111 protein-coding genes, 2 tRNA genes and 1 pseudogene (1 of these 114 running past the window's edge) are annotated in these 115343 nt (G+C 36.3%); 57 read left to right on the plus strand and 57 right to left on the minus strand.

What is annotated here, in order from left to right; all coding sequences use genetic code 11:
• Positions 1-147: 147 nt before the first annotated feature.
• From proB to nusB, 7 genes are all read right to left on the minus strand, one after another.
• Complete coding sequence (gene proB, locus MR062_RS12470; RefSeq protein WP_242204754.1) at positions 148-921, minus strand: glutamate 5-kinase; 774 nt, start codon at positions 919-921, stop codon at positions 148-150.
• Position 922: 1 nt separating this feature from the next.
• Complete coding sequence (proC, locus tag MR062_RS12475; RefSeq protein ID WP_242204756.1) at positions 923-1729, minus strand: pyrroline-5-carboxylate reductase; 807 nt, start codon at positions 1727-1729, stop codon at positions 923-925.
• A gap of 35 nt (positions 1730-1764) precedes the next feature.
• Positions 1765-1956 (minus strand): hypothetical protein, encoded by a 192-nt coding sequence (locus MR062_RS12480; protein WP_242204758.1) that lies wholly within the window; start codon positions 1954-1956, stop codon positions 1765-1767.
• Between the two features lie 83 nt (positions 1957-2039).
• Positions 2040-2477: a GNAT family N-acetyltransferase gene (locus tag MR062_RS12485; RefSeq protein ID WP_242204760.1), complete on the minus strand. Its 438-nt coding sequence runs from the start codon at positions 2475-2477 to the stop codon at positions 2040-2042.
• A gap of 377 nt (positions 2478-2854) precedes the next feature.
• Positions 2855-3145, minus strand: coding sequence for a preprotein translocase subunit YajC (yajC, locus tag MR062_RS12490; protein ID WP_242204762.1), 291 nt, complete (start codon positions 3143-3145; stop codon positions 2855-2857).
• A gap of 12 nt (positions 3146-3157) precedes the next feature.
• A complete protein-coding gene (locus tag MR062_RS12495; RefSeq protein WP_242204764.1) occupies positions 3158-3637 on the minus strand; it encodes a DUF1573 domain-containing protein in 480 nt (159 codons plus the stop codon).
• A gap of 150 nt (positions 3638-3787) precedes the next feature.
• Complete coding sequence (gene nusB, locus MR062_RS12500; RefSeq protein ID WP_242204766.1) at positions 3788-4732, minus strand: transcription antitermination factor NusB; 945 nt, start codon at positions 4730-4732, stop codon at positions 3788-3790.
• 455 nt (positions 4733-5187) lie between these two features.
• Here nusB and MR062_RS12505 point away from each other — a divergent pair, with 455 nt between their 5' ends.
• Both MR062_RS12505 and MR062_RS12510 read left to right on the plus strand, forming a co-directional pair.
• Positions 5188-6951, plus strand: a complete 1764-nt coding sequence (locus tag MR062_RS12505; RefSeq protein ID WP_242204769.1) for an ABC transporter ATP-binding protein — start codon at positions 5188-5190, stop codon at positions 6949-6951.
• 170 nt (positions 6952-7121) lie between these two features.
• Entirely contained in the window at positions 7122-7499 is a 378-nt protein-coding gene (locus tag MR062_RS12510; RefSeq protein ID WP_242204771.1) for a PUR family DNA/RNA-binding protein, read from the plus strand.
• Positions 7500-7563: 64 nt separating this feature from the next.
• Here the strand turns inward: MR062_RS12510 and MR062_RS12515 are convergent, their stop codons facing one another.
• The 4 genes from MR062_RS12515 to aqpZ all read right to left on the minus strand — a co-directional run bounded on the left by MR062_RS12515 (position 7564) and on the right by aqpZ (position 10888).
• Positions 7564-8607: a lysophospholipid acyltransferase family protein gene (locus tag MR062_RS12515; RefSeq protein ID WP_242204773.1), complete on the minus strand. Its 1044-nt coding sequence runs from the start codon at positions 8605-8607 to the stop codon at positions 7564-7566.
• A gap of 4 nt (positions 8608-8611) precedes the next feature.
• Complete coding sequence (locus tag MR062_RS12520; protein WP_242204774.1) at positions 8612-9505, minus strand: bile acid:sodium symporter family protein; 894 nt, start codon at positions 9503-9505, stop codon at positions 8612-8614.
• A gap of 3 nt (positions 9506-9508) precedes the next feature.
• Positions 9509-9844 carry a tRNA-binding protein gene (locus MR062_RS12525; RefSeq protein WP_242204777.1) on the minus strand — a complete coding sequence of 112 codons (336 nt, stop codon included), beginning with the start codon at positions 9842-9844 and terminating at the stop codon, positions 9509-9511.
• A gap of 357 nt (positions 9845-10201) precedes the next feature.
• Positions 10202-10888 (minus strand): aquaporin Z, encoded by a 687-nt coding sequence (aqpZ, locus tag MR062_RS12530; protein WP_242204779.1) that lies wholly within the window; start codon positions 10886-10888, stop codon positions 10202-10204.
• 536 nt (positions 10889-11424) lie between these two features.
• On the opposite strand from aqpZ, the gene MR062_RS12535 reads away from it, so the two are divergent.
• The 6 genes from MR062_RS12535 to MR062_RS12560 all read left to right on the plus strand — a co-directional run bounded on the left by MR062_RS12535 (position 11425) and on the right by MR062_RS12560 (position 17715).
• Positions 11425-11628 carry a membrane or secreted protein gene (locus tag MR062_RS12535; protein ID WP_242204780.1) on the plus strand — a complete coding sequence of 68 codons (204 nt, stop codon included), beginning with the start codon at positions 11425-11427 and terminating at the stop codon, positions 11626-11628.
• 6 nt (positions 11629-11634) lie between these two features.
• The gene (locus MR062_RS12540; protein ID WP_242204782.1) at positions 11635-12747 is read left to right on the plus strand and encodes a glycosyltransferase; all 1113 of its coding nucleotides are present in this window, start codon (positions 11635-11637) and stop codon (positions 12745-12747) included.
• The gene (locus MR062_RS12545) at positions 12738-13295 is read left to right on the plus strand and encodes an RNA polymerase sigma factor (RefSeq protein ID WP_242204784.1); all 558 of its coding nucleotides are present in this window, start codon (positions 12738-12740) and stop codon (positions 13293-13295) included. The genes MR062_RS12540 and MR062_RS12545 overlap by 10 nt, the downstream gene beginning before the upstream one ends.
• Before the next feature lie 259 nt (positions 13296-13554).
• Entirely contained in the window at positions 13555-14436 is an 882-nt protein-coding gene (gene lipA / locus MR062_RS12550; protein WP_242204786.1) for a lipoyl synthase, read from the plus strand.
• Between the two features lie 5 nt (positions 14437-14441).
• Complete coding sequence (gene gap / locus MR062_RS12555; protein WP_242204790.1) at positions 14442-15458, plus strand: type I glyceraldehyde-3-phosphate dehydrogenase; 1017 nt, start codon at positions 14442-14444, stop codon at positions 15456-15458.
• A 28-nt stretch (positions 15459-15486) separates the two neighbouring features.
• A complete protein-coding gene (locus MR062_RS12560; RefSeq protein ID WP_242204792.1) occupies positions 15487-17715 on the plus strand; it encodes a tetratricopeptide repeat-containing hybrid sensor histidine kinase/response regulator in 2229 nt (742 codons plus the stop codon).
• On the opposite strand, the gene lpxK is transcribed toward MR062_RS12560, so the two are convergent.
• Positions 17712-18719, minus strand: a complete 1008-nt coding sequence (gene lpxK, locus MR062_RS12565) for a tetraacyldisaccharide 4'-kinase (protein ID WP_242204794.1) — start codon at positions 18717-18719, stop codon at positions 17712-17714. The genes MR062_RS12560 and lpxK overlap by 4 nt on opposite strands.
• A 154-nt stretch (positions 18720-18873) precedes the next feature.
• Between lpxK and MR062_RS12570 the strand changes: the two genes are divergently transcribed.
• The 4 genes from MR062_RS12570 to MR062_RS12585 all read left to right on the plus strand — a co-directional run bounded on the left by MR062_RS12570 (position 18874) and on the right by MR062_RS12585 (position 21988).
• Positions 18874-19968: a Nif3-like dinuclear metal center hexameric protein gene (locus tag MR062_RS12570; RefSeq protein ID WP_242204796.1), complete on the plus strand. Its 1095-nt coding sequence runs from the start codon at positions 18874-18876 to the stop codon at positions 19966-19968.
• Positions 19969-19971: 3 nt separating this feature from the next.
• The gene (locus MR062_RS12575; protein WP_242204799.1) at positions 19972-20751 is read left to right on the plus strand and encodes a zinc ribbon domain-containing protein; all 780 of its coding nucleotides are present in this window, start codon (positions 19972-19974) and stop codon (positions 20749-20751) included.
• A 155-nt stretch (positions 20752-20906) separates the two neighbouring features.
• Complete coding sequence (gene msrA, locus MR062_RS12580; protein WP_242204801.1) at positions 20907-21563, plus strand: peptide-methionine (S)-S-oxide reductase MsrA; 657 nt, start codon at positions 20907-20909, stop codon at positions 21561-21563.
• 62 nt (positions 21564-21625) lie between these two features.
• On the plus strand, positions 21626-21988 hold the full coding sequence (locus tag MR062_RS12585; RefSeq protein ID WP_242204803.1) for a VOC family protein: 363 nt from the start codon (positions 21626-21628) through the stop codon (positions 21986-21988).
• An 11-nt stretch (positions 21989-21999) separates the two neighbouring features.
• Here the strand turns inward: MR062_RS12585 and MR062_RS12590 are convergent, their stop codons facing one another.
• Entirely contained in the window at positions 22000-22797 is a 798-nt protein-coding gene (locus MR062_RS12590) for a class I SAM-dependent methyltransferase (protein WP_242204805.1), read from the minus strand.
• A gap of 38 nt (positions 22798-22835) precedes the next feature.
• Between MR062_RS12590 and MR062_RS12595 the strand changes: the two genes are divergently transcribed.
• Positions 22836-23474, plus strand: coding sequence for a hypothetical protein (locus MR062_RS12595; protein ID WP_242204807.1), 639 nt, complete (start codon positions 22836-22838; stop codon positions 23472-23474).
• Between the two features lie 96 nt (positions 23475-23570).
• On the opposite strand, the gene MR062_RS12600 is transcribed toward MR062_RS12595, so the two are convergent.
• The 6 genes from MR062_RS12600 to MR062_RS12625 form a co-directional block, all read right to left on the minus strand.
• Positions 23571-23858, minus strand: coding sequence for a hypothetical protein (locus MR062_RS12600; RefSeq protein WP_242204808.1), 288 nt, complete (start codon positions 23856-23858; stop codon positions 23571-23573).
• 165 nt (positions 23859-24023) lie between these two features.
• A complete protein-coding gene (locus MR062_RS12605; protein WP_242204811.1) occupies positions 24024-24797 on the minus strand; it encodes a hypothetical protein in 774 nt (257 codons plus the stop codon).
• Between the two features lie 212 nt (positions 24798-25009).
• Positions 25010-25330: a rhodanese-like domain-containing protein gene (locus MR062_RS12610; protein WP_242204813.1), complete on the minus strand. Its 321-nt coding sequence runs from the start codon at positions 25328-25330 to the stop codon at positions 25010-25012.
• Positions 25331-25407: 77 nt separating this feature from the next.
• Positions 25408-25725 (minus strand): rhodanese-like domain-containing protein, encoded by a 318-nt coding sequence (locus tag MR062_RS12615; RefSeq protein ID WP_242204815.1) that lies wholly within the window; start codon positions 25723-25725, stop codon positions 25408-25410.
• Between the two features lie 114 nt (positions 25726-25839).
• Positions 25840-26457, minus strand: a complete 618-nt coding sequence (locus MR062_RS12620) for a thioredoxin family protein (RefSeq protein WP_242204817.1) — start codon at positions 26455-26457, stop codon at positions 25840-25842.
• A 6-nt stretch (positions 26458-26463) separates the two neighbouring features.
• Positions 26464-27009 (minus strand): TlpA family protein disulfide reductase, encoded by a 546-nt coding sequence (locus tag MR062_RS12625; protein WP_242204819.1) that lies wholly within the window; start codon positions 27007-27009, stop codon positions 26464-26466.
• 126 nt (positions 27010-27135) lie between these two features.
• On the opposite strand from MR062_RS12625, the gene MR062_RS12630 reads away from it, so the two are divergent.
• The 8 genes from MR062_RS12630 to trpA all read left to right on the plus strand — a co-directional run bounded on the left by MR062_RS12630 (position 27136) and on the right by trpA (position 34885).
• The gene (locus MR062_RS12630) at positions 27136-27594 is read left to right on the plus strand and encodes a MarR family winged helix-turn-helix transcriptional regulator (protein WP_242204821.1); all 459 of its coding nucleotides are present in this window, start codon (positions 27136-27138) and stop codon (positions 27592-27594) included.
• Positions 27595-27903: 309 nt separating this feature from the next.
• The gene (locus MR062_RS12635) at positions 27904-29307 is read left to right on the plus strand and encodes an anthranilate synthase component I family protein (RefSeq protein WP_242204823.1); all 1404 of its coding nucleotides are present in this window, start codon (positions 27904-27906) and stop codon (positions 29305-29307) included.
• Between the two features lie 241 nt (positions 29308-29548).
• Positions 29549-30115: an anthranilate synthase component II gene (locus MR062_RS12640; RefSeq protein WP_242204825.1), complete on the plus strand. Its 567-nt coding sequence runs from the start codon at positions 29549-29551 to the stop codon at positions 30113-30115.
• A gap of 81 nt (positions 30116-30196) precedes the next feature.
• The gene (gene trpD, locus MR062_RS12645) at positions 30197-31192 is read left to right on the plus strand and encodes an anthranilate phosphoribosyltransferase (protein ID WP_242204827.1); all 996 of its coding nucleotides are present in this window, start codon (positions 30197-30199) and stop codon (positions 31190-31192) included.
• Positions 31193-31202: 10 nt separating this feature from the next.
• Entirely contained in the window at positions 31203-31988 is a 786-nt protein-coding gene (gene trpC, locus MR062_RS12650; protein WP_242204828.1) for an indole-3-glycerol phosphate synthase TrpC, read from the plus strand.
• 79 nt (positions 31989-32067) lie between these two features.
• On the plus strand, positions 32068-32811 hold the full coding sequence (locus MR062_RS12655) for a phosphoribosylanthranilate isomerase (RefSeq protein ID WP_242204830.1): 744 nt from the start codon (positions 32068-32070) through the stop codon (positions 32809-32811).
• Positions 32812-32908: 97 nt separating this feature from the next.
• Positions 32909-34090, plus strand: a complete 1182-nt coding sequence (gene trpB / locus MR062_RS12660) for a tryptophan synthase subunit beta (protein WP_242204832.1) — start codon at positions 32909-32911, stop codon at positions 34088-34090.
• A 30-nt stretch (positions 34091-34120) separates the two neighbouring features.
• Positions 34121-34885: a tryptophan synthase subunit alpha gene (gene trpA / locus MR062_RS12665; protein ID WP_242204834.1), complete on the plus strand. Its 765-nt coding sequence runs from the start codon at positions 34121-34123 to the stop codon at positions 34883-34885.
• Between the two features lie 76 nt (positions 34886-34961).
• Here trpA and MR062_RS12670 read toward each other — a convergent pair whose 3' ends face one another.
• Positions 34962-36197, minus strand: coding sequence for an ABC transporter permease (locus tag MR062_RS12670; protein ID WP_242204836.1), 1236 nt, complete (start codon positions 36195-36197; stop codon positions 34962-34964).
• An 8-nt stretch (positions 36198-36205) separates the two neighbouring features.
• Between MR062_RS12670 and MR062_RS12675 the strand changes: the two genes are divergently transcribed.
• Both MR062_RS12675 and MR062_RS12680 read left to right on the plus strand, forming a co-directional pair.
• Positions 36206-37477, plus strand: coding sequence for an exo-beta-N-acetylmuramidase NamZ family protein (locus tag MR062_RS12675; RefSeq protein ID WP_242204838.1), 1272 nt, complete (start codon positions 36206-36208; stop codon positions 37475-37477).
• Complete coding sequence (locus MR062_RS12680; RefSeq protein WP_242204840.1) at positions 37474-38550, plus strand: serine hydrolase domain-containing protein; 1077 nt, start codon at positions 37474-37476, stop codon at positions 38548-38550. Before MR062_RS12675 ends, MR062_RS12680 begins: the two co-directional genes overlap by 4 nt.
• Here the strand turns inward: MR062_RS12680 and MR062_RS12685 are convergent.
• Positions 38547-39386, minus strand: a complete 840-nt coding sequence (locus MR062_RS12685) for a sterol desaturase family protein (protein WP_242204842.1) — start codon at positions 39384-39386, stop codon at positions 38547-38549. The genes MR062_RS12680 and MR062_RS12685 overlap by 4 nt on opposite strands.
• A gap of 546 nt (positions 39387-39932) precedes the next feature.
• The gene (locus tag MR062_RS12690; protein ID WP_242204843.1) at positions 39933-40424 is read right to left on the minus strand and encodes a YkgJ family cysteine cluster protein; all 492 of its coding nucleotides are present in this window, start codon (positions 40422-40424) and stop codon (positions 39933-39935) included.
• A 99-nt stretch (positions 40425-40523) separates the two neighbouring features.
• On the opposite strand from MR062_RS12690, the gene MR062_RS12695 reads away from it, so the two are divergent.
• On the plus strand, positions 40524-41219 hold the full coding sequence (locus MR062_RS12695; RefSeq protein WP_242204845.1) for a class I SAM-dependent methyltransferase: 696 nt from the start codon (positions 40524-40526) through the stop codon (positions 41217-41219).
• Positions 41220-41406: 187 nt separating this feature from the next.
• Here the strand turns inward: MR062_RS12695 and MR062_RS12700 are convergent, their stop codons facing one another.
• The 5 genes from MR062_RS12700 to MR062_RS12720 form a co-directional block, all read right to left on the minus strand.
• Positions 41407-42117 carry a DUF6503 family protein gene (locus MR062_RS12700; protein ID WP_242204847.1) on the minus strand — a complete coding sequence of 237 codons (711 nt, stop codon included), beginning with the start codon at positions 42115-42117 and terminating at the stop codon, positions 41407-41409.
• Between the two features lie 67 nt (positions 42118-42184).
• On the minus strand, positions 42185-42757 hold the full coding sequence (locus MR062_RS12705; RefSeq protein ID WP_394800542.1) for a DUF1287 domain-containing protein: 573 nt from the start codon (positions 42755-42757) through the stop codon (positions 42185-42187).
• Positions 42758-42786: 29 nt separating this feature from the next.
• Positions 42787-43740, minus strand: a complete 954-nt coding sequence (locus MR062_RS12710; RefSeq protein WP_242204851.1) for a Fic family protein — start codon at positions 43738-43740, stop codon at positions 42787-42789.
• A 202-nt stretch (positions 43741-43942) separates the two neighbouring features.
• Positions 43943-45736: a TonB-dependent receptor gene (locus MR062_RS12715; protein WP_242204855.1), complete on the minus strand. Its 1794-nt coding sequence runs from the start codon at positions 45734-45736 to the stop codon at positions 43943-43945.
• 23 nt (positions 45737-45759) lie between these two features.
• A complete protein-coding gene (locus tag MR062_RS12720) occupies positions 45760-48777 on the minus strand; it encodes a tetratricopeptide repeat protein (protein ID WP_242204857.1) in 3018 nt (1005 codons plus the stop codon).
• Positions 48778-49164: 387 nt separating this feature from the next.
• Between MR062_RS12720 and MR062_RS12725 the strand changes: the two genes are divergently transcribed.
• On the plus strand, positions 49165-49848 hold the full coding sequence (locus MR062_RS12725) for a cell division ATP-binding protein FtsE (RefSeq protein WP_242204859.1): 684 nt from the start codon (positions 49165-49167) through the stop codon (positions 49846-49848).
• Here MR062_RS12725 and obgE read toward each other — a convergent pair.
• The 3 genes from obgE to MR062_RS12740 all read right to left on the minus strand — a co-directional run bounded on the left by obgE (position 49845) and on the right by MR062_RS12740 (position 52555).
• Positions 49845-50843: a GTPase ObgE gene (gene obgE, locus MR062_RS12730; RefSeq protein ID WP_242204861.1), complete on the minus strand. Its 999-nt coding sequence runs from the start codon at positions 50841-50843 to the stop codon at positions 49845-49847. The two genes, MR062_RS12725 and obgE, sit on opposite strands and share 4 nt — an antisense overlap.
• Before the next feature lie 82 nt (positions 50844-50925).
• Positions 50926-51306, minus strand: coding sequence for a four helix bundle protein (locus MR062_RS12735; RefSeq protein ID WP_242204862.1), 381 nt, complete (start codon positions 51304-51306; stop codon positions 50926-50928).
• A gap of 139 nt (positions 51307-51445) precedes the next feature.
• Positions 51446-52555 (minus strand): adenylate kinase, encoded by a 1110-nt coding sequence (locus MR062_RS12740; protein WP_242204864.1) that lies wholly within the window; start codon positions 52553-52555, stop codon positions 51446-51448.
• A 250-nt stretch (positions 52556-52805) separates the two neighbouring features.
• Between MR062_RS12740 and MR062_RS12745 the strand changes: the two genes are divergently transcribed.
• From MR062_RS12745 to MR062_RS12785, 9 genes are all read left to right on the plus strand, one after another.
• On the plus strand, positions 52806-53963 hold the full coding sequence (locus MR062_RS12745; RefSeq protein ID WP_242204867.1) for a 5-(carboxyamino)imidazole ribonucleotide synthase: 1158 nt from the start codon (positions 52806-52808) through the stop codon (positions 53961-53963).
• Positions 53960-54919: a RhuM family protein gene (gene rhuM / locus MR062_RS12750; RefSeq protein WP_242204869.1), complete on the plus strand. Its 960-nt coding sequence runs from the start codon at positions 53960-53962 to the stop codon at positions 54917-54919. The genes MR062_RS12745 and rhuM overlap by 4 nt, the downstream gene beginning before the upstream one ends.
• Positions 54912-55391, plus strand: a complete 480-nt coding sequence (gene purE / locus MR062_RS12755) for a 5-(carboxyamino)imidazole ribonucleotide mutase (protein WP_242204871.1) — start codon at positions 54912-54914, stop codon at positions 55389-55391. Before rhuM ends, purE begins: the two co-directional genes overlap by 8 nt.
• Positions 55392-55536: 145 nt before the next feature.
• Positions 55537-57600 (plus strand): M3 family metallopeptidase, encoded by a 2064-nt coding sequence (locus MR062_RS12760; protein ID WP_242204873.1) that lies wholly within the window; start codon positions 55537-55539, stop codon positions 57598-57600.
• 28 nt (positions 57601-57628) lie between these two features.
• Positions 57629-58408 (plus strand): hypothetical protein, encoded by a 780-nt coding sequence (locus MR062_RS12765; protein WP_242204875.1) that lies wholly within the window; start codon positions 57629-57631, stop codon positions 58406-58408.
• 48 nt (positions 58409-58456) lie between these two features.
• Positions 58457-58960, plus strand: a complete 504-nt coding sequence (locus tag MR062_RS12770; protein WP_242204877.1) for a GbsR/MarR family transcriptional regulator — start codon at positions 58457-58459, stop codon at positions 58958-58960.
• Between the two features lie 52 nt (positions 58961-59012).
• Complete coding sequence (locus tag MR062_RS12775; protein WP_242204878.1) at positions 59013-59705, plus strand: DUF2071 domain-containing protein; 693 nt, start codon at positions 59013-59015, stop codon at positions 59703-59705.
• Positions 59706-59775: 70 nt separating this feature from the next.
• Entirely contained in the window at positions 59776-60327 is a 552-nt protein-coding gene (locus MR062_RS12780) for a sigma-70 family RNA polymerase sigma factor (protein WP_242204881.1), read from the plus strand.
• Between the two features lie 2 nt (positions 60328-60329).
• Positions 60330-60590, plus strand: coding sequence for a hypothetical protein (locus tag MR062_RS12785; protein ID WP_242204883.1), 261 nt, complete (start codon positions 60330-60332; stop codon positions 60588-60590).
• On the opposite strand, the gene MR062_RS12790 is transcribed toward MR062_RS12785, so the two are convergent.
• On the minus strand, positions 60587-61420 hold the full coding sequence (locus MR062_RS12790; protein WP_242204885.1) for a UbiA prenyltransferase family protein: 834 nt from the start codon (positions 61418-61420) through the stop codon (positions 60587-60589). The genes MR062_RS12785 and MR062_RS12790 overlap by 4 nt on opposite strands.
• A 377-nt stretch (positions 61421-61797) precedes the next feature.
• Between MR062_RS12790 and gcvP the strand changes: the two genes are divergently transcribed.
• The 4 genes from gcvP to MR062_RS12810 all read left to right on the plus strand — a co-directional run bounded on the left by gcvP (position 61798) and on the right by MR062_RS12810 (position 67480).
• Positions 61798-64647: an aminomethyl-transferring glycine dehydrogenase gene (gcvP, locus tag MR062_RS12795; RefSeq protein ID WP_242204886.1), complete on the plus strand. Its 2850-nt coding sequence runs from the start codon at positions 61798-61800 to the stop codon at positions 64645-64647.
• 86 nt (positions 64648-64733) lie between these two features.
• Positions 64734-65792, plus strand: coding sequence for a 3-oxoacyl-ACP synthase III family protein (locus MR062_RS12800; protein WP_242204889.1), 1059 nt, complete (start codon positions 64734-64736; stop codon positions 65790-65792).
• A gap of 1 nt (position 65793) precedes the next feature.
• Entirely contained in the window at positions 65794-66330 is a 537-nt protein-coding gene (locus MR062_RS12805; protein ID WP_242204891.1) for a class I SAM-dependent methyltransferase, read from the plus strand.
• 295 nt (positions 66331-66625) lie between these two features.
• Positions 66626-67480 carry a glycosyltransferase family 2 protein gene (locus MR062_RS12810; protein WP_242204892.1) on the plus strand — a complete coding sequence of 285 codons (855 nt, stop codon included), beginning with the start codon at positions 66626-66628 and terminating at the stop codon, positions 67478-67480.
• A gap of 256 nt (positions 67481-67736) precedes the next feature.
• Here the strand turns inward: MR062_RS12810 and MR062_RS12815 are convergent, their stop codons facing one another.
• The 3 genes from MR062_RS12815 to pafA all read right to left on the minus strand — a co-directional run bounded on the left by MR062_RS12815 (position 67737) and on the right by pafA (position 72088).
• Positions 67737-69542, minus strand: coding sequence for a T9SS type A sorting domain-containing protein (locus tag MR062_RS12815; protein WP_242204894.1), 1806 nt, complete (start codon positions 69540-69542; stop codon positions 67737-67739).
• A 95-nt stretch (positions 69543-69637) separates the two neighbouring features.
• Positions 69638-70447 (minus strand): DNA/RNA non-specific endonuclease, encoded by an 810-nt coding sequence (locus MR062_RS12820; RefSeq protein ID WP_242204895.1) that lies wholly within the window; start codon positions 70445-70447, stop codon positions 69638-69640.
• Positions 70448-72088 (minus strand): alkaline phosphatase PafA, encoded by a 1641-nt coding sequence (gene pafA, locus MR062_RS12825; RefSeq protein WP_242204897.1) that lies wholly within the window; start codon positions 72086-72088, stop codon positions 70448-70450. It lies immediately after the preceding gene.
• 113 nt (positions 72089-72201) lie between these two features.
• Here pafA and MR062_RS12830 point away from each other — a divergent pair, with 113 nt between their 5' ends.
• Positions 72202-72939 carry an MlaE family ABC transporter permease gene (locus tag MR062_RS12830; protein ID WP_242204899.1) on the plus strand — a complete coding sequence of 246 codons (738 nt, stop codon included), beginning with the start codon at positions 72202-72204 and terminating at the stop codon, positions 72937-72939.
• Positions 72939-73706 (plus strand): ABC transporter ATP-binding protein, encoded by a 768-nt coding sequence (locus MR062_RS12835; protein WP_242204900.1) that lies wholly within the window; start codon positions 72939-72941, stop codon positions 73704-73706. The genes MR062_RS12830 and MR062_RS12835 overlap by 1 nt, the downstream gene beginning before the upstream one ends.
• Before the next feature lie 30 nt (positions 73707-73736).
• On the opposite strand, the gene MR062_RS12840 is transcribed toward MR062_RS12835, so the two are convergent.
• The 5 genes from MR062_RS12840 to MR062_RS12860 form a co-directional block, all read right to left on the minus strand.
• Complete coding sequence (locus tag MR062_RS12840; protein WP_242204902.1) at positions 73737-75206, minus strand: DUF389 domain-containing protein; 1470 nt, start codon at positions 75204-75206, stop codon at positions 73737-73739.
• Between the two features lie 2 nt (positions 75207-75208).
• Positions 75209-76288, minus strand: a complete 1080-nt coding sequence (locus MR062_RS12845; protein ID WP_242204903.1) for a mannose-1-phosphate guanylyltransferase — start codon at positions 76286-76288, stop codon at positions 75209-75211.
• A 77-nt stretch (positions 76289-76365) separates the two neighbouring features.
• A complete protein-coding gene (locus MR062_RS12850) occupies positions 76366-76962 on the minus strand; it encodes a SprT-like domain-containing protein (protein WP_242204905.1) in 597 nt (198 codons plus the stop codon).
• Between the two features lie 15 nt (positions 76963-76977).
• On the minus strand, positions 76978-77664 hold the full coding sequence (locus MR062_RS12855; protein ID WP_242204908.1) for an SDR family NAD(P)-dependent oxidoreductase: 687 nt from the start codon (positions 77662-77664) through the stop codon (positions 76978-76980).
• Positions 77657-78604 carry a M28 family metallopeptidase gene (locus tag MR062_RS12860; RefSeq protein ID WP_242204910.1) on the minus strand — a complete coding sequence of 316 codons (948 nt, stop codon included), beginning with the start codon at positions 78602-78604 and terminating at the stop codon, positions 77657-77659. Before MR062_RS12860 ends, MR062_RS12855 begins: the two co-directional genes overlap by 8 nt.
• Positions 78605-78753: 149 nt before the next feature.
• On the opposite strand from MR062_RS12860, the gene MR062_RS12865 reads away from it, so the two are divergent.
• The 3 genes from MR062_RS12865 to MR062_RS12875 all read left to right on the plus strand — a co-directional run bounded on the left by MR062_RS12865 (position 78754) and on the right by MR062_RS12875 (position 80653).
• Positions 78754-79848 carry a nickel-binding protein gene (locus MR062_RS12865; protein ID WP_242204912.1) on the plus strand — a complete coding sequence of 365 codons (1095 nt, stop codon included), beginning with the start codon at positions 78754-78756 and terminating at the stop codon, positions 79846-79848.
• A 127-nt stretch (positions 79849-79975) separates the two neighbouring features.
• A complete protein-coding gene (locus MR062_RS12870) occupies positions 79976-80350 on the plus strand; it encodes a group I truncated hemoglobin (protein WP_242204914.1) in 375 nt (124 codons plus the stop codon).
• 30 nt (positions 80351-80380) lie between these two features.
• Positions 80381-80653 (plus strand): DUF4242 domain-containing protein, encoded by a 273-nt coding sequence (locus tag MR062_RS12875; RefSeq protein WP_242204915.1) that lies wholly within the window; start codon positions 80381-80383, stop codon positions 80651-80653.
• 84 nt (positions 80654-80737) lie between these two features.
• On the opposite strand, the pseudogene MR062_RS12880 reads toward MR062_RS12875, so the two are convergent.
• Positions 80738-80950, minus strand: a pseudogene (locus MR062_RS12880) (2-oxo acid dehydrogenase subunit E2); the annotation flags it as partial.
• Positions 80951-81111: 161 nt separating this feature from the next.
• Here MR062_RS12880 and MR062_RS12885 point away from each other — a divergent pair.
• The 6 genes from MR062_RS12885 (at position 81112) to MR062_RS12910 (ending at position 88940) form a co-directional block, all read left to right on the plus strand.
• A complete protein-coding gene (locus MR062_RS12885) occupies positions 81112-81615 on the plus strand; it encodes an RNA polymerase sigma-70 factor (RefSeq protein WP_242204918.1) in 504 nt (167 codons plus the stop codon).
• Between the two features lie 92 nt (positions 81616-81707).
• Entirely contained in the window at positions 81708-83060 is a 1353-nt protein-coding gene (locus MR062_RS12890; RefSeq protein WP_242204919.1) for a zinc metalloprotease, read from the plus strand.
• A gap of 217 nt (positions 83061-83277) precedes the next feature.
• Complete coding sequence (locus MR062_RS12895) at positions 83278-84246, plus strand: FecR family protein (RefSeq protein WP_242204921.1); 969 nt, start codon at positions 83278-83280, stop codon at positions 84244-84246.
• Positions 84247-84397: 151 nt separating this feature from the next.
• Positions 84398-87073, plus strand: coding sequence for a TonB-dependent receptor (locus MR062_RS12900; protein ID WP_242204923.1), 2676 nt, complete (start codon positions 84398-84400; stop codon positions 87071-87073).
• Positions 87074-87167: 94 nt separating this feature from the next.
• Positions 87168-87986 (plus strand): DUF4249 domain-containing protein, encoded by an 819-nt coding sequence (locus tag MR062_RS12905; protein ID WP_242204924.1) that lies wholly within the window; start codon positions 87168-87170, stop codon positions 87984-87986.
• A gap of 87 nt (positions 87987-88073) precedes the next feature.
• Complete coding sequence (locus MR062_RS12910) at positions 88074-88940, plus strand: alpha/beta hydrolase (RefSeq protein ID WP_242204926.1); 867 nt, start codon at positions 88074-88076, stop codon at positions 88938-88940.
• A 292-nt stretch (positions 88941-89232) separates the two neighbouring features.
• Here the strand turns inward: MR062_RS12910 and MR062_RS12915 are convergent, their stop codons facing one another.
• The 5 genes from MR062_RS12915 to porU form a co-directional block, all read right to left on the minus strand.
• A complete protein-coding gene (locus MR062_RS12915) occupies positions 89233-90867 on the minus strand; it encodes a pyruvate dehydrogenase complex dihydrolipoamide acetyltransferase (RefSeq protein WP_242204928.1) in 1635 nt (544 codons plus the stop codon).
• Between the two features lie 3 nt (positions 90868-90870).
• Positions 90871-91869 carry a pyruvate dehydrogenase (acetyl-transferring) E1 component subunit alpha gene (gene pdhA / locus MR062_RS12920; RefSeq protein ID WP_242204930.1) on the minus strand — a complete coding sequence of 333 codons (999 nt, stop codon included), beginning with the start codon at positions 91867-91869 and terminating at the stop codon, positions 90871-90873.
• A gap of 378 nt (positions 91870-92247) precedes the next feature.
• A complete protein-coding gene (cdd, locus tag MR062_RS12925) occupies positions 92248-92730 on the minus strand; it encodes a cytidine deaminase (protein ID WP_242204932.1) in 483 nt (160 codons plus the stop codon).
• 323 nt (positions 92731-93053) lie between these two features.
• Entirely contained in the window at positions 93054-94286 is a 1233-nt protein-coding gene (gene porV / locus MR062_RS12930) for a type IX secretion system outer membrane channel protein PorV (protein WP_242204934.1), read from the minus strand.
• 97 nt (positions 94287-94383) lie between these two features.
• Positions 94384-98271: a type IX secretion system sortase PorU gene (gene porU, locus MR062_RS12935; RefSeq protein ID WP_242204936.1), complete on the minus strand. Its 3888-nt coding sequence runs from the start codon at positions 98269-98271 to the stop codon at positions 94384-94386.
• A 262-nt stretch (positions 98272-98533) separates the two neighbouring features.
• Here porU and gldJ point away from each other — a divergent pair, with 262 nt between their 5' ends.
• The gene (gene gldJ / locus MR062_RS12940) at positions 98534-100225 is read left to right on the plus strand and encodes a gliding motility lipoprotein GldJ (RefSeq protein ID WP_242204938.1); all 1692 of its coding nucleotides are present in this window, start codon (positions 98534-98536) and stop codon (positions 100223-100225) included.
• Between the two features lie 258 nt (positions 100226-100483).
• Positions 100484-101758 (plus strand): UDP-N-acetylmuramoyl-tripeptide--D-alanyl-D-alanine ligase, encoded by a 1275-nt coding sequence (locus tag MR062_RS12945; RefSeq protein WP_242204940.1) that lies wholly within the window; start codon positions 100484-100486, stop codon positions 101756-101758.
• A gap of 168 nt (positions 101759-101926) precedes the next feature.
• On the opposite strand, the gene MR062_RS12950 is transcribed toward MR062_RS12945, so the two are convergent.
• Positions 101927-102700, minus strand: a complete 774-nt coding sequence (locus tag MR062_RS12950; RefSeq protein ID WP_242204942.1) for a LuxR C-terminal-related transcriptional regulator — start codon at positions 102698-102700, stop codon at positions 101927-101929.
• Between the two features lie 226 nt (positions 102701-102926).
• Entirely contained in the window at positions 102927-103250 is a 324-nt protein-coding gene (locus MR062_RS12955; RefSeq protein ID WP_242204944.1) for a helix-turn-helix domain-containing protein, read from the minus strand.
• Between the two features lie 126 nt (positions 103251-103376).
• Here MR062_RS12955 and MR062_RS12960 point away from each other — a divergent pair, with 126 nt between their 5' ends.
• From MR062_RS12960 to MR062_RS12980, 5 genes are all read left to right on the plus strand, one after another.
• Positions 103377-103652 (plus strand): hypothetical protein, encoded by a 276-nt coding sequence (locus MR062_RS12960; protein WP_242204946.1) that lies wholly within the window; start codon positions 103377-103379, stop codon positions 103650-103652.
• 55 nt (positions 103653-103707) lie between these two features.
• Positions 103708-103962 carry a hypothetical protein gene (locus tag MR062_RS12965; protein ID WP_242204948.1) on the plus strand — a complete coding sequence of 85 codons (255 nt, stop codon included), beginning with the start codon at positions 103708-103710 and terminating at the stop codon, positions 103960-103962.
• 97 nt (positions 103963-104059) lie between these two features.
• Positions 104060-104269: a hypothetical protein gene (locus tag MR062_RS12970; protein ID WP_242204950.1), complete on the plus strand. Its 210-nt coding sequence runs from the start codon at positions 104060-104062 to the stop codon at positions 104267-104269.
• 215 nt (positions 104270-104484) lie between these two features.
• Positions 104485-105912 (plus strand): SDR family oxidoreductase, encoded by a 1428-nt coding sequence (locus tag MR062_RS12975; protein WP_242204952.1) that lies wholly within the window; start codon positions 104485-104487, stop codon positions 105910-105912.
• 45 nt (positions 105913-105957) lie between these two features.
• On the plus strand, positions 105958-106398 hold the full coding sequence (locus tag MR062_RS12980) for a 2-dehydro-3-deoxyphosphooctonate aldolase (RefSeq protein WP_242204954.1): 441 nt from the start codon (positions 105958-105960) through the stop codon (positions 106396-106398).
• A 205-nt stretch (positions 106399-106603) separates the two neighbouring features.
• Here MR062_RS12980 and MR062_RS12985 read toward each other — a convergent pair.
• The 10 genes from MR062_RS12985 to MR062_RS13030 form a co-directional block, all read right to left on the minus strand.
• A tRNA-Val gene (locus MR062_RS12985) sits at positions 106604-106678 on the minus strand.
• Positions 106679-106774: 96 nt separating this feature from the next.
• Positions 106775-106849 (minus strand) — tRNA-Val (locus MR062_RS12990).
• 67 nt (positions 106850-106916) lie between these two features.
• Positions 106917-107660 carry a DUF6263 family protein gene (locus MR062_RS12995; RefSeq protein ID WP_242204956.1) on the minus strand — a complete coding sequence of 248 codons (744 nt, stop codon included), beginning with the start codon at positions 107658-107660 and terminating at the stop codon, positions 106917-106919.
• Between the two features lie 65 nt (positions 107661-107725).
• Positions 107726-108943, minus strand: a complete 1218-nt coding sequence (locus tag MR062_RS13000; RefSeq protein ID WP_242204958.1) for a bifunctional folylpolyglutamate synthase/dihydrofolate synthase — start codon at positions 108941-108943, stop codon at positions 107726-107728.
• Positions 108944-108949: 6 nt separating this feature from the next.
• Positions 108950-109798, minus strand: coding sequence for an energy transducer TonB (locus MR062_RS13005; protein WP_242204960.1), 849 nt, complete (start codon positions 109796-109798; stop codon positions 108950-108952).
• Positions 109798-110190 carry an ExbD/TolR family protein gene (locus MR062_RS13010; RefSeq protein WP_242204962.1) on the minus strand — a complete coding sequence of 131 codons (393 nt, stop codon included), beginning with the start codon at positions 110188-110190 and terminating at the stop codon, positions 109798-109800. Before MR062_RS13010 ends, MR062_RS13005 begins: the two co-directional genes overlap by 1 nt.
• Position 110191: 1 nt before the next feature.
• Positions 110192-110890, minus strand: a complete 699-nt coding sequence (locus tag MR062_RS13015) for a MotA/TolQ/ExbB proton channel family protein (protein WP_242204964.1) — start codon at positions 110888-110890, stop codon at positions 110192-110194.
• A 196-nt stretch (positions 110891-111086) separates the two neighbouring features.
• Positions 111087-112478, minus strand: coding sequence for a sodium:proton antiporter NhaD (gene nhaD / locus MR062_RS13020; protein ID WP_242204966.1), 1392 nt, complete (start codon positions 112476-112478; stop codon positions 111087-111089).
• 8 nt (positions 112479-112486) lie between these two features.
• Positions 112487-113713 carry a Glu/Leu/Phe/Val dehydrogenase dimerization domain-containing protein gene (locus tag MR062_RS13025; RefSeq protein WP_242204967.1) on the minus strand — a complete coding sequence of 409 codons (1227 nt, stop codon included), beginning with the start codon at positions 113711-113713 and terminating at the stop codon, positions 112487-112489.
• A gap of 154 nt (positions 113714-113867) precedes the next feature.
• Entirely contained in the window at positions 113868-114932 is a 1065-nt protein-coding gene (locus MR062_RS13030) for an anhydro-N-acetylmuramic acid kinase (RefSeq protein ID WP_242204969.1), read from the minus strand.
• A gap of 90 nt (positions 114933-115022) precedes the next feature.
• Here MR062_RS13030 and MR062_RS13035 point away from each other — a divergent pair, with 90 nt between their 5' ends.
• A protein-coding gene (locus tag MR062_RS13035) for an acyl-CoA dehydrogenase (RefSeq protein WP_242204971.1) crosses the window boundary here: on the plus strand, positions 115023-115343 show its 5' portion. Its footprint extends 822 nt past the window's final position; the window shows 321 of its 1143 coding nt (coding positions 1-321); its start codon is at positions 115023-115025; the stop codon falls past the right edge of the window.

A 115343-nucleotide genomic window follows, 5' to 3' on the forward strand; every position in this document is an offset into this window, starting at 1 on the left:
TGGTCGATGCCTATTAGAAACTGGGGCATTATTTTAAACCAGTTTTTGACTATATTTGAAAAAAGGGTCCGGCTATAAAAAAGCTAAACCCTCGATTTATAACTTACACACTTTACGGGATAGTGTCTTTAATAATAAGTATAAAATCTATGGAAGGGCAACCCTTGTTCCAATGGCTTTACCGTCTATAATATCAATAATGGTATTGTCCTTTTTCCCATTGGCAATATAGGTTGGAATATTATTTGCCGCTGTTTGCTGTGCATAATCCAACTTAGAGCCCATGCCGCCTCTTCCTTCGCCATCAGATTTGTTACTATCTTTTATGTATTTATCGAAATCATCCTCTGGATTCACCTGTTTAACAAGGTCACTGCTTTCTGCTTCGGGGTGCCCCGTATAAAGCCCGTCTATATCGGTTAAAATAATAAGCTTATCGACCTTCATTAGTTGGGCTATTAAGCTCGCCAATTCATCATTATCGGAAAACATAGACATGGTAACCGATACGGCATCATCTTCATTGGCAATAGGTATAACGCCTTCAGACAGTAAACCTTCGCAACAATTAATCATGTTCTCTCGATGCATACCTGGGCTAAAGTCTCGCTTGGTAGGCAGTACTTGGGCACATTTCATGCCATAGTCATGAAAAATATTGTAATACAATCGCATCATTCTTGGTTGTCCAATGGCCGAATATACTTGTCGGCGTTGAGTCTTATCTGTAATTTTAGATTTCCCCAAAACTTCTTTTCCTGCTATTACAGAACCAGACGACACTAAAATGGTCATGATATCCCTTTCGTATAGCTCGGCTATTTGTTTCACCAAACGCCTTAAAACGGGTCGTACAATTCTATTGTCCTTATTGGTCATGACGTTAGTCCCAACCTTAATTACTATTTTCTCCTTGTACATTTTAATGGGCTTTTCCTAATTCTACAGCGCGGCTAAAAGCTGCAAAAGCGGCTTCCTTAATTAATTCATTAATTTTATTATCATCCATAGAATCTAAGGCCGCTCGTGTAGTCCCCCCTTTGGAAGCTACCCGTTCCATCCAAGAATTTGGTGATAAATTGGATTGGTTGAACAACTCTACTGCCCCTAAAAACGTTTGGCTCACCAATACCGTAGATTCGTTTTTTGAAAACCCCATTTGTGTAGCTGCTTCCATCATGCTCTGCATAAAGTAAAACACGTAAGCAGGGCCACTACCGGATATTCCCGTAGAAGCATCTATCAACTTTTCGTTTCCTACTTCTATTGATTTTCCTGTGGTATCCAATAAATCTTCAACCGTTAATTTTTCAATCCTTGACACTTCTGGAGAGGTGACATATGAGGTTAACCCCCTACCTATTTTAGCTGGCAAATTTGGCATTGCCCGTACTATTTTGGTCAACCCGGTCATCCTTTTCATAGAATCTATGGTTACCCCTGCCATTATTGAAATAATAATTTGCTGTGGTTTCACCAAAGATTTTATCGTTTTAAACAACGCTTCTGCATGATACGGCTTTACGGCGATAAAAATAATATCTGCTTTAGGCACGCAATCATCCAATTTCTCGAAGGCATCAAAATGTGATATTTTATTGAGTTCTTCAAATTTCTCTTCAGATTTGTCCAAAACCATAATATTCTTCTTCTTAAGAAGTTTTGATTTGACCATTCCTTCGGCATAGGTAAGCCCCATATTTCCGGCTCCTATTACTAGTACTTTCATTCGTTTTTATTTTACGGTTTATTTATATATACTGTTTAGACAAACAACATACAGTCTTTAGTATCTTTTACCTCACCATAATAAGTTTCGCGGTATTTATGTAAGGTTTTAATTGGCCACCCTAACAGATACATTTTAATGTAAGTGACTTTTGTAATTAACTCACCCATTTTTACTGTATGTCGTTTTTCATATTTGGTTTTTCGTTTTACTTTTAAAATTTTCATGTGTTTTTAATTATTTTCAATGGTCACATTTCAACCAAGCTCTGTGCCCATATGTTTGTTTTAATAACTTAAATGTTTTGGTTTTATCTAATTAACCGCATTTCTACGTTCCTTAACGTAAACCCCTGTTTTTCAAACAGTTTAATAACAGGATTCTTTACATTAATGTAAGTTCCTATGTCGCCTTTACAATAGGCTTTGGTATGCTTTATCAATGCCTTGCCTATACCTTGTCTTCTTGCACCTTCTTTAACCGCTACATAAACCAATAGGTTTTCTGGCATGTATTCGTTCATTCCCGTTCTATTAACTACTATAACTCCCAATATTTCATTGTGTTCTTCTTTAACAAACACATATCCCCCTAAGCCAGGTATCTCTTTAGCGGCATATAAAATGGATTTTCTTATGGCTCTTTTAGTATCTTTAAATTCGCCAGAATATTCATGTAAAAAATTAGTGATGCGATTTATATCATTAATAGATAATCTTGAAAAAGCATCATAGGTTTTTATTGGCATTACAATAGGGTGTATTACATTGCACCTTCATCTACAATAAGTAGATGCAACGTATAATATTAGATATAAAATAGATTGGCCATATGCTATTGAAGCAACCGGCATCAATGGATAAAAAATATTTCGTGAGAAATTAGCTTAAAAGCCTATTGAATTGCAGGAGGGATAAATTTACTGGACTGATTTCTAAAAACTAGAAAACTAAAGTTGAAGATTCTACTATTTTGTCGCTCATGTATTCCTTTTCCCATGCTGCAAAGCTACAAAAACTATTAGCCAATGTCAAATTAGGCCAATTAAGCTTACTACAAATGGGATATAAACAAAAAAAAGCCTCCTATTAGGAAGCTTTCTTAGTAATTTGTACTGTTTGCTGTTTATTTTTTAGCAGGCGCATTTACTTTACTGCTCATTTCCATAGAAATAGCCGATTTGTCGAACTTTAATTTTCCAGCTAAAGTCTCGATAATACAACTATTATCTTTATCGTTTAGCTCGGCAATCTTTCCGTGCAGACCACTTTTGGTGACTACTTTATCACCACGTTTTAATTCGGCAGCAAACTTTTTCTCTTTTTTTGCGCGTTTCATTTGTGGTGCTATCATAAAGAAATAAACCACTACAAACATTAAAATAAAGGGTAACATAGACCCTATTCCTTCTCCCATGTCTAATTTTGTTTAATGCGCTGCAGTCGTTGCAGCTGTTTTATTTGGATCTGGCTTTACAAAAGCCGTTATTTTTACAGTCTCTGTACCTTTTTCGGTATTGGCAGTAACTGTAATTGTTTTAGATACTTTATTGGTACCACTACCATTAAACTTAACGGTAAACTCTCCTGTTGCTCCAGGAGCTAATGGTTCCCTGCTCCAATCTTTAGGCACCGTACAACCACAAGAACTTTTTATATCTGTAATAACTAAAGGCGCTTCTCCTGTGTTGGTATATTTAAATACCGTTTCTACAGGTGTTTTGGCTTCAATTTCTCCAAAGTCATGTTCTTTTTTGTCAAATTCAATAACAGGAAATTTAGAAGCTACAGCATCTCTTTCGGCTGCTTGAGCTACATTATTCTCGTCTATTTTTTTTGCTGCATTTTCTTTACATGATGTAAAAGCTACTAAGCAGATTGCACTTAATCCTAAAATTAACTTCTTCATAATAGATGGTTTTTAATTTTTTGGTTCGTAAAAATAACAATTATTTCTCCGATTTAAAATTTTTATGACTTCTTAACAGAATTCCCATTTTCACAGGAATGGCAATTCCTTCGGAATCAAAATGCTAAAGCGTCTGGAAACCCTTTTAATTTATAGCAAGCCCCTACCTACTTTATTTAACGTATTGGCTTCTTGGTATTCTTTCACCAGCTTATCCAAAATACCATTAATAAAAATGCTGCTCTTTGGTGTTGAATATTCCTTTGCTATCTCTAAATATTCATTAATAGTCACTTTTACGGGAATGGACGGAAACTCCTTAAGTTCACAAATGGCCATTTGCAACAACACAAAATCGACATCGGCAATACGGTCGGCATCCCAGTTCTTGGTTTTTTGTCCTATTTCTTTATTAAGCTTTTCTGTCTTTAATATTGTTTTTTTAAATAGGTCTATGGCAAATTGTTTATCGTCCATATCCTTATAAAGCCTTGGTGTAAAATAATGATCGTGCACTGTTGGCTTAGCTTTCCTTAATAGTTTTAAAATGGTCGTATTAACGGTTGGAAGGTCGTCCAACCAAGTTAAGTGTTTATCTTCTATATAATCGTAAAGCTTATCGTTTGGCGCTATGATGTCTTTAAAAATATCAACTACAAATTCTTTGTCTTCCTTAAAGTTAGAAGTACGGGTTTGCATATAGCTAGCGTACAAATCACTTTTTGCAATCGCTTTAAAAACCACATCGACATACTCGTCGTCCAATTCCCAATTGTTTATTTTGTGGGCTTCCAATTGGTCTTGTAAAGGCTTATTTTCCCTTAAAAGGTGCAACAGTTCATTATTAACAAACTTCCTGTTGGGGTTTCTATCCTCTTGGGTTGCTAAATGCTTGTTTTGCTTTTTTTGTAAGTCGGTTTCTGCTCTTTTTTGGACCTCGATAAGTAGTGCTACTAATAATAGGTACAGATTGTACATATTATCGATACTAAACAAAAGAAACTTTTGAGGTTTTAATAAATCGTCACTCGCACTACCATTAAATGCATATATAGACTGCATTACTTTTACACGAATATGTCTCCTGTTTAGCATAATTACAAAGAACCTTTAAATAAATTGCGTTATTTTAAATCTAAATTCCGGCACAAAAATAATACTATTTTCAATATTTAAGTTCAATTCATCACATTTATTATTACTCATTTTTCTATATGCCTAACAAATTCATTCTACGTTGTGTGCTTTGTGCTTCTTCGCTAGCTTTGTGGTTTTAACTAAATACAAAGCACACTAAGAAAGTACCAAGGACACTAAGTCCACTGGCAATGGACTGAGGTCTAATAATGACCGAACACCTATTGCTATCAAAACATTTTTCTGCACAACTACTATTAGGGGGCTATGCAATGTTTTCAATCTTTGCTATGCATTTAACTCCTTAATTTATACATTATTTAACATTCTCCACGTAGAATACAAACATTAATATACTTTAAATCCTGTATCTTTGCTTTCTTGATTTTAAAAAAAAGAGTCATCAATTTTAAATGAAAGCACTTCAACATTTAAATAAATATTTTTATAAGTACAAAACCTATCTAACTATTGGTGTTATTATAACCATTGTTGCTAGAATTTTTCTGCTTTACACCCCGCGTTATGTAAAAAAGATATTTGTAATCGTTGAAAAGAGCTTAGACAACGCTATAACAGACGAAGCTTTTAAAGCTGAATTAATCGAAGCCGTTTTATATATTATCGGGGCTGCTTTAATTGGTGGTATCCTTACCTTCTTTATGCGTCAAACCATTATAAATGTGTCTAGGTATATTGAATACGATTTAAAAAATGAAGTCTATAACCAATACCAAAAACTATCCCTAAACTTTTATAAAAAGAACAGAACGGGCGATTTAATGAACCGTATAAGTGAGGATGTTGGTAGGGTACGCATGTATGTAGGCCCAGCTTTAATGTACAGTATTAATACCATAACGCTTTTTATTATCGTAATTATCTATATGGTAAATGCATCGCCCAAACTTACCCTATACACCATAATACCTTTACCCATTTTATCGGTTATTATTTATAAACTAAGCAGGGAAATCCATAAACGTAGTACTATTGTACAGGAATATCTATCCAAACTATCCACTTACACCCAAGAATCCTTTAGTGGCATATCGGTGATAAAGGCTTACGGAATAGAGCCCTTAACCAACAAAAACTTCAACACCCTGGCTTTAGGGAGTAAAGAAAAACAAATAAGCCTTACCCGTGTGCAGGCCTGGTTCTTTCCTATGATGATCCTGCTTATTGGCACCAGTAACTTACTTGTTATTTATATTGGAGGTATGCAATATATAAATGGGGAGATTGAAAGTTTAGGCACCATTGCCGAATTCATTATTTATGTAAATATGCTCACGTGGCCTGTCGCTACTGTAGGTTGGGTAACTTCAATAGTGCAGCAAGCTGAAGCTTCGCAAAAACGAATAAATGAGTTCTTAAAGCTTGAACCCGAGATCAAAAATACCGTAACGCATCCTTCAGAAATTGATGGTGATATTGTATTTAACAATGTATCTTTCACTTACGACGACACCAACATTCAGGCACTTAAAAACATAAGTTTCACCATTAAGAAAGGAGAAACCCTTGCCATATTGGGCAAAACAGGCTCTGGAAAATCAACCATATTAGATTTAATAGGCAGGCTGTATGATATCAATTCCGGTTCAATCACTATTAACAACACAGCAATAGACCAACTCAACCTAAACAGTTTACGCAATAGCATTGGCTATGTACCACAAGATGCCTTTTTGTTTTCAGATAGCATAAAGAACAACATCAAATTTGGCAACGAAGACGCTAGTGACAACGATGTTATTGTTGCCGCCAAGCAGGCAAACGTGCACAAAAACATTATCAATTTTAAAAATGGGTACGATACCGTTCTTGGTGAACGTGGCATCACCCTTTCTGGTGGACAAAAACAACGGGTATCCATAGCCCGTGCCATCATTAAGTCGCCAAAAATACTCTTGTTTGACGATTGCCTTTCTGCTGTTGACACCGAAACTGAAGAAAAAATACTTAAAAACCTAAACAAGATATCTTCCAACAAAACCACCGTTATTGTAAGCCATAGGGTGTCCTCGGCTAAAAATGCCGATAAAATTATTGTTCTGGAAAATGGCGGAATTGTACAGGAAGGCACTCATGACAGCTTGATAAATACCGATGGCTATTATAAGCACCTTTACTTAAAACAATTAACAGAGACCGATACACACAAGCTTTAAACATATATTATATGTGTTTTTTTTCCTCAAATAATTAAGATTAACACAATAAAAACAGAGAATAAAAAAAGAAACTTTAAAATTTGTTGGTTAGTTTCGGTTTTTTTTAGATTTTTGGTGAATACAACGATATAGTTATCAATTTCTAAACCATAAAGAATTATAATGACATGATGGAGAAAGAGGAAATTTTTTCAAAAGTTTTAAGAGCAGGAAGACGCACCTACTTTTTTGATGTACGTGCCACAAAAGCAGATGATTATTATTTGACCATTACAGAAAGTAAAAAGTTTACAAATGATGATGGGTCTTTTCACTACAAAAAGCATAAGATTTACATTTACAAAGAAGATTTTGCTGAGTTTAAGGACATATTAGCAGAAATGACAGAATATATCATTAATGAAAAAGGCGATGAAGTGATTAGTGAGCGTCATCAAAAAGATTTCAAAAAAGAATACAATCATTCTGACAACGGCGAAACGGTCTCTCAGGATGCTTTGAATTCTACAGACAGTTTTACAGATATCGATTTTGACGATATTTAAAACCTAACTAAACACTACTACTCAATTAACTAAAGAACCACTAATGCTTATATTAGTGGTTTTTTTATGCTTTAACCCTTAGTAAAGTAACTGTTAGTATAATCAACACAACACCAATTGCTACATGCCAACCATATAGCGAAAACAACATGAAAGCTATAAACAGTAGCCACATAGGAACTACTGTAATAGCTATTGCAAACCTAAATGTAGATACAAATTCCACCTCATCTATTTTAGGTTTTACAACAATCTTCCAAATGCCATAAGGCGCTATTAAACCACATACGAACAAGACATTTATTACCTGGCCAAATACTCCCGATTTTTTGGGCCTATTGAATTGGCAATCCAAAAGGTCGTTAGCTATACAGGCATTTACCGCTTTAGGATTTAAGAAATCTGTCCCCATACCTTCCAATCGTTCTAAAGTAGACTCGTATGCTTCTATTGGGATATGTGTCGTAAGTTGCGTTAATTCCGCATGCACCATAGTCTTTAAACGATTTACAGCTATGTTTCTATTGGCATCCAAAAACGCTTTTGCTGATATTGCTTTTCCATAATAAACTGCAACCTGGCTGGGGAACCCTTCGGCCTTTTCAAAATTAAAACCAATGGGCACTAATTGTAAATCGGTATTGGGATACTTCTCCAAAGTATCAAAAACAATACGCGTAAACCCTTTACTTAAAGGCCTAACCGTTCTTTTTATATTATGGCTTCCTTCTGGAAAAATGGTAACTGCTTCCCCCTTATGTAACAACACAGAACAATTATTAAAAACCGAATTATTATGCGTTAAGGTATTCCACCCATCCCGAATACGATACACAGGAAACATTCTAAGGCTATGAAGTATTTTACTAACCAATGGCTTTTTAAATACAGCGGCACGTGTTAAAAAATAGGAAAACCTACCACATTTGGTCGCTATCAATAAAGCATCGATCAAAGCATTTTGGTGATTAGCCAAAAACAATACAGGTTTATGTTTTGGAAGGGCATCTTGGTTAACATGTTCTACCTTTTTAAAATAAAAAAACAGCCCTATCCGTAAATAAGTCCGAATAGCATGTAACCAAAATAGTTCTAAACCCTTTTTCAAATCATCATGTTTTTTTAGCCCAGAATGAAGCTAATATTAAACCAGATATAATATGCCATATGCCCCAAAAGGCAACTAATATAGCCATGCCTCCCAATCCTTCAAAAAAGGTAAAAATAAGCAATAGCCCTAAACCAGAATTTTGTATCCCCGTTTCAATGGTTATGGTTTTCTTATTCTTAAATGACAATTTAAATAAATATGCCATTAAAAAGCCCAGCAATAAGGCCAGCACATTATGCGATACCGTTAACATAAATACACGATGGATATAGGTATTAAACACCTCTATATTTTTAGCAAATGCCAAAATTACAATTAGGCTAAAAACAAGAATGGAAAACGGTTTTAACCATTTGGAAAGCCGTATTGCCATCATTGCATTCCTACTACGAAAAAACATGCCCAACATTAAAGGAATACCAAGAATTAAAACCACCAATTTAAAAAGTTCAAAAAAATTCAATTCCACGGTTTTTAAAAGCTGTGCAGTAGGTTGGTAGAGGCTCCCATAAAACTGAAAATTAAAAGGCGTCATAAAAACAGCCAAAAATGTAGCAAAAGCCGTTAAGCTCACCGATAGTGCGGTATTCCCTTTTGCCAAATGAGTCATGAAGTTTGAAATGTTTCCTCCTGGGCAAGCCGCCACCATAACCATCCCCAAAGCAATGCTTGGCTGTGGTTTTATATATAAAACAAGCAGAAAAGTAAGTAAAGGCAGTAGAACAAACTGCGATAACACCCCAACAAAAAGCAATTTTGGTGTTTTTAATAACTGTTTAAAATCATCGATTGTAACACCTAAGGCCACGCCAAACATAACTACTGCTAGTGCTATGTTTAACCCCCACAACCCTGTGCTGTCAAAATTAATCTTTACTTGATCTAGCTCCAGCATGTTTTAAGATACTACCGTTCCATTTTTTACCTGATGTTCAGGACTCAACAACACAACATCTTTAGCTTTTACTGCGCCCAACACCAAACATTCGCTCATAAAATTAGCAATCTGCTTTTTTGGAAAGTTAACGACCGCTATAATCTGACGGTTCAATAAATCGTCCTTTGTGTATAAAGTTGTTATTTGTGCTGAAGATTTTTTAATCCCCAAATCCCCAAAATCGATGGTTAATTGATAAGCTGGGTGCCGTGCTTTTGGGAAATCGTTGACTTCAATTATAGTCCCCACACGTAAATCGACCTTAGTAAAGGTTTCAAAAGTTATTGCTTTACCCATATTTAATAATGCTAGTCCTGAGTAACCATTACAGTTTTTATTTGGATTAAAATTACTAAATCCCAGAACAACCCATGGGTTGTTCTGGGATTTTCTTTTATATGGTTTTATTTAATACCGTATTGCCCTTGTATTTACTCTGGTACTTTAGGCATACGCAACGGTGTTTGGTTATTCCCATCAAAGCTACCCTATTTCTCAAGGCATGCCTCAACAGTCTTTCCTCGCTACGTACCAAAACATACAGCTACGAAGGCATCGATTATTTCCCTCGCCCTATTACATACTTAGTCCTAAACTTAAGCGATAGTCCACCCGGTTACGCTTTGCTTAGTTTGCATTCATTCTTATTTTAATTTATTCTTTATCAAATAAGCCTTTATGTATAATCCCGGCCACAATAGCCCCTAAAATTGGAGCCACCCAAAACAACCATAACTGTGCTGTAAATTCACCGCCAGCAAACAGGGCCTGACTTGTAGAACGAGCAGGGTTAACCGACGTATTTGAAATTGGTATGCTAATTAAGTGTATTAATGTTAGAGCTAAACCTATGGCTATACCAGCGAAGCCTTTAGGCGCTTTGTGGTGTATGCTCCCTAAAATAACCAATAAAAAAAATAGGGTTAACACAAATTCTGCTATTAAAACAGATAACATACTGTAACCTCCAGGCGATAATTCACCATAACCATTAGCTGCAAACCCACCAATATCAACAAAATCGGATTTTCCAGATACAATTACAAACAATACACCAGCAGCTGCTATTGCCCCAATTACTTGCGCAACAATATAACCTACTATATCCTTAGCAGGAAACTTCCCTCCTGCCCATAAACCTAAAGATACTGCTGGATTAAAATGTGCTCCCGAAATATGACCTACAGCATAAACCATAGTCAAAACTGTTAACCCAAACGCAAGCGCAACACCCAAAAAGCCAATTCCTAGTTCTGGAAATCCAGCAGCAAAAATAGCACTACCACATCCACCAAAGACCAGCCAAAATGTCCCAAAAAATTCAGCAAAAAGTTTTTTCATAATTTTTAAGATTTTAGTTACAACTAAATATATAAATTATTTACTTACGTTTTAAATAGGCATAAACAAATTACTATTTAGGATTTTTTGGGCAAATGGCAAGCCACCGCAGCCCTCCCGACCTCACCAAGGGAAGGAGTTTCTTGATTTTTAATTCATTTGAGTAAGAATCCCTCCCCTTTGGGGAGGTTAGGTGGGGCTAAAAGCTGCCGCTCCTACTGCTTTTGCAAGATAATGGCCGTTGGCGGGCCTCATGGTTGGGCTATGCTTCTTAAACCACTATACTTAATACTTTGTTCTCTGTACACTGTACTTTACTCACAACACGCTTCAAGCTTAAAAAAATTCTCGCACACCCACCTAAATAATACATAAAGTTCTCCATAGACTTCACTAAATATTTTTAAACCCATATCTTTGCAGAAATTAATTGTATTATCGCAAATGAAACATCCATGCCTAGACTTTAGTCACACTGCGGAAATGATAATTTGGATGTTACATGTGACTTTTTAGTAAAAAATAAATATTAACACATGAAACTGCTACTTATAACTTTTATCCTATTAGGGTTGGGCATTGCTGGGATTGCCATTAAAATTTGGGCAAAAAAAGACGGTAAATTTTCTGGAACTTGTGCCAGCCAAAACCCCATGCTAAATAAAGAAGGTGAAGCCTGTGGCTTTTGCGGAAAAACCCCAGACCAATTTAGCGAATGTAACGAACCTCAACATTCCTAGTAATATATGCCAATTCTTGACTTTCTGTTCTACAGCTTTATTATTGTAGTCTGTATTCAAGTCGTTATTTATATTTTTATTTACGGAAAGTTTTCATTTTCGAAACCTAAAAAACCAGCCTTAAAAAAATTACCGGTTTCCGTAATAATTTGTGCCAAAAATGAAGCCGAAAACCTGGAACGGTTTTTACCTACTATCATCCAACAAAATTATCCCGAATTTGAGATTATTTTAATTAATGATGCTTCACATGACAACACATTGGAGGTCATGCAAAAATTTGCTGAATTACATTCCAATATTAAAATAGTAAATGTTAAACCCATTGAAACTTTTTGGGGCAATAAAAAATATGCATTAACCTTAGGCATTAAAGCTTCAAGTCACGACTTGCTTTTATTTACCGATGCCGATTGCAAGCCCACTTCTAAGTATTGGATAAGTGGAATGATCAGCCATTTCAACACAAAAACTTCAATTGTTTTGGGCTTTGGTGCACACATAAAAATCAAAAATTCGTTTTTAAACAAGCTCATTCGTTTCGAAACATTAATAACAGCACTTCGGTATTTTTCCTTTGCTAAAATAGGCATGCCCTATATGGGCGTTGGCAGAAACTTAGCCTACAAGAAAGATCTTTTTTTTAAAGCTAATGGCTTTATGAACCATATGCGGATTAAATCTGGTGATGACGACCTGTTTATTAATCAAGTAGCTACGGCCAACAATACCAATATTTGTTTTAATAAAAATAGTTTTACCACCTCACCCGCTAAAACCCGTTTTAAAGATTGGTTTACCCAAAAAAGGCGCCATGTCTCTACTGCAAAATATTACAAACAAAAGCATAAAATACTTTTAGCCTTAACCTATAGTATGCAACTGTTGTTTTGGGTTCTAGGCTTAATACTATTAGCTACTACACACCAGTGGTTTACAGTAATTCTTTTTTTGGGCTTACGACTAATCGCACAATATATAATAGTTGGATCTGCCTCAAAGAAACTGGACAGTAAAGACCTTATTATTTTAATTCCTTTTCTGGAAATTTTCTTAATTAGCGTGCAATTATTTATATTTATAAATAATCTTATCTCAAAACCAAATCATTGGAAATAAACGAAGCCATCAAACGCGCCAAAATGAATGACCAAAAAGCATTCAATTATTTGTTGGATAGGTATTGGGATGATGTTTATGGCTTTCAGCTCAAACGCATTCAAAATGAAAACGATGCCGAAGATATTACCATCCAAACCTTTTCTAAAGCATTCGACAGAATAGAAACTTTCGATGAATCTTACAAATTCAAAACTTGGCTTATAGCCATTTCAAAAAACATTCATATTGATTTATTGCGGAAAGAAGAACGATCAATAGCCAAAGTTATTTCACATGATGATGATCATGCCTACAAAGTTTTAGATGAATCGCCTTCACCTGAAGACATAATCATTACCGAACAGCATTTAGCTAAACTATTATTGGATATAAAAAAGCTAAAACCACATTACCAGAAAATAATTAATCTTAGATATTTTCAGGAGCTGAGCTATAAAGAAATCTCCAACCAACTAGGCGAGCCCATAAATAATGTTAAAGTAAAGCTGTTAAGAGCTAAAAAATTACTTGCAGATATTATAAAAATGCAAAAGAGCAAAGCCTAAGGGGTTATACAAATTGAAAGGCTCACCAATATTCCTCTTAAGTTTGAATTAGATTGGCTACCTGGAGATCTGAATTAAGATATTAGTTATTGGAAGTTACACTTATTTAACAAATACCCAATAACCAACGACTACCGACTAACAACTAAATTACCACAAAAGAGCCATCAGCTATAGTTTTAAGTTATTTAAGTTTTTAAGTTTAAGGCACTTCATGATTAATACAATACTTTGTATCTTTGTGCCTTATTTTAAAAGCATGAATACAGAAACAGCTTCCAATATATTACCAAAAGAAAGAACTCCAAAACCAAAATGGTTACGTGTTAAATTACCAACAGGTAAAAAATACACCGAACTTAGAGGTTTAGTCGATAAATATAAATTAAATACCATTTGTACATCGGGTAGTTGCCCCAATATGGGCGAATGCTGGGGAGAAGGTACTGCCACCTTTATGATTTTAGGCAATATTTGCACACGCTCCTGCGGGTTTTGCGGTGTTAAAACCGGGAGACCAGAAACTGTAGATTGGGACGAACCAGAAAAAGTAGCACGTTCCATAAAGCTTATGAAAATAAAACACGCTGTACTTACCAGTGTAGATCGCGACGACCTTAAGGACATGGGAAGTATTATGTGGGCCGAAACCGTTAAAGCTGTTCGCAGAATGAACCCAGAAACCACTTTAGAAACCCTTATCCCCGATTTTCAGGGAATAGAACAACATATAGACAGAATCATTGATGTTGCTCCTGAAGTTGTTTCACACAACATCGAAACAGTTAGACGGTTAACACGTGAGGTGCGTATTCAAGCAAAATACGACAGAAGCATGGGCGTTCTAAAATATTTAAAGCAACAAGGACAGCGCAGGACCAAATCGGGCATTATGCTAGGACTGGGGGAAACCAGAGATGAAGTAGTAGAAACATTGCACGATTTAAAAGCCAATGATGTAGATGTTGTTACTATTGGACAGTACTTACAACCTAGTAAAAAACATTTACCCGTTAAGCAATTTATAAGCCCTGAGCAATTTGAAGAATATAGACAAATAGGTTTAGACCTTGGTTTTAGACATGTAGAAAGTAGTGCATTGGTACGCTCTTCGTATCACGCACAAAAACACATTCATTAAAAGCTATGATAAATGTTGCTATTAATGGCTTTGGCAGAATAGGCAGGCGTGTTTTTAGGTTGCTCCAAAACCACAAAAACATTCAAGTTGTTGCCATAAACGATTTATCTGATGGCAAAACGCTTAGCCATTTACTTAAATACGACAGTATTCATGGCATTTTCCCCGCTGAAACTTCATTTACCGATAAGGCCATTGTAGTAAACGATAAAACAATTCCTCTTTTAAACGAAAACCATCCAAAACATATAGATTGGAGTGCTTTTCAAGTTGATTTTGTTATTGAATCTACCGGAAAATTTAAAACCGCTACAGATTTACAATACCATTTAATAAATGGTGCCAAACGTGTTATTTTAAGTGTGCCCCCACTTGAGGATAGCATTAAAACTATTGTATTGGGTGTAAACGACAACATTATTGATGGGACAGAAACCATTATTTCTAATGCCTCTTGCACTACAAATAATGCTGCCCCAATGATTGATGTTATTAACAAACTCTGTGGTATTGACCAGGCATATATTACTACGGTACATTCTTATACGACCGACCAAAGTTTACATGACCAACCACATAACGACCTTAGACGAGCCAGGGCAGCAGGACAATCCATTGTCCCAACAACTACCGGAGCAGCAAAGGCACTTACCAAAATTTTTCCTGAACTTTCAGATGTTATTGGTGGATGTGGCATAAGAGTCCCTGTTATTAATGGTTCTTTAACCGATATCACATTTAATGTAAAACAAACCGTTTCAATAGACGACATAAATACAGCCTTTAAAGAAGCTTCTAATAACCATTATAAGAATATCATTCAATATACAGAAGCCCCTATTGTTTCCATTGATGTTGTAGGAAACACACATTCTTGTATCTTTGATTCACTAATGACCTCGGTTATAGGAAACATGGTAAAAATTATTGGGTGGTACGACAATGAAACTGGCTATTCACAAAGAATAATTGATTTATTATGCAATTTATCGGTAAAAAAGAGTGTTTTATCGATAAAATAATTATATTTGTCGGTAAGATTAATTTAAAATGCCCCAAATAAAACACTACATATCTGCATTTTTTTTATGCTTAGGCTTAATTTCCTTTGCACAAAACTCCATTGACGATGATCCAGAGATCATCCAAAACCGCATAGATTACCACCTTCAAGAGTCCGAAAAGGATATTGAAAACTTCGATTATTTTGAGGCCCAAAAAGAACTTGATGAAGCTTTAAAGCTAGCTACCGAGGCTAATAACGAAGAGCGTTTGGGCATTATTTATGCCACAATAGGGAAGTTACAGTTAACTGTAGAAGAAGCAGACAAAGCTATTAAGTCCATAACTCAAGCGATTAGAGTACAACGATTAAACAACGATAATATCAACTTAGGGGAGTCATATAAAATTTTTGGTGATATTTACTTAAAGAAGAAGGAGTACAAGCTTGCCCTAGAACAATATAGAGCGGCTAAATCTAAATTCGAAGAAGAAGATTTAAATGAAAAATTGGCAGAGATTCTATTTCATGAGGGGCTTACCTATATGGAATTAAAGAATTTAAAAAATGCAAGAATTCACTTAGACCAATCCCTTAACTTATCAAAAAAATTAAACCTTACTAGGCTTCAAAGCAAAGCTTTGGTTAACCTTAGTAAGGTATATCTTGATTCAGGCCTTGTTCAAAGAGCTTCAACATTAGTAAATGAAAGTTTAAAATTAGCCAAGCAGAACGACTATATAAGTATTTTAAATGATTGCTATTTGGTATTAAGTGATATAAGCAGTAAGCAAAACGATTTTAAAATGTCTTACGACTACCTTAAAAGCCATTTAAAACTGTCTGATTCACTACAAGCCATCCAACATGAAAACCTTTCTCCTGAAAAGCGAATTGAATATTTAATGGCCGATAAAGCCGAGGAGCTAAAAAAAGCAAATAAAGATAAAGAGGAAGCAGAAAGTAAAAACGATTTAGGCACCCTCATCTCTATTTTAAGTGTGGCTTTAATTACTATTTTATCACTATTAACTTTATCATTATATAAAAACAACAATATAAGGTTAAAGACCAATAATATGCTTCATAAAAAGAATAGTGAACTTATTATTGCTAAAGAAAAAGCCGAATTGGCCTCTAAAACCAAAGCCAACTTCCTATCAACCGTAACACACGAATTACGTACGCCTTTATATGCTGTTACAGGTTTAAGTAACATGTTATTGGACGAAGACCCAAAGCCTGAACAAATACAGCATTTAAAGTCTCTAAAGTTTTCTGGAGATTACTTGCTTACTTTTATTAACGATATTCTTCAACTAAATAAAATTGAAGCCAATAAAGTAAATATAGAGCCAGAGCCATTCAACCTTAAAAGCAAGATTAATAATATTGTTATGGCCCTAAATAATTCGGCATTAGATAACAATATTAAAATACATTTTGAATACCCTAAAGATTTACCCGAAAACTTTATTGCCGACCAAATAAAAATATCCCAAATCTTAATTAACCTAATAGGCAACTCCATTAAATTTACCAAAGACGGGGATATTTGGATAAGGGTTCATAAAATTGAACAGGACAATAACAATTATACCCTTAGGTTTGAAGTTGAAGACAACGGTATAGGTATTAGCAAGGAGAAGCAAGACCATATGTTTGAAAGTTTCTCACAAGGCTCCATCCAAATTAATAGAAAATATGGAGGTACAGGTCTTGGCCTTTCCATTGTTAAGGGGCTTATAGAAATATTAAAAGGTAAGATTTACTTAACCAGTGAACTTGGTAAAGGCACAACCTTCTATTTTGAAATACCGCTCGAATATACCGATCAAGGTGAAATTAAAGAAACCAAACAGTCTTATTTCACCAAGGACACTAACGAAATTGATTTAACTAAGGTTAAGATCTTAGTGGTTGAAGACAACAAAATCAATCAAATGATTACCAAGAAGATTCTAACTAAAATGAATCTTAACTGTGATATTGTAGACAATGGTGAAGATGCTGTAGATAAAATTAAAACGAACAGTTACGATATCGTGTTAATGGACATTCATATGCCAGGTATTAGTGGTATTGAAGCTACCAAAATCGTTAGAACCTTCGACAAAGAATTAACCATTTTTGCATTAACCGCAGTAACCATCGAAGACAGAATGCAAGAGTTTGATGAAGCTGGATTTACAGACATTATTCCGAAGCCATTTAAGCAGGAAGAATTTGAGAAAAAGTTATTTAATGCCTTAAACAAAAAGAAAAAGTCGGCCTAATACCTTTCTACAAAATTTCTTAAAAGCGAATCGAACGCTTTGCTATCGTCTATTTTAGTTTCTATTGGCAAGTAATACAACCTATCCTTTAAGGCTTCAAATTTTTTCAATCTTACAAAATCTTTTTCTGTAGTTACAATATGGGACGTGCCCTTAAGCTTTTCAATATCATTTACAGAAAACTCATGATGGTCCTTAAAATTTAAGTGCTCAAAATTAAGTCCCTTCTGCTTTAAAAACTCAACCAAAGGCCTAGCATTGGCAATACCCGTCACCAAAGTAAAAGATTTTAAATCGTCCAAACTAATACGCTTGTCCAAAGACCTTACCTCGCTAGCATATTGAATATGGCTAAAAAATACATGCTGGTGGTCTAAAGGCGCTATACTGCCTAAAATAGCTTCCTTTTCGGCGTTGTCCAAATGCTCTGGACATTTTGTAATTACAATAATATCGGCACGTTTCGCCCCTCTCTTGGGTTCCCTTAAATTCCCCGTTGGAAGAACAACATCGTTAACATACAAATTACTATACGTAGTAAGCAAAATATTAAACCCAGCTTTTACTTTTCTATGCTGGTAAGCATCGTCCAATAAAATAACTTCGGGTTGCTCTTCCAGCAACCTCAATTGCCCTATACCATTAACCCGATTGGCATCAACTGCAACCTGTATATTGCCTTTAAACTTATTATAAAACTGAAAAGGCTCATCACCTAAGGTTTCTGCATTAGAGCTTTCATCTGCCAATTGAAACCCCTGTGTTTTTCGTTTATAGCCTCTGCTAAGAGTCGCTACCTTATAATCGTCTTTTAACAGCCTTATCAAATACTCTATCATTGGTGTTTTACCAGTCCCTCCTACACTTAAATTGCCAACACAAATCACGGGGAAATTAAATGATGTAGACTTCTTTATCCCCCAATCATAAAACTTGTTCCTAATACTAGTTACCAAATAGTAAATGGGCACAATTGGAAGGGCTATGTTCCGTAATAATTTCATGCATCAAATTTTATAAACGAGACCTACCATTCGAGTGGCTAATATAATTTACCAATAACTATTTTCAATTAAACCCATTTTATTGTTAGGTCTCTTTTTATAAGAGCAAAGTAAATATTTTATATTTGTTTAATAATCAATAAATGAAAATAATATGATTATTCAAGATGTCATCAATCACTTAGAAGAGCTTGCCCCCCTAAACTATGCCGAGGACTTTGACAATGTAGGGCTTTTGGTTGGAGACAAAAACACAAATTTAACCGGTGTATTAGTAACACTCGACACGCTTGAATCTGTTATAGACGAAGCCATAGAGAACAACTGCAATCTTGTGGTGAGTTTTCACCCAATAATTTTTAAAGGCCTTAAAAAGCTTAACGGAAAGACCTATGTGGAGCGCGTGGTTATAAAAGCCATAAAGCACAATATTGCCATTTATAGCATGCATACAGCCTTAGACAATTCGAATTTGGGTGTAAATGATATGATTTTCAATACATTGGGCTTAACCAACAAACACATACTTATTCCCCAATCTGGAACCATTAAAAAACTGACTACCTATGTCCCCATTGAGGAAGCCGACCATTTACGCAATGCCCTCTTTCAAGCAGGAGCCGGTAGCATTGGCAATTATAATGATTGCAGCTTTAATGTTGATGGATATGGCACATTTAATGGCAACGAACAATCTAACCCCACAAAAGGACAAAAAGGAGAAATACATACAGAAAAGGAAACTAAAATTACGGTTACCTTCTCTAAACATTTAGAGTCTAAAATACTAAAGACCCTTTTTAATACGCATACTTATGAAGAAGTAGCTTACGAAGTTATCACACTTAACAATACAAATCAAAACATAGGCATGGGTATGGTTGGTGAATTAGAATCTCCCCTAAGTGAAACTGATTTTTTAAGGCACATTAAGGACACCATGAAAACTGAATGCATTAGACATTCGGCATTATTGGGAAAATCCATTAAAAAAGTTGCTGTACTTGGAGGCTCAGGCAGTTTTGCCATCCAAGCTGCCAAAGGCGCTGGTGCAGACGCTTTTATCACGGCCGACTTAAAATACCACGACTTTTTTACTGCCGAAAACAAGATACTTTTAGCAGATATCGGGCATTATGAAAGTGAACAGTTCACAAAAAACCTTCTAGTAGCGTATCTTACAAAAAAAATTACTAATTTTGCAGTCGTTTTATCAAAGACAAATACCAATCCTGTTAAGTATTTTTAAAGTATGGCTAAAAAGAAAGAAGCAACTGTAGAAGAGCGTTTAAGAGCTTTATACGATTTACAATTAATCGATTCACGCATTGATGAAATAAGAAATGTTCGTGGTGAACTGCCTTTAGAAGTGCGCGATTTAGAAGATGAAGTGGCTGGATTAAACATTAGACTTGAAAAATTAGTTTCAAGCCTAGAGTTAATAGATAATGATATTGCTTCTAAAAAGAACCTTATTGAAGAAGCTAAAACACTTATAAAAAAGTACACTGAGCAGCAAAAGAATGTTAGAAATAACAGAGAATATAACTCACTTACCAAAGAAGTTGAATTTCAAGAATTAGAAATTGAACTGGCCGAAAAGCACATAAGGGAGTTTAAAGCGCAAATAGAGCAGAAAAAAGAAATTATTGCCGAAACCAAAGAGCGCTTAAAAGAACGCGAAACGCATTTAAAGCACAAAAAAGGAGAACTTGATGCTATTTTAGCTGAAACCGAAAAAGAAGAGCTTGCGTTAATCGCTAAATCTGAAGAGTACAAAGAGCAAATAGAAGCGCGCTTAGTAACGGCCTACAATAGAATTCGTGGCAGTGTTAAAAATGGGCTGGCTGTAGTACCAATTGAAAGAGGTGCTTCTGGTGGATCTTTCTTTACCATACCCCCACAGGTTCAGGTAGAAATAGCTTCTCGCAAAAAAGTTATTACAGATGAACACAGTGGACGAATTTTAGTAGACGCCGCTTTAGCTGAAGAACAAAAAGCAAAAATGGAAAAGCTTTTTTCTAAGCTCTAAACCATTTTAAACCATTATAGATTAAAGCCTTCATGTAATAAACATGAAGGCTTTTTATTTTTATCTTATCTTATAGCCTATTTAAATTTCTTATAATTTTAAGTTAAGTTTTTAAACACTAATCCGTCTAAGGTGAATAACAAAAAATAAACATCATGAATCGTATAGTAACACTGGTATTATTTATTGTATTGTTTAACTGCAGAAATAATGCACAAGAAAACGCAAAACAACAAGCAACTGAAGTTGGACCACCTGTTGAAGTCCCAATAAAAAATGGGAAAGCCAGAGCCTATTTTGCAAGCGGATGTTTTTGGTGTGTAGAAGCTATTTACGAAAGTGTTAAAGGTGTAGACGAAGCTATAAGCGGTTATTCTGGCGGTCATACCCAAAACCCTACCTATGAATCCAGTAACACTGGAAGAACAGGGCATGCCGAGGCGGTAGAAGTTATTTACAACCCCAATGTGGTAAGTTTTGAAACCCTGGTAGATGTTTACTTTGCTTCACAAAATCCAACTCAGGTTAATGGACAAGGTCCAGATAGAGGCTCTCAATACCGCTCTATTATTTTTTATCAAAACAAGGCTCAAAAAGATATTATTATAAAGAAAAAAGAGGCTTTAGCCCAAAAACTAAATGCAAGTATTGCTGCCGAAGTCCTTCCTTTTAAAAAGTTTTGGAAAGCAGAAGACTATCATCAAAACTACGAACGCCTACACCCCAACAACAGTTATATAAGAAACGTTTCCATTCCAAGGTTAAAACGGTTTCAAACAAAAATGCCCGAGGTATTAAAGAAAGAGCATTAAACACATTGTTTTTCTCATTACAAAAATTTCCATTAAATTCAACAAATCATTATTTATCACATATGAAAACCCAATTATTGGAAATCTCCCCTGTTTTACCCAGTCAGGACATTAATAGGGATGTTTTATGGTATGAAAAATATGTTGGCTTTAAACTTTTACATAAAGACAGCATGTATGCCGTTATGAGAAGGGAGAATTTATGCATCCATTTACAATGGCATGCCGATACGGAAGACGATCCCTTGCTTGGTGGCTCTGTAATTAAAATATTTGTAAAGAACATTACCCCCATTTTTCAGGAGTTTGTAGAAAAAGGTACTGTAAAACCTGATAAATTACGGCTACAAACGCCTTGGAAAACCAATGAGTTTGGTTTTTATGACCTCAACAAAAATGCTATATTTATTGTAGAAGATATCTAATTGGACCACCATTATTTTGTTGCCTTGATAGTAAAAATCAATGGATATAGTTTATCCTTAGAAACGTACAACCCCGATTCTGTTTCAATTAAATTGGGTAATACATTATAGGGGCTTTCATTAAACTCTTTTAAATATTCAATATGCAAACCGGCCTGTGTTAAGGCCGAAACCACCTCTCCCAACCCATGGTTCCAACCATATTCCTTACTAATCATTTTTGCATTTTGGTTAGCATATGTGCCTGCGTACTCTTCATAAATAACAGCATCTTGCATATAGCCATATTTCATAATTGGTTTATCTTCTAAATAATCGAACATCCAAACTATAGGGTGAAATTCAGCCATAAAAAAGACCCCTCCTTTATTTAGTTTTTCAGCAATTAATTTACCCCAAGGTTCTAAATCGGGCAACCAGCCTATCACACCATAACTGGTAAACACCACATCAAATGTTTCTCTTATATACTTTGAAGTTTCCAAAACATTACAGCAAACAAATTGGGCATCTAAACCAAGTTCGGCATTTAATTCTTTTGCCAACTTGATACCTTCATCACTTAAATCAACTCCTGTACACTTGGCCCCCATTCTGCTCCAACTTAAAGTATCTTGCCCAAAATGGCATTGCAAATGCAATAGCGTTTTCCCTTTCACATTGCCTAAGGCTTCCAATTCGTATGGCATTAGCGAAGATTTTCCTTTTTTGAACCCCTTCAAATCATACATATTGCTATTGGCATGCGCTTTTACTTTTTTGTTCCAGGTATCTTTATTAACCTTAAAATATTTATCATTTTCATTCATAGTGAAACCTTATCTTTATCTTTACAAAAACCAAATTAATGAAAAACTTATTTTACTCCTTAGCCATGTTTTGTCTTTTTGTTTCCTGTAAAGAAACTAAAAAAGAAATTAAGCTTACTAACGCCCAAAAGATCGCAAATGCGCATGGCTTTGAGCATTGGAAAAATGTTACTGAAGTTGAATTTAATTTCAGCGGTAAACGGCACTGGAAGTGGAACCCTAAAACAAATGATATTATCTATACCAAAGATACCATTAGTATTAGTTATAATCGTGCTACGGTAGATTCAACAACCATACAAATAGATCGTGCTTTTGTAAATGATAAATTCTGGCTGCTTATCCCCTTCCAGTTAATATGGGATGAAGGTCTTACGCTATCCAAACCGATTATAGCAAAAGCCCCCATTAGCAACCGCGATCTAAACAAAATAACAATGACTTACTCTAATACCGGTGGCTATACTCCTGGTGATGCTTATGATTTATTTTATAATGACAATTATATCATTGAAGAATGGATTTTTAGAAGGGGAAACAGTACTGAACCAACGTTGATTAATACTTTTGAAAACTATCAAGATTTTAACGGCATTAAAATAGCATTAGACCATAAAAACCCGCAAAGCGATTGGAGTTTAAATTTTAAGGACGTTAAAATTAGTGTTCATAAATAACAATTCCCATTTTATTTTAAATTACCCATACCATTTCCCCATAAAAAAAGCACCTAAGTTTAATTTAGGTGCTTTTATATCTATAAGTAACGCTTATTAATGTGCTTTTTGCGCTTTCATCTTGCTTAATTTCATTAATTCCAACCGCTTTAATTCTTCTCTAATTTCTTTACTCCTATCTCTTAGTTTTTTAAACTTTTCCTCCCTAATTTGGCGTTTCCTTTCTTTTTCTTGAGCTATTAACTCAAGATTTTGCTGTTCTGCTCTTTTCTTTTTCTTTTCTCTAATCCTTTCCAAAAAAACAAAAACATTAGCATAAACGTACATGCTTAAAAACAGTAAAGCTACTATGGACAAAATTAACCAGCCATTCATCATGTTCATAACTCTAAATTTTTATGTTGCTCTTTAAATTTACACAAAAAGTTCCAAACCTGAAAAATATTTAAGTTAAATAACTCAAAAACAAGACAAAACAAAAACCTCTACTAAAAAGTTCTAGCAAAGGTTTTTATTCCTAGACAAAAGGTAATATGGTAAATAACTTAATTATTTACCACTCATATAAGCATTATAAGACCATATTTCGTCCCAAGTATTGGAAAACACGTTATCTGCCATATCTATAAAATTCTGCCATTTATCCTCTCCTATAGCTGTTTTAAATGTATCCTTAAAACTTACCGAATCATCATCAAACTCTGCCCAGTTTTTAAAAAAACTAACCGAAGCTACATGTCTACCCAAATCGCCTTGCCTAAACTCGTTATAGTACAAGCCCCAAGGATTTTCTCCTTCCATAGCCTTTACAGTTTTACTTACCATCTCAAAAAATGATTTAAAAGCATATGAATGATCGTCTTCAACTTCCCCATATCTCACAAATACGATTGGGTATTTAGCGTTATCACCATCTAGCATAGACACATTAGAAAGCTTCCCATCCATTTTCCAATATTCCGAAGTATGGATTTTTTTAATATAAGGCATGACATTATCCCTCCAATCTTCATCATGTCCACCTTCTGACGGACGTGAATCTAAATGGGTATACGTTACAGGCCCCATCATCCAAACCATTCTTCCAGAGTTTGGCCCAGTTGAAATGGTATATACCGCTGCCTCATAAGCTCCTTCGCTGTGATATTTTGCGTTGTGGGCCCGCATGTTATCTCCTAAAACTTTGAGATTGGTGTAATCTGGTGTCATCATCATGGTTTCAAACATGACATAGTCCTTGGAATCGTCTTGTGCATTTAAAGAAAAACTGGCGCTTATCACTATAAGAACCAGTAAGCATTGAGAAATTGATTTTTTAATCATGATTAAATTGTTTGGTTAGTTAACTACTACACACTATTGTGTAATAGAGTTGCTATAAATCAATCATTGGGGGAGAGAATAGAGAATGGAATTATATAATAAATGAGCGTCTTATTTCTCATTTAAGATAAAGGCTCATAATTTGGAGATACTAAATATAAGAAAAAAAAACAGGGAGATATAAAAAAAGCTCTCATAATGAGAGCTTTGAACTATTTTGTTTCGACTTTAAGGCCTTGAGCTTTCCATTTGGTGATGCCACCTTCCAAATCGTATATCTCCTTAAAACCTACTTCTTCTAATGTCTTGGAGCATTTACCGCTTCGTCTTCCACTTCGGCAATATATAATAATAGGCTTTTCCTTATCCAAGCTTTCTATATCCTTTAAAAAAGTGGGCGATAAAAAATTAATGTTTGTTGCATTTGGAATAAAACCTTCATTATATTCCTCGGGTGTCCTCACATCTATAAACTGAACACCTTCTTTTTGCAATAAGGTTTGCATTTCTTCTGAAGAAACAATTTTAGTCACTGTTTGGTCAGGCTGTTTACACCCTACTAAAACTGATACCCCAAATAAAAACAAAAGTAATCTCACCTTATCATTTTTTAATCAACATCTACTATATCGCCGTGCCACTCTATAATACCGCCTTCTAGGTTAAAGGCATTTTCAAAACCTAATTCATCCATGATACGACAGGCTTGTCCACTTCGGTTGCCCGATCTACAATATACATAATAATTTTTGGACTTGTCTAATTTTTCAAGCTCATTAATAAAGTCTTGCCCTTTATAAATGTCTATATGAATAGCGTTGGGGATAATTCCGTCTGCTACTTCATCGTCTGTACGAACATCTAAAACAACAGCATTATTGTCGTTAGCTAGTTGTTCAGACCATTCTTCTTGTGTTAAATCTTCCATTGGTTAGTGATTAGGATGAAATACAAAATTAATATATCTTGGTTAAAACAAACAAAAAAATCCGAGTATATTATAACTCGGATTTTTTTTATTAATGTCTTTTTCGTTTAAGCCTTATTTTATTGAACAACCAATAGCCTTTGTTTCTTTTTGTTGCACTTCCTTTCCTTCTAAAAGCGCATTAACGGCATCCTCTACATATTTATTACTAACTGCCGAGGCATCGTTGTAGTTATCATCTATTGCTCCTATATATTCCACCACATTTCCTTTTTTTGTTTTTTGTAAAACATATACATGAGGGGTTTTTGTAGCTCCAAATTGCGGATAAACTTCTTGGTCTTTATCTATTAAATACGGAAAAGTGAATCCTTTGCTTTTTGCACGTTCTTTCATGGCCTCAAAACTGTCTCCTTTCTTAATAGTAGGATTGTTAGGCATTATTGCAATTACTGGATACCCTTTTGCATCATACTTATTGTTAAGCGCAATAATTCTTTCTTCGTACATCCTTGCATATGGACATGTATTACATGTAAACACCACTATAAAGCCTTTAGCTTCTTTGTATTTAGACAACGAAACCATTTTACCGTCTACGTTCATTAGTTTAAAATCACTAACAACATCACCTATTTTATACCCATTTTCTAAATGGGCATTAAAATCTGTAAAAGCACTTAACACCACTAATAATGTTAAGGCCGCTATTGCATTTTTTATTTGTCGCATAGGTTCCTAATTTAAAAATTGTTTCAATTCGGTTTCTAATTCAGAAAAAGTAAATGAGCCCTCATAAAACTTCTTATCATTATTTTTATATATTACTGTAGCTGGTATAGAACCAGACCAAGCAGTGCCTACTTTTGGGATCCAGCTATTCATATCGGGGTCATCTAAAGCAATGACTTTAGACTTTATTTTTTTGTTTATTATAAAGGGCTTCAATTTTGATTCGTATAAATGCGGAAAGTCTAAACTCACTAAAAGCACCTCAACATTTTTATCCTTATATTTTTTATTGAGTTCCTCAAAATAAGGCAACTCCTTTATACAAGGTGCACACCAAGTTGCCCAAAAATTTATCACATGTACTTTTCCATCCTTCTTGTTCAAGAATTTTTCAAACTCATCAAACGTATATACTTCTAATTCTAAAACAGAATCCTTTTCAGAAACAGTACTATTAACACTCATTAATTCTTTAGGTGTGACAACATTTTTCTTCTGATTATTACAACTTAAAAAAAACAAGAATAATACCGCTAAATAATATAATCTCATACCCTTTTACCTATTATCACTATTATATCTATAAAATTATAGATTCACAAATTAATCCTATCGAATTTAACAAAAGTTTAAATAATTCAATTTTTTATATACCTTTGTATATACAACAGTTGGTAAATGCATATTGAAGAGATTATAAAGACTAATAATTTACCTGTTTCAAAGAAAGTTGTTGTAAGCCTTTTGTTTAGTTATAGCATTATAAACAGTAAACTAAATGACGTTCTTAAACCCCATGACATTTCTATACAACAATTTAATGTACTTAGAATATTAAGGGGGCAAAAAGGAGTACCTGCCACATTAGCCACTGTACAGGATCGCATGATTAATAAAATGAGTAATACGACGAGGCTAATTGACAAGCTCATTAAAAAAGGTTATGTAGAAAAAGAAATTAATAATAAAAACAAACGAAAAATAGATATTACAATTACCGGTAAAGGCTTAGCTTTTCTTGACGACATAGACATTTTGATAGATAGCACCGAGCAAGACATTGTTAAAACGCTAAGCAATAATGAAGCTCAAGAACTCATCCGATTATTAGGAAAGATAAGGTTAATAGCAAACTAAAATTCTCTCTAACCCTAATAATCATCTAAAACTACCATAACTTTATGGTAGTTTTTTTATTGAATCGTATTAAAAAAATAGATAGATTTATTGTGTAATTATTTTTTCATTTCTATATTTGACACCGTTAAACAAAAAAACAAATGAAAACAATTTTAAATAATACTTGGTGGTGGTGCTTTCGAAACTAAATTTCGTGAAGTAAACCTGGTATATTTAAAACTTAAAATATAAAAAGGCTTGTCATTCACGACAAGCCTTTTTTTGTTCTAGACAATTAAAAAAAGTACTGAAATAAAGTTCAGCATAATGAAGAGATATAATTTATTTACACACTACAAAAAAATCCTGGCAGATACCATAACTCCGGTAAGTATCTATTTAAAAATAAGGGACAAGTTCCCCAATAGTATTTTGCTGGAAAGTAGCGATTACCATGCCAATGACAATAGTTTTTCATATATATGCTTTAATCCCATTGCGTCCATTAAAGTAGAGAACGAAATTATCTCTCAAACTTTCCCGGATGGAAACCATACAAGCATCCCCATAACTAAGCAAGCTGACGTAACGGAAGAAATACATCAATTCACCAAACGTTTTGAAACGAATTCCGATGAGCAGTTTAAATTTATAAACAACGGCATATTTGGTTATTTGGCTTACGATGCGGTTCGCTATTTTGAAGACATTGAAATTTCCAAAAAGGAAAACTCATTACAAATACCAGATGTTTACTATGCTGTTTACCAAAACATCATTGCCATTAACCATTTTAAAAATGAAGCTTATATTTTCGCCCATTGTTATGAAACGGAAAGTAATATTGATGAAATAGACCACCTGATAAAAGTTAAGAATTATGCATCTTATAATTTTTCTTCGGAAGGTACTATTGAATCAAATTTAACCGATGATGAGTTCAAACAGCATGTCGAACTAGCCAAAAAGCATTGTGCCCGTGGCGATGTATTTCAATTGGTACTATCCAAAAACTTTGCCCAACAATTCAAAGGAGATGAATTTAATGTGTACAGAGCGCTACGCAGTATAAACCCTTCGCCTTATCTATTTTACTTCGACTATGGCAATTTTAAAATTTTTGGAAGTTCTCCGGAAGCCCAGCTTATAGTAAGCCACGGAAAAGCCGAAATACACCCCATTGCCGGCACGTTTAAACGAACAGGCAATGATGCCAAAGATGCCGAACTCGCCCAACAACTAACTATGGACGATAAGGAAAATGCCGAACATGTGATGCTGGTAGATTTGGCACGAAACGATTTAAGCCGTCATGGTAGTAACGTCACTGTAGACACCTATCGTGAAGTTCAGTTTTTCTCCCATGTTATCCATTTGGTTAGCAAAGTTACAGGACAAAAACACAATGGCACTTCAACCATGCAGGTGGTATCAGACACGTTTCCCGCTGGCACTTTAAGCGGAGCGCCGAAACACCGTGCCATGCAACTTATAGAGCAATACGAAAAAACAAGCCGAACATTTTATGGTGGTGCTATTGGGTTTATGGACTTTGAAGGCAACTTCAACCATGCTATTATGATTCGTACATTTTTAAGTAAAAACCATAAACTGCATTGGCAAGCTGGAGCTGGATTAGTATCAAAATCTAATTCAGAAAACGAGCTACAGGAAGTATACAATAAATTAGGGGCACTAACAAAAGCCATTAAACTAGCAGAGGACATATGATGAGGTTAGAGGTTAGAGGTTAGAGGTTAGAGGTTAGAGGTTAGAGGTTAGAGGTTAGAGGTTAGAGGTTAGAGGTTAGAAAGTTGAAAAAATGAGTATGAAAAATTCCTCATTTCAATATAATTTTTGGCTTGGTCTACCCTGAGCGAAGTCTTAGGGTTTTGTATCAAGACAAATGAACAAAAACAAGAATAAATATTTTATTAAAACAAATGTCTGCTTTGCAGGAATAACAAAAAAGATGACGAAGGTATTAGTTATAGACAATTACGACAGTTTTACATATAATCTTGTGCATTATTTAGAAGATTTAAACTGCGATGTAACCGTATTAAGAAACGACAAATTAACACTGGACGATGTTAAGCCATTCGATAAGATTGTATTGTCACCTGGTCCAGGCATCCCAGATGAAGCAGGACTCTTAAAACCAATTATAAAAGCCTATGCACCAACCAAGAGCATCTTTGGTGTTTGTTTGGGGCAACAAGCCATAGGTGAGGTTTTTGGTGGCTCATTGATAAATCTGGATGAAGTATACCATGGTGTAGCCACAAAAGTGAATATTTGTGTTGACGATGAAGTTTTATTTAAAGGCCTCAATAAAAGTATAGACGTAGGACGGTACCATTCTTGGGTAGTCAATCCAAATTTACCAGATGTATTGGAGGCCACTTCTTTTGATGAAAACGGACAGGTCATGTCGCTTAGACATAAAACATACAATGTAAAAGGTGTACAATACCATCCCGAATCGGTTTTAACACCAGAGGGAAAGCAAATTTTAGAAAACTGGATAAACAGCTAATAGAAAGCAATTGTTGTAAACAGTAAAAAAATAAGTTATAACAAAACCCCCTTTTGTTTTTTGGGGTTAGACAACAAAAAAATGAAACAATTACTAAATAGACTTATAAACCACGAAAGCATTACTAGCGAAGAAGCCAGACAAGTGTTGGTTAATATATCCAATGGTATGTATAACCAAAGCCAGATTGCTTCGTTTTTAACCGTGTTTATGATGCGAAGCATTACCCTTGAAGAATTGCAAGGCTTTAGGGACGCCCTTTTAGAGCTTTGTGTTGCTATAGATTTAAAAGATTTTAACGCCATAGACTTATGTGGTACGGGAGGCGACGGAAAAGACACTTTCAACATCTCAACACTAGCCTCGTTCGTAACAGCCGGTGCTGGGGTTAATGTTGCAAAACACGGAAATTATGGGGTATCGTCTGCCTGCGGATCATCAAACGTTATGGAATATTTAGGCATCACTTTTTCAAATGATGAAGATTTCTTAAAGCGTACCATAGACCAGGCCGGAATATGTGTATTGCACGCGCCTTTATTTCATCCCGCTATGAAAAATGTAGCTCCTATCCGCCGTGAATTGGGTGTAAAGACGTTTTTTAATATGCTAGGTCCCATGGTAAATCCATCGTTCCCCAAAAACCAAATGGTAGGCGTATTCGATTTAGAATTGCAACGTCTTTATGGTTATTTGTATCAGCAAACCGATAAAAACTATAGTATTGTACACGCCCTTGATGGTTATGATGAAATTTCGCTTACCGGAAAAGCTAAAATCATTTCAAACCATGCCGAAACCATGTTTAGCCCAGAAGACTTAGGAGCTTCAAAAATAGGGCAAGAAGCAATTTTTGGAGGCAGTACGGTTGAAGATGCCGCAAAAATATTTGTAAACGTTATTAGTGGGAAAGGTACCGAAGCCCAAAACAATGTGGTCTGTGCCAATGCTGGGTTGGCCATAGCTACCACCAAACAAATCACCCATAAGGAAGGATTTGAACTGGCTAAAACATCGTTGCTTTCGGGGAAAGCCAAAACCAGTTTAGATAAATTAATAGAATTAAGTAAAAAATAAACGCTTTAGAGTGAACATACTAGATAAAATAACATTAGATAAACGCAAAGAAGTTGCTCTCAGGAAAAGCCTCATTCCATCCAAACAATTAGAGCAATCGGTCCTATTTAGCAGAGAAACTGTGTCGTTGGCCACAAAACTGCGAAACAGCAATTCTGGTATTATAGCCGAGCACAAACGTAGGTCGCCTTCAAAATCCGTTATCAACAATAGCCTAAACGTATTCGATGTCGCAACTGGTTATGAGAACGCAGGTGCTTGTGGCATGTCCGTTTTAACCGATGGCAAATATTTTGGTGGTTCGTTAGACGATTTACTAACTGCCCGAGTAAGCTGTAACCTACCATTGTTGCGAAAAGAATTCATTATTGATAGTTATCAAATACTAGAAGCAAAAGCTCATGGTGCCGATGTTATTTTGCTTATTGCAGCCATTCTAACTCGAGATGAAATCAAGCAATTTTCAGAATTTGCTAAAAGCTTAAAACTTGATGTACTCTTAGAAGTTCACAATGAAGAAGAACTGCATAAATCCATTATGCCTAGTTTGGATATGCTTGGGGTTAACAATAGAAACCTAAAGACTTTCGACGTAAGCTTGGAAACAAGCAAAACACTAAGTACCTTAATTCCAGATGATTTTGTAAAAGTTTCTGAAAGTGGTATTAGTAATATTGAAGCAATAAAGGAATTACAACCCTATGGCTACCAAGGGTTTTTAATTGGAGAAAATTTTATGAAGACCGACAACCCAGGTGAAAATGCTAAAACATTTATAAAAGAATTGGAAAATTAATGTCATGTCGAACGTAAGTGAGACATCCCATCATGGGATTTCTCAATCGCTTCGCTCATGTCGAAATGACAATAGACAAATGAAACTGAAAATCTGCGGAATGAAATATCAAGACAACATCCAACAGGTTGCCACATTGCAACCCGATTATTTGGGGTTTATATTTTATGATAAATCAGCTAGATTTTTTAATACCGAAATTCCAGCGCTACCCAATACAATAAAAAAAACAGGGGTATTTGTTGATGCCAATCTAGACCATGTTATGGCCATGGTAAACAAGCATAACTTACAAGCTGTACAACTTCACGGCAAGGAGTCTCCAGAATATTGCAATGAATTAAAATGTCTTTACGAGGAGTATCAGTCCGAGTGCCGTCAAAAGCATAACAACGAAGTAATCTCCTTAAAAGATGAGATGTCGAATCAATACATCGATAAACCCAGTGCAACAGTTGAGCATGACAACACACTTGAAATCATTAAAGTTTTTTCCATAAAAGACGAATTCAATTTTGAGGTTTTAAAACCTTATGAAAAGGTATGCGACTATTATTTGTTCGACACCAAAGGCAAACTTCCCGGAGGTAATGGTTATACCTTTAACTGGGATGTTTTAAATAAATATCCATCAACCAAGCCCTACTTTTTAAGCGGTGGCATTGGTTTAAATGAAATTGAAAAACTAAATGCTTTTAAAACCAGTAAAGCTTCAACTTATTGTCACGCCATTGATGTAAACAGTAAGTTTGAGGTTGAGCCTGGATTAAAAAATATAGAATTATTAAACGAGTTTAAAATAAATTTAGGTCACTTCGAGTGATTCCGATTTTCAATAGGAATTGTATCGAGAAGAGGTTTTAGGTCTCGATACTAAATTCTTTCAGAATTTCATTCGACCTGACAACGATAAGAATAACATGAATTACAACGTAAACGAAAAAGGCTACTACGGTGAATTTGGCGGGGCATACATCCCAGAAATGCTATACCCCAATGTAGAGGAATTACGCCAAAAGTATTTAAAAGTAATGGCAGAACCCGATTTCCAAAAAGAGTTCAACCAACTCTTAAAGGACTATGTAGGGCGCCCTTCTCCATTGTATTTTGCTAAGCGACTTTCAGAAAAATACAACACGAAAATCTATTTAAAACGCGAAGACCTTAATCATACCGGGGCGCATAAAATAAATAATACCATAGGGCAAATCCTTATGGCCAAGCGTTTGGGCAAAACCCGTATTATTGCCGAAACCGGTGCCGGGCAACATGGCGTTGCAACCGCTACCGTTTGTGCCTTAATGGGCTTGGAGTGCATTGTATATATGGGCGAAATAGACATTGCCCGACAAGCACCCAATGTGGCCCGTATGAAAATGCTTGGCGCTACGGTGATTCCTGCAACATCAGGAAGTAAAACCTTAAAAGATGCCACCAACGAAGCCATTCGTGATTGGATTAATAACCCTGTAAACACCCACTATATTATTGGTTCTGCTATTGGCCCACATCCCTACCCCGATATGGTTACACGCTTTCAAGCGGTAATTTCAGAAGAAATAAAATGGCAATTAAAGGAACATGAAGGCAAAGAAAACCCAGATTATGTGGTTGCTTGTATTGGTGGTGGTAGTAATGCCGCTGGGACTTACTATCACTTTTTACATGAAGAGGATGTAAAAATTATTGCTGTTGAAGCCGCTGGATTGGGTATTGATTCTGGGGAAAGTGCAGCAACTTCCGTTCTAGGAAAAGAAGGCATAATACATGGCTGTAAAACCCTGTTGATGCAGACCAAGGATGGTCAAATTACAGAACCTTACTCTATTTCAGCTGGATTGGACTACCCCGGTGTTGGCCCTATGCATGCCCATTTGTGCAAGACCGGTCGTGCCGAATTCATGTCCATTACCGATAAAGAGGCCATGAATGCCGGACTGGAGCTATGCAAACTTGAAGGTATTATTCCTGCCATTGAAAGTTCGCATGCCTTGGCCATTTTCGAACAAAAACAGTTTAATCCTAATGATGTCGTGGTATTGAGCCTTTCTGGTCGTGGCGATAAGGATTTACAGAATTATATTGAGTATTTTAAAATATAGATTCCTGCCTTCGCAGGAATGACAGAAAAAATGAACAGAATAAACAAAAAATTACAAGACAACAAAAAGTTACTGTCTATATACTTTACAGCTGGATATCCAAATCTAAATGACACGGTTACCATTATTCAGGATTTGGAAAAAAACGGTGTCGATATGATTGAAATTGGCCTTCCGTTTAGCGATCCGCTTGCCGATGGCCCGACCATTCAAGAGAGTTCCACCCAAGCCTTAAAGAATGGCATGACTACCGAAGCACTTTTTAATCAATTACAAGGAATTAGGGAAACCGTTTCCATTCCATTAATTATCATGGGCTATTTTAATCCCATGCTACAATATGGTGTAGAGGCTTTCTGTGAAAAATGTCAAGAGCTAGGTATAGACGGATTGATTATTCCAGACCTTCCTGTTGACGTTTACCATGAGGAATATCAATCCATTTTTGAAAAATATGGCTTGATAAATGTCTTTTTAATTACACCACAGACCAGTGATGAGCGTATAAAATATATCGATTCGGTGTCTAACGGATTTATCTATATGGTGAGTAGCGCCAGTACTACAGGAGCTAAGTCTGGTTTTGGCGAGGAGCAAACCCAGTACTTTAAGCGCATTGCTAACTTAAACCTAAAGAACCCACAAATTGTTGGTTTTGGCATTAGTAACAACCAAACATTTTCCCAAGCCACACAATATGCTAAAGGCGCTATTATTGGTAGTGCTTTTGTGAAAAAACTAAAGGAGCATGGCGTTGGCTCTATTTCAGAATTTGTGAAAGGCGTTATTGGTTAAAACTTTATTTTAAAGACCTCACAGGTTTACTAGTGCTGAGCGTAGTCGAAGTAAAACCTGTGAGGTTTTATTCCTTCTACTCAAACCGAATGGCTTTTACAGGAGATATTTTTGTAATGATATATGAGGGTATTAAAAGCATCAACAAACACATGATCATGGTTCCCACATTAAGGGCTACGATATAACCCAAGTTAATAAAGACTGGAGCTTCGGAAACGTAATAAACACTGGGGTCTAACGGAAACAGCTTAAAATATTTTTGTGCATACAGTAATCCTAGCCCAATGGCATTGCCCCATAACAAGCCTACAATAATTAAATAGGACGCATTATAGATAAACAGCTTACGAATGCTCCAATTGTGACTGCCCAAAGCCTTTAAAATTCCTATCATTTGGGTGCGTTCCAATATTAAGACCAACAAAGCAGTGATCATATTAATCCCCGCTATAAGAATCATAATTCCTATAATGCCATAAATATTGGTATCGAATATTTTAATCCATTCGAAAATAGAATAATAGGTATCGGTCACCGTTTGGGTATTTAATGTTGATGGGGTGTTTTTGTAGATTTCTATACCCTTTTGCTCCAATTCATTATAATCGTCTATAAAGACCTCAAAATTCCCTATTTGGTCTTCATCCCATTTATTTAAACGTTGAATATGACGTAGATTACCAATAATATACTGTTTGTCTAAATCCTGAAACCCAGAATTATAGATTCCAACAATCTTACACTTCACTTGATTAGGAGCTTTCTCTGGATTATTATTTACAAAGACCATTTGAAAATCATCACCAAGCTTAAATCCTAAACGGTTTACCAAGTATTGGGATATTAAAATTTCTTCGCTCCACTTTTCTTTATGATTGGGCATTCGTCCTTCAACCAAAAAGTCTTCAAAGTATTGCCAGTCATACTCCGTTCCAACGCCCTTATAAACTGCAACTTCAAAATCGGTTTCCGTACGTATTAGTCCTAATTTGGTAGCAACCCCCTGAATATGCGTTACCCCTTCAACCGATTTAAACTCTGGGTAAAAATCTTGTTTCTTGGAAATGGGCACAACACTTTCCTGAGAATTATTACCGTCATAATTAGCAATGGTTACGTGCCCATTGAATGCCACCACCTTATCCCTTATTTTTTGCTGTAGCCCCACACCAGTCGCTATAGCAATCATCATCACTACAATACCAATGGCAATTGCAGCGATACCAATTTTTATTATTGGTGCCGAAATACTACTTTTATACGCCTTACTGGCAATAATGCGTTTGGCTATAAAATACTCGTAATTCAAAATAGGCTATGACTTTTAATGTGTTCAAAAATACAGTTTTATTATTTCTTTTAGCAATGATTTCGTGTGGTTCTAAAATAAAAAAGCACACTAATGAAGATCATGTAAGACTTCATAAGCCCCAAGGCAACAAGACAATTATTGTGGGAGCGAACCAAACGGAAGCCTATTTACCCTTACTCAACAATAAATGTGTTGGCATTGTTGCCAACCAAACCTCTGTAATTTTCACAGATATGGTGTCTTCGAGAACTTCAGACACCAATAATTCAAACAACCACAAATATACCCATCTGGTTGATTCGTTATTAGCTTTAAACGTAAACATTAAAAAAGTATTTTCTCCCGAACATGGATTTCGTGGTACTGCCGATGCCGGTGAAGTTGTTAAAGACGGTATAGATACCAAAACCAATTTACCAATAGTTTCACTTTATGGCAACAACAAAAAACCCACTCCTTCTCAATTAGAAGGTTTAGATATTGTGCTTTTTGATATTCAAGACGTGGGCGTACGGTTTTACACTTACATTTCCACACTACATTACATTATGGAAGCTTGTGCCGAAGCACAAATCCCTGTACTGATTTTAGATCGTCCCAATCCTAACGGACATTATATAGACGGCCCTACATTAGAACCCGAAAATAAAAGTTTTTTAGGCATGCACCCCATACCTTTAGTTCATGGTATGACCATTGGGGAATACGCCCAAATGATTAATGGCGAACAATGGTTGGCCAATGGCATCCAATGTAACATTACAGTAATTCCTCTTAAAAACTACACACACAATACCCCGTATAGCCTACCTATAAGACCTTCGCCTAACCTACCTAATGACCAGTCCATAAAACTTTATCCTAGTCTGGGCCTCTTTGAAGGCACTAATATTAATGCAGGTAGAGGCACCGAATATCAGTTTCAACGTTATGGTGCTCCCTTTTTGGATAAGCGGGTTTTTACGTTTACCTATACCCCTGTAGCTAACTTTGGTGCAAAACACCCAAAACATAAAAACGAATTATGTTACGGTGAAGACCTTAGCAATATGACGTTTCATGGTGAAGTCTCCTTAAAGTGGGTCATGCAAGCTTACCATAATGCTACCGACAAAACTTTGGTATTTAACACCGCTAATTTTACAAAGCATGCAGGAACAGCTAAACTGCAACAACAAATTGAAGCGGGATTATCGGAAGCTGAAATTAAAGCCACCTGGCAAGCCGACCTTAATGCGTTTAAGATGGTTAGAAAAAAATACCTCATCTATAAATGATTAAAAAATCCTTTTCCCTTGTCTTAGTCCTTTTGGTATTTTTCTCTTGTAAAAGTACTGTAGGGTCGATTAAAACTAAAACTGCCAAGGTAAACACAACGGCCATACACTTTTTAAACAAGGAAAACATTCCAGGTATGGCCATTTCTGTATCAAAAAACGGAAAACTTATCTGGTCCCAAGGTTTTGGTTATGCGAACTTAGAAACACAAACAAAAGTTTCCCCAAAAACGACCTTATTCAGAATTGCGAGTATTTCCAAACCCATTACGGCATTTGCTTTAGGTCTTTTGGCCGATGACGGTAAAATAGATTTAGATGAAAGTCTTTATCATTATTTGCCCAACTATCCACGAAAACAATACGATTTCACTTTAAGGCAACTTGGCGGACATACCGCGGGCATAAGACATTATAGGGATAATGAATTTATGCTAAATGAAGCTTTATCCATTACTGAAGGTTTGGCCATCTTTAAAAACGATTCCTTATTGTTTAAACCCCTAAGCGATTATAAATACAGCACATACGGTTTCAACCTATTGAGTGAAGTCATTCAAACGGTTGCCAAAAAACCATTTATAAACTATGTTGAATCCAATATTTTTAAACCTTTAGAAATGGAATTCACAGGCTTGGATGTAGCCGATTCCAACATGCCCAACCGCACCCAGTTTTATGTAAAAAACGGCACCGATAAAGTCATTCTTGGTCCAGCAGTCAATAATGAATATAAAGTTGCTGGTGGCGGATTTTTGTCGACTTCGGAAGATTTAATCCGTTTCGGTAATGAAATTATTGTCCCCACCCTAATATCAAGTGCGACATTAAAAGAATTGCTTACTTCGCAAGTTTTGGATTCTGGTAAGCCAACCCATTATGGTACTGGCTTTGGCATAGGCAAAACCAAAAAAAATACGCCCAAATACAACCATTCTGGCGGTGGTGTTGGAGCTTCAACCTTACTCTTAATTTACCCTACGGAAAGGATGGTCATTTCTATTTTAACCAATCTATCGGGCGTTCCTATTTTTGATATTGGAGAACGACTAGAAGCTATTTTTGTCAATTAGCCCTCATCTGGATTGAATGTAGGCTTTTGGTATTTTTGGAATGGCTGAATGAGCAAATCCTTAATGTTACTATTCTGTTTTTCATCTGGAAATACATCGACGCCATAAATGATATCTTTGGTATCTAGTTTCATAAATGTTCCCAACAACCTATCCCACACCGAAAAAATATTGCCATAATTAGAATCGGTGTAAGGCATTCGGTAATGGTGATGTACTTTATGCATATCTGGCGAGACCAGTACGTAGCTTATAACATTATCTACCTTTTTAGGCAATTTTATGTTGGCATGGCTAAATTGGGTTGCCAATACCGATAACGATTGGTACAAGAATACCAACCCAATTGGTGCTCCAACCACAAACACCCCAAAAAGTGTAAAGAAAAACCGAATAACACTTTCTATAGGATGGTGCCTATTCGCAGTGGTGGTATCTACCTTATGGTCGGTATGGTGCACCAAATGTACCATCCAAAGTGGTTTTACTTTATGCTCTATAAAATGCGGTAAATAAGCCCCGAAGAAATCCATTAAAACCAACCCAAAAATACTATAAAGCCATAAAGGCATTTCGGGTAACCAATTGATAATCCCGAAATCTTCCTTAACAACCCAATCTGCCGTTTTTAATAGCATAAAAGCCAAGGGGATATTAACCAATATTAATGTTAGGTTAAAAAATAAATTAGGAATCGCATGTCGCCATTTTTTATAGTTAAATTTAAACAAAGGCATAAATCCTTCTATAATCCAAAACAGTGTTAGGCCGCTTACAATAAGGATCATACGATGTGGCGGCGGGATGGTTTCAAAATAGTTTAGGATGGTTTCCATAAAGCACTGTTTTAAAACTGCAATTTAACTATTTAACGTGAAAATTTATGTCGCATTGCGTGTACCGACGTTTACTGTCGGTATGTATCCAAAACCTGTCTGCCGACAAGCAGGAAGTTGGAAAATTGAAAATTCAACAAAGTTAAACTCTGCATATTGAGAAATTCTTGAGAGGCTATCTGAAAAGTATCATTCTGAATGTGGTCACTGAGGTACTCGAAGTGAAATGAAGAATCTGTTAAAAAAATAAAACTTTAATTTTCAACACAATAAGATTCTTCGCCTTAGCCTGTCTTGAGCGACAGTCGAAAGGCTCTGAATGACAAGATAAATCACTTTTCAGACAGCTTCTGTTTAGCATAAATTGGGCTGATTGGTGGATTTCCATATCAAACGGTATGTTGGATGTAAGTATCGGCCTTTGCGTTAGGGATTGAGGCATTGTTGGAGCTCCCTGAAAGGAGCGACTGCCGAAAGCCCGGCCTTTAGGCAACGCCCAAATCTTTAAAATATTAGGAACCATTATTTTTTCCCATATGCAATGGCCTATTTTATTCTTTTTTTCATGGCTTCCACAATATTAAAAGCTGCTGGGCAAATGGCCACATTTTTTAAGGTTAAATTAGAAATTTGCTGAAACTTTTTCCTGTCGGTATGCGGAAACTCCCTGCAGGCCTTAGGCCTAACCTCATAGATACTACAATAGTTATCTGCTCCCAAAAACGTGCAAGGCACACTTTGCAATACATAATCGTTATCTTCATCGATACGCAAATACTGGTTTATGAACTGTTGTGGTTTTAGCTTAAAGAATTTAGCTATGCGCTCAATGTCTTTATCGGTAAATAACGGCCCAGTGGTTTTACAGCAATTGGCGCATTTCAAGCAATCGGTTTGCCTAAACTCGTCATTATGCAATTCTTGCATGATGTAATCTAAATTCTTTGGAGGCTTCTTTTTAAGCTTTGCAAAGAATTTTTTGTTCTCATTATGCTTATCTTTGGCCTGCTTTGGAAGATTGTTTATAAGGTCTTGCATGCTGTAAAATTACTTAATCTTTGTCATTCTGAACGAAGTTAATCATCTAAAACTTTTGATGCTTTAATTGCGCTCAACATGACATTAAATCGTTAACTTTTGAAAGACCTCTTTGGAAAAGCATTGTTAGACTACCATAAGGGTAATTATACAGAAGACATCATTACCTCAACCAGCATTTCGGATGATGATGAATTGCCCCTGCCCTATCTTTTCCGTGATTTTAAGGGCATGCCCTTATTGGAACAAAAAGCATTGCAATTGGCAAAGGGCAAGGTTTTAGATGTGGGCTGTGGTAGCGGTAACCATAGTTTGTATTTGCAAAACAAGGGGTTGGACGTAAAAGCCATTGATATTTCGAAAGGGGCTATAGAAGTGGCCAAGCTACGTGGTGTGAAGCATGCTGAAGTTTTGAATGTTTTGGATGAAAGCCAAACCTTCGATACTATTTTATTACTTATGAACGGCACGGGGATTTTTCAAGAGCTCATTCAGGTGTCTAAGTACTTAACCCATTTAAAAAGCCTTTTAAATCCGAAAGGGCAAATTTTAATCGATTCTTCCGATATTAAATTTATGTATGAAGATGACGACGGTGGTTTTTGGATAGACACTAATGCAGGCTATTATGGTGAACTGGACTACTTTTTAAGTTATAAAGGTGAAAAAGAAACACCCATGAAGTGGTTGTACCTAGATTTTGATACTTTAAAACTTGCCTGTGATACTGTAGGTCTAAATTGCGAACTGGTCATGGAAGGTGAGCATTATGATTATCTGGTCAGGTTGAGTTAAACGTTGTGCTTTTGGGTCAAACTAGTTACTAAATATCAGTTCGAGTGAATTTTACGATTGAAATAGTTCTCGAATTAGTTGACCTTTACAGAACTGACAGCATTTCATCGAAATGAACAACGTCTTAAGCAATCTTTTGTCAATGACTTCATCTCTAATTGTATCCTAAATATTTATTGGTTTTGAATTAAAAACGCGTCTTTAGAATATCTGTCCCCAAGTACTTATCATCTTTATTATAATACCATGCCCTTGTTTTTGGCATTTTAATACCGTTAATGGTTTCCATACCGCTTAACAGAATATACTCCCCAGTTTCTGGTTCTGAATTTTTAAGGAACTGGTACGCTTCCATAGCAAAGGTTTTAGGGTTAAAGTAGAAAAACCATGTATCCTTCCCAACTGTTTCATCGTAGGTTACTTTTAACACTAAATACTGCTTTCCTTTAAATGTTTTTCGCGCAACATTGGGGTCTATTAATGTTCCAGGGTCTTTTAATTTCATGGGAAGGCCATACAAATACGAATAGTAGTTTTTGTATAAATGTGCCCGCTCACAACTTAAATTATTGTTTTTTTGTTCTTCCTCTGTTGGCAATTGTCCATTAAATCGAATAGTGCATTCCTTCTGCTTGATTGTATATTCCGTTATTTTATCTCCTTGCTGCGCTTTTAAATAAAAATACTCTTGGGGCAAATCTATAGCTATTTCACTGTTCCTATTAGGCTTGTTGGGAGTTTCCATGGTCACATATAAAGTGCCTTGAAATGTTTTCCAGTTTTGATTGGGGTCGTGAAATTGAATGGATTGTTCTAAAAGCGATTTACCGCTTAGCTCCTGTGCCTTAGTAGCAGTTACGGCGAAAAGCATAACGAAAATGATGTTTATTTTTTTCATAATCCTTTAAAATGGACTCCTGCTTTCCCTTCGACAAGCTCAGGACAATACGCAGGAATGACAAAACCTAATTTAAATACCTATAATGTCCAATAATTTTAAAATCGAACAAACAATCTTCCAACACTTGGCCAGAACCTATGTTATGTACAATTAAATACCGCTTACCATCTTTTGATTTTTTGTTGACTACAATACCAATATGCGTTATGGCTCCACCCAAATTCCAGCACACAATATCACCTGGAATATAATCTTTTGCATTTTGTGTGATTGGTTTTTCTGCATCATTCCTCTTAAAATAGGTCATTAAATTGGGCACGCGCCTATGGTCAATATTTTTATCGGTCGTTTTTAGCCCCCACAATTTGGGATATTCATTGAAATATGCTTTCATATCCTCGTGCACTTCCTTTTGTAAATCAACTCCCAACTGCCTATAAGCCCTAATAATAACATCTGTGCAAACCCCTTTGTCGCTTGGCACATCTCCATTGGGATAGGCTATTGAAAAATAACTCGGATCGTAAGTTACTTTTTGATGGGTTAATCGTAAAGCAACGTCAGACAGTGTTAACTTTAGGGCTTCTTCTTGGGCTTCGCCAATAACACTTAATAATAAAGCTACAATGAAAACCATTCTTTTCATAAAAACATTCATTTTATTAGTTAACGTTTACGCTTTCTACTTTTAATATAGTTTTCAACAGCTTCTTTGGTAGTAAGCCAGTTTCTTCCTTGCTTATAGGCATCTATTTTTCCTGTTCTGGCCAATAGGCTAATATACTCTTGCCCATAGGGCAAATGTTCTTCTTCCACTAAATTGGAAATCTCTTTATATTCTGAAGAATTCCCTGGTAACACCTCTAAATATATATTAAGCGTACGCTCTAAGGCCTGTGCCATAAGCAACATAAGCTTATAATAACGTCCTTTATTGGCTTCATTAAGCGCCATATAGTACTTTTTCCTATCGTTCCTTAAAATAATAGCTGGCGGAAAGCCTGCCTGCATAAGTAAAAGATTCATGGCTAGGCGTACAGTACGTCCATTGCCATCAAAAAATGGATGAATCCAAACAAATTGATGATGGAACACCGTAGCCATTTCTATAGCATTTAATTGCAACGGATTCTCTACTACAAAAGTTACAAGGTCCTCTAACAATTCTAGTACCTTAAGAGCATTGGGAGGCACAAAATTGGCTCCAGCTATACGAACACCACCATTTCTTAATCTTCCTGCAAAATCTTCTTCTATGGAATTCATAACTAAACTATGCAACGAAAGCATATCTTTAACAGATATAGACTCGTTTTCTTCTACAAGCTTATAAAGGTAGTTAATAGCGCGCTCATGATTTTTGGCTTCAAAATGTTCACGTAAAGACTTTCCCTTAACGGTTATCCCCTCCTGCAATACCATTTGGGTCTCCCTTAAACTTAAGGTGTTACCCTCTATACCATTAGAATTGTATGTCCATTCTACAGATAAAGCTTCTTTTATTTTGCCAAGGGCCATAGCTGGTAATGGCCTGTTCTGATTTAACAAAACAAGCTTTTGATTTAACCGCTCAAAGAACGGGTTTAGTTCATCCCTATATGCAAAATCCACCTTCATCATTTAACAAAGATACAAAATAATCGGATAGACTAAAAATTACATCTATCCGATATTAAGAATGTAATACCTTATTAGGAAGCGGATTATGAAATATTTCAGCAATACTTATAAGTATACTAACCATAAAGAAATGACAAAAAAAAGTGGTACTGAAAACCAAATAAAATCCAATACAATCATGCTCAGGACGACACCAAGGTTGCTAAAAATCGAACTTAAAGGTGGCTCCAGCTAAAACCTGTATGCCTTGCACTGGGAAGTTCTGCCATTTTTGATAGGTTTTGTTAACAATATTATTGGCTTTGGCAAATACGGCTATTTTATCATTAATATTATAACCAACGTGGGCATTGGCATCAAAATAACTATCTAAAACAACATTTGTTACTATATCATCTGGAGTTAATGCCCCTTCCAGTACCAATTGGTCTTTTCGCTCTCCTATGTAAAATAAATTGGCTCCTGCAAACCATTGTTCATCTATTTGGTAATCTAAAAACAGGGAGCCTTTTACATCTGGCAAATTCCAGGCTTCAGTTTCATTATCGGTTGAATAACTAAAATATTCTGCTTTTAGACCTAAAGTGAAATTTCTATTGACATCTACATTAATCTCCCCAGCGACACTAAAGGTATCTAAATTGTCATAAACTACTCCAAAAGAATTTCCATAATGGTAATCTTCTTCAGCTGAAACATTCTTTACAACATTGGTTTTAAATAGGGCTTTATTTCTATCGGCCAAATAATGACCATTAATATTATAACTCATATTACTGGACAGTTTTCCTTTAAGGCCAACATAAGCGTTATACTGTTGGTCGGTTGGCATAATATTTAATGTAGGAGACACAAAAGGGTTTTCGTTAGCAAAACCGTAATACGAATTCTGTATCAATCCACCTTCGATGCCACCGTAAGCAATCAACACATCGCTTACCAAACGGTAAGTTGCCGTTACCTTAGGGTAGATATAAAACTTATTATCCCCACTCTCCTTATCGTTTAAATAAAAGACTGAAGCTCCAAAATTAACCGTCAGGTCATCTTGTTTCATTTCATATTGTGAAGCAAGGCCTATTTGAAAATTACCATAGTTTAATTCCTCTCCCGCATCATAACTTCTGTCGAAGGTGCCACCTATATAATCAAAAATTATATCGGTAGAGAGTTCTTCCCTATTTATTGGAACATCTATAGCTGTTTTAAACTTGAATCGGTTTTCACCAGAACCTTGGTTGTCCCCAAAACGTCTAAAAAAGAAATTCCCAGAATTAATATAGCTATTTTCAAAAGTAATATCACCTCCAAAATGAGCACTGTAATATGAATGGTCTACTTGAATGTTTCTCGATTTTGCATAATTAACCAAAGCATCTTCTATACCATACCAATTATAGGTTTGCCTTTGAAAGCCCCCTTCGACATTCCAGGACAAGTCCCGCAGTTGTGAACTATAATTAGCATTGATTTTAGAATCTGAAAAATCATCATCAAACTGAACGCCCTCAATCCCCCCTTGCGAAGAATGATGGCTTAAATAGCCCCCAACACTTTCGGTTCTGCTAATGGCATGGTTTAAATACAACTCACCCAAAAACGTTGTATAGGTTCCCGCGCCCAGTGTTGCATAATTATCGTATAATTTTACCGGTTTGGCCTTTTCCACCACTGCCGCTTTTCCTTTGGCGGGTGTAAATGTTGAAGCCACTGGGATTGAAAAAATATTATACTTAATGTCTTTTTTGGTATCGGTAACCTCATCGTCCAAGGTTGGTGTTTCCTTCACCTTAAAGGCATCGGATATGGATGGGGTATACGGTTTAACTACATCGATGACTCCTGTATTTAGAGTGTCGTTTTGTTTTCTTTGGGCAAATACCGAAGTAACGCCTAATAAAAAGACTATAACGGTTATATGTTTGATGTGCTTGCGCATAGGTTCTGATTTACGTTTTTTTACTGATTGATGAGATGCTTCGACTGCGCTCAGCATGACATTTAAATTTTATTTTTGATTTAATCTTCGGTTTGTATGGATGAATTGGTTTTTGCCTCTTCCTGCTTAATTTTGTTTAGTTCTGTTTTGGCTTCTTCGGCAACATCGCTAAACTCCTTAAAATTCTCAATAACGCTTTCTAAAATATAAGTCGCTTGAAAGGCATCGTTTAAGGCATAAAAATTCTTAGCCATAAGTACCAATCCTTTGGCACTATAATATTTATATCCTGAAAAATCCCTAGCCAATTTTTGCACCGATTTGTTTGATGCCTCAAACTGGCCCGCTTTATGTTTAAAATAGGCATTATAGTAGAGTGCCTCTGCCGCTGTTTCTCCTGTCGCTACACGTTCTACTTCGGTATAAGCGGTTTTAGCTTTTGCTTCATCGCCTGTTTTTATCGCCGAACGCGCAATGATAATATAGGCATCACTTTTTATCTTATTATCAATTTTAGAATTGCCCAATACCTTTTCGGCATAAGTTACTGCTTCGTTGTATCGATCTAATTGGTAATTGGCCTTCATTAAATTAGATTGTGCAAAAATGACATTTTGCGGAAAGTTTGCCTCTTGCTCCAAACGTGACAACAATGGCATGGCTTCATTCCAATTTTTATTCTCTAGATGATATTGTGACAAACGGGATAAGGCTTCTTCGGTGAACTCGCTTTGTGAAGCTTCTACCACATACTTGTAATGTGGTGCAGCGTTACCTTTTAAATCCTTTTTAAAATACAATTGCGCCAAATAGAAATGCGATTGTAGGGCGTGCAATCCATTAGGAAACTCATTTAAGTAACCATTAAATTGCCTTATGCCCTTATCTGTATTATTATCTAAATATTGCTTTTCTGCAGCTTCATAGGTGGCATTGTCTAAATCGGTATTGGTCACTTCAACATAATCCAATGTTTTTACCCAAGACGCATATTCATTTACCCGTCCTAAGTCAATATAAATCAATCGTGCTGTAGACACCGCTTGCTGGGCTTCAGGAGTATTTGGAAATTCGTTGGCCACTTTCTTAAACTTTCCCAGAGCCTGTTCATTCTGGCTGCCATTATAATACACCAACCCTTGACGCAATAGTGCTCTTGGTACAAAAGAACTCATTCGATATTCTTTATTCAAACGGTCGTAAATAGCCATAGCCTTTTCGGCCTGATTGGCCTTTACATACGAATTCCCCAACTCGTACATCGCGTCGTCCCTTAATTTAGAATTGGGGTAGGTGTCTATAAAGCGTTCCAGTTCTGTAATTTTTTTTGAGGATTGACCTAGGTAACCTGCACTTAAGGCTTTTTGGAAAAAAGGATAATCGGAATCTATTTCATTAACTTTTATGGCCTGCTCGTAAGCATCTATGGCATCGCTATAGTCGCTGGATACAAAGTAACCATCACCCAATCTTAAATACGCATCATTAAGCCTTACTTTATCACCTTTATGGTTTCTAATAAAAGTATTGAAATACTCGGTGGCCTTTGGATAGTTTTTTTGTTTGAAATAGGTATAGGCAATGTTATAATCTAAATTTTCAGTTTCGGGCAAGGTCGATTGTGCTTGCTGCTGAAACTGCTTAAAGCCTACCAGAGCATCATCGTAATTGGTTAAATTAAAATCGGCTTCGGCTTTCCAAAATGTTGCCCTTGCCGTATAGTTTGGATCTCTTGGCTCTTTTAACGAGGCATCAAACAAATGGATAGCTTCTAAATAGTTGCCTTCATTATAAAGTTCTATACCACGATAAAACGCTACTTTTTGATAGGCTACCTTATTTTCAAAACTACGCTTACCTTCCAATAAGTTGAGGGCTTCCTTATAATTTTTTGACGTAATATAAGAATCAATTAAAAGGGTTTCAATTTCTTCTTTGTAACTGGTATTTGGATATTTATCTAAATACCCAGCCAATACTTGGGGAGCAGATTGATAAGGGTTGCCTATTTCGTAACTAATTTTAGCATAGTTTAACCATGCATCCTCTTGGATTTTTAAATCGAAATCCATCTCAGAGGCATTTTTAAAGGCGTTTAAGGCCTCTTGTTTTTTATCCAGATTTATATAACTCTCTCCTAAATGGTAATAGGCGTTTTGGGCAATGCCATTATTACCTCCAATAATTTTATTGAATTCTGAAACGGCACTTTCATAATCACCTTGCTTGTAGTAAGCATAACCCAATTGGTAAAAATCGGTATTGTTCCACTTGCCACGCTTGCCTTTATAGGCTTTTAGGTAAGGAATAGCTCGGTCATACTGTTTTAAATTGAAATGACTTTCTCCAATAATTTTGGATAATTCCGATACTTCGGCTTCATCACTGGTTTCTAAACGTTCTTTGGCCAATTCGATTGCTTTTTCAAACTTTCCCAATTTGAAATTTAAATCGGCTTGATAATAGGAAAGTTTTTCTTGGTACCGCTCCTTGTCACTTACTTGGTCGAAATATTCATTGGCTTGATCGTAATCGTCACTTTCATAAGCCATAAACCCGATATAATACTTAGCTTGCGAACCGTACTTTTGCGAGTTTTCCACTCTACTTAAATACTTTTTGGCCTCTTTATACCGCTTGGTCGAAAAGGCCGCATAACCATTATTGAAGTTGAATTTTTGCTTTTCATTTCTGCTTAGGGCGGCTTCATCCACCTTGTCGTACCATTTTTTGGCGTAGGCGTATTTGGAATTTTCAAAATAGTAATCGCCTACATCTACAAAAGCGGTATTGCGCTTGGTACTGGTTGGATAATCCTCTACAAAATCTTCTACCAAACCATCGGCATTTTGCTGGTTTAACCTCACAGCACAATTGGCTATATAATAAGCACAATCTGATTGCAGGACATCTTCATTGGCGGTCTTCTTTACATGCCTAAACATAGACTGTGCCGCTAAATATTGTTGATTATTATATAAGGAAAGTGCTTTTTGGTAGTCTACTAAATCACTGGTATAGGTCGCGGATTGCTGCGCAAAAACCTGAAAACTAAACGGTAACGCCAGCACCAGAATTGCTAAGTTTTTAATAGTCATTAACGATTGGGTTTAAATTTAAAATCAAATATAATTTAATCTCAACCTTATAACGCAACAATCGTGCTATAATTATAAACGGAGTTATTAAATGCTCTTTTTTAGATAAAAGGAGATTGATGCTAGATGACCGATGACGGGTGATTGTATGAACACCTACCATTGGTGTCGAGCATCAGCCTTTGCAATCTATTCCCAGCAAAAACGATAGGAGCGGCAGCTTTTTTTAAATTCTTAAAAATTTAAAAAAACTATAGCGTATAGCGTGGTGGCTTGCCATTTGCCCTAAAAAATATTTGTATAATCGATATTTGTAGTGTCCCGATACCATACTAAATATAAAAACGTTTAACTTTGAAATTTTAACTTTTAATTTTTTATCTAAAAATGCCCAACCCAATTTTACAATTAAAAAACGCCTCTATTTATCAAGGTGACAGCCTAGTGCTTTCTAATGTTAATGTTGAAGTGAACAAAGGTGATTTTGTGTACTTAATTGGTAAGACTGGGACGGGAAAAAGTAGTTTTATGAAAACACTTTATGGCGATTTACCTTTAACTGAAGGTGAAGGCCATATTGTGGATTATGACCTAAAAACGCTTAAGGAAAAGGACATTCCTTTTTTAAGGCGTAAATTAGGGATTGTTTTTCAAGACTTTAAATTACTTGCCGATAGAACAATTAACGACAACTTATTATTTGTACTTAAAGCTACCGGGTGGAAAGATAAAAACGAAATGGACTCTCGCGTTGAAGAAGTGCTTACTAAAGTAGATATGAAAACCAAAGGATTTAAATTTCCTCACGAACTCTCTGGAGGCGAACAACAACGCATTGCCATTGCCAGGGCTTTATTGAACAACCCTGAGCTTATTTTAGCCGATGAACCTACTGGTAATTTAGACCCCCAAACCAGCGTGGAAGTTATGGAAGTGCTCCAGGACATAAACAAAAACGGCAATACCATTTTAATGGCCACGCACGATTATGCCTTATTGCTTAAATACCCAAGCAAAACCTTAAAATGTGATGACAATGAGGTTTATGAGGTGGTTCAGAGAAAAAATTAATCATTAAGCATCTTCCAAAGCTTATCTTTTAGCTCCTGAATGCCTTGCTGGGCTACAGAGGAAATGAACACGTAGGGAATAGGGAGTTCATTATCTAGTTCTTCTTTTAATTCGGCTTTAAGCTCTTCGTCCAGCATATCGCATTTCGAAATGGCTATCATACGTTCTTTATCCAACATTTCCGGATTGTAACGTCGTAACTCATCCAACAAAATATCGTATTGTTTTTTAATATCATCGGCATCGGCAGGAATTAAAAACAATAGTATCGAGTTACGCTCTATATGCCTTAAAAAGTAATAGCCCAAACCTTTACCTTCGGCGGCACCTTCTATAATTCCTGGAATATCGGCCATCACAAAACTTTGGAAATCGCGATACTCCACAATACCTAGATTTGGTTTTAGTGTGGTAAATTCGTAATCGGCAATTTTTGGTTTTGCAGACGTCATTACCGATAGCAAAGTTGACTTCCCTGCATTGGGAAAACCTACCAAGCCCACATCGGCCAATACTTTTAATTCTAAAGTGATGTATTTTTCTTCCATTGGAAGCCCTGGTTGCGCATACCTAGGCGTTTGATTGGTAGCCGATTTAAAATGCCAGTTTCCCAAACCGCCTTTACCGCCTTTAGCTATTATTCTTTCATCCCCATGTTCGGTGATTTCAAAAATAACGTCATTGGTCTCGGTATCTCTTACTATGGTTCCCAGTGGCACATCAACATAAGTATCTTCACCATCGGCTCCCGTACTCCTACTACTGGCTCCATGTCCACCATGGCCAGCACGAACGTGCCTTTTAAATTTTAAATGAAAGAGGGTCCATAGATTGGAATTGCCCCTAATTATAACATGACCGCCACGACCACCATCACCGCCATCTGGACCACCTTTTGCGATATACTTTTCGCGGTGTAAATGGGCAGAGCCCTTACCTCCGTTTCCAGAAGCCACATACATTTTTACGTAATCTACAAAATTGCCTTCGGTCATTTATTTAAGATTGATTTATTTAAGATTGAAGCAGATTGAAATGAAACAGGCCCATAAAGATTGAAATAAATTGAACAAATACTTATCTTTTACTATTATCTGATAATCTTTTTCGCATACTGGCCAAAATCTTAATCAACTCTATACTTTCACTATGTAGCTCCTTTACTTTATCACCTTTTATAATATTTGAGGCAATTAACAGCTCAATCCACATTTCGGTTTCATCTACTTCTTCAACAGCTATGGATAATTTACTAAAAAATTCTGCTTTAGACCTTGCCCTTAACCCTGCTCTATAAGTAGCATAGGCAGAAGTACCTGATTTGGTTAATTGATGATTGACGACTTTACCTCTTATAGATTTTGGAATAGTTTCAGACAAATCTAGAACTTGCAATGCAAAAATACGAAGTCTTTCACGAACACTTATCTTGTACTCTGTCCAACTAAAGTTTTCCATTTTTCACTTGCTAAGCATTGACACATCAATCTTATTCAATCCCAATCAATCCCAATCAATCCCAATCAATCTCCATCAATCCCAATCAATCCCAATCAATCTCCATCAATCCCAATCAATCCCAATCAACCACTTCAATCTACAATGAATCTATAACAGCACTCAAACGCTTGGTAATATCTTCTATACTCCCCACACCATCAACACCAAAATATTTATCTTGAGCTGAATAATACTCTTTTAAAACGGCTGTTTTATTGTAGTATTCTGTGATTCTATTTCTAATAATGGATTCATCGGCATCATCTGCCCGTCCGCTTGTTTCACCTCTTTTAAGTAAACGTTCCACTAAAATCTCATCATCAACCTCAAGCGCTATCATTGCATTGATTTGAGAATCTTTACTGTCCATTAGCTTATCCAGGGCTTCGGCTTGTGCGTTGGTACGTGGAAAACCATCAAAAATAAATCCGTTAGCATCTGCATTTTTCTCAACTTCGGCATTCAACATATCAATAGTTACTTGGTCTGGCACCAATTCACCCTTATCGATATAGGATTTGGCCAACATGCCCAAAGCAGTTTCATTTTTTATATTATAACGAAATACATCTCCAGTTGAAATGTGCACTAAATTGTATTGTTCTTTTAAAAATTCTGCCTGGGTTCCTTTCCCTGCTCCTGGAGGGCCAAAAAGCACTAAGTTTGTCATGTGTTGTGTTTCTTTTATTTGATATACTTCTGGTATGTCTCTTCCCAAGCCATCATAGTCTAAACCAAAACCAACTATAAACTTGTTAGGAATTTTTATACCTATATAATGGAGTTTAAAATCTTTTTTATAAGCCTCTGGTTTGTAAAACAGGGTGGCTATTTTTAAGGTTTTTACCTTTTCATTTTTAAAAATACGATGTACTTCTGCCAAGGTATTCCCAGAATCAATAATATCTTCCAGAATAATAACCGTTCGTCCTGTTAAATCTTGTGTTAACCCAATTAAGCGTTGGATATCCTCGGAGGATTTCACCCCTTCATAAGAGGCCAATTTAATGAATGTTACTTCACAAGGTTTAGGATATTTCTTTACAAAATCACTCACCACCATAAACGAGCCATTTAAGATCCCAACAAATACGGGAATATCGTCACCTACATCATTGGCTATTTCCTGAACCATTCGGCTTAGGGCATCGTCAATTTGTTGTGCTGAAATAAATGGTTTGAAATATTTATCGTGAAGCTTTATCAACCTAATTCGTTTTTAAAAAGGCAAAGATAGTAAATGATTTACGATTTGCGATTTTTGAATTGCCTTTTACAAAGTAATTTCATCTGTTTATTATTAATTTGTTTTTAATTGGTGAGACCTGCCTTGCCGGCAGGCAGGTGCAATTAGCTAAAAAGCCTCCCTGAAAGCATCAAGATTTGTTATGGCTCATTTGATATTAAAATGTATTTTTGCCTAACCTTAATTTAGTTTTTAGATATAATTTATTATAATGAACTACTTCTCTTCAAATTTTAAACTCGGTATTTTAGGTGGCGGACAACTTGGTAAAATGTTGCTTTACAATACTAGAAAATTTGACATTTACACATGTGTTTTAGAAGCTAGCCAGGAAGCCCCCTGTAAAATTGCCTGTAATGAATTCCATTTAGGTGATTTAATGGATTATAAGGCGGTTTACAATTTTGGGAAGCAGGTTGATGTTTTAACCATTGAAATTGAAAATGTTAATGTAGATGCCCTTGAGGCACTAGAGAAGGAAGGCGTAAAAGTGTATCCCGCTTCAAAAACATTACGGACCATTCAAAATAAAGCTAGTCAAAAATTGTTTTATATAGACAATGATTTGCCAACCGCTCCCTTTTCCCGTTTCGCCTACACATCGGAAATCAAGGACGCTGTAAATCATGGCGGACTAACTTTACCCTTTGTTTGGAAATCAGCACAGTTTGGATACGATGGCCAAGGCGTTAAAATTGTAAAGACATTACAGGACTTAAAAGGATTGCCTAATGTGGAATGCATTGCAGAGACCTTAGTCCCCTTTAAAAACGAATTAGCGGTTATTGTTGCTCGCAATGCCTCGGGCGATACCAAAAGCTACCCTGTTGTGGAAATGGAATTTCACCCAGAAGCCAATCAAGTTGAATATGTAATTTGCCCTGCCAGAGTTCCTGAAGATGTTGCTAAAAAAGCAAAAGACATTGCTTTAAAAACATCAAAAGCATTTAACCATGTTGGGTTGTTAGCGGTTGAAATGTTTCAAACACAGGATGACGACATTTTAATAAACGAAGTAGCCCCTAGGCCCCATAATTCGGGACACCAAACTATAGAAGCCAGCTATACATCACAGTTCGAACAACATGTAAGGGCTATTTTAGATTTACCTCTGGGTAGAACCGATAGTAAAGCAGGTGGTGTTATGGTTAACTTAGTTGGCGCAGAAGGCTACACTGGTAATGTAGTTTACAAAAATATTGAGACCATAATGGAGATGGCTGGTGTAACACCTCATATATATGGTAAAAAACAAACACGCCCATTTAGAAAAATGGGACATGTTACTATTGTGAACGAAGATTTAAATGAAGCACGACGAGTTGCTGAAGCGGTAAAGAATACTATCGAAGTGATTAGTAGTTCATGAAAGAATCAGGTGAAATAATCATATATAGTACAGCAGATGGTTCATCAAAAATTGAAGTCAATCTAAAAGATGATAATATTTGGTTGAACCAAAATCAACTTTCAGAACTTTTCAAAAGGGATCGTTCGGTAATTACACGACATATAAATAACATTTTTAAAGAAAATGAGCTTCCTAAAAAAGGCAATGTGCAAAAAATGCACTTTAGTCATTCCGATAAACCGATAAATTACTACAATTTAGATGTTATAATATCACTTGGATATCGCATAAAATCAAAAACAGGAACACAATTTAGAATTTGGGCAAATAACGTTTTAAAAAATCACCTCATAAAAGGGTATTCATTAAACGAAAAGCGCTTAAAACAATTAAAAAAAACAGTACAATTAATAACCCGGACTGCTAAAAACAGCATACCAATTGATGATTTATCAAAAAACCTTATTAATGTTTTAGATGATTACACTAAAGCCTTGAATATTTTAGATGATTATGACCATCAAAGGATAAAAAAAATACCGAGTTTATCCAGAGCTGTTTTTAAGATAGACTATAATGAAGCCCTAAAAGCCATTCAACAATTAAGAGTAAACTTTGGGGCATCAAGATTATTTGGCAATGAAAAAGATAATTCTTTTAAAAGTTCTATTGCTGTTATAGATCAGACTTTTGGCGGAAACGATTTATACCCAAGTATTGAGGAAAAAGCGGCAAATCTATTGTACCTTGTTGTAAAGAACCATTCATTCACAGACGGTAATAAAAGAATTGCGGCATGGTTATTTGTTTGGTATCTTGATAAAAATAATTTTCTTTACCATAAAGATGGAAAAAAGAAAATAACGAACGACACTTTGGTTGCTTTAACTATAATGATTGCAGAAAGTAATCCAAAAGAAAAGGAGTTGATAATAAATATAATTATAAATTTAATTCATATTGAAAATGAGTAAAGTAGGTGTAATTATGGGAAGCAAAAGTGATCTTCCTGTTATGCAAGATGCCATAGACATCTTAAAAGGTTTTGATATAGAAGTAGAAGTAGATATTGTATCGGCGCATCGCACCCCAGAAAAACTATTCGATTATGGCAAAAACGCCCATAGCAGAGGCTTTTCGGTAATTATAGCAGGTGCCGGTGGTGCTGCCCACTTACCAGGAATGATAGCTTCTTTGTCACCGCTACCCGTTATTGGCGTTCCAGTTAAGAGCAGTAATTCTATAGATGGATGGGACTCTATTCTCTCTATTCTTCAAATGCCTGGCGGGGTTCCTGTTGCTACAGTTGCGCTTAATGGCGCTAAAAACGCGGGCATATTGGCTGCTCAAATTATTGGTGCCCACGACACATGTGTACTCGATAAAATAGTAGCGTATAAAGAAGGGCTTAAAGTAAAGGTCAACGAATCTGCGAAAGACCTATAAAATAAAAACCCCAAAGTAATTTGGGGTTTTTAAACTATTAACAATAATTTAATGAGTTAGTCACTCTTTAATCACGGTGGCAAATATACAAATTCTTTATTATGCATGCATAACATAATAATAATAAAATTAATACATTCAATTTATGTCCAGCAACGTCCTCAACCAACAATTTAATACACCATACCATACAGCTCCTTTTTCAAAAATTAAGGAGGACCATTTCTTGCCCGCTTTTAAGGTGGCTATTACCAATGCAAAACAGGAAATTGATGCCATAACGAATAACACTGAAGCTCCCAATTTTAAAAATACCATTGAAGCCTTAGAGTTTTCTGGAGAGCAACTAGATAGAATCTCCAGTCTATTTTTTAATTTAAATTCTGCCGAGACCAACGACACCATTCAAACGATTGCTCAGGAAGTGTCTCCACTTTTATCTGAATTTAGTAACGACATTACCTTAAACGAAGCATTGTTTAAAAGAATCAAAACAGTTTACGAATCTAGGGAAGCGTTAAACTTAAATACAGAACAACTTACGTTGCTTGAAAAAAAATATAAAAGTTTTTCCCGAAACGGGGCCAATCTTCCAGAAGATAAAAAATTAGTGCTTCGTGACATCGACAAAAAACTAAGTCAGCTTAAACTTAAATTCGGTGAAAATGTATTGGCAGAAACCAATGATTTTGAGATGATTATCACCAATGAAGATGATTTATCCGGTTTACCCGAAAGTGCCAAAGAAGCGGCCAAACAATTGGCCGAAGCCAAAAATAAAGAAGGCTGGCTATTTACTTTAGATTATCCTAGCTACATCCCTTTTGTGACTTATGCCGATAACCGAGAGCTTCGAAAACAAATAACCTTTGCTGCTGGAAGTAAAGGTTTTCATGGTGACAAACTGGACAATCAACAAAATGTTTTAGAGATTGTACAATTACGCCACCAACGAGCTAACTTATTGGGCTACAAAACCCATGCTCATTTTGTTTTGGAAGAACGCATGGCTCAAACCCCGGAAAAAGTCCAATCCTTTTTAAATGAATTGCTGGAAAAAGCCAAACCTGCTGCAGAACGGGAATTCAAAAATCTGGAACAATTTGCTAAAGAACTGGACAACATCGACCGACTTGAAAAATGGGATGGGGCTTATTATTCAGAAAAATTAAAACAAAAGTTATTTAGTTTGGATGACGAAAAGCTAAAGCCTTATTTCAAATTAGAAAACGTTATTGATGGAGCCTTTACTGTGGCAAACAAACTATTCGATTTGCAATTTGAAGCAATTGATAACATAGACAAATACCACGACGATGTTTTAACCTATAAGGTTACAAATACCAAAGGTGATTTTATAGCGGTTTTCTATGCCGATTTTTTCCCTAGACCGGGTAAACGCAACGGTGCATGGATGACCTCTTACAAACCACAATATGTAAAAGATGGCGAAAATAGCCGCCCTCATATTTCAATTGTTTGTAATTTCACTAAGCCTGTCCTGAGCGTAGTCGAAGGGGCTACAAAGAGCAAACCATCGTTATTAACCTTTAACGAGGTGACCACTTTATTCCATGAATTTGGCCATGCTTTACATGGCATGTTGGCCAATACCACCTACCCCAGTTTATCGGGCACTAGCGTATATTGGGATTTTGTGGAACTCCCCAGCCAAGTCATGGAAAATTGGTGCTACGAAAAGGAAGCCTTGGAACTGTTTGCAAACCACTACGAAACAGGCGACCTAATCCCTATGGATTTGGTTGAAAAAATAAAGGAGTCGGCAACGTTCCATGAGGGCATGCAAACCCTACGCCAATTAAGTTTTGGATTATTGGATATGAGCTGGCACGCTGGCAACGCTCCAGAGTCCATAAACAATGTAAAAGTACATGAAACCGAAGCCTTTAAAAATACAACTTTATATCCCGATACCCAAGACACCTGTATGAGCACGGCCTTTTCCCATATTTTCCAAGGGGGCTACTCATCTGGATATTACAGTTACAAATGGGCAGAAGTACTCGATGCCGACGCCTTTGAATATTTTAAGGAGGCAGGTATTTTTAATAAAACCGTTGCCCATAAATTTAAAGAACATGTACTTTCCAAAGGCGGTACAGAAGACCCTATGACGCTTTACAAACGGTTTAGAGGACAAGAACCAAAACCAGAAGCCCTATTAAGACGGGCGGGATTGATAAAATAAGTTGATTTGTTTAGTCGTTTAATTGTTTATGAAATTAATCAAAATAATTGGACACCTACTCATCTTTCTATTTTTAACAGCCTTAACTCAAGTTGGAGGAATAATTTGGTGTATTACTTGTTTTGTATCATATAAATACAGCAAAAGAAAACGAATTGTTTTCCCTTTAATATACTTAGTTTTCAATCTAATGATTGTCCCTCCTATCGCTAAGTTTTTAGGAAGGGAAAGACTTCCAGTGCTTAATTCTCAGTTAAGACCAAGGAATATTACTTATCCCCTACTGTTTAGAAATTATGTGAAACCAGAATTAAATGACTTATTAAAAAATACCGCAAAAAGATTGACTACATATGATATCACTATAACTTATCTAGATGCCAATTTCCCTTTTTTAGATGGCTTTCCTTTGTTACCTCATTTAAGCCATAATGACGGAAAAAAGATTGATATTTCATTTATGTATATGACCAATAAAGGCAACAAAACAAATAAAAAGCCTTCAGTATCGGGTTATGGCATATATGTAGAAAAGGAAAACCCAACTGCCAATGATTGTATAAACAAAGGGTATTTGCAATACGATTTCACAAAATATTTATCATTAGAAAATAAAAGCAATTTAAAGTTTGACCCAGAAAACACTAAAACTTTAATCCTAGAATTATTAAAGGCGGCAAATTCAGAAAAGCTATTTATTGAACCCTATTTAAAAGATCAACTGGGTTTAAATGCATATTCAAAAATTCGATTCCATGGTTGCCAAGCTGTTAGACATGATGATCATATTCATTTTCAAATAAAATAAACTTTCAATAATTATTGAAAGTTTAGAAATAATTTTTATATTTGTGTCATGGAATATCAAGAAGCAAAAGAAAAGTTTATTAGTACTTGGGGCAGTTTGGGCACACTTTGGGGTATTAACAAGGCCATGGCACAAATACAATCCTTGCTTTTTATATCCACTAAGCCATTATCTATGGAAGAGGTCATGGAAGAACTTAAAATTTCCCGTGGCAATGCCAGCATGAATTTACGTCAGCTTATGGATTGGGGCATTGTAACCAAAGAGTTAATACCTGGAGAGCGCAAAGAGTTTTTTACCACCGAAAAAGATGTACAGGAATTGGCAAGACATATTGCAAAAGAGCGCAGTAGAAGGGAAATAAAACCTGTGATAAAAGTATTGAAAGAAATAAGTTCAATTAAAGATGATGGCACAGCTAAAACCAAAGAGTTAATCAAACAAACCAAGGCATTGCACGATCTAGCTGATACGGCAGATGCTTTGATGAATAAAATTGTGAGCCAAGAACAAAACTGGATCACTAAATCTTTATTAAAACTGATTAAATAAAATTTTTTAAAATATGATTTCAATTATTTCTGAAAGTTTAAAACATACTAAAATGAAACCAAAAAACATTTTCATGACCTGTGAATGGAAAAACTTAATTATGTCGACATACGAAGTGGACAAATCAATACTTGAACCCTATTTACCTCCAAATACAGAATTGGACCTCTATCAAGATAAAGCCCTTATAAGCTTGGTAGCTTTTACATTTTCAAAAGTCAAGTTCTTTGGCTTTAAAATTCCATTTCACCAACATTTTGGCCAAATAAACTTTAGGTTTTATGCTAAATCTAAAATTGATGGCTCTAAAGGCGTTGTTTTTATTAGGGAGTTTGCTCCAAAACTCCTAATAGCCCTTGTTGGCAATAAAATTTATAATGAACCTTATTATTTTAAACGTATTCGTTATAAGAAACACAAAACCCAAGATAACATTAGTTTAAAATACAGCTATCAAAAAGCATCAGTTCAAACTAATGCTACATTAAAAACCAAAGAACCGCTCTCTAACACCTTAACGCATTTTATAGTTGACAGATATATTGCATTTGTAAAAAGTAAAAAAAAAACAACCCTTAAATATAACATATATCACAGACCATGGAAAACATACCAACCCCAAAATGCACATGTTGACCACAATTTATTAAAGCTTTTACCAACAAACTTCAAAAATCTAAAACATTTATCTACATATTTGATAGACGGTTCAGAAGTAAGTATCCAAAAAGGTATGCTACAATAAATAGTATCAATTTAAACTTATTTAAATATTCACTTTTTTATCCTATTTTTGATATTCAAAAATAGAATGGATGTCCAATCACAAACTCAACCCTAATAAGTGGATCGACCTATACTCCGATTACTTATTCAACTATACCATCTCTAGGGTTAGCGATCGTGAAGTAGCCCAAGATTTAGTACAAGACACTTTTTTGGCAGGTTTAAAATCAATGGGCAACTTTAAAGGAGAAGCCAGCGAACGTACCTGGCTCATTTCTATTTTAAAACGAAAAATTATTGACTATTACCGCAAAATAAATTCCAACAAAGGGAAGGCCGAGGTTAGAATGTCCTATAACGATACCGAAAATGAAGGTGACTGGCTGGAAGAACGTGTTGCCGACCCGTTTGATAAAACTGCCGAAGACCAAATACAAAACACAGAACTTGGCGATGCCATTTACAATTGCTTAGACAAACTACCACAAAAGCAAGCCGAAGTTTTTAAGATGAAAACAATACAAGGTTTCGAAACCGAAGTCATTTGTAATGAACTCAATATAACACCGTCTAACCTTTGGGTAATTATCCATAGAGCACGTACCGCTATGGCCAATTGCTTAAAAGAAAACTGGTTCTAATTATGGGGAAGATTAAAATTGTTATCCCTTGCAATGAAGCAAACCATGTCTGTGATAAAACACAGTACAAGAATGCGACACTTTGGGAAAAGATAAAACTCAATATTCACCTTCTATATTGCAGAGCATGTAGGGAATACACAAAAAACAACACGAAACTCACCAAAGCCATTACGAAATCACATGTTACCTGCTTGGACAAAACTGCAAAAGAAAAAATGAAAGAGGACTTAAACAAAGCCATTAAAGAGCAGGCCCACTAACAACATGCCAACAAGAATAAAAGCCAAAATATAGGCAATCCTTCCACCCAAAATCCGCTATAATACTTTCCTTGTTCTGTTTTAGAAAACACCACAAGCAATAGGGTTATCAAGGCAACGGCAAACATTACTAGGGTTTGACAGAGATTAATCTCGCTTTTAAAAAACTCCAATAAAAAGAAAACTATCAAAAGGATACCGCCAACTTGCTTGGTTCGCCTTACCCCTATTTTTTGAGGTATCGTAGATAACTTTAAACTATCATACCTTAAATCCCTAATTTCAAAAGGGAGCATTAAAACAACAATATATATAAAACGTTGCACACCCGTTAAAATAACGTCGCTGTTTATACTAAAATCCACATCTACTAAAGGCAAAAAAACCGTAACACCTGTCCACACCAGAGCAATGACATAAACCTTAAGCCCTCCTATACTTCTTAAATTATGCTTGCTATCTAAAAAAAAACGTTTAGGCAAAAACGGAATGGCATACAAAAAAGTAACGAGTGCAAAACCAGCTATATATAATAGTGTCCTTACACTTAATTGTAAAGCATAATAACACATCAAAAGAAAACAAAAAAATGAAAATACTTGAATAGTTTTCAACCAGTTTGCTAAGCTTCTGTGGTGAAATTTAGCCAAGCCATAAAATTTGACAAAATTATACCCTGTAATTGACGAAAATAGCACAAACATTAGCATTGCAAAATCTATCGAAATATCGTAATCTAGCACCGTAATATAAGTTAATGAAATAACCGACAGCGCCACATGAATGCTGCTATTGATATAAAAATTGACAAGTTGTTTCAATAACTTCATATAACAAAAGTACATGAATTTTTTCGTTTGAAATGAGCTATAAAAGATATAGGTCTCCTTCAATTTACTAGTAGGCGAATTACACCTGCCTGCCGGCAAGGCAGGTCTGACCTTTGAAAAATAAATAAATTTGAGCAGGTGAAAATTCGCGAAAAACAAACGAAAAAAGTTATATGGACTAACGAAGTGGTTACTGAAGTGAAACTAAATTTTGTTATTTCATTAAATACTAAATTTTAGTTTTACAGAAGAAAAGTAACCAAAGTGTTGATAACGGTTTTAAATGGTTGAAAACTTTATCAATTCATAAATAAAGAACATTAATTATTACGTATTTTTGCGGACTATATAATAAATCATCATAATTATCACAATTAATGAATACTAATGCCTTTGCTCTGCGTCATATCGGCCCTAATGAAAATGACCAAAACCTTATGCTGGAAGCTATAGGTTTAAACTCTCTAGATCAACTTATTTACGAAACCATCCCAGATGACATTCGCTTAAAAAAAGAGCTAAATCTAGATGAGCCAATGACAGAGCATGAATATTTGTTACATATCCATGATCTTTCCAAAAAAAACAAAGCTAGAAAGACATATATAGGCCTTGGGTATCACCCAACTATTTTGCCTGCAGTTATTCAACGAAATATTCTAGAAAACCCAGGATGGTATACGGCTTACACTCCTTATCAAGCCGAAATCGCCCAGGGAAGACTGGAAGCCCTTCTAAATTTCCAGACCATGATTACCGATCTTACGGGAATGGAAATCGCCAATGCATCTTTACTGGATGAAAGTACAGCTGCTGCAGAAGCCATGAGCTTATTATTTGCCGTTCGTGATCGTACGCAGAAAAAAGCTGGGGTAAACCAATTTTTTGTTTCAGAAAATATATTGCCCCAAACCCTATCGGTTTTACAAACCAGGGCGACACCTATTGGTATTGAATTGGTTGTTGGTAACGAAGATGAATTTGATTTTTCTGAAACTTTTTTTGGAGCCATATTGCAATATCCTGGGCGAGATGGACAAATAACAGATATTGAAACTTTTATAAGCAAAGCTAACAATGCTAACATTAAGGTAGCAGTAGCGGCCGACATTTTAAGTTTGGTTAAACTTGAAGCACCTGGTAAATTTGGAGCAGACGTGGTTGTTGGTACCACACAACGCTTTGGTATTCCTATGGGATATGGAGGGCCTCATGCCGCATTTTTTGCTACAAAAGAAGCCTACAAACGTGATATACCTGGGCGTATTATAGGGATAACAAAAGACGCCAACGGCAATAGAGCCTTACGTATGGCCTTACAGACACGTGAGCAACATATTAAACGCGATAAGGCAACATCTAACATCTGTACAGCACAAGTACTTTTAGCTGTTATGGCTGGTATGTATGCCGTTTATCATGGTCCTAAAGGGCTAAAATTCATAGCCAACAAAGTACACAATAAAGCATCAAAACTTGCAGAAGCCTTAGAGACTTTAGGCTATAACCAAGTAAATACATCGTATTTTGATACGCTTCAAATAAAGACAAAAGCCAAGCAAATAAAGAAAGTAGCAAAAGAGAAAAAGGTCAACTTATGCTATCCAGATAAAAATACTGTCACCATTTCAATTAATGAAACGACATCAATTAGGGACATTAACTATTTGATTTCCATTTTTGCTGAAGCGGCTAACAAAGAAACCATAGTTATAGATGCTATAACCGAAGCTAGTAATATTGAAACCGCCGTTAAAAGAACCTCAACGTTCTTAACCGAACCCGTTTTCAACAGTTACCACTCCGAAACTGAATTGATGCGTTACATTAAGAAATTAGAACGCAAGGATTTATCGCTTAACCATTCCATGATTTCTTTGGGATCCTGTACCATGAAGCTTAATGCTGCATCTGAAATGTTACCACTAAGCTGGTTTAAATGGGGGAACATTCACCCGTTTGCACCACTTAATCAAGCCAAAGGTTACTTAGAAGTTTTAAAGGCTTTAGAAGACCAATTAACTGAAATTACAGGATTTGCAGCAACATCATTACAACCAAATTCTGGAGCTCAAGGTGAGTTTGCCGGGCTTATGGTTATTAAAGCCTATCATGAATCAAGAGGCGACCACCATAGAAATATTTGTTTAATACCATCGTCGGCACATGGCACCAATCCAGCCAGTGCTGTTATGGCGGGCATGAAAGTAGTCGTTACCAAATCGACCGATGAAGGAAATATCGATGTAAACGACTTACGTGAAAAAGCCGAGTTGCATAAAGACAATCTAGCTGCTTTAATGGTTACTTATCCATCTACTCACGGTGTATACGAATCTGCCATTAAAGAAATCACCAAAATTATCCATGACAATGGCGGACAAGTTTATATGGACGGGGCCAATATGAACGCCCAAGTAGGTTTAACAAATCCTGGTAATATTGGAGCCGATGTTTGTCACTTAAACTTACACAAAACTTTTGCCATTCCTCATGGTGGTGGCGGTCCTGGTGTTGGTCCTATTTGTGTAGCCAAACAACTTGTACCATTCTTACCAAGCAACCCTGTTAAGGAAGTTGGCGGAGATAACGCAATAACGGCCATTTCGGCGGCTCCATACGGTTCGGCATTGGCCTGTTTAATCTCTTATGGTTATATAAAAATGCTTGGAGCCGAAGGCTTAACCCAAGCGACCAAAATGGCAATTTTAAATGCCAACTACATGAAAAAGCGCTTGGAAGGTAGCTTCGACACTTTGTATTCTGGTGAACGTGGCAGAGCAGCTCACGAAATGATTGTAGATTGCCGCCCCTTTAAAGCAAAAGGCATAGAAGTATCAGACATTGCAAAACGCTTAATGGACTACGGGTACCATGCCCCTACCGTATCTTTCCCTGTTGCAGGAACATTAATGATTGAGCCAACGGAAAGTGAAAGTAAAGTTGAAATTGACAGGTTTTGTGATGCATTAATTTCAATTAGAAAAGAAATTGATGCCGTTTCCAGTGAAGATACCAATAACGTATTAAAAAATGCACCACATACATTGGATATGGTAACTGCCGATGAATGGCTGTTTCCTTACTCCCGTGAAAAAGCTGCCTTTCCATTGAACTATGTAAAAGACAATAAATTTTGGCCAAGTGTAAGACGTGTAGATGATGCTTATGGAGACAGGAATTTAATATGTACCTGTACTCCAATTGAAGAGTATATAGAAGCATAATTTTATCGATGAACATCGTAAAGTTATCTTATAAAAGTTCGCCATATCATTTAAAGCAATTATATTAGCTTTTTAAGTTTAAAGCTATGAACATTAAGATAACAGGTACCGGAAGCTATATACCTGATAATATTGAAAAAAATGAAAGCTTTCATGAGCATGAATTTTTAAATGCCGATGGATCTTCAATAAATGATCCGAATGAAATTATAGTTGAAAAGTTCAAGTCTATCACTGGGATTATTGAACGGCGTTATGCTAAGCCGCACTTAAACTCATCAGACTTAGGTTTCTTTGCAGCAGAAAAAGCCATTGAAGATGCCAATATAGACCCAGAGACTATCGATTACATTATCGTAGCGCACAATTTTGGTGATGTAAAGCATAATACCATTCAAAGTGATATGCTGCCATCGCTAGCGGCTAGAATAAAGCATAGCTTACGCATTAAAAACCCTAAGTGTATTGCTTACGATATATTGTTTGGTTGTCCAGGTTGGATTGAAGGCGTTATACAAGCCAATGCCTTTATACGATCAGGTTTGGCCAAACGCTGTTTGGTTATTGGTACCGAGACCTTGTCTAGAGTGGTCGATAAACACGATAGGGACGCCATGATTTTTTCCGATGGCGCTGGAGCAACCATTATTGAAGCCACAAATGAAGAAGGTGGTATTCTAGCTCATGAATCAGCTAGCTTTACCTATGACGAAGCCTATTATTTGTTTTTTGGCAACTCCAACAAACAAGAGCTGTGCAGGGATACCCGTTACATAAAAATGGACGGACGCAAAATTTATGAATTTGCATTAAGCAATGTACCACAAGCCATGAAAGCTTGTTTGGACAAGAGTGGCGCAGACATAAAAGATGTTAAAAAAATATTCATCCATCAAGCTAACGAAAAAATGGATGAAGCCATTTTGAAACGCTTTTATAGGCTTTACAGAACAGACATTCCAGGACAGGTAATGCCCATGAGCATTCAAAAGTTGGGCAACAGCTCTGTAGCCACAGTGCCTACACTATTCGACTTGGTTAAAAACAACAAATTAGACAACCATAGTTTAAATAAAGGCGATGTGGTTATGTTTGCTAGTGTTGGCGCTGGCATGCATATCAATGCTATTGTTTACAAGTATTAGTATGTACGAACAGACTTATCCGAATAAGCGTTTTAAACTTACCTTAGAATTTTTAGAGCAACATGTTCCTAAATCGGAAAAAATACTCGATCTGGGCGTTGAAAACCCATTTTCAGAAATCATGGTTTCCAAGGGGTACCAGGTTGAAAATACCAAAGGAGAAGATTTAGATTTCGATACTTCTACCATAGAAAATTCGAACGCAGATACCATAACGGCCTTTGAGATTTTTGAACACCTTCTCTCCCCCTTTACGGTTTTACAAAACATTAAAGCTACTAAATTGGTAGCGAGTGTACCGCTTAGATTATGGTTTTCATCGGCATACCAAAGTAAAACAGATTTATGGGACAGGCATTACCACGAATTTGAAGATTGGCAATTTGATTGGCTATTGGAAAAAACAGGATGGAAAATCATTGACCGTAAAAAATGGGCCCATCCCACTAAAAAGATAGGTATTCGTCCCATTTTAAGATGGTTTACACCCAGATACTATATTGTTTATGCTGAAAGGACAGAAAATTCCAATGCCTAAAACCAACATTTCAAGAACGTTTTAATGCCTTTGATTTTTTATTTGGTTTTGTATTGTTTTATTGATTTTAACATGACCCTTCCGACTTTAAACCCTTAATTGAGTTTAAAGCCACCTTCCCTTTTAAAGGGAAGGAATTGTGTTTATAGATTTATTTTAACCCTCCTCCTTTATAATGAGGAGTGACTTCGGTTTCTGGTAACTGAGAAACCGAAGACGAGGTGGTTCTAATCTTGGTCAAGATATTTTTGCTCATGCACTAAAACGTTTAACTTTGAACATTAAATTTTAAACTTTGAACTTCTATATCGTCATACCCGCACATAATGAAGAAAGCTCCATAGCTTTAACTTTGGATGCTTTAGTAAATCAAACCTTATTGCCTAAGCAAGTAGTTATAGTTAATGATAATTCAACAGATCATACTGAAGACGTTGTTAATGGTTATACCGAGAAACACAAATGGATTTCTCTGGTTAACTCAATATCCTCAAATGAACATTTACCCGGTTCAAAAATTATAAATGCTTTTTATAAAGGTTTTAATACGTTAGATGAAGGTTACGACGTGATCTGTAAGTTTGATGCCGATTTAATCTTTCCTAGCAACTATTTAGAACAGTTAGCTTTTCATTTTAAATCCAACCCTAAAGTAGGCATGGCTTCGGGGTTTTGCTACATTGAAAAAAACGGACAATGGGTTTTGGAAAACCTCACCCGAAAGGACCATATTCGCGGGGCGCTTAAAGCCTATCGTAAAGATTGCTTTTTACAAATTGACAAATTAAAACCATCTATGGGATGGGATACGGTAGACGAACTTCTTGCTAAATATTACAGTTGGGAAATTTTAACGGATGAATCTTTACATGTAAAACATCTAAAACCTACCGGCGCCAGTTACAACAAAGCTTCAAAATATTTGCAAGGCGAAGCCCTATATAAAATGCGCTATGGTTTTGTAATCACTTTAATTTCTGCCGTAAAATTGGCCTTTAAGAAAGGAAAATTTCAATTCTTTAAAGATTATATGGCTGGATACTTTAAGGCCAAAAAGGAAAAACCAGACTTTTTGGTAACCAAAACACAAGGTAAATTTATAAGACAACTTAGGTGGAAAGGTATGTTGCAAAGAAAAAGAGGTGCCTAAAAAAGTTTTAAATATCATTCAAAGCGAGCAAGGATTACCAAATAATCTTGAAGATAATAGATTCTTCAATCGGTCGTTACTTCCCTCCTTCTGAATGACACCGCTCTTCTCATTCTAAACTTATTTCAGAACCTCAACAACCATCAATTTTCCACAGTAACTAAAATAAATTCAGTTTAACAAAAACGATACTTTTTAAACACCTCTCCTTATAACTCAATAACTTAATAACTTAATAACTTAATAATACAACAGTCTAGTTTATCACCAATCGCTTAACAGCACTAACTCCAGTCTCAAGGTTTGTTACTTTCACAAAGTAAAGTCCGCTTTCAAAATCGCTTACATTTAAATACTTAGCCCTAGATAAGCCATTAAAAGACATATTTTGATTGTAAAATCTTAAACTTTTCAAATTATACAGACTAATATTGATATTATCTCCTGAAAAATTGGTTAAATCGACACTAACCGAACTTTTTGTTGGGTTGGGATAAAGTGCCACCTTACTAGTGCTTGCAACCGTTCTATTAATGGTAATGGCATTAGACAGACTAAAGCATCCTACTAAACTGGACATTAAGTGATCGCCTTCTGTTGGCGGATCCAAACCTTCCAGACCGTCCTCATAACTCATATGCCATAGTTTACAAACCCCTTCACCAGCACCATCAAAATCAACATCGGTATAATTAGCTGGTAAGCCAAGAATAATAGTACCGTCTTCGTTAGTCACTATCCAGGCTGAATTAGTGCCCATATTACCTTCTAATGTTATAGCCCCATCTTCAATGGTATCGGCCGTTCCATCGCCTACAGTAAAACTAAAACTGTTATCGTCTCCTGCTGTTAATGTGCCACCATTAACACCAATTCTTGTAACTTCTATAGCATTGGACAAACTAAAACACCCCTCTAAACCAGAAACAAAATAGTCTTCGGCTTCGGTTGATGCCATCATGCCTTGCAAACCATCTTCATAGGCTATATGCCATATTAAGCATACACCGCCACCAGCGCCTTCCAAATCGAATGGTGGGCCGTCTGGCACTGCCAATATTTTAGGATCCTCGGCATTATCGGTTATTATCCAGCCCATATTATCACCTAACAGGTCTCCCATAACTTCTACATCAAAAGCATCACTATTACCATCGCCTGCACAAATTTCTATGGCTGTCCCCCCGTCGTTAGCTATTGCTATACTTCCAGCATTAACACCATTTCTAATTACTGTTATTGGGTTGGACAAATCAAAACACCCCATTAAATCATTGGCATTGGTAACGCCCTCCAAGCTTACGTTTTCGGCATAACTCAAATGCCAAATGAGGTAAGTTCCCTCACCATCTGCTTCAAAATCGAATGTGGTATCGGTGGTTGTCATTACAATATCGGCATTAGTTTCTGTTACAACCCATATCATGCTCACCTGTGCTCCTCCACTGGCTCCCGTGACATTTACTTCAAACAAATCTGAATTTCCATCACCGGCACAAATTTCAATTTCTGTTGCACCGTCGGCCAGGGACGCCTCACCGCCTTCCGGCTGTTGGATAAGCTTAACCTCGATGTAATTGTCGGATATATCATATTTCCCCCTTAGATCTTCTAACAGGTTAGAAATATGTTTATGCCAAAAAGGTTGCACTAGCGGTTTCATACCATTATAGGACAAGTGATAGACTCTTACTGTGCCTTCCTCTTCTTCATTATTAAAGTCAAACCACGGTTCTTCCGGCAAATAAAGTATATTGTCTTCATCATCGGTAATCACCCATTGCTTAAGCCTTCCAGAAGCACCTTCAACCATAAAATGGACAATATCCTCAACCTCATCTCCTATACAAGCTTCGGCATAATCTGAACCATCCATGGTGCTAACCATTCCACCTTCAACTGTAGCATTTTCATTCGCATTTTCGTTACCTGTATCACTGGCATTTGAATTTTGAGCCTGCAAAACAAAAAGACCAAACAACGAAAAGATAAAAATTAACAGTAATAATTTTGGTTGGGCTAAAAAAAGATTTGAGGGTGAAGTGTGTACTTTTTCTTTCATAACTGCCTGATTAATAAATTAATAAGAAATAAAAATTACGAAAAAAAATAGGATTACCAGCTATTTAAGATTTCAAATGCAAATATTATCGACAACTAGTTGAAGCTCCAGCTTTCAGAACTATTAGAGGCCTCTAAAACAGTCTCTATACGGTCTTCTAACTGCGGAAAAAAATCAATTCCCGTAAGGGCTTCAATAGAATCTACCGACACCACAAAATCCGTTAACGGTCTATTGGAGTTTTCATGGGGTACTAAAAACCCAATCATTTTAGGATTTTCCGAATTGTAATCTAAAAGCAATTTATAAAACTGATTAGGTACAGCGACAGCTTCTTCTCCAATGGTTTTTAAATTGCCTTTTAAAACCCCACCAGTGACCACAAAAACACCATCGTACCTTTTGGCCCAATAACGTACCTTTTGCTCAAGCTCATTCCAGATACCGGAATTAAATTCGTGTTCTTGTGGACTAATGTTACTCGTTAAAAAAGTTTCGTCATGCGCTTGTTTGCTATATCTTCTATCCCCTGCCGGACATAAGTGTCCGCGGTCATAACCCGAGTTCTTATAATTACGCCAGTGTGCCGCTCCTGTATTTACCGCTTGGTCAATTTCGAAATAGGGTCGCTTATAATTGGCTTTGGACAAGTGTTCCTTTTTTAACTCGTAGGCCACCCATTCGGCCTGTTCGTGGGTTTCGCTATAAGATAACGAATAGCCTTCGTGATGTACTATTTGCCCAGCCGTACTTGTTGGCAAAAAGAACACATTGGTATTTGCTTTAGCGGTTTTGCCCTCTACGACTATAGCTTCCTTTTCTTGCTCTATTAAAATATGCTCGTAAGCATATACTCCTATAAGAATGAGAGCTGCTATAATGGAATATAGGGTACGCTTCCTCAATTAGTTTAAAACAAATTCCAGTGGTTGGCCTATAGCACCATTGGGGAAATTAATACCCAGAAGAGCAGATATAGTTGGTGCAATATCTGTGATCTCCGTTTTCTTGATTGTTTCGCCATGAGCTATTCCATGTCCAAAAAATAAAAGCGGTACATGGGTATCGTAACTAAAACCGCTACCATGGGTTGAACCTGTTTTTGGATAAGAAATATAAGCAGGGTCTGAAACCACAATTACATCCCCAGAACGTTTTTGGTTATACCCTCTTTGAAGCAAAGCCTCAATGCCTTCACTAAACTCTGTTGTGCCCATTGTCGTTGCCGAATACACTTTGTCGACATGATCGTAAGCAATTAGTTCGTTCACAATAGCTTCTTGCACATCTTCCAATTCCAATCCCATAGCCTTAATCTTTTCCCTGTTTAAAAAGATTTGGTTGTTACTAACGTTTTCAACTAAATCTGAAGCTTTAAAGGTTTGTTCCATAAAGGCATTAAATTTGGTTCTGGTTTTCGCATTATCTAGATAACCTGCTGGAATTTTAACCGATTGCAAATAGGCCGGCACATTAACCGCAGCGTGGTCGGCTGTTAAAAACACGGTATAATTGTTTTTTCCCACTTGGGCATCCAAAGCCTGAAAGAAGCGCTCTAAATCTTTATCCAATCGGATATAGGTATCTTCTATTTCTTTGGAATTAACCCCAAAATTATGCCCAATATAATCGGTACTTGAAAAACTAACTGTTAACACATCGGTAATATCATCTTGTCCTAACTGTTCTCCTTTTAAGGCCGCAATGGCAAAATCTGCTATCAAGCTGTTACCATAAGCGGTTGACTTTAAAATGTCGTAACCCCCATTTGAATCTTTTAAAACATCTAATTGATATGGAAATGTAGCTGTTTCTTTTCCTTTAAATCCGCCTTCAAAATCATTTAAATCATCGCCGCTTTCCGCATAGGTTTCAATATCATAAAATGTATTCCATTCGGTTAGGTATTTAGATACTGAATGTTCAGCATTAAAATCGTTTACCCAAACTGGTAATTCATTCATATAATAGGTACTGGAAATCCATTTGCCTTCATCTTTCCCCTGGAACCAATAGGCCGCATTGGCGGTATGGCCAGCTGGCATAATAGCCCCTCTGTCTTTAATTGAAACACCTATGGTTTTACCTTGCATTTGTGTAAACAACCTGTTTTCGTCTGCAAAAGTGGTCGTCTTTAATCGATGCGGAGACATTTGTCCAGATTTCTCTAAAGTCCCAACCGACTGTACCGATGTATCCCCAGCACAATACACACTTTGCTTTATTGTTTTATCGTACCAATTGTTGCCAATTATTCCATGATATTTAGGTGTTGTCCCCGTATATATCGACGCATGGCCTGGTCCTGTATAAGTTGGAATATAATTATAGTGATTGTTTTTACAATTGAAGCCTTCATTCATCATACGCTTAAACCCACCATCGCCATACTTGTTATAAAAACGAGTTAAATAATCGTAGCGCATCTGGTCTACAACGATACCCACCACCAGTTTTGGTCGACTTGATGGTGCCTGTTTTTCCTCCTTAACCTTACATGACATCATCAAAATTAATCCTAAAAGTGTTAGCGTTGTGTACTTCATCTTGACCTATATTTTTTAAATTTCCCAAAAATAGACATTTAAAAGAATCATTAATTAAAATTAAAGTAAAATACCTCTAAGTTTTTTTTACTTTAGCGTTAATAAATTTTTATATGGCATACCTTCATCATATTGGAACATATTTTTTAATGATTGCTGAAATGTTTCGCAAACCTACCAAATGGAAGGTCATGAAACATTTAATTTTTAAGGACATTAATGACCTAATTATTAGCTCCTTGGGTATTATTGCTTTTATTTCCTTTTTTGTGGGTGGTGTAATTACCATTCAAACTGCATTGAACATAAGCAATCCACTAATCCCAAAATACTTGGTTGGATTCGCAACCAGACAATCGGTAGTATTAGAGTTTGCACCAACGTTCACATCCATTATCATGGCCGGTAAAGTGGGATCTTTTATTACTTCCAGCATTGGCACCATGCGTGTTACAGAACAAATTGATGCCTTGGAAGTAATGGGCATAAATTCTATAAACTATTTGGTTTTCCCTAAAGTCATTGCCTTGTTGTTCTATCCGTTTGCCATTGCTATTGGTATGTTTTTAGGCATTCTGGGTGGCATGGCCGCTTGTGTTTATGGAGGCTATGCTACAGTATCGGATTACATCTTGGGTATCCAAACCGATTTTGATACTTTCCATGTTTCCTATTCCTTTATAAAGACCTTCATTTTTGCCTTTGTGTTGGCTACTATTCCGTCGTATCATGGATATTACATGAAAGGTGGTGCATTAGAAGTAGGCAAGGCCAGTACCACATCCTTTGTTTGGACCAGTGTGGCCATTATTCTATTAAACTATATTTCAACCGATATTATGCTAGGCTAATGATAGAAGTTAAAGATTTACATAAATCCTTTGGTGATTCCCATATTCTTAAGGGTATTAGCACAACTTTTGACAAAGGGCAAACGAACTTAATTATTGGGCAAAGTGGCTCTGGAAAAACGGTGTTTTTAAAATGCCTATTAGGTTTGTTTGATTACGAAGAGGGAGCCATAGCATACGATGGCAAAATTTTCTCCCAATTGAGTGAAGACCAAAAACGTAATTTAAGATCACAAATTGGCATGGTGTTTCAGGGCAGCGCGCTATTCGATTCAATGACCATTGCTGAAAATGTGATGTTTCCCCTCCAAATGTTTACTAAAATGAGTAAAAGTGAAATGCAGGATCGTACCGATTTTGTATTAAAACGTGTGAACCTAGCAGATGCCCATAATAAAATGCCCAGTGAAGCTTCTGGTGGTATGCAAAAACGGGTTGCCATTGCCAGAGCTATTGTAAACAATCCAAAATACCTGTTTTGCGATGAGCCCAATTCTGGACTAGATCCTAAAACAGCCATAGTTATAGACAACTTAATACAGGAAATCACAAAAGAATACCAAATCACCACAGTGATTAACTCCCACGATATGAACTCTGTTATGGAAATAGGCGAAAAAATCGTGTTCCTAAAAAATGGCTTTAAGGAATGGGAAGGCTCGAAAGACACTATTTTCAAAACCGACAATGTGGCTGTAACCGATTTTGTTTACTCTTCCAACCTCTTTAAAAAAGTACGCAGGATGTATTTGGAGGAAAACCAGTGAGCAGTGTTCAGTAAGCAATGTAAACCAAAACTAATTAGCCCGCTTTACCACCAAAGTATCTAAATTCAGTTTAAGCTTTAACCACTTTTCCAGTTTCTCTTTATCCTTTTTTCTGTTTTCTTCTTTAGCTAAAGAATCGACCCACTTCACTGTAAAAACGGAAATGGTATCCATTTTAGTGAAATTGGAATGAATAACATTAGCATACGATAACTGCTCTATGGTTTCGTAGTTTACTTTTACTTCTTTGGCTAATTCTTCAAAAGCAATATAGTTTTTTTCAAGCTTCGACAGTTTCCTTACCTTGTTCTCTAAATAGTTGATCTTCTCGGTCTGTGATAACAAATCTAAAGAGTCTCGTGTTCTCAGCTCCTCCATATAACGTAAGTTATCTAAGTTTTTAGACCTGTTTTGGTTAATTTTCAAAGTCGTATTGGCCAAAGCATTATAGTCCTTCATACGATTTTCTAACAATTCTTTGGTTGATTCTGGAATTTCATCCAATCCAAAGGTACTTATCTCTATTAACGATCCTTTTTCTCCATCATAATAGTATCTCGCATTGCTTTTCAAATATTCGTAATGATCTAATGTGCTTAATTCATTGTTCACAAAATTCCTTGCATCACGGTTAAAGTTACTTTCGTTCAGCACATTTATAAAAGTCCATACAGCCGGAACCATTACCACTATTGCCAATAGGGTTGCCATTCTAGAAATAAAATGCCGCCTTTTGGAATTAACATATTTAAGCATCGGGAAGCGTAACAATTTAAGCACCAAAAAGGTTGCCAAAGCTATAAAAATGGTGTTAATGGTAAACAGATACATAGCGCCGCCAAAGTAAAGCAAATTACCCTTGGCCAAACCGTAACCCGCCGTGCACAATGGAGGCATTAACGCCGTGGCTATTGCCACACCAAAAATAACTGAGGCTATAGTCCCTTTTTTGGTTCGTGCTATTATAAGGGCCAAACCACCAAAAAAAGCAATTAACACATCACGAATATCGGGGCGCACCCTTCCTAAAAGCTCCGAAGTATCTTCACTTAAAGGGAACAACCAAAAAAATAGAAAGGCCGTAATTAAACTTAAGGAAATCATTATGGCCAAGTTTATCAACGACCGCTTGAGGGTATCAATATCGTTAATGGCTATGGACAATCCCACCCCTAAAATAGGTCCCATAAGTGGCGAGATTAACATGGCACCAATAACAACCGCTGTGGCATTGGCATTTAACCCTACAGATGCCACAAATATGGAGCAGACCAAAATCCAGGCCGTAGCTCCTTTAAAGGAAATATCTCCTTTTATGGCCGCAATGGTAGCCTCCCTATCGGTGTCGTCACGAAAATCGAGTAATTCCCTAAAAAACCGCTTGGTGCTTTTTAGCAAGCCTTTTGCATCTTGCTTTACCGCTTCTTTAGATTGCTCTACAGCAGAATTGTTTCCGTTTTCTTCTTCTTCAGAAAAGTTAAACTTCGATTCTTGGCTCATAATTATCCATATTGTTCCCCATATTTGTCCTTTACCTTTTGGAGGGTTGTTTTTATATCTTGCTCTTTTGTCTTAGGAAAGATAAGCAAAACTTCGTCTTTATCAACAATTATATAATCCTGAATCCCATCAACGACCACAATTTTATTGTTTTTCGTACTAATCATGTTACCTGAAGCATTATTGGGTAAAACTCTAGCATTTACAATGGCATTACCCGTTTCACTCTTATTCAGTTTATCATAAAGACTCCCCCAGGTTCCTAAGTCGTTCCAATCAAACTCTGCTGCAATGACAAATACATTATCCGATGTTTCCATAATGGCATAATCGACCGATATGTTTTCTGCCTTTGGATAATACGCTTTAATAAAATCGCTTTCACCTTCAGTATTATAAACAGGTATCCCTGCTTCAAAAAGCTTAAACAATTCTAGTTGGTTATTTTGAAATGCTTTAACCACGCTTTTCACGCTCCACATAAAAATACCGGCATTCCATAAAAAATTACCTTGTGCAATAAATTGCTTTGCAGTTTCGTAATCTGGTTTTTCACGAAATTGGTTTACTGGTTTAATTACTTCATCGGAAATTTTATCAAACTCGATATAACCATAACCTGTATTGGGAAAGGTTGGCTGAACACCAAGTGTCATTAGCGCATCATTTGTTTCACAAAAGTCGAAAGCCTGCTGTACATTTTTGCTAAATGCTATTTCATCTTCAATCCAATGGTCACTCGGTGCCACGATCATAACAGCATCTGGGTTTTCTTTTTGAATTTTTAAAGATGCATATAATATGCATGGTGCGGTATTTCGCATGGCTGGTTCCAATACCACTTGCTTTTGGGTTACTTCTGGCAATTGCTCTAAAACCAAATCGTTATACCGCTCATTGGTTAATATATAGATATTTTCTTTTGGTATAATATGGGCCAAACGCTGAAACGTTTTTTGGATTAATGTACTCCCCGTCCCCAACATATCGTGAAACTGCTTTGGAAAGTCTTGGGTACTTACCGGCCAAAACCTTGATCCTACACCTCCTGCCATTAAAATGGCATAATAATTTTTATTCATATTCTTTGTCATTCAGAACGAACGCAGCGAAGTGAAGAATCTCTTAAAAACAGACATTCTCAACTCCAACTACCAGTTCAACTTAATAATTCGACTTCTGCATTAGGGTTAAACAAATATAACCTTCCTGTTTTAACCTCAACACATTCATAGCGTTTAACTCGTTTTTGTCCCATTTTAAACTCTTTCCCGTTATATAATTTAAACCTTTCTCCAAAAGGCACCTCAAAAATATAGATTTTATCATTGGGAACATCAAATTGTTTTAATGCCAAGGCCAAATTAACATCGGTATCGCTACTCGCTTTCGGATTTTTAAAATGCCTTGCCAATAGTGGCAACAGTTTGTTTGGAAAAACCTCTGGATTTAGAAATGGTAACATTAAATACTGAAAGGTTCGCTTCCACTCAACGCCATGTGGTTTTATAAACCCGCCATAGGTTTGGTAAGCTTCAAAATGCGCTATTTCGTGAATGAGTGTAATTAAAAAACGATAGGGGTTTAAATTTGAATTGACCGTTATTTGGTGCCTATCATTAGGCAATCGTTTATAATCGCCATGACGTGTTTTGCGTTCCTTTTTTATCTTAACCACCAAATGATCATGCTCCAAAAGTTTTAAAACTTTAGAAACGGCCTCTTGAGGGATATAATCTTGAAGTGCTTTTTTCATAGAAAACCAAGACATTTATGGCGTAGAATTAGACACCTGTAACAATTTGCCATTGTAATATTTATTGCCGTTAAGGGCAAAACTAAAAATGTATTCTGCCATTTCAAGCGCCGTTGTTGGTGCCTGATAGCCTGGAAAAGCTTCTTGTAACATCTCGGTTTGTACGGCGCCTAAGGCTAAGACATTAAACGCAATTCCAGAATCCTTGTACTCTTCGGCCAACAATTCGGTTAAGGTAATGACCGCTCCTTTACTGGAACTATAAGCCGCTAGTCCCGGAAATTTCATACTGCCTTGTACACCGCCCATAGAGCTTATGGTCACCACATGGCTACCCTTTTTCATAAATGGTAACATGACTCTAGTCAATTCGGCAACGCCAAAGACATTGGTTTTGTAGACCGTTTCGAAATCTTTAATTGACAATTCTGAAAAAGGCTTATTTATTAATTGCCCTGCATTATTAATTAAAACATCTACTTGCTGTTCCCAGTTAATTTTCACAAAATCTTCAACTTTGGCATAATCACTTTCATTGCTTAAATCGAACCCCATGCTAGTAACATGGTTCAATTTTAAATCTTGTATGGGCTGTTCGTTACGCGATAATGCCAAAACATGATGGCCTGCTTTGGCAAATAATTGTACCAACTCAAAGCCTATCCCTCTACTTGTTCCGGTTATAATTACATGTTTACTCATTGTTCAATTGTATTTCCTTGGTTGGTGCATTAATCATTCCTTCTAAAGCTGGAATCATTAAGTTTATAAAATTGGTCATGTGTTCAAAATCCATTTTATCCGCTTCATCATCCACATGATGGTAATAATCAAAATTAGTAAAATCGAAGGTTGAAATAGCATGCGCCGGTACTTTAAACGCATTGTAAAACGGATAGTTATCGGACCTCATAAACAGTTGAAATTCCTTTGCCTTTGGAAAAAAACCGATAATCTCTTTATCTGCATAACCATTTAATTTTTCCGCTATATTGGACTTTTCATACCCCGATATATAAGCCATCGTTTCTTCTTTGGCTCTTGGCACACCTATCATTTCAAAATTAATCATAGTATAAAGTTCTAAATTGGCTTCCTTCAATTTCTTAGCTAAATGTTGGGAACCCTTCAGTCCCATTTCTTCTGCATCGTACAACGTAAATAAAACACTTCGCTTGTTACTTTTTGTTTTCGAAAAATATTTTGCCCACTCCAAAACGGCTACGGTTCCAGAAGCATCATCGTTTGCGCCATTGGCAATAACATCTCCCTTAACTTCTTTAGCTGTCCCAATATGGTCGTAATGCGCGCCTAAAATCACAAACTCATTTTTTAGGACAGGATCGTTGCCTTCTAGGTATCCCACAACATTATACCCAATAATATCCTTTACTTTAAAGCTATCCCGATATGTCTCAAAATAAGGTTTTATACCATTGCTTTTAAAAATGCTTTCTATGTAAGCTGCTGCTTTTTCAAGCCCTTTGGTTCCAGTTTGTCTACCTTTTAATGCATCGGACGCCAGATAGGTTAAACTTTCTTTGACATTAGAAACCGAAGCGAGCTCAACTTTAGAACTTTTACATCCTATAAAAAGAAAAAAAACAAGTATTGAAGTAAGAATAGCAAAATGATGTTTCATAACGGTTATATTTTTTTGTGCTTAAAGATAAAAAACTACGGTATACTACTAGAGGTTAAATGCTCTTTATTAATAATCTCTGCTTAAGACTTGCATAACAATCTAAAAATCATTAATTTGTATACAAACATAACGCCATGCCAATATATATGGATCGACATGATGTTTCCAAAAGCGTGACAGCCGAAACCATTGCTCAATTACATCTTGAAGATTTAAAAATACAACATGAATTTGGATGCAAAGGAATGACCTATTGGTTCGACGCTAAAAGAAACACAGCCTTTTGCCTTATAGAGGCTCCAAACAAAGAAGCGGTTGAAGCCATGCATAACCACGCACATGGCGAGCTGCCTAATTGTATTATTGAAGTAGACACCACTGTTGTAGAATCCTTTCTTGGCCGCATAGAGGATCCTAAAACAAAAGACACTACCGATTTAAATATCATAAACGATTCTCCCTTTCGTATATTGATGCTCATTAAAACGAGTAATTACCTAAACAGACTTGAAGCCTACCAACTTACCTTGTTTTCCCAAAAGTTCCATAACAATATTTCCAAAACTCTCGACCATTATAACGGAAGTATCGTTAAGAACGATAACAATTCGTATTTGGTATCTTTTAAGTCTGCTTCCGATGCTGTACAATGCCTTCTCAAAATCCATTATCAATTTAAATATGTAACTCCAAAATTTGATGCTTCAGGGCGAAAACTTAATATCTCATTAACAACTGGAAACCCTGTTACCGATAAAGCTTCGCTATATGAAGAATCCATTTGCTTGGCAAAATATATATGTGATACCATAAAAGAACCACTAGTTATTACATCAGAAGTAAAAACATTATACGAAAATGAAAACAAAAATGCTATTATCGACAATACTTTGATAAGGGTTCTTAAACCTAAGGAAGAAAAATTCTTAACCCAACTTATGAATACTGTAGAAACCATCTGGAACAAACCCGATATTACAGTAGATGAATTTAGTAAAGTATCAGGCTATAGCAAATCCCAGTTTTACAGAAAACTAATGACTTTAACAAGTCTATCACCCAACCAATTTTTAAAAGAATACAGATTGCATAAAGCCATTAAATTATTACACCTCCAAATGGGCAACATTTCAGAAATAGCTTTTGAAACTGGTTTTAACAGTCCAAGTTATTTTTCCAAATGCTTTGTAAATACCTATGGCATTCTACCTTCTAAATATGTTCAACAACATTTAAATTAACGCTTCAGCTTATTAAACTAACTAACAAAGAAAACAAATGGTCTAAAATTATCTTTTTTTGAATTAAATATACTAGTCTTCCCTGCAACTAACACCTACCTTTAACACACACTAAACACAAAAAATTATGAGCAAATCACTTTTTGATCGCTTAGGCGGAAGTAATGGTATAGCAGACATTGTAGAGGATGCTATAGAAAACCATATGAATAACCCAAAAATCAACGCTCGTTTTCTTCCCTTTAAAGAACGTCCTGAACACCTCGCCACCATTAAACAGCATAGCATAGATTTTTTTAGTGCTGGTAGCGGTGGGCCAGTAGTTTATTCGGGGAAAGATATGGTTACTGCACATACAGGAATGAATATTAGCCCAGAAGAATATATGCATGTTATAGATGATATTTTTATGGCTTTGGACAAAAATGCCATTGATGAAGACACCAAAAAGGATGTACTAGCTATTTTATGGTCCCTTAAAGGGATGATAATTGCTAAATAGATATGTTTTATTAACTAAACAAATTAAGTCATGCCAAAGTATGTAATTGAAAGAGAAATTCCAGGTGCTGGAAAATTATCTGCAGAAGAATTAAAAGCCATTTCGCAAACATCATGCGACGTTTTAGAAAATTTAGGCCCAAAAATTAATTGGGTACACAGCTATGTAACCGGTGATAAGATATACTGCGTGTACATTTCACCTAACAAATCATTAATTGAGGAACATGCCAAACAGGGCAAATTTCCTATTAGCTCTATTAGTGAAGTAGCTTCAGTTATAGATCCGATAACTGCAGAATAATTTGGACAAAAACCTGTTTCAAATTACATGAAACAGGTTTTAACTTATAATAAGATCCTGAAGCATGTTCAGGATAATAATATATTATACCAACATAGTAACAAGGTTCTCAACATACCCCTTTAAGGTTTGAAGGCATTCTGCTCCCGTAGCTCCATAAACCGTTCTATGGTCTCAAGCCAAGGTTAGCTTCATGGTATTTCCAACCACTACTTGACCATTTTTAACTACGGTTTTTTGAACAATAGCACCTACCGATAATATTGCAGAATTAGGCTAGTTGATAATCGATACAAAATATCCCCTAGTTAGATATCTGCCCTACTAATTACAGAGGAGTTAATATGTAATCCTAAAAAACACCAACACTAAGTAAAAACGCTATTTTTGACAGAAAATTAACAAATGTTAAATCTTTTTTTTTGTAGTTTTGGCCTATTTCCATAATCAGATCGTATATGCCGCCCCAAGCAAAAACAGAATATTTCTCCCTACTCTTTGATAAGCAATATCCAAAGCTTTGCAATTATGCTCTAACGGTTGTTGGTGACAAAGACATATCTAAAGAACTTGTACAAGAAGCTTTCATCAAGCTATGGAAGCGCTTGGATAGTATAAGTCCAGATAATCGTTCCATAGAGTCCTATCTAATTACTGTACTAAAAAACAACATCATCGATTTTTATAGAAAAGAACAGGTACGGAAAAAGCATATTGATCTATACAAACATAACAGGGAAACACAAAATCGTATAGAGGGTCAATGGGAAATAACCAGCCAGATAGAACAAGTTTATGCCACCCTGCCCGAAAAAACCGTAGAAATATTTAAACTATCACGAGTTAGCGGACTTTCATACAAAGAGATAGCTGAGCTAAAGGGCATTTCTATAAAAACTGTGGAACTGCACATGTCAAAGGCCTTGACCGCTTTTAAAAAAGGCCTGAAAGATTTTCTATAGAAAAATAGGGTTAACCTTATCGAGAAACGTCCTATAACCGGATTGCCCCAAAACGGCACACATCCCTATGAACAAATTAAATCCCCATGAATATGCGTACGACAAACATCTTTAAGCCCGGTTTTATTTTAGCCATTGCTTTTTTTGCATTGGCTTGTAGTTCGGATGACATATCTCCAGAGAATCATACACATGTAGCTACTGTTAGACAGAAAATCTTAAAAAAGAATTTGGCCATCCTTTTGCTTGAATATCAAGACATATCAGCTGAAAACAGGGCAAAGTTTCCAACCAAAAGTGAAATGGAAAAGATCATTTTTGATAAGAACAGTCCGCTGAAAAAATATTTTGACGATATGTCTTACGGGCAGTTTACCTATAGTGGAGATATTTTTGGTTACACCACAATTGCTGTAGACGGCATGAAGGATGGTAAAGCAGCAGAAGGCACCATATTTCTGTACACCGATATAATTAGGAACGTTCCAAACTTTGATCCTAACAAATACGATGCGGTTATCTTAGTGCCTGTTAATGACGCTGGGCTTGGTCAAGCATTCGCCCAGCGTACAGAGGAACTGTTAATCAATGGAAAAGCTTTCCGTAAGGGATGGGTTTACTGCCCTATTTCTGTTGGCAAACTTCATAGAGACCCCAACGCTCCTTTTTCCAATACAATAGAAGACAAATACCGTTCGGGAATACCCACAGGGGAAAACTCATCTGAGGATTTCGAAAATGGCGCTTTTACAGACTTTGAACTGACTTTTGCCCACGAGTTGATACATAATTTAGGCGTTGATCACGCCTTCTCTAGAACAAATGGCGACAAACCTGCCTATGAGCCAGAAATACCTAATAATAGTACTAAAGATGGTTACAGTTTGATGTATCACGAATATGGAGATCAATTTGATATTGTGGGGCTTGCTGCACAAGGCTTTTCTCTTAATGCTGTTTACAGAGACTTTTTCGGATGGTATGACAATACGAACACACTAGAAACGATTAATACCAAAGGCACAAAAACGGTAACGATATTTCCTATCAACGAAAGAAACAAGAAAAACGCCGTAGAAATAAGAATACCTGGCAAACCCGCTGCTCCATTTTACGAGGAAAACGCATTCATCTTTAACTCAAGTCTTAAAAACCAGGGCTACTTTTTGGAAGTACGCAATGCGGGTGCTTGGGACAAAGCTTTGTTGAATGCCGAACTGGCAGGAAACCTTGAAGGAATCATGATTCATCAAACAGATGGGTTTACGTCGTACTTACTGGATGCCAGTCCATCACCTAACATCAATTTTGTTGGATCAAATGTGCCAGATCTTAGAGACGTTGTTTTAAAACCCAATATGACCTATGAAAATGACGACGTTAAACTGTACAATGTCATAAAAAATGGCAATGGCTCATTTACCGTAACTGTAGATATCAAGTAGAACGACCGCTTTTAAAAAAGAATTGAAAAATTTTCTCTAAAAAAAATAGGGTCAACCTTCTCGAGAAACGTCCTATAATAAGATTGCTCCAAAACGGTACGCATCCCTATGAACAAATTTAACCAAATATGGTCATGTTCATAATACATGGGAAACCTAATTATAAGTGTTTGGCACCTATTGGCGGTAGCAAACTATAAAATCTAAAGATATAATTATGGAAGACAGGCATATTACCGAAACAGATATTTGGGCATATATTGCCGGCAATGCCGATGATGAAACCGTAAAGAGGGTTTTGCTTTGGAAAACATCAAACCAATACGACCCCGTATGGTTTGAACGTATTGCCAAGATATATAAACTGACCAGCAATGGAGAAACTTTTGGGCAGTCAGATTTGCAGAAAGACAAGGAAAAGCTTCTAAGCTCTCTCTCCCGAACTTCTTCCCGCAAAAACCGATTCTTGAGGAACTACCTTCAGTATGCAGCGGTAGCGGCTATTTTTATTTTTTCTGCAATTTACATCTTCATGAAGGATAGTGACAAAATAACCTTTGAAACCAGCTATGCAGAACGTAAGGCTATAGATTTACCAGACGGCTCAAAGGTTTGGATGAACTCCTCTAGTCTTTTATCGTACAGGAGATCGTCTCCCAGGAACGTATACTTAGAAGGCGAGGCCTTCTTTGAGGTAGCAAAGGACAAAAAAATCTCCTTCACGGTAGATACCCACGACAAAATCCAAATTAAAGTATTGGGCACCAGTTTTAATATAGCATCATACAAGCAAAAAAAAATTACCGAGACCATACTCTTGGAAGGAAAAGTAGAACTTTCTTGTCCAAAGCTTGGCCAGAAGATTCAAATGGTTCCAAATGACAAAGTAACCTACCAACAGAATGAGGGGACACTGGTTACTACCAAAGTCAAAACACCCGTGAATTTCACTTTATGGAGAGAAGGCATGATGCGATTCGTGGACAAATCGTTCCAAGAAATAGCAAAAGACCTAGACATTCAATATAACATAAAAATCAAATTTAAAAATGAAGAAATTGCAAAATCCAAGTTTACTGGTTCGTTTGGGCCAGACACTTCCATTGAAGAAATTCTGGAAATCTTACAGGTTTCAAAACCTTTCAATTATTACCAATCCACCCATGGAAACTGGGTAGTGGAATAAAAGATGTGGGAAAACTGCCATTTTCCCACATGCAAAGTCAATAATAACGTTTAATGTAAAAAAGTAAATATCAACATTCAAAAGTATGAAAAAAAAATCATTTTTATCCTTAATTGGGATAAACAGCCTCAATCACAAATTTTTGTTCTTGATGAAAATATCTCTAGCATTTTATCTTTTTATGGTAACCCAGCTTATAGCACACACGGCACGTTCCCAGAACAAGATTAGTATTAACCTTAAAGATGAGAAGCTATCTTCTGTACTAAAATATATAGAAGACCGATCGACCTTCAATTTTATATATAATAACGATGATATCGATGATGCGAAAAGATTCAGTATAAAGGAAAACGACAAGACAATAAACAAAATATTGGACAGACTTTTCAAAGGGTCAGACATCACATTTAAGATACGAAAAGAACATATCATTTTAGCTAAAAAACCAACGGTCTATAATTCGCCTCAGGCCGAATATACTATTAGCGGTACGGTAAAAGATGCCGAAACGGGCGAGACTTTGCTTGGCGCAACAATTAGTGTAAAAGATACCTCAAGGGGTGTCGTTACCAACGAATATGGTTTTTATTCCATTACGTTACCCTCAAAATCGTATGTTTTGGTCGTATCATACATAGGTTACCTACAAAAGGAGATTCCCATTGAACTTAACAAGGACCAAAAACTAATAATAGAGCTATCCCCAACATCCAATGAACTGGACGAAGTTGTCATTTTATCAGATTTGAAGGTTAAAAGTCAGGTAAAGACCATCCTAAACGGAACGGTGAGCTTAAATACTGCCGAAATAAAACAATTACCCTCATTATTGGGAGAACCAGATGTTATAAGGGCCATTTTAACCCAACCTGGAGTGGCTACTGTTGGTGAAGGGGCAACGGGTTTCAATGTAAGGGGTGGCAATATTGATCAAAACCTTATCCTACTTGACGAGGCTCCTGTATACAATTCTTCCCATTTGTGGGGTTTCTTTTCTATTTTTAATGCAGATGCTATCAAAAATTTAAAGTTATACAAAGGAGGTATTCCAGCCCGTTTTGGAAGCAGGGCGTCCTCTGTATTAGATATCAGGCAGCGCGAGGGGAGCAATAAAAAGTTTAAGGGAGAAGGTGGATTGGGACTGTTGTTTTCCAAGCTTACGCTGGAAGGGCCCATAAAAAAGGAAAAGCTAAGTTATTTGGTCTCCGGACGCAGATCGTATTTTGATCTTTTCTTTCCTTTAATGGGTGACGATGTTAAGAACAATAAAGTCTATTTCTATGACTTAAATACCAAATTGAGCTGGAACATCAACCAGAACAACAAGTTGTTTGCATCGGGATATTTTGGTGCCGATGTCATGAAGCTGAATTTTGAGGGGGAAACCCTTGCTAATGGTACTAAGGAAGACGATGATAATGTCGATTTTCGGTGGAAGAATGCAACGGCTACTTTACGTTGGAACCATATTTTCTCGGAAAATCTGTTCTTGAACACATCGGTAATCTATAGCCGATACAACTATGGCCTTTCTTCAAACGACAATACTGCTGGGGGAACAAGTGCAACAGGGGCTTTCTTATGGAAGTCAGCAGTTGAAAACTGGATATTCAAACCTGACTTTACACTCTATTCTAACAGCAATACCAAAATAAGGTTTGGTGCGCACAACACGCTGTATATATTTTCACCTGCCAATGTAAAAAGCAAAGAATCAGGCATCAATTCCATTGATTTAGAAAAGGAGAAGGGGTTGGAAATTGCCCCCTATGTTGAATATGAAAGGGAATGGGGGCAACTTTCCATAAATGCGGGCCTCAGGTATTCTTGGTTCGGAAACTTGGGCCCGTATACCGTTTCGGAGTACAACCTAAACCTGCCTAAAACAACCAGTTCCATAACGAAGAACACTACCTATAAAAAGGGGAAGGTCATTAAAAACTATTCAGGCTTTGAACCACGATTAGCACTAAAATATAACCTTAACGACCGTAAGGCATTCAAATTAGGCTATAACAGAATGTTCCAGTACATTCATTTAATTTCCAACACGTATTCGGCCTTACCATTTGACATTTGGAAACCTTCGGGTCCCCATGTAAAACCTTTGGAAGTGAACCAATTTTCGGCCGGTTATGCCTATGACACTCCCGATAGATCCTATAACTTTTCAATTGAAGGGTATTATAAGACTTTCAATAATATTGTGGAATATAAAAATGGGGCGAATCTCTTTATAAACAAAAATATAGAGACCGAGATGTTGAATGCCAATGGCTATGCCTATGGGTTAGAACTCGGAGCCTATAAAAACAAGGGTAAGCTTACGGGAAACATCAACTATACCTATTCCGTAAGTAAAAGAAAAACGGTTAGTAACTTTCCCTCTGAAAACGTGAACGGGGGGGCGTATTACCCTTCCAACTATGACAGGCCCCACCTCATCAACATTACCGGCAATTACAGATTGGGGAAAAAGTGGGAATTAGGTACTTTTTTCACTTACCAGACAGGACGCCCCATTACCCAGGTAACGGGCAGATTAACTGACCGAGACAGCAACACATCGTACTTTACTTATTCTAATAGAAACGCCTACCGAATTCCAGACACCCATAGATTAGACCTATCGTTCACTTACACCCCGGACAACAAGGCAAGAAGATGGCAGGGCAGTTGGTCCTTTGGGGTATACAACGTGTATGCTAATGAAAATGCATTTTCTGTGTATTCCACTTTTAACAACAATAAAAAAGTAAAAACATATCAATTTTCCGTAATTGGTGCCCCCATACCATTTATTACCTATAACTTCAAATTTTAGGATCTATGAAAAATCAACTTATAATAATTGGAAATCAATTATTTACAACTTGAATAATTATATCGAACCTATAACAAATAATAAAAATAAAAAGATGAAAACATTATATAAACTCCTTATCCTTTTACCGTTTTTGGCTGGCTGTACAAAAGAGATCGATCTACAAATCGATTTTGAGTCCCAGATTTTCATTCTTGGCGCTATTGGCAATGAGCCCGATAATGTGACCATTGAAATCCAGGAGACCGTGCCGGTACAAGAGACCACCGTCAAACCGATAAGAAATGCCACAATATCCTTGTATACCAAGACCCCTAAAGGAGATAAGTCACTAGTAACCAATAGCTTTAAAGAATCCAAGGGCGTATACACCAGTACAGAAATCATTTCTCCCACTATTGGTAATTATTATTGGGTTGAAATAAAGATTCCCAACAATAATACCACCTTTAAGTCGCAAGAGGAACAAATGAAACCCGTAGTACCCATAAGTTCGATCAATAAAAATGGGACTTCCCTCGCGATCAATTTTGAAGATCCCAGGAACGACACCAACCTCTATTTTGTTGAATTGAGCTACTTCCAAGGGGACAATTTTCTTCACAGCACTTTTGAGCTGTCCAACGATACGCTTTTTAACGGCAATAAGAATGCGTTTATACAAGTTCAAGGTATTTCTGGTAACAAGGTCAAGGCGACCCTATCTAATTTGAATTATAGGTCTTTCCTGTTCTATTCCAACCTCTACCAACAAGAATTTGAAAATTCCGATGATGGATCTGGTGATCCCGGGCGCTTGTTTTCCACTCCCCCAGTGAACTTAACGGGAAACATTACCAACATGTCGACCAAAAGACCCGCTCTAGGCAACTTTGCGGTTGTAAGTTTAAGTACCTATGAATTCAGTTTTTAAATCAAATTAAAATGTATTGTAAGCAATAGAATATATCTAGTGTTACTACCTAACGAAAGAATGTTAAATAAAAAAATAAAGTTAAAAATGAATAAAGTTAAAAATGCCTTAGTATTAATGTTTATTGCGATTTTTATTTCATCCTGTTCAAAAGATGATTTAAAAACACAGCGAGATAATGTTACGCAATTACCTAATGATGTAACCAAACTTTATGTTGAAAAAGGGAATACCAAATCCAATAAAGTTATTTTATATAGTAATGGAGGACCTGACAGTAAATTGAGTACAGACTATTTTGATGATCTTAATTTTTCTGAATTTCATGAAGTGTACGTACACCAAACAAACACATATAATAAGAGAGTAATAGTTGGCCTAAACGAAAACCTAACCTTTGAGAGAGCAATAAAAGAAGATCAAGTTTCCGTAAAAATATTATATAGAGTTATCGAGCACTTCAGAAAACAAGGGAAAGAAGTTTATGTAGTAGGACATTCCTTTGGTGCAGTGTTAATTCCTTCATTAATTGCAGAATACAAACCAAAAGTCAAAAAATACCTCATCATGGCAGGAAGACTGGATTTTCCCGATTTGGTATGGCAAGGCTTTAGAGACCGGAAAAGTTATATCTTTAAAGAAGGCGTCACGCCTACACCTGAAAATTTTTCTTCAGACATATCTGAAGTTGAGAAAAAAGAAAGTTATGCTAAATTTAGATTACAGGCAGGGTTCGGAAAAAATCGTTATACACAACTTCTTAAAGATATAGACCTATCCAATGTTATCTATGCATTCGGAGAGAAGGATGAAGCCGTTGGTAGATTAACCAATAAGGAAATTAATTTTTTAACAACCCATAAAGCAACTGTTTATAAAGTTCCCGACGGCTCACATAGTTCTATGTTTGAATCTCCACATAAAGAAAAATTAAAAAAATTAATGTTTGATTAATAATTTGACAACACCATATGTTTTGATATGAAACGGCTACCTAAAACAATGGGAATAATTTTCTTATGTAATAATATGGGCTGAAGACCTTAAACATTACTATTTTTAAAATGCCAAATGAATTATATAAGGTTTTACTTTGATTTAGCTATAAAAACCGTTATTGATCCCTCTACTAGCAAACTTGAATAGAAGTTAGAAAGTTGATTTATTAAAAAAACCTGTTTCATATAATTTGAAACAGGTTTTAACTTATAATGAAATCCCAAAGCATGTTCAGGATAATAATGTATTATACCAACATAGTTACAGGGTTCTCAACATACCCTCTTAAGGTTTGAAGGAATTCTGCTCCCGTAGCTCCATCAACCGTTCTATGGTCGCAAGCCAAAGTTAACTTCATGGTATTTCCAACCACTACTTGACCATTTTTAACTACTGGTTTTTGAACAATAGCTCCCACCGATAATATTGCTGAATTAGGCTGGTTGATAATCGATGTAAAATAATCGATACCAAACATACCCAAGTTAGACACGGTAAAGGTACTACCTTCCATTTCTTGTGGTGTTAGCTTTTTGTTTCTAGCTTTTCCTGCCAATTCTTTTACCGCCGCACCTATTTGTGGCAAACTTTGTTCGTTTGCAAAACGTACCACTGGCACTACCAATCCGTCTGGAACTGCAACAGCAACACCAATATGCACATGGTTATTTAAACGCATTTTATCTGCAAACCATTGCGAGTTAACCTGCGGATGTTGTTTTAACGCTAAAGCACAGGCCTTAACAACGATATCGTTAAATGATATTTTAGTGTCTGGTAATGAATTAAATTGCTGACGGAATGCTATGGCATTATCCATATCAAACTCCACTGCCAAGTAATAATGCGGTGCTGAAAATTTAGAATTGGTCAATGCTTTGGCAATGGCCTTACGCATTTGTGAATTTGGAATGTCTTCAAAATCTTCTTGGCCTGCTGGCACAAACTTACCAACCGATGCCACAGCCGCTGGCGTATAGTTTTCTATATCGCGCTTTATAATACGTCCATGTTCTCCAGAACCTTGAACTTGGGTTAAATTAATGCCCTTTTCTTCGGCCAATCGTTTTGCTAACGGCGATACAAATACCCTACCGTTTGAAGTTACAGGTGTTGGAGCTGGTTGATGAGACTTCTCGACTGCGCTCGAAGTGACAGTTGGAGCTGTTTTGGGAGCCTCTGCCTTAACTTCAGCTTTTGGTGTTTCTTCTTTTTTAGCTTCTGCAGGTGCTTTAAAGTTAGCCGCTACACCAGATACGTCGGTGCCTTCCGGCCCTATAATAGCTAACAACGCATCTACCTTAGCCGATTCACCTTCTTGTAAACCTATTTCCAACAAGGTTCCCGATTGAAATGACTCAAATTCCATAGTGGCCTTATCGGTTTCAATCTCTGCTAATATATCCCCTTCTTCAACAGTATCTCCTACTTTCTTCAACCAGGTAGCTACAGTACCTTCTTCCATGGTATCACTTAAACGTGGCATGGTTACCACTACAACACCTTCTGGAAGTTCTTGTGAAGCCACCTCTGCTTTAGGCTCCTCAGCCACATTCGGAGTGACAGTATCGTCCTTTTTTTCTTCTTTTGCTTCTGTTGGAGCTACATTCGCCCCTCCTTTTAACAATTCAGATATATCCTCACCTTCTTCACCAATTATAGCCAACAATTCATCTACTTTCGTAGTTTCACCTTCTTGAACACCTATATGAAGCAAAACTCCTTCGTTAAAGGATTCAAACTCCATGGTTGCCTTATCGGTTTCAATTTCTGCTAAAATATCGCCTTCTTCAACCTTATCACCTACTTTTTTTAACCATGCTGCCACGGTTCCTTCTTCCATAGTATCGCTTAATCGCGGCATATTTACTACTATTGCCATAGTCTATAATTTATGTTGAATAAATGGATAATCTTCTTGCTCGTAAACCACATCGTACATCACACTCTTTTCTGGCCACGGTGAATCTTCTGCGAATTTTTCGCATTCAGAAACTCTGTCTTTTACACGCTTATCTATAACTTTTATATCTTCTGCCGAGGCGTATTTTTTCTCAAGAATAATGTCTTTTACTTGTGTAATAGGATCTATCTTCTTATACTCCTCTACCTCTTCTTTTGTTCTATAGTGTTGTGCATCACTCATAGAATGCCCTCTATAACGATAGGTTTTCAATTCTAAGAATGTAGGTCCTCCTCCTTTACGTGCCCGTTGAATTGCTTCATCGAAAGCTTCGGCTACTTTTACAGGGTTCATACCATCTACAGGACCACAAGGCATTTCGTAACCTAGCCCCAACTTCCATATTTCTTCATGGTTTGCGGTACGCTCTACCGATGTTCCCATAGCATAACCATTGTTTTCACAAACAAACACTACAGGTAAGTTCCAAAGCATCGCTAAGTTAAAGGTTTCATGTAATGAACCCTGTCTTGCTGCTCCATCACCAAAACAACATAAGGTAACAGCATCGCTTCCGTGGTATTTATCACCAAAAGCAATACCTGCCCCTAACGGAATTTGCCCTCCTACAATACCATGTCCACCATAAAAACGGTGTTCTTTAGAGAAGATATGCATAGACCCTCCCAAACCTTGGGATGTTCCTGTGCCTTTTCCATACAGCTCTGCCATAACACGTCTAGGATCTACTCCCATACCTATAGGTTGCACGTGATTACGATAAGCTGTTATCATTTTATCTTTGGTCAAATCCATAGCATGTAATGCTCCTGCTAAAATAGCTTCTTGACCATTGTATAAATGAAGAAATCCTCTAACTTTTTGTTGAATATAAACTGCAGCTAGTTTGTCCTCAAACTTTCTCCAGAATAACATGTCTTCATACCATTTAAGGTAAACCTCTTTTGTTATTTTTTGCATCGACTTATATCTAGGTTTAATTTATGCGAGGTACAAAAGTAATACTTTGTGAGATATTGAAAAAATACAAGCTGATTAAACTAGTAAAATATCAAAAAAAATATTCTAAACGGCAACAATTGATTATTTGATAATTTTTTATGCCAAAAAGTTAAAAGTTTTAAGATAGAATTTGGAAGACCGACTACGGAGGACTGAAGTTGCATACTAGATGCTTGATGCTGGAGGTTAGAAACTGGAAATTAGGGGCTAGAAAGCGGAAGTTTTATTTTTCAAACGCATCAGGTTTGCTTGGTAAACAGTCGCAGAGCTTAGTGCTCAGTGTTCAGGGTTCAGTGTCAGTTGGCAGTACTTCACATTCAACCTTTAACCTTTTATTTACAATACCGACTTATCGAAAACCAAGGGCAATAAATTTGATAGTGAATTGGATCTTGCCACCTTACCAGATTCGCCCATAAAATATATCTCTATAGGCTGGTTTTGTTTTACTTCATATTCTGCAATAGCCTGTCTACAAGCACCACATGGCGGTATAGGCTCTAGTGTTGTTCCTTTGCTCGAAGCGGCAGTGATGGCCATTTTTAAAATTTTAATATTAGGGTATTTTGCACCAGCATAATATACCGCAGTACGTTCGGCACACAAACCGGATGGGTACGATGCATTTTCCTGATTACTACCTATTATGACTTCTCCATTATCCAATAGTATTGCCGCCCCTACTTGAAAGTTTGAATAGGGCGCATAGGCTTTCTTTCTAGCTCTTATAGCTTCTTGCATCAAATCTTTAACATCTTCCGGAAGTTGGTCTATACCGCCAAAAACTTGTAAAACACACTTTATTTTTACTTCTCTCATGTGTTAATATTTATTATTTTTTAATGGTCCCCCTTCGGCAAGCCCAGGGTATCGCATGTAACATCCATATTAACTTTCTACTGTGAGTTAAAACTTTAGTCATGAATGTTTTATTATGCTTCTATTGTATCTTTTTGAACTTACTAATATGATATTCCCGCTTCTGCGAGAATAACAACCCTGTCTGCCTTACCGGCAGTCAGGCAGATTCAATTGATACCTCGACACAAAAGCATCGAGGAAATTCTCCTCAATTTAAACAAAAAAACCATTACCGCTTGGGCAATGGCCTTTTTTATATAAAAGAAGCTGTGTGTGCGTTACTAATACTCTGTATATTCCCCTGCACCTATATTAAAGGTTAACGAAAAGCGCAAGGTTCCTTCTAACGGACTTTGCACCTTTGATGCAGAAAACAGGTAAGACAAGTCTACATTAACAACATTGTATTTAAATCCGGCTCCTAATGCAAAAAACTTTCTTGCCCCTTTTTCTTCGGCTTCATTAAAATAACCAGCCCTTAGTGCAAAGGAATCTTGATATAAATATTCGGCTCCTAAGGCATAGGTAAATTCTTTTAACTCTTCGCTAAACCCGCCTGGAGCATCTCCAAAGGATTGAAATATTCCTGACAAGAAATTAACGTCTTGTGATTTCCCTTTATAAATAACATCTTCTGCTACAATATTCTCTCCATCATCATAAGTACCATTCCCATTAGCATCTTCAAACTCAATACCTAAAATTGGAGGCGTTGGCACTAATAGTTTCGCCACCTCTGCTGTAACAGCAATTTTATTATAGTCATCAAAAATAAAATCGAATCCAGCTCCTAACCTCAAGTTTGTAGGTTGAAAATTTTCAGAACCATCCTCAAGATACTTAAATTTAGGCCCTATATTCTGAATGGCAAAACCCATTCGCCAACGTCCATTAAAATCGTTATAGGCTTCCTCTTCACTTTGATAATATCCTGAAATATCAACCCCAAAAGTATTAGCCGCATCTGTATTACCGCTGCCATCATCCAGCCTTAAATCTGACCTTAGGTAACGCATGGCTACAGACATAGCGAACTGGTCACTCAACCTTAGAGCATAAGATACATCCAAAGACAACTCATTAGGTCTTTGTATAATTTCTTGTGTTAAACTCCCATCTGGCAATTGATCTATAAATTCAATATCCCCCAAAGAAAAATACCTTAAACTGGCAGCAAAAGCACTACGTTCATCCAACCTATTAAAATAAGTTAGGTTTCCTAAAAAGATATCATTTACCAATTTACTTAAATAAGGTGTGTAGCTCACCGCTAAACCAGATTTAGTCTCTGAAAACACATATTTTGAGGAGTTCCATTGTTGAGAAAACCCATCGACCGAAGTAGCTACCCCCATATCCCCCATAGCTGCAGCTCTCGAGTCTGCTGCTATTAAAACAAATGGCATCCCTGTAGTAATCACCCTAGAATCATTATCATAAGGCTGTATTGTAGTTTGAGCTCCTAATTTTAATATAGCGGCAAAAGCCATTGCTAATAATAGTTTATTCTTCATGAAATTAGTTTAGTTAACAAATATAAATTTTATTTTAAACTGTTACAGTCTTTACCCTTAACCTGCAAAAATAATCGGTCACAATCCATGATTAGGGCTACAAAATGACCAGTTTTTCTATTTTTTCTACTTTTTTATTCAACAATTCCGATTTCACAGTGAGTTTATAAACATAAACACCTTTCCCTATTTTATCACCAAAATCATCCCTACCGTCCCAGACCATATCCCTGGACAAGGAACTGGTTACTTTTGTTCCCGCATTGGTTTGGCCAATAATGGTCTTAACCAACTTTCCAGACACGGTGAATATCTGTATTGAAACGTCTAAAGGTGTAGAACTATTGTGATTGAACCAAAATTCTGTATAATTTACAAATGGATTGGGGTAATTCAGCACATTATTAATAACCAATTCTTGGTCTTTATCATAAACAATAAATTGGATTTCGGCTATCGAGGAATTATTGTAAACGTCCCATGCCTTAAGGGTTAAGGTATGCAACCCGGGTTCTAAATCCCGAAAAGGAAAACTCACCACTCCCTTTTGGTAATTGTCTACTTCGGTTTGATAATAATCATTCAACACATATGGATTGGTTTCATCTCCATCAATTATAGCTACAATATCATGCCCAATACCACTGGCGGTATTTATGCCGTTAGCATCTTCCAATTTAGCCAATAAGGTAGGGGATTCGTTAGTAATACCTCCCGAAACAAAATTTTCGTCATTCATATACAAGGTAATTACCGGACCGATATTATCTTCTTCGGCATTCTCATTTAGCCCTCCTATTTTAACCTCATTGATACTGGCTCCAGTTTGATCTTCTGTTGAAGTTTCATTTTTAGCATAAAAGCTTAGTTTTCCATAGCCTACAGGAATACCTACATCCCTGGGCACTACAAAATCGAATTCAAATTGTCCGTTTTGTATTGAGGATTGCCCTCTAAAAATAGTAGCTCCCAAAGCAGTAAAGTCCAGTTTAATGAGCTGCCCATTTGAATCCCTGGTACCATCATTGGCCAAAGTTTGTCTATCTACATACTTATCGTATATGGTTGTAGACAGTGTTCCATTATAGTTGGTCAATACATTGCCATTTACATCGGTAACTTCACCGGCAAGCTTAACATAGCTTAGGGCCTTGAGCGTATCTGTTGCCTGCGCTACGGGCACGTCGTTAATTTTTGTTAACCTGATATTGGGTTTTGGAAATGCCAACTGCATGGCTGGATCCCCTATATAAAACACCAGACGCCTTTGTCCTTGATTGGATATGGAAGGATCGTTTTTGGTTAAACGCAGGGCTTCAGCAGCCGATGGGTACTCATAGTCATTATAAGTATCATTATCGCTAAACGAAAACAAGTATTCTTCTAGAACATTATTAAAGTTGGTTCCAAAAATCACAAACACCTGCCGCGTTGTAGTAATAAGCCCTATGGCTCCAGCTTCCTTATTCCAAAACGTAAACTCTCCTGCTGTTTCCCTATGGGGATTATCAAACTTGGTATATTCACAGGTTACGGTTACAAAACAGTTGAGCTTACACAGATTTTGTAAATTTTCAATATGAGGCTTTAAAAAGATACGCTCTCCCGACAAGCCATCTTCGCCTCCATGTCCAAAATAATTAACCACTAAAGCTCCTTTATCGATACCATTAACCAAGGCCTCTGTGACCAAAGGGTAACGTTCTCCACCGGCCGAAACTTCCTGCTTATAAGCATCGCTATGAATTTTAATTACATTGATGTATGGCTTCTCAGCTGTAACCATATCACCTAAATTATTGGTCGTTTCCTGTAAAATGCCCTCCCAATCTTGATCCACGTCATCTGAAACTGCGATAAAATTATTGCGCCAACTGCCATAGGCTTCCTTGGCATAATACAATTCTATTTTATCCACCATATCTTTAGCTCGCTGCGGGGTATCGGCAAGGATACGCCCTACAGCAATATCCAACTTATCACTAACGGACATCATACCTTCATTATCGTCCATCATCCCATAAAAATCATCAGAGACATAAGAACTGGTTAAGTTAAAACTGTTTAACGAATACCAAGACGGTACTACATTGGTATTATTTTGCACCCGGTCTTTATAATCGTAAGACCCATCTCCGAACAAACACAAGTATTTTATCCGTTTGTCTGGTGAACTGGCATTATCATAAACATATTTAACAAGGTTTCTAATGGCACCAATATCTGGGTTTCCTGTACTAAACTCATTATAAATTTCATTTAGCCCTATAGCCTTAACATTAATGCCATATTTACTCCTATTGATGTTTGCCAAGCGCTCTGCCTGATTTAACATATCGTTTCGGGCAACAATTATATAATCTACATCCTGAAAGTTCCCTTGAGCATCGGTAAAAATGGTCCCTTTTATATTTTGATTGGGAACAGTGGTGGTTCCATCTACTTTAGGCTCAAAAAAATCTTGAGGTGACAGCGCTACAAAAGTCTTTAGTGTTCCTAATGTAGTTTTAAAACTAAACGAAGAAGTCGATTCGGTATTTTGAAGGCTTGTTACATTATAGATATCGGTTATTTCCCATACCTCAGACATCTGGGATGCATTAGCAATGGTGTACTGTCCAACCCCTGATGCTGTAGCAACAGCACTGTTTTTAAACTGAAATTGCTTATTATTAAAGTTTAATGCTCGGGTGGCTTCAATAGAAATATAATCCAAATAACCCAAAGCACTGGGATTACCTTGATTGTTATAGCTTAAACTCACCATAACGGAAGGAGAACTTACATTAACATCTCCATTATACTGAGCACCACTTGCCAAATTTGCCCCAGAAGAGCCAGCCATGGTTAGAGTTGAAACAGAAGCACCATTAACACTTATTTGCATGGCACTTGATGTTGATGAAGCTGCAGCCACATACACATTTAAGTGAATTGGCGTTGAAGTCACTAGGCCTGGAAACTGAAACTCAAAAGATTTATCGCTTTCTATATCAAATCGTTCACCAAACCAACGCCTGCCCAAAGACGCAATATTATAAACATCCACCTCATGAAATTGATAATCTTCATAAGTATCTATGTTCATGGTAACCGCACCACTAGGCTCTAAAAGCGGTGTTATGCGTTTACCGTTTCCAGGGCTTACATTAATATAATAATAGGTTTTATCGGTATAACAATTAATATTGGTATTGCTTTGTGCATCAAACAACTTAGGGCCTTCAGCATAAAAAAGTATATAATCTTCGTCGTTAAATACGCCATCGTCTTCGCCTTCAAATTTTATGGCATTCTCTTCAACATCAAATGGATAAGCTACTCCATTTGCATAAGGAATCATACGGCCGCCATTACCATACACTTTAATTGTTCTGGGATCTACATTGTTAACATTAACGCCCAAGCGCTGTAAAAAGCCTTTACTTAGCTTAAACACCCCAGTGGTATCCACATAAAAGCGGTACCATTCCCCAGAACTTAGCGCAGAGTTAGATACAATACGAGACGAAGTAAATCCTTTATTTGATAGCGTTTTGCTGGTGCTTACACCATTTTTATATTCAATTTGAAAGGAAACGACCTTCTTGTAATTCCCACTAGCATCTTTTATAATTGGAGACAATTGGAAAAAGGCATATTGCTTATATCTGCCATAAGAATTATGCAAACTATAAGTTAGCTTAGTTGCTATCTTGCTTAGATCTAAATCTTTTAGCTCATTTTTAGCGACCGTTTTATAGCTAATATTATTAACCACAATAGAAGCTTCGTTTACAGGTGTAGTTGTTTTCCATTGTGCTATAAACAGCAGACCTGTATCAAAATCGTAACTAAAATTGTCTCTATTAAAAGTAGGGATTTCGATGGTGCTATGACCTGTAGAAAGCTTTTGAACCCCTTCCCATTGAATAGAAAATTGCTTCTGTTGAGCAAAAGCAAGCGTATAAAATAATATAAATAGGACTAAAAATCTTTCTTTCATTGCAAGAATAACGTATTTAATAGGTCGTTATTATTAAAAATAAAATATTTTTACACTCGCTTCAAAAATACAATAATAAATTCGTAAAACATACGTTAATACAACACAAAACGGTGGTTAAAATCAGCAAAATCATCGATAAAATGCATAAAAAATAAGGTGAAATACACTTTTTTTTAGTCAAAATGCTTAAAATCGCTTGCAATCTTCGGTTTAATTCTTATATTGCAGCACCAAAATATAAATTAGCTTACTTAAAGATATGGATATGAAAAAAGTAGTAACATTCAAAACTCTGCTTATACTAGGGTTGTCTTTAGCAGCATTTAGCTGTAAAAAGTCGACGAGCTCTAAAAACACTTCCAGAGCTACAGGATGGCAAATTAACGACCGTGAAGGAGGTTTTCAATACAATACCCGTTTTGAAGAACAAGAAACCGCACCTGGCTTAGTATTTATTGAAGGAGGTACTTTTACCATGGGCCGTGTACAGGACGACGTGATGCACGATTGGAACAATACACCCAATCAACAGCACGTACAATCGTTTTATATGGACGAGACCGAGGTAACCAATGTAATGTACCTAGAATATCTAGATTGGATTAAACGTGTTTATCCTCCAACAGACGAAAACTTTAGAGCAATTTATCACGGAGCCCTACCAGATACTTTAGTTTGGAGAAACCGACTGGGCTTTAATGAGATTATGACCGAAAACTATTTGCGTCACCCAGGTTATGCCGAATACCCTGTTGTAGGTGTTAGTTGGATTCAAGCTGTGGAGTTTGCCAATTGGAGATCGGATCGTGTTGGAGAAATGGCTTTACAAAAAGCAGGCTATACTAAAAGAGGCTCTCACCTTACCGATGTTTCAGCCGATGCAACGTTTAATATAGACACTTATATTAATGCGCCAACGATGACTTATGGAGGTAATGAAGAGGTTATCAATCCAGAAGGTGGTAGAAGTAGAAATGCACAAGTAGACGCCGATGGAAACCCAGTAAATATTTATGCCAAAAGAGAATCGGGGGTTATTCCTTTAAAATATAGACTCCCAACTGAAGCAGAATGGGAATATGCTGCACTTGGACTAAGCGAAATTAGAAGTTATAACGTGTATAGAGGTCGTAAAAAATACCCTTGGGATGGACAGTACACTCGTGCTGGAAAACGTAGAATTCGTGGTGACCAATTAGCTAATTTTAAACAAGGTAAAGGAGACTACGGTGGAATTGCCGGTTGGTCTGATGATGGTGCCGATATTACTAACGAAGTGAAATCATACGACCCGAACGATTATGGTTTATATGATATGGCAGGAAACGTAGCCGAATGGGTTGCAGATGTTTACAGACCTATTGTAGATGATGAGTTTAACGACTTTAACTACTTTAGAGGTAACATTTACACCAAAAATGCTATAGACGAAGAAGGCCAGGTTAAAGTGGTAACACCAGAAGATATTGTTTACGATACCTTATCTACAGGCAAACTTATTGCAAGAAATTTACCTGGTGAAATACACCAAGTAGCAGTAGATGAAAATGAAACCTATTTAAGAACTAATTTTGATAAAAGTGATCATATCAACTTTAGAGATGGTGACAAGCGCTCTTCTAGATATTTTGAAAGCTTTAATGAAGGAGATGAAAGTGAAGAAGCTACAAACCATACCAGAAAAATGTACAACTCTCCTACGCACCGAATTGAAAGAGATTCTACGGGCAACATTATTAGAGAATACGATAAAAACAACAATAGAACGTCATTAATCAATGACAATGTAAGAGTTTACAAAGGCGGTTCTTGGAAAGATAGAGAATACTGGTTAGATCCTGCACAACGCCGCTATTACCCAGAAGATATGGCAACCGACTATATAGGATTTAGATGCGCCATGTCTAGAGTAGGTTCTAAAACCAAAAGAAAGAATAAAACGAAAAATTAATTTTGTTTTAAAATAATAAAAAGTCCTAACCTCGGTTAGGGCTTTTTTATTACATTTAACCTGCTGTGCATTTTAAATATATTGCAATTGTCAGTTCGAGTGCGAAGCGTATCAAGAACACTAGCAAATCTAGCTTCTCGATACCTGCCTGCCAGCAGGCAGGCAATTTGGAATACTCGGAATCACTCACAATGACTCGGAGAATTATTTGAAATGTAGAATAGCTTAATATTATTTTATAATTACAAAAATACGCCCTTGACCATAGCCAATATACACGCCCTATTCCTAGAATGCCACGCCGCATGTACAGACACCAGAACAATTGCTGAAAACGATATGTTTTTTGCACTTAAAGGTGATAATTTTAATGGCAATGCTTATGCAAAGCAAGCAATAGAACAAGGCGCCAAATATGCTATAATAGACGACCCTAAATTCACTATAAAAAACCAAACTATTCTGGTTAATAATGTTCTTGAAACATTACAGCAATTAGCCTCTTACCATAGACAGCATTTAAAACTTCCTATTATAGCTTTAACCGGCAGTAATGGCAAAACCACCACCAAAGAGCTGATAAACGCTGTTTTGTCGCAAAAATATAGTACTACTGCAACCGTTGGCAATTTAAACAACCACATTGGGGTTCCCCTAACCTTACTTTCTATGACTAATGGTACCGAAATAGGCATCGTGGAAATGGGCGCCAACCATCAAAAAGAAATTGAGTTTCTATGTGGCATCGCCCAACCAGACTATGGCTATATTACCAACTTTGGCAAAGCTCATTTAGAAGGTTTTGGAGGCGTTGAAGGCGTTATAAAAGGCAAAAGCGAACTATATAATTACCTAATAGCACACCACAAAACTATTTTTGTAAATGCCAATGATGCGATACAGGCTGAAAAGACTAAGCAGGCTAACAGACATACCTTTGGCGACGCTCTACAACATGTAAACATCAACTTTATTAGTGCCGAACCTTTTGTAAAACTGAATTACAACAACCTTGAAATAAACAGCCAACTTATAGGGAGCTACAACTTTAGCAATATTGCTGCTGCAATAGCTATGGGACATTATTTTAAAGTTGATGATGAAGCTATAAAGCATGCCATTGAAAACTATACCCCTAACAATAACCGTTCACAAATTATTAAAAAAGGCAGTTTAAAAATTATATTGGATGCCTATAATGCCAACCCAAGTAGCATGCGTGCTGCTTTAATGAATCTAGAAAAACAACAAGGCTTAAAAATGGTAATTCTTGGGGACATGTTCGAATTGGGCAATTATGCAGCCCAGGAACATCAAGCTATTACAGACTTAGCTATATCCCTGAATTTTGATGACATCATTTTAATTGGTGAAAACTTTTTTAAATGCCAAACTAATGCAAGCAAGGTTAAACAATTCAATACTTTTAATGATTTCAAGGCCTTATTAGATTTGTCGAAAGTCGATAATACCACCATTTTAATAAAAGGTTCTAGGGGTATGGCCTTAGAACGAACTTTAAACTGTTTTTAATAGTAGCTATGATAAAAAAACGTCTATCCGCATAAATGCTTATAGACGTCCATCGTTAAACTCTTCCCTAAATCTATCGATTAATAGCAATGTAAAGTACCTATTAAAAACTGTAATTTGCAATACTCAATTTGAGTATTTTTACTATTCATTGACCACAAACAACATCTAAATCAATAGCGCATTGTTCATTTTTAGCAATCCAACCAATTCTCCTGTAGAAGAAATATTTAGTTTTTTAAGGATATTTCGGCGGTGTGTGTCAACGGTATTAGAACTAATATTAAGCTTATCTGCAATTTCCTTACTGGTGTAATTCAACACTAATAGCCGTACAATATCACGCTCTCTGTTACTAATACCATCCGTTAACAGCTTTTGCGAAAAATTATTATAGTACTTTGTTTCATATTCATTATTGGCGTTTAAAAACTTAGCCGAAGCCGTTACAGGCATCTTTATTTTTGAATTTAAAACCGTGTAATGCGCCAAACCTATTATGGGTTTCATTTGGGCATCGAACTCTAAAGGCGTAGTATTCTGTATAATGTTGACGTATTCTCCTTTAATGTTTTTAAACCTATAGTTCCAGGTATAACTCATCTGCTTTCGATCGCTAAGTGCAATCTCAGAAAGCGTGAATGCCATAAGATCATTAAGTGCCTTCAACCATTTGTCTATATCGTCGGGATGGATCCTACTCCAAAAATAGCGCATGCCCTGAGATTGTAATTCTTGAGCTTCAATTCCCAAACAAGCTTTGGCATTTTTACTCACATATTGAAAGGTTAAGTCCTGTGTGTTGGTCACACAAAAAAATGTAGAACTGTAAGGCAAATAGTAATCGAGCTCAATAATCTTACTAATATGTTCATCTAACGATGGGCTGTCATAAGATTCAAAAATGGTTTTATACTTACTCTTTATATCTGCCAGTCTCATAAAAATAATTTTTATATTTTAAATTGTTAATTCCCGTACCAAGGAAAAATAACAATTATTTGGAGAAATAAAAACTAAGCCACCCCAAAAGTTACTTTAGACTGTTTAATAATGAGGTTTTTATATTTTTAACAATCGTAAACGACTTACATAGTGCTAAAGCCAATATACTACTGTACTTTTAATAATTTAGGATTGGAGCTTAAATAGATAGGTCCACAGCTCTTTATTTCTCTTCAGGTAACTTACTTCTCAGCTCTTTAAGTAATTTTTCCATTTTGTCAATTATTTGCTCATTGTTCAAAAAGACCTTATATGCTCCTGGCTTTTCATTAACTCCATCCTCAACAAAATAGTCGTCCCTTAAAAGCCAATTAAGATCAGCTTCTGGAAACTCATGAATAATCTTAGTCAAAAATTCTATCGATACCTTTTTGCCATTTACATATTGGGATAGCTGTGAATAATTCATATCAAACTTTACAGCCAGATCTCCCAGTTTATCATATTTACTTTTTATAAGTTGCCTAAGCTTATCTTCAAATACCATAACAAACACTAAATTTTTACTAATAGATAAATATTTTTGACTTTTTTTAATTATTTACATATATTTGTATGTAAATTCATTCGTATCGTGAGATTTTACCCAAATCTAAACAAATTTATACAAGTTATGACAAATTTAAATAAATTATATACTTCTTATGATGTCAACACACCCAAAGAACGGGAGGTTTTAAAAGATTTGCTTACCAAATACCTTCCCAAAGAATACACAGCCATAGTTATAAGCAAACTAAAAGCCAAGCATTATGAAGTCGATTCCCAAACGGTTAGAAACACGAAATGTGGACTCACTAAAAACATTGTCATTTTTAATACCATCGTAGAAATTGCTAGAGAGTATAAAAGCATAACACTAAAGCTAAAAGAGAACCTAAAAGAATAACCCACATATGTTAACCCCAAATCCTACAACATGCGAAAACCTAAACTTAAAGTACATGAGAAAAAAAACAATAAATTTTAAAGATTACCATAAAAAAATTGAAGATGGATTCAACACCATTTTTCATACCCGTACACTTAGAGGTATCGAAACTCAGAAATATGGCGGATTTAATGGTTATATGACCATTGTTAAGGAGCCTTTAGTGAGACAACAAATTATCCAACTTGCCATACTATGCCAAGAAATCCCTGCCAATATCACCCTAAAGGGCTATCGTAATGGGGTGCTCATCGAATTCTGGGAATAACATTATGCTATCGTATACAACCACTTTAAACTATGGTGTAATTCGTGCAAACAACCAACCCTTTACTTAATCAAGGCCTCTCATAACCGAACATCTAATGAAATTAACCAAACAACAAAAACAAAGAATATTCGATTGCCTATTGGATTTGGAGTTTTATTATGCCAATCATGGCAACAGTGAAGATTACGAAAACTTTGAAACCTTACTCGAACTTATTCGATTTCATAAGGTACAAACACCTAATTACGTTAACAGAACCACATTAAGCAATTACAACGGTAAGCATACTAAATCTAACTTTTGAACCACTCAGGATTAATTGCGCTTTAGCTATTACAATGATATTTGTATTGTTGAAAGCGAATTATTATTCAATATTAACTAATAGCAATACTGCAACTTCGCTCCTTTTTGCAGTCTGCCTTCACACCCATTTAAGAATTTTCATTACATTTAGTACGATAAATATAATGGAAATAAACCCCATTGTGTTTATTTTTTAGTTGTGTATAATTGAACATGAAAGTACTTCTTACCGGTGCAACTGGATACATAGGAAAAAGGTTATTACCTGTTCTAATTGAAGCAGGTTATGAAGTAGTATGTTGCGTTCGTGATAAGCGAAGATTTAGCCCTCCCCCCTCCATTAGCAATAAGATTTCTGTAATTGAAGTTGACTTCTTAAAAGAAGAATCGCTAGAAAAAATTCCTGCAGACATTAATGGGGCTTACTACTTGATCCATTCTATGACTTCATCAAAGAACTACCAAGCTCTCGAAAAAATATCGGCCATTAACTTTCGGAATGCATTAAATAATACAAATGCTGAGCATGTTATTTATTTAAGTGGAATTGTAAATGAAACAGAACTATCTAAGCATCTAAGCTCACGAAAACTCGTTGAAATTGAGCTTAATAAAGGAAGGTACAGTCTTACGACACTCCGAGCTGGAATAATTATTGGATCTGGTAGTGCCTCTTTTGAAATAATCAGGGATCTAGTAGAGAAGTTACCAATAATGATCACCCCAAAATGGTTAAAAACTAAATGTCAGCCTATTGGAGTTACTGATGTTATTGCGTTTTTGCACAAATCACTTTTCAATCCTAATACCTACGATCAAAATTTTGATATTGGAGGGCCTGACGTTTTATCTTATAAGCAAATGCTTTTAGGCTTTGCTAAATGCAGAAGCTTAAAACGTACAATTCTTATCGTTCCTGTAATGACACCCAGATTATCATCATACTGGTTGTACTTTGTTACGTCTACATCCTATAGGTTAGCTGTGTCTCTTGTAAACAGCATGAAGGTTGAAGTCGTTTGCCGAGACAATAAGCTGAGTAAAATTCTAGAAATTGAACCCGGCAACTATCAAGAAGCGCTTGAGAAAGCATTTAGTAAAATCAAGAATAACGAAATAATATCGAGCTGGAAAGATTCTTACACCAGTAGTGGAATTAGCTTTGATGTTTCTGATTTCATAGAAGTTCCGACTTATGGATGTTTTATTGATAAAAGAACAAGACGATTTGGTGATCGTAATTTATGTATTCGAAGAATCTGGAGTATAGGTGGTGAAACTGGCTGGTATTATGGTAACTTGCTATGGAGGTTAAGAGGTTTATTGGACAAAATGGTGGGTGGTGTAGGTCTGAGACGAGGTAGAACAAACGCTACTTCAATCAGTGCAGGAGATTCATTAGACTTCTGGAGAGTTTTATACGCAAATAAAAATGAAGGTCGATTACTTTTGTTTGCAGAAATGAGACTTCCGGGTGAAGCATGGTTAGAATTTAAACTTGTCGGTAACAAATTAGAACAAACTGCCACCTTCAGGCCATTGGGGCTATTTGGTAGGCTATATTGGTATTCCGTCTTGCCTTTTCATGGTTTAATTTTCAGGGGCATGTTAAAAAATATAACTAAACATAAAAAAACCTAAACTGTATTAAAATGCAATTTAGCCAAACCGTTAAAATAAATTGAAATGAGCAAACAACTTTCAACTTTTGGTATTTTATTATTCCTTTTATCGTGTTCTTCTACAAAACAAATTTCTAAGAATACTGCACAAATTCTTCGTGACAACAACACCTTTTTGATAACCGAAATATCTACTGATAAAACTTATGGTTTATCGCCTAAAAACCCAGTAGAGGTTGGTGGATCTAAAAATTCGGAAGGCCCTAAAAATGAAAGAAGATATCTTAATGCCTTGGCTGGACCAAACGGTGAAAAAATTTCATATTATAGAGCAGGAAGCTGTTGCGCTATTAAAAGCGACAACAACCCTTTTGGTTTTGATAGTGTTATGCTAGATAATTATAGAGTTACTTGGGAGAATTCTAAAGATACCATTTCAATTTACATCAACATGTATGATTCAGGAAAACTGAAAGCTCCCGTTGGATTTACTTTAAAAAAATAACAGATTACAGCCGACAACCACAACGAGAACCCATAACCTAAAAAAATGCAAATAAAAAACGCCCTGATATGAGCGTTTGTTTTATAGGCTACGTGAATTAGCAGATAAATTAACAGTAGCACTAAATTATGTTGTGGGTCGTACTGGATTTGAACCAGTGACTTCTACCTAGTCAAGGTAACACTCTGAACCCCGCCTGCCTATGTGAAGTGTACTGGATTCGAACCAGTGACCCCCACCCTGTCAAGGTGATGCTCTGAACCAACTGAGCTAACACTCCAATAAAAACCCTGGCGGGCGGGCAACTGAGTTAACGACCCTTTTATATTTATCGTGTAAATATATAAAAAAAGCTTCCATTTCTGGAAGCTTTTTGTGGGCGCGAAGGGATTCGAACCCCTGACCCCTTGGGTGTAAACCAAGTGCTCTGAACCAACTGAGCTACGCGCCCTTCGTAATTGGACTGCAAATATAGTCTAGTTTTTCAATTGGCAAAAACTTTTTTTAAAAAAATTAAATTATTCTTTTTCCATGGTAATTTTTATAACAGATTTCATCTCTTGCCCCATTACCGTCATATCCATTATTAAGTTAGATTCTATAACTGTACCCGTCTGTTTATCAATATCCATAGTGCCTAACATAGAACCTGTTGCGTTACCTGAGATAACACCATTCACATCTAAAACAACCTTATCTACTTCTATAGATTTTACAGTATAGGTACTTTTTATGTTTAACCCATTATTATCTTTTTCTGCAGTCCAAGCATACCCAACAGATACTTTCTCTTCTGGATAGACAACACTTTCTACCTGACTGGTAAATTGATCTATATTAGCTGCTGCACCAGATACGACTTCTACTTTTAACACTTTCCCCAAATTATTGGTCTTAACAGACAAAACCGTTTCTAATAAAGGCTTCATTTGCTGGCCCATTTGCTTAGCGTTTTCATCCAGGCTTTCTTCTTCAACATCCGAGTCATAAGCCATTTTCATACCACCTTGCTCCATATGCATTGCTACCTTGCTAAAGCTTACATTTGTTCCAAAAACAGCGTCTTCTGAAGAGACAACTTCCATTAGCATATGCATATTCATATCCATTGACATGGCGCCACCGCCCATGTTTTGGCTCATGTTCATTTTCATGAGATACTTATCGCCTTTATTATAATTTAATCGTAAAAGCGTTGATTCTTGGGCAAAAACAGAAACAGAAATTGCCAGAATTAAAAAAATAGACAGTAATTTTTTCATGGTAAATTTATTTATGGGATTATTTATAGGTTAAGCTACGAATATAGGTTTTTTATTACAAAAAATCAAAGGATTTCTGAAACTATAAACGTACTCCCCCCTATAAAAATAAAATCGTTTGGAGAAGCGCGTTCTAAAGCCGCTTGATAAGCTTCTTTTACCGATGCAAAACAATGGCCCTCTATGCCATATACCTCTAAAGCTTTCTGTAATACTTTGGCATCTTGCCCACGCGGAATATCTGGTTTACAAAAATAATATCTGGCTTTTTTGGGTAACAGGTCTGCTATTGTATTTATGTCCTTATCATTAACTACACCAAAAACAAGATGTAAATTATTAAAGGTTTCTTCCTGAAGCTGTTTCATAGTATAAGCAAGTCCTTCCCTATTATGCCCTGTATCGCACACTACTTTTGGCCCCTCTCCTAAAACTTGCCAACGCCCTAGCAGTCCCGTATTTTTAACAACGTTTAATAGTCCTTTTTTTAAATTGGAATTTGAGAGTTTAAATCCTTTCTGCTTAAGTTCCAACACAGCTTGCATTACAGTCCTTATATTTTTGGACTGATAGGGTCCCTTTAAATCACTCTCCAAAATAGTCTTCACATGTTGGTCCGCAAATACAATTTTAGCGTTGGACTGTCTAGCTAAGTCCTCAAAAACGGGCTTTGTTTCTTCTTGGGTTTCACCAATAACTACAGGAACATATGGTTTAATTATGCCACCTTTTTCAAAAGCAATAACCTCTAAAGTATGACCCAAAAACTGGGTATGATCCAAGCCTATGTTCGTAATCACCGATAACTCTGGCGTAATAATATTGGTAGAATCCAGTCGTCCTCCCATACCTACTTCCACAATAGCCATATCTACCTTTTGTTTTGAAAAATAGTCAAAGGCCATGCCTACTGTCATTTCAAAAAATGATAATTGATGGGCTTCAAAAAAAGGTTTATTACGCTTTATAAAGCCCATAACAAACTGTTTGCTTACTGGCCGACCGTTTATTTTTATGCGCTCCCTAAAATCTTTTAAATGCGGCGAGGTATATAGCCCCACTTTATAGCCTGCTTCTTGTAAAACCGATGCCAACATATGGCTTGTAGAGCCTTTACCATTGGTACCGGCCACATGGATAGATTTAAAATGACGCTCTGGAAAGTTTAAATACGCAGCAAGTTTTAAGGTGTTGGATAAATCTTTTTTGAAAGCCAATTTACCTTGATGTTGGTACATTGGAAGTTGTGAAAACATCCAATTGACAGTCTCTTGATAGGTCATACTGTACTACTGACTTAATTTAAAATTAACGCTTACAAATCCAATCTGTCTTGTAGGAGCATTAGAATCTGCCGGCCATTTATGGGATTGCGCTATTTTTTTTGCTGGTTCTAAAAGGCATTGTGCTGTATTTGTTGTTCCCTTAACACCTGGAATAGCTTCTATAACATTACCGCTTTGGTTAACAACAATTTTAACAATCACCATTCCAGACTCATTACAATCTTGTTTCATGGTTTTATACGAAGCACGGCCACGGCCATTTAAACCATAACCTACGCCACCACTTCCTGTGCCTTGCCCTCCAAAATAACTTGGTGCATAAGGATCGCCATCCAATTGCCCTTTATCTCCTGCCCTATTATCATTGCCTTCACTACCAGTTGTTGTCCCTTCCGACTTACTAACACCTCCTATTAGTGCATCCAGTTTTCTTTTCTTCTCTTCCTGCTCTCTTTTTTCTTTTGCAATGCGTTCGGCTTCTGCTTTGGCCTTAGCTTCTGCAATGGCCTTTGCTCTGGCTTCGGCTTCTTTTTGCTTTTTTATAGCAATGGCTTCTTCATTCTCCTGGGTCAACACTTCTTCTTTAGCTTCTGAAGATGGCGACGGTTGTGATTTCGAGGCTTCTGGCTGAGGAGGCTCGGGAATTTTTTTAGGTTCCGATTTTACGGGTTGCTTAGGCTGAATATTGCCCCGGCCAAAATCGCTATTGCCAAAGTTTACCGCTACACCATACTCCTCTGGCGGATCCATATAGGTTGTACCAACCACAAACAACAACAAAACAATAATAACAGTAATTAATGCTGTTAATTTTGCTGAATCCTTCTCATGTTTGGTCTCGAAGTATTTCATTATTTAGGTTTTACGGCCAATATCACCTTAAACTTATTTCTATTGGCTATGTCCATGACCTTTACTACGTTTTCAACTGGCACCGATTTCTCGGCCCGAAGTACAATGGTTGGCTTTTCCTGTCCCGAAAGCTTAGCTAGCAATTCATTTTCCAACACACTTTCACCAACCCTTTTTTGGTCTATATAATAGGTTAAATTCTTTTTAATGCTCACTGCTACCGAACGCTTATTCTCCGTTTTACCGCTTGCTTTTGGTAATAAAATATCAATAGCATTGGTAGTTACCAAGGTAGATGCAATCATAAAAAAGATAAGTAACAGGAATACAATATCCGTCATGGACGACATATTGAATTCGGGAGTAACTTTGTTTCTTCCTCTAAAATTCATATTAAGTAGGCTCGTTTAAGTGATCTAAAAATTCCAACGAATTGGCTTCCATTTGATATACCACTTTATCGGTTCTTACCACCAAGTGATTATAGGCCATATAGGCCACAATACCAACAATTAAACCAGCTACTGTTGTGGTCATAGCTGTATATAATCCGCCTGCCAAAACATCCATTTCTATCGTTCCACCAGCATTGGCCAATTCAAATATTGCTAAAATCATACCAATAACTGTTCCAAGAAAACCAATCATAGGTGCCGCCCCCGAAATGGTTGCCAAAATACTTACGTTTTTTTCCAACCCATAAATTTCAAGACGTCCTGCATTTTCTATGGCTGTGTTAATATCGGCCAGAGGCTTTCCTATTCTCGAAATTCCTTTCCCTATTAATCGGGATACTGGCGAGTTTACTTGGGCACAAAGTACCTGGGCAGAATCAATCTTACCATTACTCACATAATCTTTTATTTGATTCATAAAGTTGGCATCGACCTTTGATGCTGCTTTAACGGCAAATAAACGTTCAAAGTAAATGTAAGTGGCTGCGATAAGCAACAAGAATAAAATAGCGATAATTAACTGTCCTGCAACACCACCACTACTTATTAATTCTATAATTGATAATGTTTTTTCAACAGACTCCCCATCTGTTAAAACTTCACCTTCTTGGGCATTTTGTAATAATGTAATTAGCATAAATTAAAATTTTATTGCAACTGTATAACGTATCTTTTTTTGCTAAAGTATAATAAAAATAGTTTTCGATACTATTTTCAGTATTACATTCTAATAAAAAAAGAAAAAGATTAACCGTTCGGCTAATCTTTTTCTTTTTTGTTATTGGTTACCACTTATTGGGTTAATCATTTTATACTGATTTTATGCTTCCCCATTAAAACAATGTTCTGGTAAACATAAAGGCTACTGCTCCAACTAGGAAACCTACTAAGGCCAACCATGAAATTTTTCTCAAGTACCAGAAAAAGTCAATCTTTTCCATACCCATAGCTACAACTCCTGCAGCAGACCCTATAACAAGCATACTTCCTCCAGTTCCTGCTGAATACGCTATAAAATGCCAAAGTTCATTATCTATAGGTTCATGGAACATCCCTAAACTAGCTGCGACCAAAGGCACATTATCTATTACAGCTGACCCTACACCTAACAATAACACTACAATATCGGACACTCCACTGTGATGTAGTTCCGTCCCCAACATAGGCATAGTCTCTTCTAATGTTCGTGCAAAATTAAATAAGATCCCTAAAGATTCTAAAGCTGCTACGGCCATTAATATACCCAAGAAAAATAATATACTTGGCAGCTCTATTTTAGACAATGAATAATGTACTGGACTATGGTGTGCATGGGCATCGCTCTCTTCGGCACCATACTGGGTCATACTAAACTTAGAGCTACTATAAATTTCTGCAAAAACAGCAACAATGCCTAACGATAACATCATACCCACATAGGGCGGTAAATGTGTCGCCATCTTAAATATAGGCACAAAAACTATAGCTCCCAATCCTAAATAAAGCATGGTACTACTAAACTTAGATTTCGGTTTATCTGCTGTCTCTTCCATCTCTAAATCCCCCTTAAAAGCTGGTAAAAATGAAGCAATTAACGAGGGAACAACCATACATAAAAGTGAAGGCACAAATAAATAACCTATTAAATGACCTGTTGTTACTTTTTTACCAATCCATAACATGGTTGTAGTTACATCTCCTATAGGGGACCAAGCACCTCCTGCATTGGCAGCTATAATAATTAGACCAGCGTACCATATCCTAACATTTCTATCCTTAACTATTTTTTGTAAAATAGAAATGAGAACGATTGTAGCTGTTAGGTTATCTATAATGGCCGAAAGGATAAATGCCAGAATGGAAAAAATCCATAGTATTTTAGTTTTGTTCTTGGTTTTAACAAAGTTCTTAATTGTAGAAAAACCGTCAAAATAGTCTATAATTTCTACAATGGTCATAGCGCCTAATAGGAACACCAAAATTTCGGCCGTTTTTCCTAAATGGTGCAATAAGGTTTCTTCCATTAAATGCATCTTTTCGTCTAATGAAAAGCCACCAAAGCCTTCTAATAAAGTATGTTTTCCTGAATCGAACCACTGCGGAAAAGTTTCTATTCCAAAGGCTATTAAAGCCCAACAAATGGCCATCATCACCAGAGCCGGAACCAGCTTATCTATTTTTATACTATGTTCTAAAGTAATAGCTAAATACCCTACTGCGAATACCAAAATAATTGCTGCTTCCATATGCTTATTTAAATTAATTGGCTTAACGCAATTTCAAAAGCTGTTGCGCTAAGTCCGTGTTTCGATTTATTTTTATTATATACTTTTTCCAGTGCTTGTTTAATTCTATTTGAAGTATCATTAAATATAGCTTCATCTGTCATTTGCACACGACGCTCCATAAAGTAAGCAAATACACGGGCCATACCACAATTGGAAATGAAATCCGGTATTAAACTCACGCGAAAATCGGTATGCTCCATAATAGGGCCAAAGAATATCTCTTTATCGGCAAATGGTACATTTGCCCCACAAGAGATCACTTCCAAACCACTATCTATCATTTCATCTATTTGATGGATAGTAACTAATCTTGAGGCTGCACAAGGCGCAAAAATCTGAGTCTTAAGGGTCCAGATTTTTTCATTTATCTCTTCAAACGGAATTAAATCCTCACTCACTAATGTATTCCCTTTTTTAGCTAGAAACAGTTTGGTAATCTCTTCAAATGTAAATCCTTCTTCATTAATGAGCCCCCCAACTATATCAATAATACCAACTATTTTAACTCCCATTTGGGATAAATAAAACGCGGCTGCTGCACCTACATTACCAAACCCTTGAATAACAGCCCGCTTGTCTTTAATGTCTCCTCCATAAATGGTGTAATACTGTTTTACAGCTTCAGCTACACCAAAACCGGTAATCATATCGGCTACAGTATATTTCTTTGAAACATCTGGAGAGTATTGCGGATTTTCTATAACTTTTATCACACCTTGGCGCAATTGCCCTATTCTATTAATTTTATCAGCTTCGGTAGGTTTAAAATGCCCATTAAAAACACCTTCCTGAGGGTGCCAAACTCCACTTTCCTCTGTAATGGGTATCACCTCATGGGTTTCATCTACATTTAAATCACCACCTGTTCCATAATAACTTTTTAACAATGGAGATACTGCTGCATACCAACGTTCCAATACTCCTTTTTTACGAGGATCCTTTGGGTTAAAATTTATACCAGATTTAGCTCCTCCTATTGGTGGGCCAGATACAGTAAACTTAATCTCCATGGTTTTAGCTAAAGACAGTACCTCATTCATATCCAAACCTTCTCGCATTCTGGTTCCTCCACCAGCGGCTCCTCCTCGTAAGGAATTTATAACAACCCACCCTTCGGCTTCAGTTTCGGAGTCTTTCCAGTTAAAAACAATTTCAGGAGTTTTATTTTCGTATTTTTTTAATAATTCTTTCATGTTTAGCACTAATTTATTTTCAGCTTTAATTCTTGGTTTACGGGAAGATTAATCTAAGCGTAGCTAAAGCTGAGTCATACTAAAAAAAAATTTGAATTATTACTGTAGCAAATATAGAAAACTAAAGTTTTTTTGGGCTAAATTTATACGTTTTTTACGGGTAAAATTTATTACCAGAGCTATGATTCTTCGATGCTCCCGTAACACTTTTTAAACAATTGGTTTCATTTCTAAGTTTTAATACCCCTAGCAAAGCAAATATTAGTGCTTCTTTGAACTCAACAATTGTCTTTGTAGGAATTACTATGTTACACTTTGAATGGCTTTTTATTCTACCTACCAAATAATCGTTATAGGCACCACCGCCTGTCACCAAAACCGAACTCTTGTTTTCTATATGTATTTCTTTTGAAATTTGTATGGCAATATGTTCGCAAAATGTCTTTAAGATATCTGGCACATGTAAACCAAAAGCATCTATTAAAGGGAAAACTGTTTTGGTAACCCATTCCAGCCCTAAAGATTTTGGATAGGGCTGTTTGTAAAATTCCAAATTATTTAGCCTGGATAATAGTTTTTCATCTACTTTTCCTCGTAAAGCTATTAGGCCTTTATCGTCATAATTATGCCCTAACTGCTTAACATAATGGTTTAATACAATATTTACGGGGCAAATATCATAAGCTATTCGCTCGTTGTTTAAGCTGGTTGATGTATTGGCAAAACCTCCAAGGTTTAAACAAAAATCGTATTCAGAAAAAAGCAGTTCATCTCCAATAGGTACCAATGGTGCTCCTTGACCTCCTAGTTCAACATCCTGAACTCTAAAATCGCAAACTACAGTTTGCTCTAATAGATTAGAAATAATAGGCATATTTCCTATTTGATACGTTATTTTTCTTTCCGGTTGATGTAATGCCGTGTGCCCATGCGAGCAAATTGCGTCAATAGCTTTTATTTGATGTTTGGCAATAAATGCTTTGATGGTGTCGGCCAACAAATATGTATATTCCTTATCAACCGACTTAAGCTCCTCCATATTATATGATACCAAACGGCTTAATTTATCCAGCCATATTTTATTATAACTTACAGTTTCGGCTTGAATGATATCAAAATGCCAAGTAGTATCTAAATGAAACTTAACATATACCAGATCAATTCCATCCAGAGATGTCCCAGACATCACGCCAATCACATTATACTCATTTTTTATCATATTAGTAAAAATAGAATTTATTATTAATAATATCTCATTAAAATAGTATATTTGCTACTATATTTTACCATATCAATAATTTTTTATTTTATGAATTTTAATCTTTCAGAAGAACACATCATGATTCGCGATGCCGCTCGTGATTTTGCTCAAACCGAATTACTCCCTGGCGTTATTGAACGTGACAATAAACAACATTTTCCCGATGAATTGGTAAAAAAAATGGGGGAACTTGGATTTATGGGCATTATGGTCGATCCTAAATATGGTGGAAGCGGTATGGATACCATATCTTATGTGCTCATTATGGAAGAACTTTCAAAAATTGACGCTTCGGCTTCGGTAATCGTATCGGTAAACAACTCCTTGGTATGCTATGGACTTGAAGCTTACGGCTCCGAAGAACAAAAA

Origin of the sequence: Aestuariivivens insulae (genome assembly GCF_022662195.1) — a bacterium.
Lineage (GTDB): Bacteria > Bacteroidota > Bacteroidia > Flavobacteriales > Flavobacteriaceae > Aestuariivivens > Aestuariivivens insulae.

What these genes read in the sequence shown, in the direction of transcription:
- proB (WP_242204754.1), bottom strand. Translation starts at nt 921, where the DNA reads ATGTACAAGGAGAAAATAGTAATTAAGGTTGGGACTAACGTCATGACC.
- proC (WP_242204756.1), bottom strand. Translation starts at nt 1,729, where the DNA reads ATGAAAGTACTAGTAATAGGAGCCGGAAATATGGGGCTTACCTATGCC.
- MR062_RS12480 (WP_242204758.1), bottom strand. Translation starts at nt 1,956, where the DNA reads ATGAAAATTTTAAAAGTAAAACGAAAAACCAAATATGAAAAACGACAT.
- MR062_RS12485 (WP_242204760.1), bottom strand. Translation starts at nt 2,477, where the DNA reads ATGCCAATAAAAACCTATGATGCTTTTTCAAGATTATCTATTAATGAT.
- yajC (WP_242204762.1), bottom strand. Translation starts at nt 3,145, where the DNA reads ATGGGAGAAGGAATAGGGTCTATGTTACCCTTTATTTTAATGTTTGTA.
- MR062_RS12495 (WP_242204764.1), bottom strand. Translation starts at nt 3,637, where the DNA reads ATGAAGAAGTTAATTTTAGGATTAAGTGCAATCTGCTTAGTAGCTTTT.
- nusB (WP_242204766.1), bottom strand. Translation starts at nt 4,732, where the DNA reads ATGCTAAACAGGAGACATATTCGTGTAAAAGTAATGCAGTCTATATAT.
- MR062_RS12505 (WP_242204769.1), top strand. Translation starts at nt 5,188, where the DNA reads ATGAAAGCACTTCAACATTTAAATAAATATTTTTATAAGTACAAAACC.
- MR062_RS12510 (WP_242204771.1), top strand. Translation starts at nt 7,122, where the DNA reads ATGATGGAGAAAGAGGAAATTTTTTCAAAAGTTTTAAGAGCAGGAAGA.
- MR062_RS12520 (WP_242204774.1), bottom strand. Translation starts at nt 9,505, where the DNA reads ATGCTGGAGCTAGATCAAGTAAAGATTAATTTTGACAGCACAGGGTTG.
- MR062_RS12525 (WP_242204777.1), bottom strand. Translation starts at nt 9,844, where the DNA reads ATGGGTAAAGCAATAACTTTTGAAACCTTTACTAAGGTCGATTTACGT.
- aqpZ (WP_242204779.1), bottom strand. Translation starts at nt 10,888, where the DNA reads ATGAAAAAACTTTTTGCTGAATTTTTTGGGACATTTTGGCTGGTCTTT.
- MR062_RS12535 (WP_242204780.1), top strand. Translation starts at nt 11,425, where the DNA reads ATGAAACTGCTACTTATAACTTTTATCCTATTAGGGTTGGGCATTGCT.
- MR062_RS12540 (WP_242204782.1), top strand. Translation starts at nt 11,635, where the DNA reads ATGCCAATTCTTGACTTTCTGTTCTACAGCTTTATTATTGTAGTCTGT.
- lipA (WP_242204786.1), top strand. Translation starts at nt 13,555, where the DNA reads ATGAATACAGAAACAGCTTCCAATATATTACCAAAAGAAAGAACTCCA.
- gap (WP_242204790.1), top strand. Translation starts at nt 14,442, where the DNA reads ATGATAAATGTTGCTATTAATGGCTTTGGCAGAATAGGCAGGCGTGTT.
- MR062_RS12560 (WP_242204792.1), top strand. Translation starts at nt 15,487, where the DNA reads ATGCCCCAAATAAAACACTACATATCTGCATTTTTTTTATGCTTAGGC.
- lpxK (WP_242204794.1), bottom strand. Translation starts at nt 18,719, where the DNA reads ATGAAATTATTACGGAACATAGCCCTTCCAATTGTGCCCATTTACTAT.
- MR062_RS12570 (WP_242204796.1), top strand. Translation starts at nt 18,874, where the DNA reads ATGATTATTCAAGATGTCATCAATCACTTAGAAGAGCTTGCCCCCCTA.
- MR062_RS12575 (WP_242204799.1), top strand. Translation starts at nt 19,972, where the DNA reads ATGGCTAAAAAGAAAGAAGCAACTGTAGAAGAGCGTTTAAGAGCTTTA.
- msrA (WP_242204801.1), top strand. Translation starts at nt 20,907, where the DNA reads ATGAATCGTATAGTAACACTGGTATTATTTATTGTATTGTTTAACTGC.
- MR062_RS12585 (WP_242204803.1), top strand. Translation starts at nt 21,626, where the DNA reads ATGAAAACCCAATTATTGGAAATCTCCCCTGTTTTACCCAGTCAGGAC.
- MR062_RS12590 (WP_242204805.1), bottom strand. Translation starts at nt 22,797, where the DNA reads ATGAATGAAAATGATAAATATTTTAAGGTTAATAAAGATACCTGGAAC.
- MR062_RS12595 (WP_242204807.1), top strand. Translation starts at nt 22,836, where the DNA reads ATGAAAAACTTATTTTACTCCTTAGCCATGTTTTGTCTTTTTGTTTCC.
- MR062_RS12600 (WP_242204808.1), bottom strand. Translation starts at nt 23,858, where the DNA reads ATGAACATGATGAATGGCTGGTTAATTTTGTCCATAGTAGCTTTACTG.
- MR062_RS12605 (WP_242204811.1), bottom strand. Translation starts at nt 24,797, where the DNA reads ATGATTAAAAAATCAATTTCTCAATGCTTACTGGTTCTTATAGTGATA.
- MR062_RS12615 (WP_242204815.1), bottom strand. Translation starts at nt 25,725, where the DNA reads ATGGAAGATTTAACACAAGAAGAATGGTCTGAACAACTAGCTAACGAC.
- MR062_RS12620 (WP_242204817.1), bottom strand. Translation starts at nt 26,457, where the DNA reads ATGCGACAAATAAAAAATGCAATAGCGGCCTTAACATTATTAGTGGTG.
- MR062_RS12625 (WP_242204819.1), bottom strand. Translation starts at nt 27,009, where the DNA reads ATGAGATTATATTATTTAGCGGTATTATTCTTGTTTTTTTTAAGTTGT.
- MR062_RS12630 (WP_242204821.1), top strand. Translation starts at nt 27,136, where the DNA reads ATGCATATTGAAGAGATTATAAAGACTAATAATTTACCTGTTTCAAAG.
- MR062_RS12635 (WP_242204823.1), top strand. Translation starts at nt 27,904, where the DNA reads ATGAAGAGATATAATTTATTTACACACTACAAAAAAATCCTGGCAGAT.
- MR062_RS12640 (WP_242204825.1), top strand. Translation starts at nt 29,549, where the DNA reads ATGACGAAGGTATTAGTTATAGACAATTACGACAGTTTTACATATAAT.
- trpD (WP_242204827.1), top strand. Translation starts at nt 30,197, where the DNA reads ATGAAACAATTACTAAATAGACTTATAAACCACGAAAGCATTACTAGC.
- MR062_RS12655 (WP_242204830.1), top strand. Translation starts at nt 32,068, where the DNA reads ATGAAACTGAAAATCTGCGGAATGAAATATCAAGACAACATCCAACAG.
- trpB (WP_242204832.1), top strand. Translation starts at nt 32,909, where the DNA reads ATGAATTACAACGTAAACGAAAAAGGCTACTACGGTGAATTTGGCGGG.
- trpA (WP_242204834.1), top strand. Translation starts at nt 34,121, where the DNA reads ATGAACAGAATAAACAAAAAATTACAAGACAACAAAAAGTTACTGTCT.
- MR062_RS12675 (WP_242204838.1), top strand. Translation starts at nt 36,206, where the DNA reads ATGACTTTTAATGTGTTCAAAAATACAGTTTTATTATTTCTTTTAGCA.
- MR062_RS12680 (WP_242204840.1), top strand. Translation starts at nt 37,474, where the DNA reads ATGATTAAAAAATCCTTTTCCCTTGTCTTAGTCCTTTTGGTATTTTTC.
- MR062_RS12685 (WP_242204842.1), bottom strand. Translation starts at nt 39,386, where the DNA reads ATGGAAACCATCCTAAACTATTTTGAAACCATCCCGCCGCCACATCGT.
- MR062_RS12690 (WP_242204843.1), bottom strand. Translation starts at nt 40,424, where the DNA reads ATGCAAGACCTTATAAACAATCTTCCAAAGCAGGCCAAAGATAAGCAT.
- MR062_RS12700 (WP_242204847.1), bottom strand. Translation starts at nt 42,117, where the DNA reads ATGAAAAAAATAAACATCATTTTCGTTATGCTTTTCGCCGTAACTGCT.
- MR062_RS12705 (WP_394800542.1), bottom strand. Translation starts at nt 42,757, where the DNA reads ATGGTTTTCATTGTAGCTTTATTATTAAGTGTTATTGGCGAAGCCCAA.
- MR062_RS12710 (WP_242204851.1), bottom strand. Translation starts at nt 43,740, where the DNA reads ATGATGAAGGTGGATTTTGCATATAGGGATGAACTAAACCCGTTCTTT.
- MR062_RS12715 (WP_242204855.1), bottom strand. Translation starts at nt 45,736, where the DNA reads ATGCTGAGCGCAGTCGAAGCATCTCATCAATCAGTAAAAAAACGTAAA.
- MR062_RS12720 (WP_242204857.1), bottom strand. Translation starts at nt 48,777, where the DNA reads ATGACTATTAAAAACTTAGCAATTCTGGTGCTGGCGTTACCGTTTAGT.
- MR062_RS12725 (WP_242204859.1), top strand. Translation starts at nt 49,165, where the DNA reads ATGCCCAACCCAATTTTACAATTAAAAAACGCCTCTATTTATCAAGGT.
- obgE (WP_242204861.1), bottom strand. Translation starts at nt 50,843, where the DNA reads ATGACCGAAGGCAATTTTGTAGATTACGTAAAAATGTATGTGGCTTCT.
- MR062_RS12735 (WP_242204862.1), bottom strand. Translation starts at nt 51,306, where the DNA reads ATGGAAAACTTTAGTTGGACAGAGTACAAGATAAGTGTTCGTGAAAGA.
- MR062_RS12745 (WP_242204867.1), top strand. Translation starts at nt 52,806, where the DNA reads ATGAACTACTTCTCTTCAAATTTTAAACTCGGTATTTTAGGTGGCGGA.
- rhuM (WP_242204869.1), top strand. Translation starts at nt 53,960, where the DNA reads ATGAAAGAATCAGGTGAAATAATCATATATAGTACAGCAGATGGTTCA.
- purE (WP_242204871.1), top strand. Translation starts at nt 54,912, where the DNA reads ATGAGTAAAGTAGGTGTAATTATGGGAAGCAAAAGTGATCTTCCTGTT.
- MR062_RS12760 (WP_242204873.1), top strand. Translation starts at nt 55,537, where the DNA reads ATGTCCAGCAACGTCCTCAACCAACAATTTAATACACCATACCATACA.
- MR062_RS12765 (WP_242204875.1), top strand. Translation starts at nt 57,629, where the DNA reads ATGAAATTAATCAAAATAATTGGACACCTACTCATCTTTCTATTTTTA.
- MR062_RS12770 (WP_242204877.1), top strand. Translation starts at nt 58,457, where the DNA reads ATGGAATATCAAGAAGCAAAAGAAAAGTTTATTAGTACTTGGGGCAGT.
- MR062_RS12775 (WP_242204878.1), top strand. Translation starts at nt 59,013, where the DNA reads ATGAAACCAAAAAACATTTTCATGACCTGTGAATGGAAAAACTTAATT.
- MR062_RS12780 (WP_242204881.1), top strand. Translation starts at nt 59,776, where the DNA reads ATGTCCAATCACAAACTCAACCCTAATAAGTGGATCGACCTATACTCC.
- MR062_RS12785 (WP_242204883.1), top strand. Translation starts at nt 60,330, where the DNA reads ATGGGGAAGATTAAAATTGTTATCCCTTGCAATGAAGCAAACCATGTC.
- MR062_RS12790 (WP_242204885.1), bottom strand. Translation starts at nt 61,420, where the DNA reads ATGAAGTTATTGAAACAACTTGTCAATTTTTATATCAATAGCAGCATT.
- gcvP (WP_242204886.1), top strand. Translation starts at nt 61,798, where the DNA reads ATGAATACTAATGCCTTTGCTCTGCGTCATATCGGCCCTAATGAAAAT.
- MR062_RS12800 (WP_242204889.1), top strand. Translation starts at nt 64,734, where the DNA reads ATGAACATTAAGATAACAGGTACCGGAAGCTATATACCTGATAATATT.
- MR062_RS12805 (WP_242204891.1), top strand. Translation starts at nt 65,794, where the DNA reads ATGTACGAACAGACTTATCCGAATAAGCGTTTTAAACTTACCTTAGAA.
- MR062_RS12815 (WP_242204894.1), bottom strand. Translation starts at nt 69,542, where the DNA reads ATGAAAGAAAAAGTACACACTTCACCCTCAAATCTTTTTTTAGCCCAA.
- pafA (WP_242204897.1), bottom strand. Translation starts at nt 72,088, where the DNA reads ATGAAGTACACAACGCTAACACTTTTAGGATTAATTTTGATGATGTCA.
- MR062_RS12830 (WP_242204899.1), top strand. Translation starts at nt 72,202, where the DNA reads ATGGCATACCTTCATCATATTGGAACATATTTTTTAATGATTGCTGAA.
- MR062_RS12835 (WP_242204900.1), top strand. Translation starts at nt 72,939, where the DNA reads ATGATAGAAGTTAAAGATTTACATAAATCCTTTGGTGATTCCCATATT.
- MR062_RS12840 (WP_242204902.1), bottom strand. Translation starts at nt 75,206, where the DNA reads ATGAGCCAAGAATCGAAGTTTAACTTTTCTGAAGAAGAAGAAAACGGA.
- MR062_RS12845 (WP_242204903.1), bottom strand. Translation starts at nt 76,288, where the DNA reads ATGAATAAAAATTATTATGCCATTTTAATGGCAGGAGGTGTAGGATCA.
- MR062_RS12850 (WP_242204905.1), bottom strand. Translation starts at nt 76,962, where the DNA reads ATGAAAAAAGCACTTCAAGATTATATCCCTCAAGAGGCCGTTTCTAAA.
- MR062_RS12855 (WP_242204908.1), bottom strand. Translation starts at nt 77,664, where the DNA reads ATGAGTAAACATGTAATTATAACCGGAACAAGTAGAGGGATAGGCTTT.
- MR062_RS12860 (WP_242204910.1), bottom strand. Translation starts at nt 78,604, where the DNA reads ATGAAACATCATTTTGCTATTCTTACTTCAATACTTGTTTTTTTTCTT.
- MR062_RS12865 (WP_242204912.1), top strand. Translation starts at nt 78,754, where the DNA reads ATGGATCGACATGATGTTTCCAAAAGCGTGACAGCCGAAACCATTGCT.
- MR062_RS12870 (WP_242204914.1), top strand. Translation starts at nt 79,976, where the DNA reads ATGAGCAAATCACTTTTTGATCGCTTAGGCGGAAGTAATGGTATAGCA.
- MR062_RS12875 (WP_242204915.1), top strand. Translation starts at nt 80,381, where the DNA reads ATGCCAAAGTATGTAATTGAAAGAGAAATTCCAGGTGCTGGAAAATTA.
- MR062_RS12885 (WP_242204918.1), top strand. Translation starts at nt 81,112, where the DNA reads ATGCCGCCCCAAGCAAAAACAGAATATTTCTCCCTACTCTTTGATAAG.
- MR062_RS12890 (WP_242204919.1), top strand. Translation starts at nt 81,708, where the DNA reads ATGCGTACGACAAACATCTTTAAGCCCGGTTTTATTTTAGCCATTGCT.
- MR062_RS12895 (WP_242204921.1), top strand. Translation starts at nt 83,278, where the DNA reads ATGGAAGACAGGCATATTACCGAAACAGATATTTGGGCATATATTGCC.
- MR062_RS12900 (WP_242204923.1), top strand. Translation starts at nt 84,398, where the DNA reads ATGAAAATATCTCTAGCATTTTATCTTTTTATGGTAACCCAGCTTATA.
- MR062_RS12905 (WP_242204924.1), top strand. Translation starts at nt 87,168, where the DNA reads ATGAAAACATTATATAAACTCCTTATCCTTTTACCGTTTTTGGCTGGC.
- MR062_RS12910 (WP_242204926.1), top strand. Translation starts at nt 88,074, where the DNA reads ATGAATAAAGTTAAAAATGCCTTAGTATTAATGTTTATTGCGATTTTT.
- MR062_RS12915 (WP_242204928.1), bottom strand. Translation starts at nt 90,867, where the DNA reads ATGGCAATAGTAGTAAATATGCCGCGATTAAGCGATACTATGGAAGAA.
- pdhA (WP_242204930.1), bottom strand. Translation starts at nt 91,869, where the DNA reads ATGCAAAAAATAACAAAAGAGGTTTACCTTAAATGGTATGAAGACATG.
- cdd (WP_242204932.1), bottom strand. Translation starts at nt 92,730, where the DNA reads ATGAGAGAAGTAAAAATAAAGTGTGTTTTACAAGTTTTTGGCGGTATA.
- porV (WP_242204934.1), bottom strand. Translation starts at nt 94,286, where the DNA reads ATGAAGAATAAACTATTATTAGCAATGGCTTTTGCCGCTATATTAAAA.
- porU (WP_242204936.1), bottom strand. Translation starts at nt 98,271, where the DNA reads ATGAAAGAAAGATTTTTAGTCCTATTTATATTATTTTATACGCTTGCT.
- gldJ (WP_242204938.1), top strand. Translation starts at nt 98,534, where the DNA reads ATGGATATGAAAAAAGTAGTAACATTCAAAACTCTGCTTATACTAGGG.
- MR062_RS12950 (WP_242204942.1), bottom strand. Translation starts at nt 102,700, where the DNA reads ATGAGACTGGCAGATATAAAGAGTAAGTATAAAACCATTTTTGAATCT.
- MR062_RS12955 (WP_242204944.1), bottom strand. Translation starts at nt 103,250, where the DNA reads ATGGTATTTGAAGATAAGCTTAGGCAACTTATAAAAAGTAAATATGAT.
- MR062_RS12960 (WP_242204946.1), top strand. Translation starts at nt 103,377, where the DNA reads ATGACAAATTTAAATAAATTATATACTTCTTATGATGTCAACACACCC.
- MR062_RS12965 (WP_242204948.1), top strand. Translation starts at nt 103,708, where the DNA reads ATGAGAAAAAAAACAATAAATTTTAAAGATTACCATAAAAAAATTGAA.
- MR062_RS12970 (WP_242204950.1), top strand. Translation starts at nt 104,060, where the DNA reads ATGAAATTAACCAAACAACAAAAACAAAGAATATTCGATTGCCTATTG.
- MR062_RS12975 (WP_242204952.1), top strand. Translation starts at nt 104,485, where the DNA reads ATGAAAGTACTTCTTACCGGTGCAACTGGATACATAGGAAAAAGGTTA.
- MR062_RS12980 (WP_242204954.1), top strand. Translation starts at nt 105,958, where the DNA reads ATGAGCAAACAACTTTCAACTTTTGGTATTTTATTATTCCTTTTATCG.
- MR062_RS12995 (WP_242204956.1), bottom strand. Translation starts at nt 107,660, where the DNA reads ATGAAAAAATTACTGTCTATTTTTTTAATTCTGGCAATTTCTGTTTCT.
- MR062_RS13000 (WP_242204958.1), bottom strand. Translation starts at nt 108,943, where the DNA reads ATGACCTATCAAGAGACTGTCAATTGGATGTTTTCACAACTTCCAATG.
- MR062_RS13005 (WP_242204960.1), bottom strand. Translation starts at nt 109,798, where the DNA reads ATGAAATACTTCGAGACCAAACATGAGAAGGATTCAGCAAAATTAACA.
- MR062_RS13010 (WP_242204962.1), bottom strand. Translation starts at nt 110,190, where the DNA reads ATGAATTTTAGAGGAAGAAACAAAGTTACTCCCGAATTCAATATGTCG.
- MR062_RS13015 (WP_242204964.1), bottom strand. Translation starts at nt 110,890, where the DNA reads ATGCTAATTACATTATTACAAAATGCCCAAGAAGGTGAAGTTTTAACA.
- nhaD (WP_242204966.1), bottom strand. Translation starts at nt 112,478, where the DNA reads ATGGAAGCAGCAATTATTTTGGTATTCGCAGTAGGGTATTTAGCTATT.
- MR062_RS13025 (WP_242204967.1), bottom strand. Translation starts at nt 113,713, where the DNA reads ATGAAAGAATTATTAAAAAAATACGAAAATAAAACTCCTGAAATTGTT.
- MR062_RS13030 (WP_242204969.1), bottom strand. Translation starts at nt 114,932, where the DNA reads ATGATAAAAAATGAGTATAATGTGATTGGCGTGATGTCTGGGACATCT.